Source organism: Paenibacillus radicibacter (assembly GCF_024721995.1).
Classification (GTDB): domain Bacteria; phylum Bacillota; class Bacilli; order Paenibacillales; family NBRC-103111; genus Paenibacillus_AM; species Paenibacillus_AM radicibacter.
Genome location: NZ_JANQBC010000015.1, coordinates 1 through 115,343 on the forward strand (window position 1 = coordinate 1; position 115,343 = coordinate 115,343).

Here is a 115,343-nt window from a genome sequence, read left to right on the forward strand (position 1 = left end):
TGAAATGTTTTTTGTTCAATTCCAAATTGGGAAGCTAAACATTTATATCCTTCCGTTCCATTTAAATAACATTGAACAGCTACTATTTTTTCTTTAGCAGTAAATTTCGCCATAGAAAAACTGCACCTCCAGTTGTTAGATTGTGTCTAACAATTGGGGTGCAGTTCATTTTATAGTGTCCTTGACATGGGGGTCATTTTTTAACGACGATTTGGTTTAATGCTGTTATTACTATCTGTGTTTTTCCAAATTTCTGATTTAAGAAGCGGATACTTCATCGCTTGAATCTTCTTCGTTGTAGATGCAGTTGGTGTTAATCCCCACTTTTTGAAAAAAGGAAGCAAATTTTGTTCTGCAACTCTTGAAGCCAAAAGCATGAAAGTCTGAACTTTTTCCTCATGGGTGGACGGAAGCTGGGATTTAGGCAAATAACGGTATGCTTCATGTAGCTCTGGATAGAATTGATCTCCATAAGCTAGATGTAGCTGCCATAGCATCGTCAATTTTACGAATGGATCTTCAAGTGCATGATAATCAACTTTACTTTGGTTCAAATATTTAAATGCAAGATCATAGATGCCCTCTTCCTCTAAACGAGACTTTTGTCCAAGCGCCCTTTGAGCAGCCATGCTATAAATATTCACCATGACCTCACCCATGTCATCCCATTCCATCGGTTCCAGTTGATGCAAGTGACCAAGCTCATGCCAAGGTCCCCAGCCTTCTGTCAGGAATGTGTTCACATCAATTAATTTATCGATAGAATCCGTATGTACACCTGCACCGTTGTACCAAGCATACATATAGGAATCATTATCAAAGACTTCTTTGAAATGATATCGATATTTGGGACTTTGATTCGGGGCCTTACTGTTTACTCCAAGACCCGATATTTTTTCTTCCGCCTCCACAACACGATTATGTGCTTGCATCAATGCCGTTGGATCTTGCACATATTGTTTGGCTTTGCTCTTCTGCACAGTGATATGTACACGATCAGAGATTAGCTCCGCCCATGGGGATTCACTCTCATCCAGCATGCGCTGCCATTCTTCGTTCGTTGTCTTACCAAGAATGAAGAAAGGAATTTTCTCTCCACCTTGTACGTCTACTTGAGGTGCAACAGGCAAGATATCAAAGGTCTGAATATATACAATACCGCCTTTTGGACTTGATATGGTATTTGGACCAGGCTTCAATGTTACGTATTCCGGTTTATATTTATAATGTGTAATGTAAGGATCAAAAATCGCTGCGCGAGGTGCTTTAGATGCATTTACTATCGTTAGGTTAATTGTCACGGTTTCATTCGGCTTTACATAGATACCTGTTGTCTGATGATTGCTTCCATTAAACACTTTACGAAGCTTGCTAGCCTCTACATCCGGGTCACCAAATTGTTCGACCGTAAATAAACGGGAATAATCCGTCTGCGAAGTTTGTACACCTTTAACTGGTGCTGCCCAAGCGATTGAAACACTACCTGCAAAACCGCCTATTGCTGTAACCGTCAGTGATGTGACAAGACACATTTGAATAGCCTTTTTTCCCCATTTGTTATTCATCAAATCCCATCCTTCCAGTCCTCTTGTTGTTCTCCCCTTGAGGAGTCAGCCTTTATTATGGGGGACATCTTAAGCCGTTTATATAGGGCGCAAGAGTGAAAAATTTCAGGTCTTGCAAGATTTGACGATAAGTGAAAGGTGGATCAAAAGTACCTATTAAAGCAAACCTACTAATTTTTCAATCAAGCAGCAGGCTTATTTCAATTTCCGCTCAAAAGCAGTGTAGAAGAGGGTTTTTATTTATAGGACCCTCTTTTTTTATGCAGGATTTCAATTTCTGATGTCGAAAAGAAAGACACGTGAAAAACGACTTATAACCAAAAGGAACTTATCGACCAAAAAGACCAAAAAGGGGGGATTGTTGGCAGGAGAAGACAGGTTGAAGCTCGAATAATGTGAGTATTGGGCTTATTTGTTCTGCGGTGTACATATTTATAATGTAGAAAGACATGCGATTATGTCCACTTAATCGCATCTGGGTCAAGTAACTGGACAGTTGTACGGAAGTTCGCATTTGTGCAAGGATTGATGTATACTTATCTGATAAGCATCTAATACGGATGAATTGGAAAATCTTATCATATAACAGAGTATTTCCGCGCAAAAATGCAATTGGTTGCATACATGTAAACGAACCGAAACTACCATGGAATTGGATGGGTGATATGCGAAATAACTTTGAACAACTCAATGAACCGTTGCTGACACTCGTGTATACGTTGATTACGGGCTATAAAGGTCAAGTAAACTTGCCTAAATCGAAAATCATGGAATTCATCGAGCACTTCAAGCAAGGTAAAAATTATGTAACAACCAGTTATGATGAAACTTATGGACTAAACCCTAGTCATGTCGTGGATTTTCGTGTTGTAGGCTTGTACCAAAAAGAAGTGGGACTGCTTTATATGACCGAAGAAGAGAAAGCGAAGCAACGTCCGAAACTTGTTCAAACGGAAGAAACCGAAGGTGATGATAAATTACTTGCGGCAGCTTACAACAACAAGTCTGCTTTTTATAAGATTGATTGTAAATGTGGAGCGATTTATACCGTTCAACTGTCTGCTTTTACGAATACAGGTAAATGCAACAAATGTAAAGAAGTGTTATTTGTGGATCGTGCAAGAGGCAAGATCGACACGTATAAAGGGCAAGGCTGGATCATGACGAACAAATATCCTGTTGATCCACAGGCGAAGTAAAGCTGTGAAGAAGAAAAAGCCTTGAAACATTTCAAGGCTTTTTTTGCTAGAAATATTTATTTGTATTCACCAAGTAAATAGCGGTAGAAGGGTTCATCTACCCAGAATGTGTAGGCGTCAACTTTTGCGGTAGGTGCAAGTTTTTGAAGTCCGGCAGTTACTTTTGCAGCTTGGTTCTCAAGGGAGAATGACTGCGCATAGTAATGTCCTTTAGAAATCTTGTTGTTGCTAATCACTTGATAGTCCTGTTGTTTCGTTAGGGAGTGATAAAGCGGCTGCCACCAAGAAGCGGCGATTAGTCCAGGCTGATTGTCTTCATTCTTTTTGGCATAAGCATAAATGATGTTCTGGAACTTATCTTTTTGCTCGATAGAGTCGAATTCAAAGGCAATATCGTACTCCTTCGCGTAAGCGATGTAGTTGCCGTTCTCAATCTGCACGACTTGATAATCATCGGACTGAACCGGCTCGCCCCACTCTTTGAGATAAATAAAAGCAGATGTCTTCGGTTCTAATTGTACCTTCGCATTGATATTCTCACTACGCAAGAGTCCCACTAATTGAATCGCATGCGTGATGTCAGAATGACCATAAGTTAAAGAAAGCTTCGGATTAAAGTTCGCATTAAAGCGTGCATCCTTGAGATTATAGCCTGTGACTAGGTTTTGTTTAAGAGCAGTATCGAAGATAGTCCGAAGCTCAGGCGCTGTAATCAGATCTTCTGTCTGGTAAGCTTCACGTATGTTCTGGAAAATATCACGATCGATTACATGACCGATGCTATGCTTGTATGTACCGTTAAAAGTTAGAATTTGACCAAGCAATAGATTCGTAAAATCGCTTGAAGCAGGAGCTTCGGGTTTGAATGAATCGTAAGATTCAGCTGGGATTAGTCCTGTATCTACAGCGGCAGCAAGTTCTTGTGCAGCTTGCTTCGTTAGTAGATTCGTCTGACCGTAGTCAATGTGAAGTTTCTTGAGTACAGCGCGCACTTTCGTTTCCGGATATGTATAGGCAAGTTCTTTGAGGCTGGAAGCTTTCAGTGCGATGAATACCGCATCCAGCTGCGTTAATGGCTGTGCGCCCTCCACTGTTGTGCGAGTTAAGATTCCGTGTTGATATAGTGCAACCGCCGCTTTATAATAGGGGCTGTCAGAGGTAATGTCGGTGAAAGGGTTGGCTCCATCCTTAAGTTCCAATTGTAGAATACGGCTTACTGCACTTACGAAATCCCCTCTTGTTGCTGCATCAGAGAGCGTAAGTCCATATTGATCTTGTACATATTGTTTATATTCGTCAGCAAGCGTATGCCCTGCAGATACGGATTGTCCAGTTGTTGTAACAGCAGCATGAGCAGGTAAGGTATAAACAGATGCTGCGGATAAGATAAGACTGGATAGAACGAGCGTCTTAATTGGCTTGGATAAGTTTCGTTGGAACAATTTCATGAGTAAGGCACCTCCGTAATTTTGTAAATTCTGTTAATTCTGATAAGAATACTAGGGATAATGATTAACAAGGATATTATCATCGCGATCTAAGAGTGTCAATTTATTTTTTTGAATTTTGAAAAAAACGAGTGTTCGGTTGATAAAAAAGGAGGCGCCCTTATGTTTGCGCAATTATTACGCAGGAAAAAGTTAGTTTATTCCTTTATTGTGGCGCTCGTCCTTATTGTTGGCGTGCAATTCATTTATTTGCCCTATCAGATTCGGACAGTTAATCCTGCGGAGTCGATTAGTGAACGAGTGGCAGTTGCAGGCAGTGAACATGTAGAGAAAGGTGATTTCTTATTCACTTCGATCTTGTCCATTACGAAGCCGAATCCCGTTATGTATTTGTACTATAAGCTGCAAAAATACGCCGAATTTGAACCCATTGAGAAAGTGATGGCGAACATCACGAACCTTACGGCTTATAATCAATTGATGGAATGGATGCGAGATGATTCGGAGCAGAATGCGATTATTGCTGCTTACCGTTATTTGCAAAAACCGATCTTAATTGAACCAGAAGGCGTCATTGTGCAGTCTATTCCGAAGGAATCGAAAAGCTATGGGAAGCTGCAAGAAGGCGATATTATTATTGGACTCGAAGGGGAAAATATTCGATCTGCCGATGACTTGCGCCGTATTATCGCTGGGAAGAAGGATGGCGATGTGTGCAAGATGAAGATTACTCGCGGGAGGGAGCAGTTAGAGCTAGAACTGCCTCTTATGAGTTATCCATCGGGGGATCAGACGAATAAGGTTGGGTTTTATTTTTACTTCGATGATGTGAAGAAATCGACCCCAACGGAAGAGATTAAGTTTAATCTCGATGACATTGGCGGACCATCAGCTGGTTTAATGTTATCACTGGATATTGTGTCGAAAATTGAACGTAAAGATTACACAAGAGGGTATAAGGTTGCGGGAACAGGCACGATGGATGAAGAAGGCAATGTGGGTCAGATCGGAGGCATAAAGCTCAAGATTGTCGGTGCTAGTCAAGAAGGTGCAGAGTACTTCTTCGTGCCGAAAGACGTAAATCCATCCAACTCCAATGAAAAAGATGCCAAAGCAATGGTTGCTGAGATTGGTTCGAATATGAAGCTTGTACCTGTTGCTACGCTTAAGGAAGCGACGGAATTTCTGCTTAAGCTACCGGAGAAGTAATAGTTGAACATAAGAAAAACTCCACATCATCCTCAGGTTAGAGGGAGGTGTGGAGTTTGTTTGTTTATTAGACTAATTTTCACATACACGTTGTGCGCTGTGGCGAGTTGGGCCAACGTATTGGTTAAGAGCAAAGGAATGACGAATTGCTGCTGTTACGAATGCTTTCGCTTCTTTCACAGCTTCGACTACGGAAAGTCCTTTAGCAAGGTTGGCTGTAATCGCAGCGGAGTAAGTGCAACCTGCACCGTGAGTGAAGCTCGTGTCTACACGCTTTTCGATCAACAATTCGAATGTTTCCCCATCGAATAACACGTCAACTGCACGGTCATCATTCGGTAATTTGCCGCCTTTGACTAGAACGTATTTCGCCCCTTTAGCATGAATAAGTTTCGCTGCTTCTTTCATATCTTCAACGTTTTGAATCGGTCCGTGACCGCTTAGCTGCCAAGCTTCGAAGAGGTTAGGTGTTACAACCGTTGCACGAGGTACAAGCAGGTCACGTAAGCTTTCATTGGTCTCCGGGTGAAGAGCTTCGTCTTGACCTTTACATACCATAACCGGATCGATCACGACATTCGTAAGCTCATGTTTATCAATATATTCAGCAACTAACTCAATCATTTCAGTTGAGCCGAGCATACCTGTCTTAAGTGCGTCAACACCGATCCCTTGAACGACAGTATCGAGTTGTGCTTTTGTTGTGCTTGCAGCAATCGGGAACACATTGTGGAACCAGCCGTTATTCGGGTCTTGCGCGACGATGATCGTAAGTGCCGTCATCCCGAAAACATCATGCTCTTGAAAAGTTTTAAGATCTGCTTGAATCCCTGCACCACCGCTCGTATCTGAGCCTGCAATTGTTAACGCTTTATACATATTCGTTCCTCCAATATCGATGATCAATTTCTGATACCGATTATACAGAAAGTTGAGGACAGGGACAAAGTTATTTTTGTATAAAATAAAATTTCAAAATAGATATAATAATTGAAATAATATTTTAATGCAGGTACAATAAGAATAGATCTGTAAGCGATAACAGCAAGCATATTCTGAAATCACAACAGGGGGGAAGAGCATGGCTCAGGTGTTAACAGGTGCGGATCAATTAGCAAGTCTAGAAGACCAATATTTAGCAGGTAAAAGAGTGGGATTACTCACGAATCCAACGGGTATTACGAAGCACTTTCAATCGACTGTATCGATATGTGCGAACTTACAAACAGCGAAGCTGACAGCGCTTTTTGCATGTGAACATGGTATTCGTGGAGAGCGACAAGCAGGGGTACTGTTCGAGGATGAGTTCGATACAGACCTTGGGGTACCTGTATTTAGTTTATATGGTGAGCATAAGAAACCGACGGCAGCGATGATGGATGCCATTGATGTGCTTATTTTTGATATACAAGATTTAGGAATTCGATTCTATACGTATTTATCGACGTTGATCTATGCAATGGAAGCTTGTGCAAAGTATGGCAAGCAACTTGTTGTTCTGGATCGCCCAAACCCGCTTGGGGGAGTGAAATCTGAGGGAGGACTGCTTGAAGCAGGGTTTGAATCGATAGTAGGTGCTTGGCAAATTCCGATCCGCTCAGGGCTTACGATTGGCGAGATGGCGCAGTATATCAACGCGCAAATGTCGCCAAGTTGTGAGATGCAGGTTGTACCACTGAAGAACTGGACGAGAGAGATGGAGTATACGGCAACTGAACTACCGTGGATGCTGCCATCACCAAATATGCCAACGATGGATACGGTTCGTGTGTATGCAGCGACTTGCTATTTCGAAGGAACGAATGTGTCGGAGGGCAGAGGAACGACGAAGCCGTTCGAAATTATCGGCGCGCCTTGGATGAAGGCGGAAGAGATTGCGAAGAAGATGAATTCGCTAGGGCTTTCAGGGGTTCATTTTCATGCGATCTACTTTACACCGACTTTCTCGAAGCATCAAGGGGAGTTGTGTCATGGGGTTCGATTATTCGTTACGGATCCGGCGACGTTTAAGGCTGTGGACACAGGGCTGCAACTGCTTCATGAGGTCATGATTATGCACGAAGAACAGTTCGAGTGGCTAACACCATTTTCCAAAGAGAGCAAGCCGTTTATTGATTTACTGACAGGCAGTGAGCGCGTACGAACAAGCATTCATACGAAGGAGGGCTTGTTGGGAGTTATTGCAAGTTGGAATGAGCAGATGGAGGAGTGGGAGAAGGCACGTAAGCCATACTTACTCTATGGGAGGGATGAAGATGGACGTAAGTAAGATGACGCTCCTTGAGAAGGTTGGACAGATGGTGCAATGCGGGTTTGAAGGAACTGTGCCGTCGGAAGAGATTAAACAATTGATTCGAGAGCAGCAAATTGGCGGTGTTATTTATTTTAGCCGTAATGTGAAGACGATCGAGCAAGTTGCGAAGTTAAGCGATGAATTGCAAGAGGTGGCGGCTGAAGCAGGGGTCGCACCACTATGGATTGCGATTGATCAAGAGGGCGGTATGGTGGCGCGTCTTACGGACGGTGTTGCGCTAATGCCTGGTAATATGGCGCTTGCGGCAGGTGGGCTTAATGAAGCGGTGTACCAAGCAGCATCCATTACAGGAGAAGAGCTGAGGGCGCTTGGAATTAATCTGAACTATGCGCCAGACATAGATGTGAACAACAATGCGCGTAATCCGGTAATCGGTGTACGTTCCTATGGGGAATCTCCTGAGCTCGTAGCGAATTATGGCAGACAAGCGATTCTTGGATTACAGGATGCAGGAATTGTCGCAACAGCGAAACATTTCCCGGGACATGGAGATACGGAGAAGGACTCTCATCTGGATTTACCGACAATTACGCACGCACGTGAACGGATATACGAGGTGGAGCTACGTCCGTTTATGGAGGCGATTGATGCAGGTGTCGATGCGATCATGTCATCACACATTCATTTTCCAGCGTTCGAAGATCAGAAACTCCCGGTTACGCTGTCTCACAATGTATTAACAGGATTGCTGCGCGAAGAATTGGGCTATCAAGGCGTTATTATGACGGATTGTATGGAGATGGAAGCAATCGCGACGCATTATGGAACGGTGGAAGCGTCAGTGATGGCCGTAGAAGCTGGGGCAGACATGATTCTCATTAGCCATCGTCATGATCGTCAGCTTGGAGCGATTGAAGCGATTGTTCATGCTGTTGAAAAAGGTCAGATAGCGGAGTCCCGAATTGATGAATCGGTGGAACGGTTGATGGCGCTGAAGCGCAAACGGGGTCTTTTTGCAGAGAAGGAAAGCATGGTTGAAGGTTTGTCTAAGGTTGGTTGTGATGCACATTTAGAGATCGCACGGATATTCAGTGAAGCTAGTGTAACGCTTGTGAAAGATGAGGCGAAGTTACTTCCAATTAACCAAGAGAAGAAGACGATCGTCATATCGATGGAAGCGGTTGTGTCTTCACTGGTGGATGAATCGTATGAGACTGTGATGACGTTGGGGAAAGCAATTGGTGCTGAAGGGTTCCAGGTCGAAGAAATTATTGTACCGATCCGAGAGGTAACAGACGCTCGAATAGAAGATATTGTTCAGGTGGCAAGTGGTGCTGAGCAGATCGTGATTGGGACTTATAATGCGCATTTATTCCCTCAGCAGCAGCTGATTGTGAAGCAGTTACAGCAATTAGGCAAACCCTTAATTGTGGTTGCTCTTCGTAATCCATACGACCTCCAGCTATTCGACAACGTGTCAACTTATGTGGCGATCTTCGAGAACAGACCGATGGCGCTGCAAAGTGTGGCTAAGTTCTTGAGTGGACGTATCGAAGCAAAAGGAAAACTGCCCGTTACAATAAGTGAACTATATCCTGCTGGCTGGGGAGTTGAGACAACTCATGTTTAGTACATTACAGGCGAAGGCGGAGCGGCTTGTCGTGGGCTTGATGTCAGGGACGTCGCTAGATGGTATTGACGCAGCCATTGTACGTCTGGAAGGGAAAGGCATTCGCACGAAGGCGGAGCTTGTGCACTTCGAATCTTATGCCTATGAGGATGCATTCCGAGAGAAGCTCAAGCTCTTGTGCAGCCCGGATCATTCACGGACACCGCATGTGTGCGCGATGAACTTCGAACTCGGTAATCGATTTGCAGATGCGGTCTTAGAGACTGTGGCACGTGCAGGACTTACGATGAATGAGATTGATCTGGTTAGCTCTCATGGACAGACGATCTGGCACATACCAAGTGACATTCAAGATGATCCGTATGGGACGCGTTCTACGTTACAGATCGGGGATATATCGGTAATTGCGAAGCAGACGGGAAAACCTGTTGTTGGTGATTATCGGACGGCAGATATGGCTGTCGGTGGACAGGGTGCACCTCTTACGCCATATGTGGATTATATCTTGTTCCGAGATGAAGAGAAGGGGCGGATCGTACAGAATATCGGTGGGATCGGCAACTGCGCGTCACTGCCAGCTGGGGGAGCGCCTAATGAAGTGATCGCTTTTGACACAGGGCCAGGGAATATGATTATTGATCAGGCGGTGTATCAACTAAGTAATGGTTCGAAGAGCTATGATGCTGGCGGTGAGTGGGCGTCTGCGGGTACGGTTCAACATGCGCTCTTAGATGAGATGCTTCAGCATCCGTACTTTAATCTGCAGCCGGTGAAGACGACGGGACGCGAAATGTTCGGTAAGCAGTATGCCAATGATTGGCTTGCACGAGCACTTGAGATAAATATGCGTCCAGAAGATATTATCGCCACTTTCACAGCGTTCACGGCACGGTCGATTGCGGACAGTTATAAGCAGTTTATTTTTGATAAACAAGACATTCATGAGGTGTTGGTATCGGGCGGGGGCGCACATAATGTGACGCTGATGCGGATGCTTGCGGAGTACTTGCCGAATCAAACGGTGATGTCGTCGGATAGCTATGGCATTACAGGAGATTCGAAGGAAGCGGTAGCATTTGCGATATTTGGTGATCATTATATGTTTGGTGTCCCGAACAACTTGCCAGCAGCGACAGGTGCACAAATTCCAACGGTGATGGGGAAGCTCGCATTACCTTAAATCACCCCTATTGGATATTTAAGCCAGAACGATTATAATGTTTAAGGTGATTAGATAGTTACATTGAGAGGAGGTGAGATACATGAATGGTGGACTCGTGAAACTCAAAGAGATTTATGATCAACTGAACCCTTCTGAGCAGAAGGTGGCCAAATATATATTGAAACATCCAGAACAGATGATTAGGATGTCCATCGCTCAATTATCTGAGGTGAGTGGTGCTAGTCAAGCTGCGATCGTTCGTCTATGTAAGTCTTTGGAGGTAAGAGGCTATCAGGATCTTAAGATTCGGATAGCCGGCGATTTACACCAGGTAGAAGAGCAAGGGTATCAAGACATCCGTATGCAGGATTCGCTTGAAACAATCATTCAGAACGTTACGAACAATAATATTCAATCGATTCGTGATACGGTTAAAATTTTGGATGCCAAAATGGTGGAACAAGCCGTAGAGGCGTTGCACCGGGCTAAACGTATCTTTTTCTATGGAGTAGGTGCTTCGAATCTGATTGCACAGGATGCGCAGCAGAAGTTTTTCCGAATTAATAAGACAAGCTTTGCTTTTGCTGATCCGAGCATGCAGCTTACGACTTCCGTTACATTAACGAAAGAAGATGTGGCGGTAGGGATTTCTTACTCGGGTGAGACGCCTTATGTCATTGGTGCCATTAAGCATGCGAAGAGTAATGGTGCGAAGACAATTAGTATTTCCAAGTACGGAACTTCTTCATTAAGTCCGTATATTGATATTCCACTTAGTATTTCATCGACAGATAGTGAAATTCGTAGTGGAGCCATTGCATCACGTATCTCACAGCTTAATGTTATTGATATGCTATACATTTGTGTTGCAAGTAAGGATTACGAGAATTCGGTTGACTACTTGAATCGTACGCGCAAAGCGATCCGTGAGGTCGAGAATAAGTAGTAGTTGGTATGAAAAAGGGACTTTCCGATTCAGCTGTCGCTGAGCGGAAAGTCCCTTATTTTAACTGGATTCTAGATTAATTGTTTCAACCGTTTCTTTGCAGAATGAACAGTGAGTCTATGGTATGTAACTAATTTATTTTTGTAGACGACTCCGTAGATCCCATAAGGAGTAGGGGATAGTCTTAATAGTTGTTCTCTGTGAGTTAGGTCGATAATCGTTGCATCTATGCCTAATTGACTAGCACCCGCTAACATATTTTCTGTTGCTACATCCACAAATGGACACTGCTGGGTACGTAATAGGGTTAGATCATGAAATTGTTTAAGCCGCTCATCCCAATCATTAGGGAAAAAGGGGCTTGGTGCATGGTTGAACTTATGTACGAGTAGTTCAAATCCGTAAGGCGCTTGATCGATTTCAATAAAATCGTTCTTAATGAAGATGTCCTTGCTTGGTGTCCAAGAAGTATCAGGGTTCGTTATTACAATTACACCATCTTTATTTTGTCTCTTCGCGTCTTCGATACATTTCTTAATCAATTCAGAGGCGTAACCTTTACCAGTCATACTTACCCACAAGCAATGGATGACCAAGTAATTTTCACCATAAACAACTCTTGAAGAGTGTTCAATGGGTGTATATTCAATAAAACCTGCTTGTTTACCGCTCTCCATTAGTTTGATGTATTTTAAACCTTCACCTAAACGTTTCAGAAGCCATTTCTTCTTTTGGATATATCCCGTTGAATTTGGCTGACTGCGAAGACAAAAACATCCATGCTCTTCTAAGTTTTCTTCAATTAAATCAATCATTTGAACGTTCCCCAATAACTCCACCTACCTTGCATGGTCAATATATGAAAAGAAAGCAGAAAAGAAGCATTGGATGATGGATGCTTCTTTCCCGTGTTGTTTATCTATTGTTGTAGTCTATCATTTAAACGTAATTCAGTCCGCTTACAAGCGGGAATGGAAGAGGGAAGATTGTAGCAAGAGATTGCTTCACATCTACTGGAAGTCTCGTATTCGGCTCCGTGTCGAAGATGAGGGAAACGAGTTCTTGTGGTTCAAGTTCAAAGGATTGTTCGCCGAATGTCAGCTGGCATTTGCCTTGTTCCAAGTTCTTAAGGTTAAAGAGGGCTGCCGCTTCCGCGTTAGCTTGGTTTAAGTAAGGCTGTAACTCGGTTAAGAAGCGTTCTGAATTCACAATATGCACAGTTCCATAGTTGCTCTCTGCTTCGAATGGAACTTCTGACAAGGATTCATGTAAGACATCATCGTGCCAAATAATTGCAGCATCTAGACGGTCTAGATTGTAGGCAGTTACGACTTGCTTCAATAGAGAAGCTACGACACGTGGATCACCACCGTATTCAACAACGAAGGGTGGACGTCTCTTAACATAAGTTGTCGGCACACTCACGACAGCGAATGCGATCAGTTGACCATTTTGCTCGGCAACAAGGGTGCGATGTGTAAGTTTAACACAGCTTGCATAAGCTTGAGCACGAATCATAGAAGCAAGTTCAGATATGCTCTGCTCATAACGGGAGAAGCGTGCACTTGCGACTTGATGAAGCTTAAACCAGTCTGTTGCACCAAGCTCACGGATCGTGATGTCATCAGAGAGATTAGCGATTTGCTGAATGTTTTGCGGATCAAGCAAGTAACGCTTCACGGTGCTGTATTGGTAGCAGTGTGCACGAATATAGAGCGGACGATCACCCGATACAAGAAGCAAGGATGCACCAGTTTGGGAGATATGTACCTTAATCTGATCAAGAATTTGTCCAGCATAACCTTTGCCTCGATAATCAGGGTGCGTACATACAGCGCCGAGGGAGTATACATCAAACTGAGAAGCGCCAACTCGGATTTGAGCAGGTACTAACCCCATGAATGCGACTAACTTGCCATCTTCAAAAGCACCGAAAGATTGTCCTAAATTTTCTGAAAATACAAGTGGAAAAGCATCTGCCATCGACACTTGTTCAGCGTCTCTAAAAATAGAATTCGCAAGTGTAATTGCTTCTATCATCTCATAATCGTGTAACGGTCTGATCTCTGTCATCAATATTCCTCTCCCTTTAACTATAAATTATTTATGTGTAAATTTTTGAACGACCTTCTCTACCTTGACTAAATGTTGCATCATTATCAGTGATGCACGCTGCTCATCTTGTGCAGCAATCGCTTCGTAAATCTGGCGATGCTCTTGAAGTAAAATCTCAGATGTAGCTCTCTCGTTATAAAACCATAGTTTACGAGTATCTTTCATGCTTTCTTGCAGGCGTACATGCAAGGATTCCATGAGATTCATCATGAGCAGGTTGTGGCTAGCTTTCGCAATTTGCAGGTGAAACTCAATGTCTGCAAGTTCACTTTGTTCTTCGTCATGCATGACAAGTTGCATGGTATCAAGTGTTCTCTTAAGTTTCTTGAGATCCTGGTCGGTACGTCTTCCAGCTGCAAGACTTGCACATCCACTTTCAATAAATTTACGAGCTTCAATAATTTCAAGAATAGAGTCCGTCTTCTGGATGCTTAGCTCTTCTTCAGTAGGTAGTTGTTTATGAACGAAGCTACCTCCACCGTGACGAATTTCGATATATCCCATCGCTTTCAGTGCACTGAGTGCTTCACGAATGGTGGAGCGTCCTACATCATAGCTAGCCGCTAGGTTAACAACAGTAGGTAAGCGCTGTCCAGGCTCGTATTTCCCAGCCATAATCTGCTCTTTCAGATGTTCCATTACGATCTCATAACCCTTGCGGGGCTTCATAATTTGGGGTGACATGCATAACCTCCGTAAAAACAATATACACCTATTCAAGCATAAGCTATAATGAATGAAAAGTCATCAGATCACCTGACTAATTATAAATTTATTATACGTGAGGGAGAGAGGATATGCTAGAGCCAATTGTGATTGAAAAACTGCGTGCAATCGTAGGTGAGAAGCATTTTATGGAGCATACGGAAGCGCGGGTTGCTTACTCTTATGATGCAACGCCAATGTTGCAGCATTTGCCAGACGGTGTTATATTTCCAAGTTCTACGCAAGAAATTTCCAGAATACTTCAAGTTCTCAATGAATATAAAATTCCAGTCGTAGGAAGAGGGGCTGGAAGCAACCTTTGTGGGGGAACGGTTCCAGTTGAAGGCGGTATTGTAATGGTTATGAGTCGAATGAAAAAGTTAATCGAGATTGATACCGACAACCTAACCGCTACATTCCAGCCAGGACTCAATACGAAGGAGTTTCACCTTGCCGTTGAAAAACACGGATTATTCTATCCACCAGATCCAAGTAGTATGGTTATATCGACACTTGGCGGCAATATTATGGAGTGTGCAGGAGGACTTCGCGGACTTAAGTATGGAACGACCAAAGATTATGTAATCGGTCTTGAGGCTGTGCTTCCAAACGGCGACATAATTCGTACAGGAGGCAAGCTCTATAAGGACGTAGCGGGTTATGACTTAACGAAGCTGTTAGTCGGTTCAGAAGGAACTCTTGCGATTATTACCGAAGCGACAGTGAAGCTCTTACCAGCTCCAACTTACAAGCAAACGATGCTAGCGATGTATCGCGATATTCATGATGCTGCACGTACGGTATCTGCGATTATTGGCAACCGCATTACACCTGCTACTTTGGAGTTTATCGATAATCCAACTCTTCGTGTTGTTGAAGACTATAATAAGATTGGTTTGCCGACAGATATGGAAGCGGTGCTATTGATCGAGCAAGACGGTGTGGATGAAGGACTTGTGAATAAGGACATTCAAGAGATGATTCGTATTTGCAAAGAGCAGAATGCGGCTGATGTACAGCTTGCGACAACAGCAGAAGAGGCTGAGAAGTTAATGATGGCACGTCGCAGCGCACTTTCAACACTCGCTCGAATTAAACCAACGACGATTCTTGAAGATGCGACTGTTCCACGTTCGAAGATTGCAGAGATGGTCAACGCAATTAAGAAAATTTCAGAAAAGTATGACGTTCAGATCTGTACTTTCGGTCATGCAGGCGATGGAAACTTGCATCCAACTTGTGCGACAGATGCGCGAAATACCGAAGAGATCCATCGTGTGGAAATGGCGTTCGAGGAAATATTCGAGGCAGCCATCCAGCTTGGTGGTACGATTACAGGCGAACACGGTGTCGGTACAGTCAAAGCGCCTTACTTGGAATGGAAAGTAGGCAGCGCAGGGATCGAGCTGATGAAGAACATTAAGAAAGCGTTTGATCCGAACAACATCATGAATCCGAGCAAAATTTTTGCGAAGGAATCGAGAAAAAGAGTGGTGATTCATCAATGAGTAACGCACCCATGCTTACCGAACGTATGAAGCTCACACTCAATTATGATGAACTGACGAACTGCATGCGCTGCGGTTTCTGCCAAGCAGCTTGTCCAACATTCCAAGAAACAGGCTATGAAGCAGCCTCGCCGCGTGGACGGATTGCGCTCATGAAGGCAGTTGTCGATGGGGTAATGGAGCCAGATAAGATGTTCCAAGAGCAGATGGATCTATGCTTAGGCTGTCGCGCTTGTGAGCCTGTATGTCCTGCTGATGTGAAGTATGGACATTTGTTAGAACAGACGCGTGACGCGATTGAATCGACTGTTGCTGAGCATAGAGTGTGGGTCAAAGCTTTGCGCTCTACGATGCTCAAGCACACATTCCCACACCAGAATCGAATGCGAATTCTAGGTGGTGGGATGAAGTTGTATCAGAAGTCGGGTCTGCGCTGGCTTGCTCGTAAATCCGGTGTTCTGAAAATTTTGCCGAATCACATGCAGCAATTGGAGAAGGTGATGCCGGAGGCTTCAACGAAAGGTGTAATCGAGCATCTCGGTACATTTTTCCCGGCAAAAGGCAACCGAATCGGTACAGTCGCGATGTTCCGTGGCTGTATCATGGATGTAATGTTTACGAAGACGAATATCAATACGGTGAAGCTGCTTGCTGAAGGGGGCTTTGACGTTGTTATTCCTGAGACGCAGAACTGCTGTGGGGCGCTTCATGCGCATAGTGGTGAGATGGATTTAGCAAAAGATTTAGCTCGCAAGAATGTCCGTGCGTTTGAAGCCGCAGAAGTAGATTATATTGTGTCCAATGCAGGCGGGTGCGGTGCACTTCTTGTTGAATACGATCACTTGCTACACGATGAGCCGGCGTATGCGGAGGCAGCGAAACATTTTGCAGAGAGAGTTCGTGATGTGAGTCAGCTTCTTCTTGAAAAAGGGAACTTGCCTACTATCAAGACTTTAGTAGGTGAATCCAGTAGTGAATCCAGTAAGCCTTTGACAGTCACATATCAGAATTCCTGTCATTTGAAAAATGTAATGAAAGCAGGCAATGCGCCGCGTCACTTGATCGCTAGAGTTGCGGATGTGAATTTTGTGGAGATGACAGGGGCAGATAATTGTTGTGGATCAGGTGGAATATACAATCTCGTTCAACCAGACATGTCGATGCAAGTGCTTGATCACAAGATGGAGCATGCGAAAGAGACGAATGCACACTTGGTGCTGACGAGTAATCCAGGATGTTTGTTACAAATGAAATTGGGCATTGAAAGAGAGCAGTTGACGCATCAAATGCAGGCTGTACATGTCGTGGATTTCTTGGCAGAACGTATTCTGAAATCATAAATTATAGTAGTTTAATAGATAGAAACAGGCCTATTTTTCTACAAGGAGAATAGGTCTTCTTGCAATGTTCATAGACAAGGGTTTTATTTCATACCCTTTAGCGTGTAAAATATACATATAACGAATTAATTTTGAATTGAGGAAGATCACCATGACATTGCAACTAGAGAAAAAAGTAGATATTTCCGAATGGGCCCAAATTAACAAAGACAAAATTGGCAAAGGTATTAAAAAGCCTCGATTTCGCAAACCAAAGGAATGGTCAATCCAGAATCGTATTCTGATGTCCGTGATGATGGTGGAAGATGTGAAGCTCTCCGAGCTTGCCAGTGAACTGAATGTGGCGAACCGCACCGTGGCGGCATGGATTTATCAAGGGGTAAAACCGACAGAGGAGTATCGGGCGAAAATTTCTTTCAAATTCGGTATTCCGCAATCCGTTCTTTTCTATGACGATCAACAATACAACAATGTGGAAAAAATAACAGAAAAGAAGTTTTACAAACGTGTTTTTCTAGGAATGAAAATTAATCGAATTCTAACAGGTTTGTTCGCGGTGCACGACATATCGCCAGCCGAATTCAGTAGAGTTAAGGGATTAAATCCCGCTACGACTCGCAAGTATATGCATAGCGGTGAGTTGCCGTCGGATGCGTATAAGAAGGTGTTTAGTAATCATTTTGGGCTGCCGGAAGATATACTTTTTTACGAAAGTGTGTAGGGAAAAGATCAAGAGAATGATGGGGGACTGCGGGTGGTGATATCCTTACGTGCACTCTCGAAAACGTATTCCCTATTATTAGGATGCAAAGGTTGGAATACGTTTTCAAAGGCGCACCGCTATCGCTCTCCAGGACATCACCACCCTTCGTCCCTCTTCCCTCGAAGCATTTTTGCCCTCCACCCTTTGGGGGAGAGGCAGAAAGATGATTTAGCCGCTTTTACTGGCTAAATAGGAACAACGAAATACATAAGGAATTCATGCCACTTTAGGGGTATGGGTTCCTTTTTTCATAGATAGAGACAACATTTAATAAGTGCTAGAAAAAAACGCGATAATATTTATGAATCCAAATGAACTTTTGGGTGGGGGTAATCGTACTATGTGTGATTTGCAAATCAAAGACAAGTTAGAAACATGTCAAGATGGGAGGGGCAGGCAGCAGTGGATGAACAACAACGAATTGAGCTCGCCAAACGTGGTGACGACCAAGCATTGGCTCAATTGCTGCACGAGCACTATACCTTTTTGACTAAATATTTAATCAAGGTAACGATGAATCCTACGCTTGCAGAAGATCTTGTACAAGATACGATGCTGAGGTGTATAGAGAAAATATCACTTTATAATGGCACTTCTAAATTCTCTTCTTGGATGATTACAATTGCGACTCGTCTTTATATGGATCTGATGCGTAGGCGAAAGGTTGAGCAGCGATGGCAGGAGCAAGAACAAGCGCTTCGACAGATTCAGTGGCATATGCAGCAGCACCAAGAAGTATGGACGGACACAATCGAAGCACTCTCCAAGATGCGTTATGAAATGCGCCTACCCATCTTACTCAAGCATTACTATGGATACGCGTATGACGAAATTGCGGAGATGATGGATATTCACGTAGGTACGGTGAAATCGAGGATTCACAATGGAATACAACAGTTACGAAAGGAGCTTACAACGGATGCGTAAGAATAAACGCTTGGAGCATAAAGATTCAATTGAGAAACTGCCATCAGAAGATAAGATGAGTGAGGACGATCAAGTTCTGATTGATCAACTTATGCAGGGATTTGAACAAATGGATCAAGCGATTCCGCTGGGTAATCCTCCACAAGTAGAGCATCTAAGGCAAATAGTTGTGGAGCAAAAGCGTGTCATTCGTAGTCGTAATCTGTTTGAACTTCTGATGTTCGTTCTGCTGGCGTTCGCTATTATTGGCGGTAACACTTTCCTTGTTATGACGGATTTAACTGTATTCGGCATGGTTCAAATAGTTACGCTTATTTCTGCTATTGCTTTTCTATTCATATCCCAATTACGAGCTAAGAAGAAAGGGGATGTACGCCATGTTAAATGAAGATGTCCAATCTATTCCGGTAGGGGTTATCGTGATCGTGGTCATCCTCTTGCTATCACAGAGTATTTGGCTATTTACAGATGCGCGTAAGCGTGCAAATAATCGTTGGTTCTGGGGAGTGTGGGGACTGATCAATTTCCCGCTTCCGATGCTGATGTATGCCTTGTTTTGCATTTATTTACCGAAGAAAAGATCAGAACGTAAGGACCATTTATCATAATTATTTTTGAAAAAGAAAGAAGGGATGTATGTGCATTTCTCCATCGATGAAGTGAATTGGAATGTGATAGCGCCGCTTGTTGTTCTATCGCTTATCTTACTCTTTACAGCCCTAATCTCTTTGTATAAGGCGGAAGAAACCAAAGGTCCCAAATGGATGTGGGTACTGATTATCATATTTATGCAAATGATCGGCCCTATTGTTTATTTTGTGATAGGAAGGAAAGATCGATGACACAACTACTTCAGGTTGAACGTTTATCAAAACGGTATAAGGATCATCATGCGGTTCGTGATATTAGCTTTACGCTTACAGAAGGAAGCTGTGTCGCCCTACTCGGACCGAACGGAGCAGGGAAGACGACAACGATTAACATGCTTACAGGCTTGCTCGAGCCGACATCAGGAAATATTCATTTGATCCATCAGGGCAAAAAAGTGGAGGATCGTAGACCTTATCTGGGGTATTTACCGCAAATGCCCGTATTTTATCCGTGGATGACAGGCAAGGAGTTTGTGCAATATGCAGGTGAATTGTCTGGGCTATCGCGTATGGAGTCGGTTCGTCGGGCGGATATTTGGCTGGAGACTGTAGGACTTCAAGATGCAGGGAAGCGAAGAATTGGTGGCTATTCAGGAGGTATGAAGCAGCGGCTAGGGTTCGCCCAAGCCCTCATTCATAAGCCCAAGCTGCTAATTCTAGATGAGCCCGTCTCAGCACTTGATCCTGTTGGTCGAAGAGAGGTGCTTCAATTACTGAAGCAGATTCAATCGGAGACGACAATCCTGTTCTCAACACATGTTCTGCACGATGCAGAAGAAATTTGTGATGAGATCATGATGATTAGGCGCGGTGAAATTGCAGTGAAAGGTAGTCTAGCAGATATCCGAGCGCAGTATGGTGAACCTGTTCTTCATATTGAGTTAGAGAGTGAGCAACAAGCTCAAGAATGGTTGAATGAACTGAAGCGTAAGCCATTTATCCAGAATGCCGAGCGGAATAAATACACGCTGCGACTACAAGTATCGGATCTAGCTGAAGCACAGCGTGCCATACTTGTGGATGCTATGAGTCGTCAGTTGTTCATCAAGCGATTAGAAGCTGGGCAAAGCACGCTGGAAGACTTGTTCATGAAGGTGGTGCAGGAATGAGGCAGTTTACTCTATTTTATCGAAAAGAAATGCTAGAGATGGTGCGGAGTTATAAATGGGTATGGGTACCCGTAGCCTTCATGCTCCTTGGTGTGATGCAGCCGGTTACTTCGTACTACATGCCGGAAATATTGAAACATGCAGGGAACATGCCTCAAGGAACGATCATCACAATCCCAACACCATCAAGTGGAGAGGTGCTCGCGCAAACCATCAACCAATACGGGACGATTGGCGTTCTAGTGTTGGTACTTGCCATGATGGGCATGATCGCAAGTGAGATGCGGAGCGGGGTCGGTTCGATGATTTTTGCCAAACCCATCTCAATGACCACTTATATGAGTGCCAAGTGGGCGAGTATGATGACTCTGACTACTGTTTCATTTCTCCTAGGTTACGCAGGTGCTTGGTACTATACGGTTCAGTTATTTGGTAATGTCGATGTGAACGCAGCCATTCAAGCCGGTTTTATCTACTTACTTTGGTTATTATGTATTTGCTCGATAGTGTTATTCGTAAGTGCGTGGTTGCCGCATGCGGCAGGTGTTGCATTTGTTTCGCTTATTGTGATTGTACTCTTATCGACTGCATCAAGTCTGATGTCGGGGATGTTCCCATGGAATCCGAGTCAGCTTGGGGTTATCGCATCTAGTTTATTAGTGAGTGGGGAGATCGGGCAATTTCCTATAGCCTCAATCATATCGGCAACTCTAGTGGTTATGGTACTTTGTTGGTTCGTTTCTATTCCGATTATGAGAAAACAGCGAGTAGCATAGAGTAGAGTGAAACATTTCAGTTTGCATGTAGATGAGAAACAGCTCGGCATCTTGCCGGGCTTTTCTCTTGTTCGATAGGGGATAACATGCGATTATCGCGCAGTTGTTGTACTACTTTTTATATAAAATATTGAAGGTAACTACTCCCAATGTGATGCAATTCACATTTTGAAATGAAGATTATGTTTATAGTGGTAGGGGCAATTTTTATAGAGATAGATAGATGACGAAGGGAGTCCTGGAGCTAAAACATGTCGATCATAATTTCGAATCGTGAAGTCGCAAACAACGTGTATGTTTTGACGGTAGAAGGTGATTATCAAGGAGCAATTGGGCAATTCTATATACTGCGGGCTTGGGGGAATTACCCTGTACTCTCGCGTCCTATTAGTATTCACAATATTGAAGAGGGCAAGATTCAGTTTCTGTACAAGGTGTTCGGAGAAGGAACTCAGATGATCTCGAAGCTTCGAGCAGGTGATGAGATTGGGCTGGAAGGACCTTTTGGAAACGGTTTCCCACATATAGAAGGTAAGGTTGCCATGATTGGTGGAGGCATCGGAGTTGCGCCGTTTTATTACGCAGCAAAGCAAATGCCTTGGGCAGACGTGTATTTAGGTTTTGGACAAGAAGCGTATCTTGTAGATGAATATGAGAAAGTTGCGGCAAATGTCGTGACAAATGTAGGTGGCAGAGTACTCGACGATCTAGATGTCGATGCATACGATGCCATCTTTGTATGTGGACCGCATGGTATGATGCATGCCACATACGAGAAAGCGAAGAATAACAAAGCAGATGTCTACGTTTCGATGGAAAAAAGAATGGCTTGCGGCGTTGGTGCTTGCCTGGTGTGTAGTGTTATTTGCCAAGAAAAAAACAAACGCGCATGCGTAGATGGACCGGTATTCTTAGCGACGGAGGTGAATTTCGATGCAGAAAATGGCTTGTAAAATCGCGGGTGTCGAGTTTAAGAATCCTGTCGTGATGGCATCGGGAACGTTCGGCTTTGGACAAGATTATGCGAAGTTGTACGATATTAATCAGCTAGGTGGTATCTCAGGTAAGGGGCTGACGCTAGAAGCTAGACCAGGTAACCGCGGGATTCGTGTATGGGAGACGCCATCTGGTATGATGAACAGCGTTGGTCTTGAAAATCCCGGCGTGGAGGCATTTCTAGAGAAGGAAATGGCTTACTGGGAAACAATCGAACCTGCGAAGATCGTGAACCTTGGTGGAGGAAGTATAGAGGATTATGTAGAGGGTGCTCGCTTAATTACGGAAGATACTCTTGCACGTCAGCAAGCGGGTCGTGTTGGCGTCGATATGATCGAACTGAACATCTCCTGTCCGAACGTGAGACAAGGCGGAATCGCTTATGGCATTCAGACCGAGACGGCGAGAGAAGTGGTGCGTGAAGTTCGTAAAGCAACAACCTTACCACTAGCGGTGAAGCTATCCCCGAATGCTGAGAATATCGTCGCGATGGCGGCGATGTGTGAAGAAGAGGGTGCGGATGCAGTATCTCTGATTAATACGTTCTCTGCACTGAAGATTGATATTTGTAAGCGCAAGAGTGTGTTTGATAATGTGTATGCGGGTTTATCGGGTCCTGCGATCAACCCGATTGCGCTGCGCATGGTGCACCAAGTAGCGAAGCAAGTGACGATCCCTGTAATGGGAATGGGCGGAATCGCGAGCGCAGAAGATGCAATCGAGTTCATCATGGCGGGTTCCACTGTTGTGCAGATCGGGACTTATAATTTCATGAATCTACGTGCGGGTGAAGATATTGTTGCTGGTATTGAAGCATTCATGGATCGCGAGGGTATCAAGTCTTTGGACGAGATTCGTGGCATTATTTAAATCGTATATAGATATAAGAATGAGAAACACCTGCTTAAGGGCAGGTGTTTTTTGTGCTATTTTTCAACCATGATAAGTCACTACCATTCTTACTCAACGATCATTCTTATTCCACTGTCAATTGAAACTTCTGCCTGCTACCGCCTTCGGGACCATTTGGGATCGGTTCGTCTATTGGTAGGAAGCCGAATTTTTGATATAAACGTCTTGCAGGTTGCCCATCTGGAATATCCTCGCCAAACGTTATAACGGTTACTTCGGCTGGAGGAGAGATAAGCTGCATGACATGATCCATCAATGCGGTTGCGACTCCAGTTTTCTTTGCTTGTGATGAGACAGCTAACCATCCAATCTTAAAGGTTGGAGCATGGGCAGTATTGAATAGCATCGCACCAAGTAGTGGTGATCCGGGTAGTCCGTCTTTTTCCCTTATACAATAAGCTCGGTTCAAAGAAATGTTCTTCTCTAATACTTGAATAAACTTTGGATCATCTACCATCGGTCCGAACAGATATTCAACTTCAGCCGCTAACTCTAGCCATGCTTTCAAATCATCAAGTGTTGCTTGTTCAACTCTCATATGTAGGACTCCAATCTTGTAATTTCTGTTGTAAAACAGCAATTTCGCAATTTCGCTATAACGCTAGGTAATCATACCATACGAAGAAAAGATGAAATCATAATTTTTTCCACTTTTTATCATAGGAAAATCAACTCTCACCGCGTCGGTTTACGGCTAGAATAAGTTTTAATGAAAGCGCTACCTTACGGAAGTGAACGGAGGAAATGAGGTGAATCAAGGGATGCAGCCATTAGTTGAGATGATAGGTATTGAGAAGCGCTTCCCAGGTGTTCATGCGCTGAATCAGTGCAAGTTCGAGCTGTTGCCGGGTGAAATTCACGCGCTAGTGGGTGAGAATGGAGCGGGCAAATCGACTCTGATGAAAATATTGACGGGTGTGTATCAGAAGGATGAAGGTCAGATGCTTGTTAAAGGAACCGAAGTCGATTTCACTCATACACGCGCCGCACAAAATATGGGGATTAGCATGATCCATCAAGAGTTGAACCTGATGCCTGATCTTACTGTCGCTCAGAACATTTATATCGGACGGGAGCCAAGAGCTGGGCTGAAATTGTTCGTGAATGAGAAGAAATTAAACCAACAAGCGCAGCAGCTGTTCGATCGACTTCATATTAAGCTTGATCCACGTACCAAAGTGTCGGAGCTGACCGTTGCTCAGCAGCAGATGGTGGAGATTAGTAAGGCACTCTCGTTTAAATCTGAAGTACTCATTATGGATGAACCGACGGCGGCTTTAACGGAAGTTGAGATTCATGACTTATTCACGATTATTACCCAGCTTCGCGATCAAGGTGTCGGTATCGTCTACATCTCCCATCGAATGGAAGAGCTGAAGAAGATCACGAATCGCATTACGGTCATGCGTGACGGGACTTACATTGATACAGTGCCAACTGCTGAAGTGACGATTGATCAGATCATCGCGATGATGGTCGGTCGTGAGATTTATAGTACGGCTCAGGTTAGACAGGAACAAGGCGAACAAGAAAGCGTACTTGAAGTGAAGCATCTAAAGCGGGGCAATGCGGTGAAAGATGTGAGTTTCACTCTTCGGAAAGGTGAGATTCTAGGCTTCGCAGGACTTATGGGTGCAGGTCGTACGGAAGTGGCAAGAGCAATCTTCGGTGCAGATCGGATGGAAGCAGGCGAGATTTATATTCATGGCAAAATCGCCCGTATTCGCAGTCCGCACGACGCTGTTCAGTACGGAATTGGCTACTTATCCGAAGATCGAAAGCGTTACGGATTACTTGTCGATATGGATGTGAAGACGAACATCGCGATTGCGACTTATCAAAAATTCCGTAACAAAGCGGGTTGGATGCATGATAGTACGATTCAAGATGAAGCATCACAATACGTGACCAAATTAAAAATTAAAACCCCAAGCGTCGATCAGAAGCTCAAATTTCTCTCTGGTGGCAATCAGCAAAAAGTCGTCATTAGTAAGTGGCTCAAGCGTGATTGCGACATTCTCATCTTCGATGAACCGACACGAGGCATTGATGTGGGCGCGAAGAGCGAGATCTATAAGCTGCTGAATGATTTAGCGGCTCAAGGAAAATCGATCATTATGATTTCATCTGAGTTGCCTGAGATTCTGCGCATGAGCCACCGCATTATGGTGATGTGCGAAGGACGCATTACAGGTGAGCTGATAAGCAGCGAGGCGACGCAAGAGTCGATTATGAAATACGCAACGATGCGGATTGGTTGACGTGGTGGAAAATCGGGTTGCTACGATGAAAAGAAGTGCTTCCGGTCGCTGTTGAAATCGTGAAAGTTTTGATTAGATATATTGGTAATTTCACGATTTCAAAGGCGATCATTTCATTCCTCCAGCACTTCTTTTCTTCTTCGCTAGATTTTCCTCACTAATTGTATAAAAAAGGAGGTCACCCCATGGAAGTACCTGTTAAACCGATTCAGCCATCAAGGACAGCTGGCGCGACGCAGAAATTACTTGCTTTTGCTAGCTTAATTGTACTGACGGTATTCTTTTCTCTCTCATCGAGCAACTTCTTTCAATTCGATAATATTATCGGGATCTTACTCTCCACAGCCGTGATCGGCGTTCTTGCTTTAGGCTCTACCTTCGTCATCATTACAGGTGGAATTGATCTATCTGTTGGAACGGTAATGACGTTCGCCTCTGTGATGTCTGGGGTAATCGTGACGTACTGGCACGGACATGTTGTGTTAGGGGTCGTAGGAGGACTTCTTGCTGGGGCATTTTGCGGTGCGATAAGCGGATTTGCGATTGCGAAGATGAAGATTCCCCCGTTTATCGCGACACTTGCGATGATGATGATAACGAAGGGTTTATCCCTTGTTATCTCAGGTGCGAAGCCCATTTATTTCCCAGTGAATTCGACAGACACACCCATCACAGGCATGACGTTCAGCGACATCTCAATGAGTTCTATCCTAAATTGGATTATTCCTGGATTTGACGTGCCGAATGCGATTCTGATCTTCTTCATCGTTGCTATTGTGGCTAGCATTCTCTTAACACGCACGATTCTCGGTCGGTACAATTTCGCACTTGGCAGTAATGAAGAGGCAACCAGGCTTTCAGGTATTAACGTCAACGCTTGGAAAATCGCCATTTACACACTAACAGGTGTGTTCAGCGGACTTGCAGGTGTCATGATGGCTTCGCGATTAGGCTCTGCGCAACCTGCCTTGGGTCAAGGTTATGAACTAGAGGCAATTGCCGCCGTTGTAATCGGAGGAACTTCACTTAGCGGAGGAACAGGTACAATCCTCGGTACAGTAATCGGCGCACTAATTATGAGTGTGCTAACGAATGGACTTCGCATCTTATCCGTACCGCAAGAATGGCAGACGGTGATCGTAGGACTTGTTGTTCTATTCGCCGTGTATGCGGACATTCTTCGTCGCCGCAAGAGTAAATCTTAAATCTAGAATCAATCATGTGATCTGGTATCACCTCCAAGTTAGGAGTCCAATACAATTTTGAAATGATAAGGGGAGATTGCTATGAAAATGAAAAAAGGGTTAACCCTAGCTAGCCTACTCGTGCTCACAACCGTACTAGGAGCTTGCGGCTCGAAAGCAGCGGATGCTCCAGCATCCAAAGCACCTGAAGCAACGAAAGCACCAGAAGCATCGAAGACGGTTGAGGCAACGAAAGCTCCAGATACGAAGAAGTTGTACATCCCTGTTATTTCAAAAGGATTCCAGCACCAATTCTGGCAAGCTGTTAAATTAGGTGCAGAAAAAGCAGCGAAAGAATTCCAAGTGGATATTACTTTCGAAGGTCCAGAGTCAGAAACTCAAGTGGATAAACAGCTTGAAATGCTGCAAACTGCACTTGGCAAAAGCCCGGCAGCTATCGCATTCGCAGCTCTAGATAGTAAAGCAGCAACCACATATTTAGAGAAGGCTAAAGCGGCTAACATTCCAATCGTCGGATTCGACTCTGGGGTAGACAGCTCGATTCCAGTGACGACTGCGGCAACAGATAACCGAGCAGCAGCAGCGCTTGCAGCAGATAAGATGGCTGAACTCATCGGCGGCGAAGGTGAAATTGGGATGATCGTCCATGACCAAACAAGCCGTACAGGTATCGACCGTGGCGAAGGTTTCGCAAACCGTATTAAGGAAAAGTATCCGAAGATCAAGATCGTAGACACACAATACAGTGGTGATCACCTCAAAGCGACTGACCTTGCGAAAGCAATCATTCAAGCTCATCCGAACATCAAAGGCTTCTTCGGCTCCAATGAAGGCGCAGCAATCGGCGTACTTAACGCAGTAACAGAGCTTAAGAAAGACGGCAAGATCAAAGTTATCGGTTATGACTCCGGTAAACAACAGCAAGAAGCAATCCGTAGTGGCAAGATGGCAGGTGCGATCACACAAGATCCAATCGGTATCGGCTACTGGGCGGTAAAAGCGGCTGTTCAAGCGAAGAAGGGCGAGAGCGTGCCGAAGAATATCGATACAGGCTTCCACTGGTATGACAAAACGAACATCGACTCTCCAGACATTAAGGTGTTGTTGTATAACTAATGTTTCTATCCAAAGTCCCTGTGCGCTATTTGCGCAGGGATTTTTGAAGTGTTAGCGAATTATTTTTGAAATAAGATTAAAAGCATTACATTCCTTTCATCGAGGTGCTTCGCTATGTATAGATTGATGATCGTAGATGATGAAGATGAAGTTAGAGAAGGTATCATTCAGAAGACCGATTGGCAGGCGTGTGGATTCGAGCTGGTTGGTGATTTCACGAATGGACGCGATGCACTTGATGCTGTAGCTGACTTGCAGCCGGATGTCATTATTACGGATATTTGCATGCCGTTTATGGATGGACTTGAGCTTGCGAAGCATGTGGCAGAAGAACATCGCGACATCGTCGTGGTTATCATAACGGGCTACGAAGATTTTGAATATGCGAAGCAGGCTATCCGACTAAAGGTGAAGGAATATTTACTTAAGCCGATTAATGCGCGAGAGATTACGGCATTTTTACAAAAGATGAAACAGGAACTAGACGAACAGCAGCAGAAGAAAACGGATCTTCGTTATTTGAAAATTCAGCTTAATGAAAGCTTACCCCTCCTACGTGAACGTTTCTTGGAAAAGATGGTTACGACCCGTTTAAGCCCCGATGAGATCGAGCAGAAGTTTCGTTATTTTGATCTAGAACTAATAGGGTCATCGTATGTTGCAATTGTTGGCGATATGGATGAGATGATGCAACATAGTCGCACATTAGGACAGCTTGATCGTGAGCTGCTTAAATTCGCTGTGTTCAACATCATGCAAGAAGTGTTCGAACAAGATGGGAATGGCATCGTATTTCGGACAAGGGATGACAAAGTGGCAATCGTGTTCGGGGGTCACCCTGAGCAGATGGATGTGCAGGCACAGACGTTAGTTGGACAAGCGCAGATAAGTGTGAACAAATATCTGAATTTAACGCTATCCATTGGGATTGGGCGTACGTATAGCGAGCTTGCGGATATTGCCAAGTCGTATCAAGAGGCACTAACTGCGCTAGATCATCGGTTTATTCTTGGCAACAATCGAATCATCTCCATTAACGACATTGCATACGGCAAGCAGATGAACACGATTACGTATGAGGAATGGGAGAAGCGGCTTATTGCAGCACTCAAGACAGGTAGAAGTGAGTTGTTCGCGCAAGAAGTTCAGGAGTGGATGGAAGATTTAAGGCAGAATCACTCTACGATTGAGGAATGTCATGTATCCATTTATAAGTTAATCGTGTCCTTGATGAATGTGTTGGTTGGGACAACGACAATGGAGCAGAAGTTGATCTTCGGCGACAATCCATTTGCTCACATTGCGGGACTTAAGACACTGGATCAAGTGAAGGCATGGCTTGTGCAAATCTCACAGCGAATGATGACGCATCTCGTAGACAAACGGTCGCACGTCACAAAGTCTCAAATGGATGCAGCTGTCACCTATATTAATGGAAATTATATGGATGAAGATTTCTCACTACAGCAAGTATGCAGTCATATTTACCTCAGCATTAGTTACTTTAGCGCCTTGTTCAAGCAGCATTCAGGTGAGACATTTATTGAATATTTAACTCGTATTCGCTTGGAAAAGGCAAAAGAATTACTTACCCTCACTTCGCTCAAAACATACGACATTGCCGCACGAGTCGGGTATGGAGATCCCCAATATTTCAGTGTGATATTCAAGCGTAATATGGGGCTCACACCTAAAGATTATCGCAATTCCATGAAAGGAGAACCCAGCTTGTGAGAATGGGTAATCCGTTTCGTTCCAAGAGTATTCACACGAGTATCGCGATCGCATTCGCGTTCATTATCCTCTGCACCACAGCTGTACTTAGCTACAACTCCTATCGGCTCGCATCGCGTGCTGTCACCGAGAATTCACTGAACTATACAACCCAATTGATTGATCAAGTGAACACGAACATCCAGACGTACATTGATAACATGGAGAGTATATCTCAGCTTGCGCTTCGTCACGATAGTTTGAACCATTTGTTAGAGCTTGGGAACATGAACAATCCAGATGGATTAAGGCTTGAAGAGCAAATACGCAGTAACTTCCGTTCAATTGTGAGCTCGCGCAAGGACATCGCATCAATCATGTTCGTTGGGTCTAATGGTGCGATTGTCTCGGATCGGTTCAATGGAAGTGCGAAGTCCTATGAGCAGTTATCGAATCAAGAATGGTATCAGAGCGCGATCAAAGCAAAGGGTGAGGTCGTCATCTCCTCCTCGCATGTTCAGCATATTTTTCTAAAAGAATACAAGTGGGTCGTCTCCATCAGTCGGCAATTGACGAGCAGTGATGAACGCAATCAGGGCGTACTGCTTGTGGACTTAAATTACAACGTGATTAATGACTTGTGTAAGCAAATTCAGCTTGGAAATCGGGGCTATGTCTTTATTTTGGATACGAATGGCGATATGATCTACCACCCACAGCAGCAAATTATTTATACCCAGATGAAATCAGAGCCTGTTGCTTCGATCATGACTTCTAATGCCCATTCGATAACGACTAGCGAGGGTTCGGAAGAGAAGATTTATACAATTGGCACCACTGAGTTTGGTTGGAAAATAGTCGGTGTCACCTATCCCGATGAACTGCTCTCGAATAAGAAGCAGATTCAGTTGCAATCGGTCTTGTGGGGGATGGTCTGTCTCATTATCGCACTCGCAATCTCGGTTGCCTTTACATTCACATTGACCAAACCAATTAAGAATCTAGAACTTCACATGAAAAAGGTAGAGAAAGGCGACTTCGATATCGTCGTCGATATCGATAACACGAATGAGATCGGCAAGCTTGCTCGAACGTTTAACCTCATGATTCGCAAAATTAAAGACTTGATGAATCAGATTGTGGAAGAGCAAGAGATGAAGCGGATCAGTGAGCTTAAGGCTTTGCAGGCGCAGATTCAGCCTCATTTTCTATACAATACCCTAGATTCAATCATTTGGATGGCAGAGATGGGCAAGGTTGATGAGGTGGTTGAGATGACGACGGCGCTCTCCAAGCTGCTTCGCTCAAGTATTAGTAAAGGGGAAGAATTGATTCCTATTCAGACGGAATTGGATCATATTGAGAATTACTTAACGATCCAGAAGATGCGCTACCGACACAAGTTTACATATTCAATTGATGTAGACCCTGCTATTTATTCTTGTAAAATATTAAAGATCGTGCTGCAACCGCTTGTGGAAAATGCGATTTATCACGGGATCAAGAACAAGGTGGATCAAGGTCACATTCGAATTATTGGTACTCTCCATCAAGATGTGATTGAAATCAAAGTCAACGATGATGGAATTGGGATGAGCGAGGAGCAATTGGAGCAGATATCGATACCAACAAAACCACGTTCTGGTGAGAAAAGTGTCGGTGTATACAATGTGAATCACCGGATTAAGCTGTATTTTGGCGAGTCATATGGATTGTCTTATGAAAGTGAACGAGAAGAAGGAACCACTGTAACGCTTCGTATTCCGAAGATCGAAGAGGAGGAAGCACATGATTAGAACGAAGTTGAAATGGCTAATAATCGTGTGTTTGCTAGCGGGAATTGCATGGCTGACAACGGTGTTGATCGCCAAGCAGCTCAATTCTTCCAAGGATACGATTCTCTTCATCCCCAAGACGATCGATAAGAGCGTTGAGTTCTGGCAAGTATTGAATCAAGGTGTAATGGCAGCAGCCAAAGAATATGGTATGGATGTAAAAGTAACAGGGACAACGACAGAGACGGATATAGCTGGACAAATTAAGCTGCTTGAGCAAGCTATTCAGCAGAAGCCAAATTCGATTATTCTGGCTGCGACTGATTACAATCGCATTGTACCTGTAGCGAATAAGATTATTGCATCGGGTATTGATCTGATTACGGTGGATTCCGGCTTAAATGGGGGCGTATCCGAAAGCTTCATTGCGACGAATAACTACGCGGCGGGGCGTAAAGCAGGAGAGGCAATGAAGAGTGCGATTCAGTCGAACTCGACGTTAGCCATTATAAGCTTTGTTAAAGGCTCAGCGACAGCGATGGAGCGTGAGCGTGGGGTTCGAGATAGTTTAAGTGAGCAGTCTGATCTGAAAGTAACCGATACGTATTATAGTGATGGCTCACAGGAGCGGGCGTATCAGTTAACCGTTGCACTCATGAACAATCCGAGCATTGATGGGATCATTGGGCTGAATGAACCTTCAACTGTTGGGGCAGCGAAAGCGATTAAGGATCTGCAAGGGCAATCGCGTGTGAAGCTGATCGGCTTTGACAGCTCGATGGACGAACTCGCTTTTCTGGAGGAGGGCATCTTGCAGGCGATTGTGATTCAGAAGCCGTTCAGTATGGGGTATCTCGCAGTGCAGACGGCACGGCGAGTGCTACAAGGTGAAAAGGTCAGCAGCCTGATTGATACAGGTTCGGAGGTTATTACAACGGCGAACATGTACACGATGGAGAATCAGAAGCTGCTGTTTCCTTTTACGGAGAAGTAGAGGGTGTTGAAAAAGTCATGTGATCACTGCATAGAAAAGGATCACTTCCAGCCTCCGTGAAATCGTGAAATTTGAATTGAATTTATGGTGTTTTCACTCTTTCAAAGTCGGTCGCTACGCTCTTACAGTGATCCTTTTCTCCTCCGTTTATGACTTTTCAACACAGTTGGAAATGAAATACATAGAAGCGTTATCGAAGGCTGTGCTTCTTCGATAACGCTTTTTACTTTTGTATAAAGTTAAGATTGAATTATTGGCTGAAGTCGATAACTTCGGTCAATGCATGAGTCTCATTTGATTCTTTAACACCTAGGATTCAAATATGGATCTAATACGCACGAGTGCCCAGTCGAGCTCTTCCTTGGTGATAGTAAGAGGAGGAGCGAAGCGAATGGTGTGCTCGTGTGTTTCTTTGCACAGTAAACCTAAGTCTTTCAATTGCTCGCAGTAGGGGCGGGCGAGCTCGGTGAGTTCAACGCCGATGAAGAGACCTTTGCCGCGTACTGCTGAAATTTTGGCAGATTGGATTTTTTGCAGCTCGGTTAGCATGTAGCTTCCGAGTTCAGAAGAATTATCGACCAGTTTCTCTTCCTCCATGACGTTCATAGCCGCAATAGCAACGGCACAGCCCAGTGGGTTGCCGCCAAATGTTGAGCCGTGTGAGCCAGGCGTGAATGTGCCGAGAATACTAGCATCTGCGGCTACTGCTGAGATCGGGAACACACCACCGCCTAGCGCCTTGCCGAGAATGTACATGTCAGGGATAACTTGCTCCCAATCGCACGCGAATAGCTTACCCGTGCGTCCGAATCCGGTCTGGATTTCATCTGCAACGAAGAGAACATTATGCTGCTGGCACAAGTCGTAAGCATCACGTAGAAAGCCATCATATGGCATAATAATACCCGCTTCACCTTGAATCGGTTCAACAAGAAATGCTGCAGTATTTGGTGTAATTTCCTTTTTAAGCGCTTCCAAATCACCATAAGGAACAATTTTAAATCCGGGTGTAAATGGTCCAAAGCCCTTCTTATACTCATCTGATGATGAGAAAGAGGTAATGGAAAGCGTTCGTCCATGGAAGTTCCCATCGCACACTATAATTTCAGCATGATTGTCTGGTACTTGCTTCACTTCGTATGCCCAGCGACGCACTGCTTTAAGTGCAGTTTCAACGGCTTCAGCGCCTGTGTTCATCGGCAGAATCATATTCTTGCTTGTTAAACGAGAAAGTTGTGCATAGAACTCACCCAATTGATCATTATGAAAAGCACGCGAAGTGAGCGTCACCTTGTCGGCTTGATCTTTGAGAGCCTGAATAATCCGTGGATGGCGATGACCGTGATTGAGCGCCGAATAGCTGCTCAGCATATCCATGTATTTATTGCCTTCAGGATCCTCAACCCATACGCCTTCGGCTTTAGAAATAACAATTGGCAGCGGATGATAGTTATGTGCGCCATAGCTTTCAGTCTGGGCAATGATTTGTTCAGATTGGGACATCGTTGTTACCCCCTGTGTGTTTAAATGATATTGAAAGAAAAGAATGGGCCAACCTCAAAACAAAATTCTCGATTGAGACAGTGACCGGAAGAATGATTTGTCTCCGTAGCGGTCTCTAAGCGTAGTCATGAACTGATTTCAGTTTGAGTCAAAAAAAATGCTACAAAATCCGCTGTCCCATCAAGGAACAAATAAGCTCATTCGTCAGTCTGACTGTACGATTATTTGAATCGAGCAGGGGATTAACCTCTACGAACTCTGCTGAAGTGATGAGTCCTGATTCCGCCATCATTTCTAAGGCAAAATGCGCTTCGCGGTAATTCACACCACCTTGTACAGCTGTTCCCGTACCCGGAGCTTCATACGGATCTAAGCTATCGATGTCAAAGCTAAGATGAACGCCATCTGTATCCTGGCCGACAATACGCAGAGCTTCTGTAATGACGTGCGACATGCCAAGGCGATCGATATCATGCATGGTGAAGCAGGTAATACCTGATGAGCGAATCCAAGCTTTTTCCCCATCGTCTAATTGTCTAGCGCCAATGATGACAACTTTCTTCGGATCAATGTTTGATCCCTGTTGCTTAATGTGAGTTAAGAGTTCATGACCTCGCCCTAAGTTCACAGCAAGCGACATGCCATGAATATTTCCCGTTGGACTTGTATCTTCTGTATTTAAGTCGCCATGCGCATCAAACCAGATGATGCCTATGTTCTTATAATGCTGCGTTAAACCTGCAATGGTGCCAATTGCAATACTATGATCCCCACCAAGGACAAGAGGGAACTTACCTTGATCTACAATGGAAGAGACTCTAGCAGCAAGCTCCGTGTTCACTGCAACGATTTCTTGCAGGTGTTTCAGTTTAGTATGACCCGTCTCGGACGGGATTGGATCGGCTATGCTTGCAGCGACTTCGCCTTCATTTTCAAGGATTAAAGGTAGTTTGGATAAGTGGCGAATGAGACCTGCGTCAATTAATGCTTCAGGGCCTAAGTGCGCGCCAGGTCTTGCTCCTCCTAAGCCGAATGGTACACGCAGGATCGATACGATTTTGGATGACATGTGAATATGCTCCTCTCGAGTGCTTCCTTATAATATCAAGCAAATAGGATGCCAACTTCTCTTTTTGTATAAAAAATAGACAGCCATCTGTTGCTCACGGATGACTGTCTACGGAAGTTGGTCTCAAGCTTAAGTGTTATGCTTTTAGAATATCTTCAATTAAAGCGAGTTCTTCACTGGAGAAATCAAGGTTGTTGATCGTTGCTGCGCAATCTTCGATTTGCGACACTTTACTAGCACCAATGATGACGGAAGTTACTCTACCGCCACGAAGTACCCAAGCAAGCGCCATCTGTGCGAGTGTCTGATTACGGCTAGCCGCGATTTCGTTTAAGCGAATGACTTTAGTGAGTAGTTCTTCTGTTAAGTCATCGGACTTCAGGAACGGACTTTCACTTGCAGCGCGAGAATCAGTTGGAACACCGTTTAAGTAACGGTTGGTCAAGATTCCTTTTTCAAGAGGTGAGAAGGCAACAGAGCCTACCCCGTTCTCATCAAGTACATCAAGGAGTCCATCTTCTTCCACCCAACGATCAAGCATCGAGTACTTGGGTTGGTGCACAAGGCAAGGGGTACCGAGCTGCTTCAAGATTTGAACAGCTTGCTTCGTTTCTTCTGCATTATAGTTGGATAGCCCAACATACAGCGCTTTACCTTGACGGACGATCAGATCAAGTGCAGCCATCGTTTCTTCAATCGGTGTATTAGGGTCTGGACGGTGATGGTAGAAAATATCGACATAATCAAGCCCCATACGCTTTAAGCTTTGGTCAAGACTCGATACCAAGTACTTCTTGGAACCCCATTCTCCATAAGGTCCTGGCCACATGAGATAGCCTGCTTTGGTCGTGATCACCATCTCATCGCGATACCCAGCAAAGTCTTCACGCAAGATGCGTCCGAAATTCTCTTCCGCAGATCCAGGTGGTGGACCGTAGTTATTCGCTAAATCCATATGAGTAATTCCTAAGTCAAAAGCACGTTTAACCATAGCACGGCTATTCTCATAGACATTCACATCTCCGAAATTGTGCCACAGTCCAAGTGAAATCGCAGGGAGTTTAAGTCCACTTTTCCCACAGCGATTGTATTTCATCGTACTGTATCTGTCCTGACTAGGTGTATAAGACATGTTATCAAGCCTCCTAATGTATCAAACGAGAATACTTACTCTACTATTTTATCGCTAATTTCTGTAAAAGAATAGCAGGACCTTTGCCAAATCGCCTCGATTACTCGTACAATAGAAAAATAGAGTGTGTTCTCATGGCTAGATCACTACAGAAAAAAAGTAGCACTTCCGATCGCTGTTGAACTCAAGAAGATTTGGATGAGGTTTTAATGGATATTTCTTGATTTCAAAGGCGACCGCTTCGCTTCTCCAGTTGCTACTTTTTTCTTTCGTATAGCCATTTGACCACAGAGAGAGGTGTATGCATGAAAGCACTTATTGTGATTGACTATACCGTCGATTTTGTAAATGGGAATCTGCCCGTAGGTGAGCCTGGTGAGGCGATTGAAGCACGGATCGTGGAGCTCACGGAATCTTTTGTGCAAAATGGGGATTATGTTGTGATGGCAATTGATCTGCATCATGAGAATGACCCGTATCATCCAGAGACGAAGCTGTTCCCGCCACATAATATTATAGGCACTGAGGGACGCGAATTATTCGGTCAGCTAAAAGATTGCTATGATACGAATCGAAATTCGATCTATTGGATGGATAAGACGAGATACAGTGCATTTTGCGGGACAGATCTAGAGCTTCAATTAAGAAGCCGGGGTATCCACGAATTGCATCTCGTTGGGGTATGTACGGATATCTGTGTCTTGCATACGGCAGTGGATGCTTACAATAAAGGGTTTCATCTTGTGATTCACGAAGATGCAGTAGCTAGCTTTAATGAAGCTGGGCATGCATGGGCGCTCGGGCATTTTACAGGCTCACTTGGCGCGGTCGTGACGAGTAAGTCATAACGGGAAGACGATTTAAGGAGTGAAAGGCAATTGTTACACACACATAAGAACATCACACTTCATACAGACAAATACCAGATTAATATGATGTACGCGCATTGGGCGAATGGGACGCATAACAATAAGGCAGTATTCGAGGCCTATATTCGCAAACTTCCTTTTGGTAACGGATTTGCTGTGTTTGCAGGCTTGCATCGTATTGTGGAATATATCAATGATCTGTGCTTTGATGATGAAGCGATCGATTACTTGCGTCAGCAGGAAGAGAATTATGCGCCTGAATTTCTTGAGGAGCTGCGGAAGTTCCGTTTTACAGGCGATCTATATGCAGTGGAAGAGGGGACGCTTATTTTCCCGCAAGAACCGCTTATCCGTGTGGAATCTCGAATTTTTGAAGCGCAATTGGTAGAGACTGCGATCTTAAATTTCATGAACTTCCAGACACTGATTGCGACCAAAGCTTCTCGGATCAGACACGTAGCACCTGAAGATCACTTGCTAGAATTCGGTACTCGCCGTGCGCAAGAGGGTGATGCGGCAATCTGGGGTTCACGGGCTGCGTATATTGCTGGGTTTAATGCGACGTCTAATATGTTAGCAGGGATGCTCTTCGGAATTCCGACTAGTGGAACCCATGCGCATTCGTGGGTGCAAAGTCATGAGAGCGAAGAAGAAGCGTTTATGCGTTATGCGAAGGTACTTCCTGATCAAGTGACGCTGCTCGTCGATACGTACGACACGATCAAAAGTGGTGTTCCTAATGCGATTCGGATTGCCCAATATTTGAAGGAACAAGGCAAGAAGCTCAATGCGATTCGTCTGGACAGTGGTGACCTTGCGTATTTGTCCAAAGCTGCACGTTCCATGCTGGATGAAGCTGGTTTCCCTGAGGTCAAAATTGTGGCATCGAACGATCTTGATGAACATATTATTTTTAATTTAAAAGCACAAGGGGCTCGGATTGATGTATGGGGCGTAGGTACTCAGCTCATTACAGCGGCTGATCAACCATCCCTTGGCGGTGTGTATAAAATGGTTGCACGTGAGCAAGATGGTAAAATAGTGCCTACGATTAAAATTTCCGGTAATCCAGAGAAAGTGTCTGCACCCGGTGGGAAGATGCCGTATCGTCTTATGAATAAGAATACAGGGAAGGCGGAAGCTGACTATATTGCACTTGTCAGTGAAACAGATGTAGCGAGTGGCGCAAGGTTGAAGTTATTCGATCCTGTGCAGCCTTATCTCAATAAATATATCGATCATTATGAAGCGATTCCGCTGATGAAGACGATTTTCGAAGATGGTGAGCAGGTGTACGAACTACCTACTTTGGATCAAATTCGTGCTCATCATGAGGATCAGAAGCAGCAGTTCAGACTGGAATACTTGCGTAAGCTCAATCCAGAGGCACATCCTGTGCATTTAAGCTTGAAGGCTTGGACACTCAAGATGAAACTACTTAAGAAATATAAGAATTAATTTGGGTATAGAAGGGTGACTGGAATGCCACAAGGAAAATATTTTCGTGTTGGATATGGCATCATTGTTATTTTGACGATCATCTTCTTAGCATCTCAAGTGAGCTTTATATTCGCACCGATCGTGCTTATAGTCAAAACGCTGTTCTTACCGTTCATGCTTGGCGGTGTTTTCTACTATTTGCTGCGTCCTTTTGTGGACTTTTTCACGAGACGAGGGATGAACAAACCGCTGAGTATCTTACTTATTTTCCTGTTGCTTGGCGGCTTGATCGGCTTTGGTGGAACGAGGCTTGTGCCTGTTCTACAGACGCAATTAAATAACTTAATTAACAACATTCCGCAAATCGTCAAGCTTGCCAAAGATCAAGTGTCAGCGCTGCAATCCAATGCATATTTATCCGATTACTTTGTGCAGTATCAAGTGGATTGGTCGTCCAAGATTTCCGAGTATGCGGACAGCATCATATCCAATGTAGGTTACGCCCTGAATACAGCGATGGGTTTTATGTCCAACGTTGTAGTGCTGCTCTCAACAGTACCTTTTATTCTGTACTATTTGTTAAAAGAAGGTCACCGCGTTCCGCAAGTTGTTATGCATATCTCACCAGATCGACATGATGAAGAGGCGAAGCTTATTTTACAAGAGATGGACAGTGCCCTAAGCAGTTATATTCAAGGTAAAATTCTTGTGAGTTTCTGCGTCGGTGTGCTGATCTATATCGGTTATCTCATTATCGGGATCGAATATTCGCTTATTCTAGCACTATCCGCGATGTTCATGAATGTGATTCCGTTCGTTGGGCTATTTATTGGAATTATCCCAAGTGTCGTTGTGGCTTTTATCGATTCACCTTCGATGGTGCTGAAGATGGCGATTGTCGTTATTGTTGCGCAGCAGATCGAGAGCAATTTCCTATCCCCGCAAGTGATGGGTAAGAAAATGGATATTCACCCGCTCACGATCATTCTGCTGCTCATTGTGGTCGGTAGTTTCAGTGGGTTACTTGGGATGTTCATGGCAGTTCCCGCATATGCAGTTGTGAAAGTTATTGTCGTTCACATGTACCGGTTGTATGTGCTTCGCAAGAAGCAGTCGGCTGCGAGCTAAGCACTTCTTCAATATCGCATAGACGGATGAGCAGGGTAGTGATCTCATCCGTGCTTGCGATATTGTTATGTCTAGCTTGAACATGCTGTAAGTCAACGCCGATCTCGTTCGGTTTGTCGCTGTGGATCGTTAGGTCACTCAGTAGAATGCTTATCGAAAATACATCTTCGTCTAATTCATTGATCGTATGTATGTGTTTAGGTGTATCTAGCGGGATGTATAAGTAAGGGGTTGACCAGTTGAGTTCACCAGTATGAAATTGAACACTCAGTAGAAAAGGGACAATCTGATCATCGTGAAAATCACCATATAACGTGTAGACTGGCATGTTAATTCGCTCCTTTACGACGTAATTGATCACTTAATTGATTCATAATGATATGGGTCGATGCTGACCAATTCGCTGCATCATATTTTTGCATATCGGAGTTAAATTTATTACGTACTTCTTGATCCAGTATGCCTTGTAAAACCCTACGTTGAATCTGTTCTAATCTGCGCTGTGCAAGTGCGTGTGTAACTCGGAACTCGGTTGCGATGAGATCTATAATTTCTTGCTGGGTCTGTGGTAGTTCTAATTGTCTGAACATTGAATAGGGTATGGCTGCGTATAATTGGAACGTATTCGCCTCCAGTTCCTGCTTGTCCATGAAATCCTCGGACATCTCCACCTGATTGCCTGAATGCCGAAGTACATGACACAACTCATGTAGAAAATCCTCCCATTGCTCTTGCGGCGTTATCCGCCGATCCACACATATACTATACACCCCGTTTCGATCTATCGCTTGGCTGCCCATCTCCATGAAATATACCCATATATTTAATCTCTGTGCAATTTCAAGAATGTCGAGCTGGCTCGGCTGCGTAATATGAATACGCTTGTACATATCCTCCACCCAATGTTCTAATGGCGTAAGACGATAGTGACGCTGCATAAGACACCTCATTTTTACGAATATATGTTCGTTTTTTAGTTGAAAAGAAAAGCCCGAAGGCTTGTTGTGGGGGATATGTTATTTAAAAAGTAAGCCCACTACGAATCAAGAAAGCACTTCCGGTCGCTGTCTCAATCGTAAATTTTGAATTGATATAATTGTATTTTTACGATTTCAAAGGCGAACGTTACACTCCTCCAGTTGCTTTCTTGCTTCTCCGTTTTACTTTTTAAATAACTATTCCCCTTGTATGTCACCGGGTTTACGGTTCTTTTCATTCTGCTTAATAAACTCCCAGAAGCGAAGCATCTCCTCTTGGCGTTCTTTCGGAGCGTTCTTAAAGTCTTTGAAGAAGACGTTGATCTCTGGATCGTTAGATAGATCGTCCATAGAATCTGCGCCTATGTTTGCGCTATTCACATGCTGCTCTTCGGATTCACCGAATAAATAATCCATCGAGACGTTGAACGCCTTGCTGATCTTCTGCAAGGTTTCTTTGCGTGGAATGCGTGCTTTGTCTTCTGACTCGTAACCGGCAATGGTCGATCTCGAAACCCCAAGAAGCTCCGCAGCCTGATCTTGCGTCATATTCACATTTTCTCTAAGTTGCTTAAACCTCTGGGCAAAAGTCGACATTTGTATCACCACCGGAACAATTTGTAACTATTATACCATAATTGTTCCGTTAATGAACGTTATTATTCGGAACATCACTCTTGATTTTGTTCCGTTAAGGAACTATACTAAAAACAATTAATACGTTCCTTAACGGAACAATCTTATGGATGAGGTGAATATTATGGGAAAACTACCTTTTAGCATGATGACTATAGATAAAGCAGCAACACGCAAGAGAGTTGAAGAAGCACTAGAGACGGTGCGTGTGTACAAGCGTATTGGTTTTGTAAGACAAGAGGTGAAGACTACCCAGTCCTATGAAGCGCGCTATCACGGGAACACGAATACAGTGAACAAATCAACGGAACGCGTAGCTGTTGCGAATGTGGATGGTGAGGAGCGTTTGCGTGAATGGACAAGCAATGTGGAGCGTGCTGTGCAGCAACTCGATCAGAAGGAACGGAATATTATCGAGCGTAGATACTTAGAAGAAGATCCGGATTATGATTTCATGCTTTGTCATGAACTTAATATGAGTGAGCGTACATATCGAAGAGTGAAGGCAAAAGCATTCGAGAAACTGGCGTATATGTTGAGGTTGGAGGTTGTGGTGGAAGAGTGATCATGACCGATTCTTGACCGGAAAATGGCCGCTAGATGGCACTTTGCTTGGGAGTATGTGTGATATATTGGTAATATAGAAAAATAAGTAATAGAGACAAACTTTAAATTTCCCACTTACAAATGAGTCAGAAAAGGGGTGATGATTTGGGAAGTTTGTTGTTTCAATTAATAGGAATTGACAAAGCAGCTACACGTAAAAAAGTTGAAGAAGTATTAGAATCCGCACGTATTTATCGGCAAATTGGATTTATTCGTAAAGAGATCCAAACGACGAGATCATACGAAGCGCGTTATCATAGTGATACGCATTCTATTAATAAGGCAACAGAAAATGTTGCGATATCCAATGTGGATGATGAAGAACGTCTTCGCTACTGGACGGAAAATGTGGAGCGAGCCGTACAACAATTAAACACCAAAGAGCGCGATGTAATTGAAAAAAGATATTTGGAACCAGATCGAGAATATGACTTCCTACTCTGTCATGAGTTAGGCGTAAGCGAACGTACATATCGCAGAATTAAATCACATGCAATTGCTAAGCTTGCTTTTATGCTCAGTTTAGAAGTTAGTAAGGATGAGCATGAGCCTGAAAAGTATAAAAAAGAAAATGCCTGTATGATGGCAACCAAGTAACAGAGGTTAATAGTCTCATTAATACCCATCGGTGTTAGAGGGGTTAAATAGAAATTGTAAGAGACGTGATGAACGTCTCTTTTTTTATGGGATTTATATCTGCTATTAAGGGAGGTGATGAAATAGAAATGATGATTAGAGCTCCTAATTGGTTGACCGAATGTTGGCCGCACGATGGCCGTTCATTCTTACTATCCAGTGATATATTGGTAATGTAGAAGAATGAGGTAAGGATGGTGAATATGGATTATATAAGCATTCGAGATCATGTAATGAAGGCAATACAAGCTGGGTATCCAAGTGCAGGGGTATATGGAGAAGAGATTGATCAAGTTTTTAAGAGTGGAGATTTCTTGGTTAAACTTGTGGAAGGTGAGCATTCACGAGAATTAGGCAGGCGTTATAAGCGAACGAATCGGCTGGATATTTCCTATTATCATGCAAACAATGCTAAAGCTTTAAAAGTCGCTGAGTCGCTGACAGAAATTCTGGAATACATCACGATTAACAAAATTTTATATCGAAGTACAGGAATGAAGCACGTATTCAATGCGAATGTGCTTCATTTTTATTTGAACTACAACTACTTTGTTATGAAGAACGAAGTATCAGAACCCACAATGAACACATTAAAGATGGAGGGATAATTCCACAATGAAAAAAGCACGAATTGAAAAAGCACAAACGTATACGAAGCAGCAATTTGCAGAGTCACAACAATTTAGTCCACTAAAAAAAGATGTGCTGCAAGCGTTATTAGAAGATAAAGAATACACGATTGAACAAGCTTACCAAATCATTGAACAATTTGAACAAGGGGTGGTGCTGTAATGGCTGGAGGTACATGGGAAACACAGAACAAAGTTCGACCAGGGGTATATATTAATGCAATTAGTGAACCGAAACCACTAGGAGCGGTAGGAGAACGTGGAGTTGTAACGATGGCTGTACCACTAAGTTGGGGAGAAGTTAAGAAAGTTGTTTCGTTAACGGCAACGGATAATTTCCAGCAAATTCTTGGGTTTAATCTAACAGATCCGCAGTTGGTGCTTCTAAACCAAGCTTTGAAGCGCGCTCAAACCGTTCTATTATACCGACTTAATGAAGGAACGAAAGCAACTGTAACGAGTGGTAGTGCAACCTTTACAGCGCGTTATAGTGGTACTCGAGGCAATGATATTACGATGGTCGTTCGCAAGAATATGGATCAATCGGATAAATGGGATGTTCAGACGCTAGTTTCAGGCGAAGTGATGGATGTACAGACTGTATCGAATGCTTCAGATATTAAATCCAATGGTTGGGTTGTTTGCTCTGGTGAGCTCGCTGCAACAGCAGGTACACCGCTAGTTGGTGGTACAGACGGAACGGTTACGAATCAGGATCATACCGATTATTTATCAGCAATTGAGGTACATAACTTTAACGTAATGGCCTTAACGAGTACAGATCAGACACTTAAATCGGTCTATGTTAATTTTACAAAACGTCTTAGAGATGTTGAAGGCCGCAAGATTCAGCTCGTACTTGAAAACTATCCACAAGCGAACCATGAAGGTGTAATTAGTGTGAAGAATGGTGTCATTCTAAGTAATGGTACGAAGCTTGCAGCTCATGAATGTGTAGCGTGGGTGTCAGGTACGACTGCAGGAGCTTCTGTGAATCAATCACTTACCTATCAAGTATACGACGAGGCTGTTGATGTCTCTCCGAAATATACGAATGCCCAAATTGAAGCAGCGCTACGAGCCGGGGAGTTCGTGTTTACACAAATCAAGGGCAGAGCAGTTGTTGAACAAGATATTAATACGTTAACAAGCTATACACCTAAGAAGAACAAGACTTTTTCCAAGAATCGTGCTTTAAGAGCACTTGATGGACTAGCCAATGATTTCAAACGGATTTTCGAAGATTACTATATCGGTAAGGTAGATAACAATCCAGATGGTCGTAATTTGTTTAAGAAAGAGTGCATCAATCAAGTCGAGCTGTATCAAGGAATGAATGCCATTCAAGATTTTAACTCACAGACGGATGTTGTTGTCATGGAGGGCGAAGAGATTGATGGTATCTATGTGGAGCTAGCAGCTAAGCCGGTTGATTCCATTGAGAAAATTTATATGAAAGTGAGAGTGAAATAGATGGCTTATTTAATGGCGAAAGACACGATTTCTGGCCAGGAGGCAAGAGCGTACGCTACGATCAATGGCAGAGTAGAAGAACTGTTCTATGCGAAGAAAATCGAGGCGAAAGTAAAGAAGAATAAGAAGTCCATGAAGACTCTTGGTAAACGTGGTTCTCAGAACAAGGCGAATGGTTTTGAAGGAACAGGGAGTATGACGATTTATTATGTGACCTCTCTCTTCCGTCAACTCATGCTTGATTACATGAAAACAGGTAGAGATACGTACTTTGATCTACAAATCGTCAATGAAGATCCAGCTTCAAGTATTGGCAAACAGACTGTAGTTATTAAGGGTGTCAATCTAGACGAAGTGACGCTAGCAAGCTTTGATGTTGAATCCGAAGCACTTGAAGAAGAACTCGCATTTACATTCGACGATGCAGATATTCTAGATCAATTTGGTAAACCAGTTCTCGGCTAATAAATTTATTAACGAAGGGAAGTAAACAATTCCATGTCAACTTTACAAGATTTTTTGAATGCTAATCCAGTGGATAATTTAACAGAAGAGGTCCTGATTTCAGATCGATTTAAAAGTGCAGATGGTAAGCTTTATACATTTAAAATTAAGGCAATGACGAGCAGTGCATTTGAGAGCGTAAGGAAGAAGTCCATGGTCGTTCGTAAGGGCGGAAAAGTAGAATTGGATATGGAAAAATTCAATAACAGTATCGTTATTGGGCATACGCTTGAGCCAGATTTTAAAGATGCGAAGAGTCTAGAGAAGTCAGGCTGTCTGAATCCAGAAGACTACATGAACAAAGTACTGCTTTCCGGTGAAATTGCAGAGTTAAGTGAGCGAATTCAGAATCTATCTGGTTTTAATAAGAAAATGGAAGACTTGGTCGAGGAAGCAAAAAACTAATTCAGGAGGGTGATAGTGAGTCGAATTATGCTTACTATGTCCTCCACAAGTTTCGTAAATTTCCGTCTGAGTTCTTGGATTTATCACGTGAGGAAAAAGCTTTTATTATCGCTGCAATCGATATTCGTATTGCGGCAGAGAAGAAGGCAGCGAAAAAATAGAGTAGTTTTTTAGAAAATAGGTTTGATATAAGGCGCCTTTGAGGGCGTCTTTTTCATTCCTAGAAAGGAGATACCGATATGGCAACAGTAACAGCTTCCATAAAATTAATGAGTGGAATGGATGGATCACTCAAGAGTATCGCCAGAGGCATGAATTTTCTCGTCAATGCGATGGACAAACTACAGTCTTCATTTGAGAAAAGTGTGAGAGTTGACGAACGATTAGTTGCAAGCAATAACAGACTAATTGCATCGCAAAACAACCTACGCGACTCCATGAGGAAAGTAGCTGAACCACCCAAACAGAGTAGTAAGTCATCTGATGAGGGAGCTAAAGGGAAGAATCCTATTTGGGGTACGCTTAAAAGTATTATGGATGAGAAAAAAAATTCTGATAAAATCCAGAAGTTTGCGAGTGAAGCCTTCAAGGGTGCCATGGAGCAAATTGCAGTTGAGGATACGTTTAAGGGGCAAACCAAAGATCCTGCAGTCGGGAGTGCAATGTTCGAGAAATTTAAGTCGGAAGCCATAAGTTCCGGAGCAGATGTTAAAGAATATCTACAAAGCACGTTATCGTTCTTTCCTAAGACACAGAATACAGATCAACTTTCTAAGCTAAATGGATTCGCGACACGCTTAGCTGCTTTTGATGGATCAGGTGGTGGAGTAAAGGGTGGCGCTAAGGTAATAAATGATGCGATGTCAGGTGATGCGGCTGGACTTACTGGGAAATTCAATATGTCTAAAAAGGATATTGATTCTTCTAAAATTGAAAGTTTAGGGAAGTCAGGTGATATTGATGGCTTCATCAAAGCTTTCGATGAACTTCTCGAAAAGCAGAAGATGAGTGAGAAAGCGGCTCAAACCATGCTTGCAAGTCCAGTTAAACAAGCCGAAATGCTCGGTAATAACCTGAAATCTGCGTTAGATAATGTGGGTATGGATGCAGCGCAGGGATTAGCACCGTTACTTTCTAAACTAAATGAGGATTTTCAAGCAGGTAAATTTCAGGCATTTTTTGACGGATTAAACCAGGGATTATCGTTGTTTGCTAGTATTCTAGTAGATATATATAAAGATGTAACTTATATTTCTAATTTCATTTCAAATAATTGGACAATTATTGGGCCGATCATTTGGGGGTTAACAACAGCAGTAGCAATCTTTACTGCAGCTTTAGCAATTAAAACTACGGTTTTATGGGCTTTAGCTGGTGCATGGATGACGCTAAACACTATTATGAAAGCCAATATTTTTATATTAATTATTTCTGTCATTATTGGTTTAATCGTCTGGTTCTATAAACTATGGGAAACGAATGATAATTTTGCGGCGGGTTTGATGCGAGGATGGAACGCTATTATGAACTTTTTTGATGGCATACCTGCTTGGTTTTGGGTAATGTATGAAGCGTTGTTGCAGTCTCTTTTAGACTGGGCATCTAACTATTCAAAGATTTTTGAAAATGTAATAAATTTTATTATTTCTGGTTTGAATAAGATAATGAGTTTAATTAATAAGCTCACAGGTACATCATTTTCAATTGAAACTACATTTGATTTTGATGATTTCTCTACTCAAGCACTTAATTATGCGAAGGGGAAGAAAGAAGAAGAGTACGCACGAGTAGCAGCTAACAAGGCACAACGTGAACAAGAAGTGCAAGATATGTATAGCAGCCGAGCAAATAAAAGAGCTGCTGAAGAAGCTGCTAAAGCCCAAAAGGATGCAGATGCGAATAGTCTGATGGACAAATGGAATGCGAAGCAAGTTCCTTCTATAGCTCCTACTACAGTTCCTAATATCGGTCGTGTGGATGAGGTGGGTAAGATTGAAGATTCAGTGGATGTGTCTAGTGAAGATCTGAAGTTAATGCGTGAGCTAGCAGATATCCAAAGCATTCAGAACTTTGTCTCGCTTACACCAACCGTCTCTATGACAACAGGTAATATTAACAACGGATATGACGTGGATACGATTATTTCGCGTATCACAAAGTCACTGGAGGAGGAAGTTGCTTCATCGGCTCAGGGGGTGTTTAGTTAAATGGAGTATGGGATATGGTTAAGTTTTAACAATCAAGAAGAAGGATTTCAGATTCCAATTAATCCAGAGTCACTTGAAATTAGTGAGAGTGGTAGTGGGGAGACGTATGACATCGGTGCAATAGGAGAAATCAATGTCATCAAGAGTCCGCAACTGGCGGAATATAAATTTCAAGGGATTTTTCCAGCGATGAACTATCCGTTTGTAATAACTAAATTTCTCTTAAAGCCTATGCAATATGTTGGATACATTAAAAAGTGGATGGGGACTAGGCGTCCAATTCGATTTGTGTATATTGGTACCAACTCCTATCTGAACGGTGAAGGGAAAACAATCTCAGAAGTCAATGAAGCCGTTAGTATTGAAAAGTTTGACTGGAACGAAGTTGCGGGTTCACCTGGAGATATCGAATACTCGATCACCCTTAAGAAGTATGTGTTCTACGCAGCTAAGAAGGCTGTTTATACAGAAAATAAAAACACAGGCGAACTAGAAGCGCAGCAGCAAAGCCCAGAGCGCCCAAGTGATAAGCAACAACCGAAGACCTATACATTAGTTGCAGGAGATAATCTCTCCAAAGTTTCTAAGAAGGTGCTGGGGGATGATTGGAAATGGCCAGAAATCCAGAAACTTAATGGGATTACAGATGCACAGCTCAAAAATCTTCAAATCGGTATGGTGCTCAAGATGCCGTAAGGAGGTTCTATGCTTGAAGTTCTAATCGACAATAAAGACGGCAATGTGTGGGATATATCAAGCCTTGTATCTAGTGTCTCATGGAAAACGAAGTGGATCGGGGCTGCTGGTAGCTTAGATATTACGATGGTTAAAGGTGGATTATATGAGAGTGCTAGCTTCAAGTACAATAATGGTGACATTATCCGAGTACGCAGGGGCGATTCGAATATATTCTACGGCTATATTTTCTCAGTGGATAGTGGTAAAGATGAAGCTGTAACGATTAAAGCCTATGATCAAATACGCTATCTCATGGTGAATGATACCTATGTGCTTAAAGGAGCAACGGCAACAGAAGTGATTAAGAAAGTTGCGGACGATTTTAAGTTGAAAATTGGAACACTAGTGGATACGAAGCACAAAATTCCTACACTTGTAGAAATTAATAAAACTTTGTTTGATCTTATTAGTAAAGCAATAAATTTAACCGTCATCGCAACGAATCAGAACTTTGTGTTTTATGATGATTTTGGGAGTCTTATACTTGCGAATGTGAGGGATATGAAGCTTGATTTTTACGTAGGTGATGACAGTTTAATGTTTGACTACACTTATAATCGCACCATTGATAACGACACCTATAATAAGGTTAAAATCATTCAGGATAGTAAGAAAACAGGCAAGCGTGAAGTATACGTCGAGCAAGACAGCGCGAATATTGCCAAATGGGGTATGCTTCAATATTTTCAAACCGTCGACGAGAATATGAATGAAGCCCAGGTTAGCGATATGTTGCAGAACTTAATGACGGCTAAGAACAGGGAGAAGAAGACGATTCAGCTAAAAGCAATCGGTGATCCGAGGGTGCGAGCAGGATGTTTTGTCCCTGTGGAGCTGAAGGAGTTTGGCATTAATCAACACTATCTTATCGATGAATGTACACATGATTACGATTCTACGAGTCATACGATGACACTTAGTTTGAAGGTGATATGAAATGTCTTTATTAAATATTATTAAATCGGCCGGTGCGGGTGCAGTTGATGCAGGTAATCCGGTTGCTATGCTTTTTGCAGAAGTCACACAAATGAATCCTCTGGAGTTAAACGTTGATCAACGGTTTACACTCACTGAGGATTTTTTAATTATTCCAGAGAGTCTAACGCGCTATGAGATTGACTTAAAGCATAAGCATGATGCTCTAGGAGGATCGACTCAAGATGCATTGCCACAGAAAATTGTCATTCGAGAAGGTTTGAAGAATGGCGACAATGTGCTGCTATTGCGAGTTCAAGGTGGGAATAGCTTCATCATTCTCGACAAGGTGGTGAAAGGATGATTCCGCAAGGTGGAATATTACAAGCCAGTCCAAGTACTCGGCAAGTTCAGCAACCTAGTAAGACTTACAGATTAGATTTAAAGAACAACCGAATATCGGGGATTGCAGATGGCTTGGATGCGATTAAGCAGATGGTGGTTAAATGTCTTTCGACAGAGAGATATGAGCACTTTATTTATAGCTTTAATTACGGGACTGAGAGCATAATCGGCTCGGATCGCCTACTGTATCAATCCGAGACAGAACGTTTCATTAAAGAAGCGTTAATGCAAGATGATCGAATCAGAAGTGTCGAGGATTTTGTATTCACTTTCGAAGGGGATACAGGAACGGTCGCATTTGATGTCGTGACAGATTATGGGCGTTATAGAGAGGAGGTAAGTCGAAGTGTATGAGAATCAGACGTATGCAGTGATCTTGAATAGGATGCTCGATCGGGTACCGAATGATGTAGATAAGCGAGAGGGCAGCATCATCTACGATGCGCTTGCACCAGCTGCTGCCGAATTATCTCAGATGTATGCGGCAATGGATACGAACATTCATCTATCCTTTGCAGATACAGCAAGTGGAGAATATCTAGATCGCAGAGTGAATGACTATGGGATAAGTAGGAAAGCAGCTACAAAGGCAAAGCGAAAAGGGTTGTTCTATGGCAATAATGGAGTTCCAATTGATGTTCCACTTGGTAGCCGATTTTCAATCGAGAAATCAAATTTTGTTGTAGTTGATCGTCAAGCTTTGGGTCAGTTTACACTCGAGTGTGAGGTAGCAGGAGCGATAGGGAATAGCGTATTCGGTTCCATGCTACCAATCGATTATATGGACGGGCTCGTTAAAGTGGAACTAACAGACATCCTAAAGCCTGGTGATAACGAAGAGACGGATACAGCGCTTAGAGAACGTTATTACCTTCGAGTACGGTCGCCTTCTACTAGTGGCAATATAGCGGATTATATCAATTGGGCGTTAGAGGTGCCGGGTGTAGGTGGAGTCCGAGTCATTCCATTATGGGATGGTGGGGGAACTGTAAAAGTAGTGATCGTCGACAATGAGAAGAAGCCAGCAAGTGGTGAGCTTGTCCAGAAGGTGCAAACCAATATCGCCCCTAGTGATTCTAAAGGTGAAGGTAAAGCGCCGATAGGTGCACTCGTAAATGTTGTATCTGCAGCAGGTGTTGGTATCGATGTTACGGCAGCTGTTACGCTATCAGGTTCCCTTACCTTAGAAGATGTTACAGCTAGATTCAGAGCTACCTTGGATGATTATTTAAAAGGTATCGCCTTTACTTCAGATGCGACAGTGAAATACGTGCGGGTGGGTGCCATGTTGCTAGACATTGATGGTGTACAGGACTATTCCGATCTACGAATCAATAACAGTACCAACAACATCAGCGTGACACAAGAGCAAGTTGCACTTGCAGGGACGGTGACTCTGAGGTGAGGGAGAATGTTCTAACTAGTCCTAAGGGGAAAGAGCTATTCGAGTATTTACCAGCCTTCTATGAGCCGATATACGAGATTCGTACTTTGGTTCAGACAGAGGGATTAGAATTAGACACCATATCTAACCAGATTGAAAGCATCTTAGATCAGACTACTGTTGGCACGGCTACATGGTCACTTGAGCGATGGGAAAAAGAATTCGGGGTACGTACAGAAGCGGGAAAGCCTGTTGACCAACGGCGGAGTGTGGTTATTTCCAAGATACGCGGAACTGGAACGATTACGAGCAATTTAATCAAAGCAGTAGCAGAGTCATACGCAAACGGTGAGGTTGCTGTGACAGTAGACTACCCGACGTACACAGTTCAAGTAGAGTTTATTGGGAAATACGGTATTCCTCCGAATATTGAGGATCTAAAATCAGTGCTTCGCGGGATCGTGCCAGCTCATTTGGAGATTGAGTATAAGTTTAAGTTTGTTACATTCGGACAACTTGAGTTTGTTGGTAAGACCTTCGGAGAAATTGAGTCTTCTGGGCTTACAATGGGGCAATTGGAAACAAATCTACCATAAAGGGGTGAAAGGATGATTACTAAACCAAGCGGTATACGAAGCGTACAAAGCAATGATAATGCTGCAATTGCAAACTTTAATCGTAATGATGACATATTGGATTTTTTACTGCGTCCATATCGAGAGAGAATTGATACAGGTTCTTATGATGCAGCCACGGACAAGTACACGAAAGTTGATTTTTTACGCCAAGAAGATGGCGGGGTTGCGGTAAGCTGCGTTTTATCAAATAAGGATTCCAACGGCAACTATTTAACAGATACTTGGCAATTGAATATGCCATCAGGAGTGAAGACACGTGTGTGGACGCTTGTATACGATGTGAATGGGAAAGTCGTGGATAAAACGTATGTGGACAAGTAAGGGGGTAAATGGATGCTTACAATTACAGAGGCATTAAGACTTCGGGGGATCGGTGCAGGCGGGGCATTAGCTTTAACCGATAAACAGGCATTAATTGATATCGTCAATGCTGCTGAAGCCAATAATGATGCACTGAAAAATGATGTCGTTGCAAAGCTAAAGAATTTCAATCCAGCATTAAGCATTTCGAGTGCATCGACATGGACGGAAATTCGTGCGGCGATTGCATCTATGCAAAATCGTGGAGCGGTGACGATCACGCCGAGTACAGTAGATCAAGTAATTATGGCGGGCTATCATAATGGCGCTGGAAAGGTGTTAGGCGATCTTGACTTGATTGCTGCTAATATCAAGGCAGGGGTTAATATATTTGGGGTTAATGGTAAACCGGAAGTTGTAGATACAACAACTGCTGTTGGAGCAGCAATAGGAGACGTATTAAGTGGGAAAGATGCGTTTGTGAATGGAGTTAAACGCGTTGGAACAATGACTAATAACGGAATAGTAAATCAAACAATTGCTACACAAAATGGACAGCTATCATTAAATGGGTATTATTCTACAGGAAGTATGATTACGGCTTCGTTTCCGAATCTAGTTGCTGGAAATATAAAATCTGGGGTTAATATCGGAGGGGTTGTAGGTAATTTCAACCCTACTGCTCGAACATTTAGAAAAGTATGTTCCCCGACTGAATATAATCAAGTTTTTAATATAAATCCTGGTTTTAATATCGGGATTTTTGTTCTTAACTACGAATATTATTCAAACAATTACTATTACGGTGTTTATAACTTTGTTAAGGGTACTTTTGAAATGCCTCTCGCTGGCAATCATTCGCCCCAGTATGCAAATATTACTTCATCATCTTTTGATTTGATAGTAAGCCCACCAGGTGGAACATATTACGTTAATATTCTAGAAAGAATGTAATAAGTCTAATAGGTAGAAAAGGAGGTAAACGCGAATGCCACAAATGCCAAGCACCGCAAGTATCAAAGATATTATTACATCTTTACAGGGACTAACGGGTGTTAATCAGTTACTGGAACTGTCTAATGTGCTAAAAGCTAAGGGTTACACATTAACAGGCAAAGAAACGATAGTTGATCTTATCACTATAATTAGTGGTTTGAATCTTGTTAATACAGCAACAACAGCAGGTGCAACAGCAACGCAAATATTAACGGGGAAAGAAGCATTTGCAAATGGCTCGAAAATAACTGGTACGATGCCTGATCGAGCTGGAGATACGGCAGCGTTGTCATCAACTGTTGTTGGTAATGTGTTGAAGCTACTTGCTTCAAATGGCTATCGTGACGGTGTTGATGATTACGTGACACTGACGGATGCAGCGTTTATAGCGTCGAACATTCTTACAGGTAAAACCGTTCACGGATTGGCAGGGACGGCAACAGCAGACGGTACAGCGAGTGCCGCTGACATTCTTACGGGGAAGTCAGCTTATGTTAATGGGCAGAAGATTATTGGGAGTAGTGCGCCAGGAAAAAGAGTTGCAACGGGAACCATACCTAATTTCACAAGTGCAACTGAAATCAAACAAATAAGGGGATTGGATTTTTCACCAAGTTTAATGAAGTTATTTTTTAATTATAGTGGAGGATGGCGCGCTAATGTGACACTGTGGCTTCCAAAGGAGGCAATATTTAGAGCAATGTCAGGCGAGGGGATGTATGGATTTAACCCCGTATATGGTGGGTTTGATGTACAGTTAGGATCTGCATATAACACAGGCAACACTTACGTATATTTCACGAGTATAACTTATGAAGTTTGGGAGTGAAGAGGATATGAAAATCGGGCGTAGGATTTATTATGACTTGTCGAGCGGAAACGTGATTTTGGATACTGGTGAACGTAATGGAAGTGTTATTGAAACGACCATTGAACAAGATTTTCAAAACTATAAAGACTTGGCTGAACGATTACCGGAAACAGTTGGGTTTTTACAATTTAATCATGGTGATTTAGCATATGATTTTGCAACCTGTAATGGCTTTCGAGTTGACCTAGAAAGTGGCGCCATTGTGTTCAGCTATCCCGATCTATCGAACCCTGAACAACCACCTATCTATCGCAAACCACTCAGCCAAGAAGTAGACGAGCTTAAACAGTCCATTGCAGAGTTAACGATTTTACTTGCTACACCACAACAATAAAAAGGGAGGGGGATGAAATATGACATTTACAAAAGACAGCGGACTAGTAAAGGTATGGGTAGGTTTGGTTATGGCCGGAACATACAAACTCCAACAGGTTCCGCAGCTCTCGAACCTAAAGCAAGTTGTTACAGAAGTAATTAACGGAACAGCAGCTTAATCAAGCGCCTGCACAACGCAGAGCGCTATTTTTATATCATTATGTTTTCTTCATTGATATATTTCAATTTCAGGGTTGTCTGCTAAGTGGCCGCTCATTGACCGCAAGTTGGCAGTTCATTAGAAGTTAGTCGTGATATATTAGTAATGTAGACAAATGAGGCAAGTCGAACGCAATTAAATAAGTTGCCTCAGAAGTCAGGGAGACGCCGCGTGCGTCTCTTTTTTTATGGGTAAGTTTCTTCACGCAGTAGGCAAGAGGAGGGCTTCTTAAATGAGAAGACGTAAGAAAAAACGGCGTATGGAACAAGAATTGCCCAAACAACCAGCACTTTGTCTACGCTGCGTATGGGGGCAATGGACAGGTGTGAAACAGTACTGCCCGAAGCAGATTTGCGTAAAGGCGGATACCGCAAACCTCTAAGCTGCATTTCTTCAGAATGCAGCTTACTTTGGCTTTTAGCAAAGGAGGTGAACACAATGCACACTCAACAGATTCATGTAGGAAGGTGGAGAATCGAGCATGATGAAAGTACCCGATTTAAATCAGTACGCTGAACTGTTAACACAAGCAAGTAAGCGTAAGGACAGGCTCCAGAAGTTCGAACAAGAAGTGATGGACGCACAACAGCAGAACCCGAAAGTACCGCTTACTGAACAAGAGTTGTCTCAGTTTGGTGAGCGTTTTTTCAAACAAATTGCGAAGGAGGCTGGTCTGGATGTTACGGAGTAGTCTGGATGCGATGAGCATGTTGTTAACGAATGCTTGTCCTGATGTTACACAGATTTATGTCTTTAACTTACCCGATCAGCCCGTGCAACCATCCTTCCTTATGCAGCTTTATAGCAGCACGAATGAAGATTTGTCTTACAAGAACTATTCGTCTCAGACGGTCTGGCAAATCACGTATTATTCCACACAAGATGCTAACAGCAAAGGATTGGATCTTGTGGATCGATTCGATCAGGTTCGAGTGAAGATCATGGCAGATCGATTAATTACAGGACCAGACGGGACACAGTTTCACATTCTCGGTGTAGAAACCGTACTTCGAGAAACTGATGTTGTATTACGCATTACATTACAAACGGAATACGAGCGCGCTTCCAAGCAATATGAAGATGTGAAGCATGTCTCGATTCACAAATAAGGAGGATTTAATATGGGTTTACCTAATGTCAATATTGTATTCAAGCAAAGAGCAGCTGCGGCGGTGCAGCAAGGAGCAGTTGGAATTCTGGCTTTGGTTTTAAAAGATGCTTCGGTGACAAGCGTCACAGAATACCATGTACGTGGGGTTGAAGATATCCCAGCAAATGTGAAAGCAGATAATAAACAATATATTACGATGGCGCTGCTTGGCGCTCCAAAAGAAATCAAGGTTGTTGTCATTCCGGAATCTGCATCCGATTATGCAGCAGCACTAGATTATCTGGAGACGATCAAGTTTAACGTGGTAGCCTTCCCAGGCGCTGAAACAGCAGCAGTTACCGTACTCACATTGTGGGCAAAAGGTATGTTCTCTTCAAAAGATCGCAAGATCATGGCGGTTCTACCGAACGCTGCGGCAGACCATCCTGCGGTTATTAATTTTGCAACGGATCAGATTGAAGTATCTGCTGCGAAGTATACAACTACTCAATTTACGGCACGAATTGCCGGCCTTATTGCAGGCTTGCCGCTTACAGTTGCCCCTACATTCCAAGTGCTGACTGAAGTTACGAATGTACCGAAGTTAACGAAGGCAGAAGCGGATGCTGCGATTAATGCAGGGAAGCTTATTTTGTACCATGACGGGGAAAAGGTGAAGATCGCGCGTGGTGTCACTTCCCTAGTCACTGCAACTGAGGAAACAGGTGAGGACTGGAAGAAGATTAAGGTTGCTCGCATTCTGAATAAGACATACCACGATATCAAGGAAACGATTGAAGACTTATACATCGGTAAAGTACAGAACAGCTACATCAATAAGCTACTTCTAGTTTCAGCAATTAGTAACTATTACGAACAATTGGAGCAGGATGGCATTCTCGATCCAGGTAAGAACCGAGTTGAGATCGATATTCCTACACAGCGTCTTTATTTGAAAACAATCCTGGGTGCAGATGAAGTGGCACGAATGGATGAGCAGCAAATTAAGGAAGCAAACACGAAGGATCAAGTGTTCTTGACAGCAGTTGAGCGTCCACTTGATGCAATGGAAGATATTAAACTGACAATTAATTTATAGGAGGCGGTATAGATGGCTAATTTTAATGGTGAAAAAGTAATCTCAGGTACGTTTGGGGAAGTATGGTTGGATGGAGAATACGTTGCAGAAGCAATGTCTATGGAAGCGAAGCTTGAGATTGAAAAAGAAGATGTTCCACTAACAGGCAAGTTTGCGACAGACAGCAAATTCATGGGTTACAAAGGCAGTGGCACACTCAAAATGCACAAGGCAAACTCTCGCATGATTAAGAAGCTTGGCGATATGATCAAAAAAGGCATTAATCCACGGTTTCAAATTATGTCGAGTCTAGCAGATCCGGCTGCTGCGGGTGCAGAGCGTATTCTAATCAAGGATGCGAGTTTCAATGACTTGACCCTTATTAACTGGGAATTGAAGAAAAAAGGCGAGATCGAAGCACCTTTCACATTCACAGATTGGGATACGCAAGACTTGATCTAATCGCATTCATAAATTTATCTTGTAAAAAAGCCAGCCCTGAGCCCATCTCAGGGCTATTCTTATACCCCGGGAGGAAGAAACATTATGAAGAAAAATACACTAGATTTACTATTGGCAATTGATAAGAGCAAAGTACAGCGTCCATCCAAGAAAGTGGAGATGAAGAGACTCAGTAGTGCTGCGGGTGAACCAGTTATTTTTACATGCCAAGCCCTAACGATGGAAGAAATGGCTGAGGTCCAGGAAATCTCAATGTCTGTGTCCAAGCGTGGTGAGCTTGAGGAGTTCAACAGTAATGCGGCTCAGATTTTCACAGTGGTACGTGGTGTGGTGGAACCGTCGCTTAAAGATAAAAGTCTACTCGAAGCTTATAACGTTAACACACCGAAACAGTTGCTAGAAGATTCACGCTTGTTGCTGCCTGGTGAGATTACACAGTTATATAACGTGATTTCTGGATTGTCAGGTTATGGTGAGGATTCGGTACAAGAACTAAAAAACGAATAAAGTCGGACGGATATGCCGAGATGCTCTATTACTACTGGAGCCGTAAAGGCATCCGTCCGAGTGAGATTCACAATATGCCTGCTGGCGAGCAGCATCTCTTGCGTGTTTTCTACGAAATGGAACTAGAGGAGCGAGAAAAGCTCGCTAAGGTTGGCAAGCCGATGTTTACCATGTCGGCTTTTTAGGGAGGTGAATGTGTGAAATTAACAGCTATATTGAGTTTGAAGGATGAGTATTCGGCAGTTCTACAACAGGCAGCTAAGAATACTAAGACTTTTCAGAGGCAAGTCGAGCAGGTCGAGAGGACGCTGAATCGTGCTTTTAATAAGAATCGTAATATCAAGGTCGATCATCAATCTGCGATAAGCGCTCTGGATAAAGTCACGAAGAAGTTAAAAGAAATTCAGGAAATAAAAGTAAGCGTTGGGGTTAAGGAGAATGAGAAGTCTTCAGATAAACCATCGAGGTTTATCACTCAAGCTAAGAAAGATCTTAAGACTTTAAGTGAGATGTATAAGAGCATACAGCCAGTCATTAAGAATAGTTTGATTGGAAAGACAGTAGGAAAAGGTATAAAACTCGTAATTGGAATTGCTGATGAAACTACAAAACCCTTTAGAAGGGTTATTTCATTTGCCAAGAAGCCCCTAATATTAACTCTGAAAGTGGCTGACTACGCAACCCAAGGAATTATGAAAGTAGTCGGTTTTGCTAAGCAAATTGGGACAATGATTGCACCAGCTTTTATTAAAATTGGCGATATGATTGCAGGTACTTTAAAAAATGCTTTCAATAGTGGTATGGAGCTGGAACAACAGCAAGTAGTTATGGATCAAGTCATGAAGGTGAACAATCCTAAGATGTCTGAGGCTGGTTCGCAAAAGGCGTCTCAAGAGTACATGCAGGAACTGCGCGACAATGCGGTGTCTAAGTCGTTTAATTCGTCAGATGTGATCGCAGCAGGGACGAAAGCACTTAAGGAAACAGGTGGAGATGCCAAGCAAGCCATGGAAATGGTGAAGCTAGCTGAGAATATGGCTGCACTTAATCCTGAGAAAAAGCTATCAGATGCGATGAAAGCTTTGGGTGATTTGAAGAGTGGCGATTCCAAGGGAATGAAGGATTTCAATTTTGATATTAAAGATACCAAGGCAAAAGCGGCAAAAGGCGATCTAAGTAAGATGAAAAGTGACAATGGTATGGGACTAGAGCAGATGTTCGCCGGTGGGGCTGACAAAATGGCAGGTACTGCGAAGGGCATGCTTGGTACAATTACAGGCGGTCTAAAGATGGGTATGCAAGATATGGGGTTCAATATGATCCAAGCGCTCAAGCCATTACTAGAGCAGATTATTCCTTTGGTTGAGAAAATGCAGCCTTTATTCGCAAGCCTTGGCACATCACTTGGCTCTGCTATTACAAAAGTGATTCAATATTTCAAGCAGAATGAAGGACCTATTAATCAATTTAAAGATTCGGTGCTGAGCATATTTACTTCTGTTTCACAAGGTTTCGAGAGATTTATTACGTGGTTGAGGCCATTTTTACCGAAAATTAATGATTTCATTATTGGGGTTATTGAAAAAGCATACAATGTCATTTCACCAATGTTAGAACCAATTAAGAATCTGTTTAAAAGTATCTTTGAGTGGATTGTGAACAACATGCCAGTATTTCAGAATGCAATCGGTGCAGTATTCAGCGCAATTGCTCCTGTCATTGATGTCGTCATCTTAAGTTTCTCCACTCTTTGGGATTTATGGCAAAAGGCATGGCCAACTATTCAGAGCATTATTGAGAGTGTTTGGGGTGTTGTACAGCCGATATTCGGTGCGATCGTAGATATTATTGGTATCATCATCGAACTTGGTAAAAGGCTATGGAATGAAATGCTTCCAGTTTTTGAAGGTATTTGGTCAGTTCTCAAACCGATTGTCGATGGAATCGGTTCATTCGCAAGTTGGATTGGTGACAAAGTCAGCTGGTTCCGTAAGGAACTTCAAGGTGATGATAAGTCCTCAGGCAAACCCCATGCAGCAGGTCTTCACACCGTTCCAAGAGACAATTACCCTGCACTGCTCCATCGTAATGAAGCTGTTCTTACAGCACAAGAAGCGAATCAATACCGCAATGGTAGCAGAGGTAGCAGTATAGTCATCAACATGAACAATCCAGTTGTCCGTGACGAGAGCGACTTCCAGAGATGGTCGAATTTACTGCGTCGTGAACTTGAGACGGCTGGACTCAATATGGCATAGGGGGATGGATGATGGAATTTTGGCTTTCTTTTAACAATGGGGAAGAGAAGTTGCGGCTTCCTGTTCCTCCTAGCAGCTTTGAGATGCAGACTGGCAATACGAACGAGACCGTGAACATTTACGAAGTGGGTGAGGTTCAGTTAATTGGTAAACGCCGATTGAAGTCGATCTCACTGGCGTCGTATTTTCCAATTCGTGATGATGGGCTCTGTCAGTATCGAGACTTCCCTCCTCCGCAAAAATGTGTAGAGATGATCGAGAAATGGCGAGATAGTGGCCGTCCGATTCGCTTAATCATCATTGGGGAGAGCTTAACGGTGAATGAGGCGATGGCGATTGAATCATTCAATTATTCGCAGAAGCATGGCCCTCAGGATATTTATTTTACACTGGATTTAAGAGAGTATCGCTTCTTAAACTTTAAAGCTACGACGAGTGCTGCATCGGCTCTATTGCAAAAAATTGTCGGTGATGCAAGACCTGTAGAGAAGGTACCGAACAAGACGTATATCGTACGAACAGGGGATACGCTTCTGACGATTGCGAAGAGCCAGAATGGGGATGCATCCGCTAAAGATAAGCTCAAGGAGAAGAATGGGATTGTGGATGAAAACAACCTGACTCCAGGGAAGGTGCTTGTACTATGAAGATGCAGCATATCAGTCGAGAAGGGAAATCAAGCGATATTACCTTTCTCGTGCAAAATATGACGTGGAGCGGGGATGTTGCTGAAGCAGCTCGTAGAGTGGAATTAACACTAGCGGTGTCCTCGCTTGATCATTACTTGCCGCAAGTTGCGATGGATCTAGGAGAAAAGCTGGTATTTAGCACAGATGAGGGTAAAGAGCTGTGGCAGGGGTTTATTTTTCAAAAAAATCGATCGTTAAATGGCAGTGAATTCAAAGTCACAGCGTTCGATGGTTTGATCTATTTAACCAAATCGAAATTGCCTAGATTGTTTAACGGGATGACGCCTGAGCGAGTAACGGCTGCTGTCTGTGCAGAGCTTGGTGTACCCGTTGGACAATTATCTGTGACCAACTTGCCGCAGACTTTTGCCAATCAGGATGGTGGTGGAGGGAAGTCCGGTTATGAAGCGATTATGACCAGCTATTCAAGCGCCTCTAAGCAGAACGGGAAAGTCTATATGGCACGTATGGATAAGGGTGCACTTGATGTCGTTGAAAAAGGGGCTGTCGTCGCCCAAACGGAACTTACTGCAAGTACGAACTTAACGGATGCCAGCTATGGTGAAGATATGAGCGCAATGGTGAATACCGTCATCATTACAGATGAGATGGGCAACACCATTGATCAAGTGCGGAATAGTGATTGGCTGAAGAATTACGGCCTATTACAAGAGGTTTATCAGAAAGAAGAAGAGAAAGATCCGAAGAAGATGGCAGAAGCGATGCTGCATGGTATTGATCGAACAGCAAGTGTAGAGTTAATTGGTGGACCGGATAAATATGATCTGATTGCAGGGAATGCGGTGCGGATCAAGGAGGATGTGACCGGGATAACCGGTCTTTTTTATATTGATAGGGATACGCACACCTTCCAAGGCGGGCAGCACAAGATTAGCTTGGACCTGAATTACAAGAACGTGATGGAAGAGCATGAAGCTTAAGGGAGGAGGATGCGCATATGTCGATGTCTTGGATGATTAATCTGATCCGTGAGCAAGGAGCTAAGTATAATCCGCCGTCTCTTTTGTTTGGCGAAGTGCTTTCTTTACATCCAGAAATGAAGATCAAGTTAGGGGATCTGGTGCTGTCGAAGTCGTTCCTCCTAGTAGCCGAGCATTTACTTCATTCACGTGTAAAAGGGAGTCAGGTTGGAGTCGTTCATGAAGTTGAGTTGTCTCCACCTCTTGCGATTGGAGATACAGTAGCAGTCATGCCAACAACGGATTTTCAACGATATGTCGTGTTATGTAAGGTGGTGGGAACGTGAGTGGGATTTTTCCTTTTATTGATCAATCGGTGGAAACAGTAGAAGCAGCCGAGCAGAACTTAGTGATGTTTAAGGAATATGCTTGGGATTTTGAGAAGAATGATTTTGTCATGCATAATGGTCGACCTGTTGTCCTTGAAGGTAATGACGCCTTGATGGTATGGGCGTATAAAGCACTTAAGACAGAGCGGTATCGATATTTAGCGTATAGCTGGAATTTTGGAGTAGAGTTTGATCGATTGATGGGCAGTTCTTTCTCCTCTTCACAATTGCAGCAGACTGAGGCGGAGCGATACCTACGAGAGGCATTGCTTGTGAATCCGTATATCAAGGATGTGGCAGGGGTTCAGGTCTCTTTTACAAAAGATGTACTGAATATGAGCTTTAAATTATTGACGGTATATGGGGAGGTGAATATGAATGTTTGAGAATCAGAGTTATGAGTCGCTACTGGTTATGTTGCTGGATCGTGTGAAAACACCTGGAATTGCTAAACAGGAAGGCACATTCGTCTATGACAGTATGTCACCTGTTGCCATTGAAATGGCGATTGCTTATTCGCAGCTAGATCGTGTGTTACGACTTGGGTTCGCACAGACGACGACAGGTGAGTATCTGGATCGGAGAGCTGAAGAATTTGGGGTGCTGCGTAAAGAGGCTACGGTAGCTAAGGGTATTATTCGAATCGTTGGACCACCTGGGACAAAGGTTCCGAGTGGAGTTGTATTCTCGACGACCAGTGGAACTTTATTCAAAACAGTTAGTGATGTAAGTATCGGATCAGGTGGAAATGTGATGGCTGCTATTCAAGCAGTTGAGGCTGGATCAGGTGGGAATGTTCCAGCCGGTTTAGTTACACAGGTCCCGATTACATGGTCAGGTATTCTACAAGTGATGAATGATGCACCTATCGATGGGGGATATAATGTTGAGGCAGATGACTCGTTGTTATCTCGATTATTAGCGAAGGTAAGAAATCCTGCAACCAGTGGCAATGTGAATCATTACTTGCAATGGGCAAGAGAAGTTCAAGGAGTTGGCGATGCGAAAGTATTCCCGGTATGGAACGGACCACTAACAGTGAAAGTAGTGCTCTTAAGTGAGCAGAAGCGAGCGCCATTACCTTCAGTTGTATCGGCTGTGACTGAGTATATTGAATCAGTTAGACCGATTGGAGCCCAGATAACCGTGGTTCCTGCTGTTGAGACAGCAGTGAATATTAGTGTAAAAGTTACAGTGGAAAGTGGAGCGAATCTAGCAGGTGTCAAAGAATCTATTGAGCAGCGAATCACAAATTACCTGCAAGACTTGGCGTTCAAAGACAACACCATTCGCTACTCGCAGATTGCCAATGTCGTGTTAGATGCTCCTCATGTGATTGACTATTCCAATCTCACGCTTAATGGAGGGAATACGAACATTGTAATTCCAAGTGAGGGTGTAGGGGTATTGGGGATGGTGACGGTGGCGTGAGTAGAGAGTTAAGTAGTGAAAATCATCTAGAATCTAAGCGACTTGAAGGTGAGAATTTATCAGATAACAAGCTAGCTAATATAGTGTTAGCAAGTGAAAGGCTTCGAGGTACATTTAATGATCGGATGCGATCAGCGCTGCCAAGCTTTGTAGTCGATTCACCTGTTATGAGTGGCTTAACGTTATCTCAGGCGGATCAGTTGGGGCAGCTACGTGAAGCTACGGACGATACACTTAATCAGTTTTTCATCGACTCCGCCACATGGGGACTTGCGAACTGGGAACGATTTGTCGGCTTACCGACTGACTTAACGAAACCGTTAGATCAGCGCCGTTCCGTCGTGAAGTCGAAGATTCGGGGGATTGGAACAGTTAATGTTGAGTTGATTAAGGGTGTGGCGGAGTCGTTTGATAATGGTGAGGTTGTGGTAGATGAGGATTTTACGAAATGTTTAATTCGAGTGGAATTTGTAGGTAAGTATGGCATTCCACCGAATATTGAAGATTTAAAGTTGGCATTGCGTGAGATTATTCCTGCTCATTTACATTTAGATTATAAATTTAAATTCACAACACATGCTGAATTAAAAGGATTCACGTATAGGGAACTAGCTAAGTATACGCATCATCAAATTAGAGAGGGGCTGTAAAAATGGCTAATCAAACAGCTAATCTTGGGTTAGTAAAGCCAACGGAGAATGAGCATTATGATATTAATATTTTTAATACTAACTCGGATAAAATCGATGCGACAGTATTGGAATTAAACAATAAAATTTCTGTTGCTGGAAAAGTACAATCGGTCAATAGTAAAACAGGCGATGTCGTATTATCCGCAGTTGATGTTGGGGCGACAAAGCAATCTGATTACAATCTACACGTAGCTGATTACGTAAAGCATCCTGCTGATGGTGGAACAACAGCTGGAACTTCTACATCATATACGGTCAATTCTAGTCCAAATCCTACAGCATTGGTTGATAAAATTGGAGTTGTTATTACTACACATATAGATAGTGGGGTAAATCCAAAACTTACTTGGGGAACACTTGCTTCAGTTCCAATACTTAAGCCAAATGGGTCAGTAGCAGTTTTTAAAAAAGATGCCATCTATACACTACGTTATAGCGTTGTGAAAGCGGCTTTTATCTTACAGGGTGAAGGGGGGAGTGGTAACGCAACAAGTGCAGATTTATTGATTGATAAAACAGCATCAACGGATGTAGGAGATATTGTAGGGACGATGCCTGATCGTGGAACGGTTAATTATACAATGACGACACACGGACAGTCATTTATGATAACGGCAGGAAAACATAGTGGAAATGGTAAAATAACTACGCATATATCTAATTTAACATCAGACAAAATTGTTGCTGGTGAAACAGTAGGTGGAGTTGTAGGTACAGCAAAAAAATTAGTAGAGGCTTCGGGTATATATACCGCAAAAGTACAAAGCGGATACGCAGGTGGGAGGTTTACAATATCAAATCTCGGGTTTACTCCTAGGGCTATTTTTATTATGTCTGCAGCTGGTAGCTATGAAACTACAACTGGCGGAGGTGTAGCCTATGACAGTAGCGGGGAAAAATTGACTTATGGAACAATAGGTGGAGGCACAAGCACTAAGATAAATGATGTGAACAGAACTTCTGATGGATGCACATTTTATTTGTCATTGTTTAGTAATGCAGGTGAAAATGCAATATATCAGCTATATTATTATGCTGTTGCATAATATATTTTGAAAGCATTAATATATTGATTCATTAGTTGTTTATGCTGAAGTTGGTTGTGTTATTTCTACATATTTAACGTACCTCTTCACATAGATGAACGCCATTTTTTATTAATTGGAATGCACATCTGAGATATTAATCATGCATCAAATAATTAATCTTATTGTGGAAAATTAATGTTTTTACCGATGCAAGTTAAAGTTATGATTTCTGTATTTAGAGCGAGGTGATAAGAGTTGGTTAAATATTTACAGGATCACATCCCAAAGAACACGCAATTTAACCGCAGAACAAGTTATGAAATGCATCCAACCTACCTCACCATCCACAACACCGGAAACTCGACCTCTAGCGCACGCAACGAACGCAACTGGCTCACTAATCCATTCAATAAACGTACAGCCTCGTTCCACATCATTATTGATGAGAATGAAGCAATCGAATGCATCCCACTAAACGAAGTAGCCTGGCATGCAGGCGACGGTAATGGGGATGGAAATCGCCGATCAATTGGAATTGAAATCTGTGAGAGTGGTAATTACGAGCAGACGCTAGAAAACGCAGTACAGCTCGTTGCAAGCATGCTAAGAAAACGTGGCTGGGGCGTAGACCGATTAAGGCGACATTATGATTGGTCAGGCAAAATATGTCCACGCCTCATGTACGATAGCGGAAAATGGACAGGCTGGCACAAGTTTGTCGCTGCGGTGGATACTCAATTAAAAGAGGTGAACGACATCCTACAATTTGAACACGACTACCAGTGGAAGCAGCTAGGCGATGCATTGGATGGACTCTATCGTGTAGGCGAGATCAACGATTACACCTGGGCGGAGAAAGCTTACACGCGTAAGCTTACGCAATCCGAATTAGCATGGATCAACACGATTCTATATGCTCGTGGTAAAGGCATTGCTGTCTAACAGGCCGCATCAATATATATTAAGGGCGCTCATTGTAGCGCTCTTTTTTATTCTAGAGAGGAGGGGAATTATGAATCAGACTGTCTTTAACTTTGCATCAGGTTTCTTTGGTACTGTCATTACGTATGCTTTCGGCACGTGGAACGAGCTACTTAGCTTCTTCGTCATTGCCATTCTGATCGACATCATCTCTGGCGTAACTGCATCTATGAAGGAAGGCAAGGGTATATCCAGTGCAGTTGGCTTTAAAGGTTCTGTCAAAAAAGTCTTTATGTTTGTAGCGATCCTATTAGCACATCGTATGGACGTTCTGATGAGCTCAGATTTTATTATGACAGGGGCAATCTACTTCTACTTGGCTAATGAACTTGTCTCTATTATTGAGAATTATGGTAGACTCGGTCTCCCGTTACCTCCGCAAATAAAAGATATGATCACTGCTCTTAAACGCAATAGTGATGATAAACAAGCAAGAAGTTAATACAGAACTTTTTCTCGATATTGTTATATTTGCTCTTGGATGCTAACTTTGAAGAAACCAACCAAGGAGCTGACCCGCATGATCGATTCACATATCCATTTAGATTCATATAACGAAGAAGAGCAGGAACAGATCCTATCCAGCCTTTCAGAATACAACATCGACGGCGTCATCGCAGTATCCATGCAATTATCATCCTGTATCACAAACCACAAACTTCATCTCGCCCATTCTAAATCCGTGCATCCTACTTATGGCTTTCATCCTGAGCAAGCACTCCCATCAAATTCTGAGATTCAGCAACTTATAAAATGGATCGAAGAGCATCAAGATGAGATGGTCGCAATCGGCGAGGTTGGACTTCCCTATTACATGCGTCAGGAAGCGGAGGAGAAGGGCGTACCTTTTAACCTTGAACCTTATATCAATCTATTGGAAACCTTCATTGCTCTCGCTGCTAAGCTGGATAAGCCAATCGTTCTACATGCCGTATACGAAGACGCAGATATTGCCTGCGATTTACTTGAAAAATATAACGTGAATCGCGCGCACTTCCACTGGTTTAAGGGGAGTAGCGAAACTGTCGAGCGGATGATGCGCAATGGTTATTATATCTCTTTTACACCAGACATTGCTTATGAGGAAGAAATTCAGCAACTTGCCAAGAATGTGCGTGTAGATCGTATGATGGTGGAGACGGACGGCCCATGGCCATTCGAAGGTCCATTCCAAGGTCAGATGACGCATCCGCGCATGATTCATGCTGTTGCTGAGCATCTGTCGGCGATTAAGGGACTATCTATAGAAGAAACCGTGCAGCATATCCGGAGCAATACGGCAAGGTTGTATGGTTTTCATCACAAACCCAAAGGTTAATCATTCATATGAAACTTCTCCATAATGGAGGAGTTTTTTTGCGTTCTACCTCTAATTTTACAAAAAAATCTCTTTTCTTTCCCCCTCCCATTCGCTATGCTACTTAATGATAGAAAGTGACTAATTGAAGCAGGAGGGTCAATATGGCTCCAAACCCGAATACACCAGAGCAACCTATACATACGAGATCGCGAAAAAATTCACGTAAGCGGATTACCCTCTATTCCATTCTTGGACTTATTGTCGTTATTCTCGCAGTCCATACCGTGATGTACTATGGCTTCGTTCCGAAACAGAAAGACGTCTATGTCGGTATGAAAAAGCCACTGAACATCGCGCACCAAGGTGGGGAAGACCTAGCTCCATCTAACACGATGGCAGCATTCGCTATTGCTGACTCTCTTGAGGTCGATGCACTAGAAACCGATATTCATATGACAAAAGACGGTCATCTAGTCACCATCCATGACGCAACAGTCGATCGCACAACGAATGGTAAGGGTAGAGTGGATTCCTACACACTTGCTGAATTACAGAAGTTAGATGCAGGCTACCATTTCAAAGACTTGAACGGTCAATATAGCTATCGTGGAAAGGGTGTTTACATCCCTACATTAGATGAAGTATTTGCAGCATACGGAAGCAAGTATTATTTCACAGTGGAGATCAAGGAAAGTTACCCGATTGGGAAGCCATCCGAGATTGAGCAGAAGCTTTGGGATCTGATTCGCAAGTACAAGCTTGAAGATAAAGTGATTATGAACTCATTCGATAATGACATCGTGAGTAAATTCTCGGATCTATCCGGTAATCGCGTGCCGCTTGGAGCGGGTAAGGCAGAAGTGATCAAGTTCGTTATTGCCAATAAGCTGTTCCTTCCAGGGTTCTACCGTCCAAGTTCTCAAGTGTTGCAGATTCCAACGGAGGACAGTGGTTTCAACCTCAGCACGAAGCGAATTATTGAGAATGCACACCGCCTGAACATGCAAGTCCATTACTGGACGATCGACGACAAACCTACTATGAAGAAATTGATCGAACTAGGTGCAGATGGCATTATGTCCAACCGTCCGGATTTGTTAAAAGAAGTGATCGAAGAGATGGGTTTGAAATAAAACCTTCTAAATATAAAAACGTGTTCAAAAAATCGAACGAAGAAAAAAGCAGTACTGGAGAGGCGACTTTGAAAGAGTGAATATACCTTATAATCTAATCAAAATTCATGATTTCACTCATAGGGTTTCCGTAGGAAGACCACTTCGTAAGCAAGTACTGCTTTTTTTCGAAGTGATAGATTTTTTGAACACGTACTATTAATGAAAGCACCCTCCACGAATCGTAATTACATACGATTCACGGAAGGTGCTTTTTTTGCGTTATTACTTCTTATGGTTATTGCGATCTTTATGGTTGTCGTGATCATCATCGTTATCACGATCGTAACCCTTATGGTCATCTTTTTTATCGTCATGGTCGATATCGACTTTGATTTCTTTGCCATTAGCGAATTTGATCTTGATCTCTAATTCTTGAATCTTGTTCTTGTCCAATTGAAGTGCTGCCATAACCTTGCTTGCAACTTCATCTTTGCTCATTTTGTCAGTAAGAGCGGCTGTTTGAAGCAAGTTTTCAATTGTTTTTACAGCTTGAGCATCCGTTTGCTTATCTTTACCTTTTTCAGTACGGCTTTCGATATAGGCTTCTACTTTATTGCCTTTATTTTTGTATTTAAGTTTATATTCGGAACGCTTATCATACTCGACTTCGATTTCAAGCTCGCGAATACCGAACTCTGTATCTTTAACATCATCTTTATTGTAAATCATCGCTTCACTTACCACGTTATCTTTAACCGTAACTGTAATCACATCGTTTACAGCTAGTTGATCAGCAAGGATAAACTTCTGATAGTATTGAACCAATAGGTTCGATGCAATCGTGTAAGTGACTGTGTCACCATTATAAGTCTTAATCGTAATTCGACCATTCGATGGCTGTGATGCAGTCGGAGTAGTATCGAATTTAATTCCTGTGATCTTACCGCTAACCTTAATGGCGCCAGCATTCTCAAGCATTCCATCGTTCGTCTTATCTAGCAACACCGCCATCTCTGCACGAGAAACGGGCTTATTCGGTTGGAACGAATTGTCCGGGTAACCGCTGATGATATCTCGATCTACAGCGACGTTAATGTAACCTACTGCACCTGCAGGAATTTGGTTGGCATCATAGAAGCCAGGAATAACCGTCATCTTTTGTAGTGCTTCAGTTTGTAAGCCAAGGGATTTCACTAGTAAACTGGACACCCATACACGGCTTGCAGGCTTCTCTGGTTGTAGGCTCTCTTCAGTCGTATCGAAAAGTCCTTTCTCCAGTGCAACAAGAATGTAGCCCTTCGCCCATTTATACTGATTATCAATGAGTGCTGCATCTTTAAAATGTAGCTTCGTATCTAGCGACTTCGCTTTCGCTTCGTTATCTAGACCCATGAGACGAACTGCTGTAACGACAGCTTGAACGCGAGTTACGGGTTGATTCGGACGGAAAGATCCATCTTCAAATCCGGAAAGTACGTTTTTCGATTTCATTTTACCGATATAACCAGCAGCCCACTCGGCATCTTTCATGTCGTTGAAATCCATCACGATCTGGATGCGGCCATCTGGCGTAACTGTAGGCTTCACTTCAGCGGCTTTCACGATTTGTCCAGCAGATGTGAACATCAGACAAGCTATAAACAGCATAATAAAGGCATTTTTAATTTTTTTCATTATTTCATTCCTCTCAAGATAAGTTGTGCACATAGATTATTACGATGGCCACTTTCTTTTTGAGGGGGTCGTTTAATATTTTTTTGAAAATATTTTTTTAACGTGACTTAGTCATCGTCTCTGTCTTTATCGTTCTTATCTTTGTGCTTATCACTTTCCCTATGATTATCCCTGTCTCTATCTCTATTTTTGTCTTTATCTTTATCTTTATATTTGTCCTTGTCCTTGTCTATATCCCTGCCCTTACCATCATCTCTATCATCATCGTCATCACGATCTCTATGCTTATCTTTATTTACTTTATCGTTATCTTTCTCACCTCGACGATCATCATCTCCATACCGATCTTTGGACGATTTGTTCGGCTCAGGTTTTTCTTTCTCCCGTTTCCCATTATTCTCATGGGATTTTGTTTGATTAGACGATGCTGGTTTAGACGTTTGCGCCGGTTTCTTTTCCCCTTTATTATCTTCCTGTTTCTTCGACTCCTCGCGCTTCGTCTCTTTTACTTTGTCATCCTTCACTGGAGTTGCTTCTTTTTTGAAAAAGCGCTGCGGATCGACTCCAGCATGGTTTAGTGATGCAACAACAGAGTGTGTACGAAGCTCCTCTAACTCGATCTCAATTCCCATCTGTTTCGCTTGTTCGTAGACGATATATTTATTTAAAGTCAGACCAGCTTCTTTAGCTTTTTCTTGTTTTTGTTGATCGGCATAGTAGAGTTCCAATTGAACATCATCTTGATCTGGAGTTACTTTACTCGCATCAACCTGGAAGGCTGCTTTGCCTGTATCGACGACAGACATCAGGACATACTTCTTATCTGTTTCGAGATCAATATAGCCTTGCTTTTTCGCAGCATGAATAATAATCCCAACAGCCTCGTAGAATTCTTTCCCTAGCAGATCCTTCTCCTGAAGTAACGTCTTGGAATCCTCATTCACGAAGGAAGTCTTATTTACTTTTCCTTTATCATCAATAAAAAGCTCGATACTCGGATTAATATCTATAGCAACCATCGCAACTGTCGGTGCAGGTCGTAACGATACATTCAAGATCCATGCAATCCCTATCAAAAGCAAGAAAGATGCCACAGCAATACAGCGCTTACTAACTTGCAATTTCCACCCAGTTTTTTTCTTCTCTTGTACGATAGGAATTTCAGGAACGGTAATCTTCTGTCCAAGTACAGGCATCTCTGGAGAGTGGGGGAGGTTGCGGAACTTCCCATCATCACAGAGGACGACAATTTTATCTTCAGTTATTTTGAAAACTACGCCTTGCATCATCATCACTCTCCTGTCCCTATAAAAGATACCGCGCTGCGGATATGGATAAACTCTTCACTACTAAAAATAAGAATGAGGGCAATTAAATATTTGCGATTTCGCTCCAAAGTCTTCTTACTTACGCCTGCATATTGCATCATTTCTTTGATGGGCAGATGTTTGGTTCGTTTTAGATAAGCCATCAAGCTTGGTTGTTTATGAAAATGTTTAGCGATCTCGATGAGTTGCTCTCTCGTATCCCGATGGCTGGGGGAGCAGGATTCCAATTCTTCTAGGAGAATCCCGTATTCTTGTAAAACCTCATCGTATGTAAGTAATTCGTGAGCTAGATCTGTGGCCGATCGTTCCCGTTCGTAAACCTCGAGTGAACTAGAGATTTCATGTGCCGCGGATTCAAATTCATCATGATTTTCCCACATTAAGGACTCGTTATTGGAGAGCTTCCCATTCTTGCGGAACTCATCGATGAGCCGGCTTTGGATAATCATATAGGCATAATTGTCGAAGGATTTATCCTGATTCGGGTTGTATCGGTCAATAGACTCGTTAAAAGCAATGAGGCCAATGCTCGCTTCATCATCGTTCCAACCAATTGATCGCTTACATATATGACTCACTGTTCGGATAATAAAGGGTCGATATTGCTCTATGATCTGCTCCCGATGAACTTGACTTCCATCAGTAGATCGTTGCAACAGATCGGTTATCGAATTATTCATCGTAAGTAATCACTTCCTATTGTCAGACGACTTCAATTAATAAGCTGAATCATACAAGTAATTGCTACCTATGTAAATAAAACGTAATTTTTTTCCATAAAAAAATAGAGCAATTCCCAGCTCCTAGAAGCTTGAATTGCTCTATTCGAAATCTTATTAAGAAGCTTAAGCTCCTACAGGTTTACCTTTACCACCAGCAGGTGTACCGTAGTTTTCTAACTCTTCATCAATACCATTGTTGAAGCCGTCACGGTCGAATTCTTTTTCAGAAACAGCAACCACTAGGGAAGATACAGTTGTACCTGTAGCATTTACTGCTGTACGCGCCATATCAAGGATTGCATCAATACCAAGAACCATTGCCATACCTTCGATTGGAAGACCTGCTGCGCCAAGCACGACTGTTGTCGAGATGGAAGCTGGACCTGGAACACCAGCTGTACCGATGGAGGAGATTGCTGCTGCACCTACGATAATTGCATAGTGGTAGAACGTTAACTCAACACCGTACACATTAGCTACGAATACTGCTACGATTGCTGGATACAAGCCGCCGCAACCGTTCATGTTGATTGTTGCACCAAGCGGAGCGACGAATGATGCGATGCGATCCGATACACGAATACGTTTCGTGATTGTTTCTAAGTTAACCGGAAGTGTTGCATAAGAACTACGAGTTGTGAACGCAACTGCCATAACTGGATAAGCTTTACGGAAGAAGCGGATTGGATTTACTTTTGCAGCGAATAAGACAAGTCCACCATTCGTAATAACCATATGAAGGATTGCCGCTAAGTACACGGCCAAGATTACTGGACCTAGTTTCACTAGAGAATCAATACCATATTTAGCAGCCATAGCTGTCATCAGACCGAACACCCCGTAAGGCGTTAACTTGATAACGAACTTCGTCACACGGAACATGATTGCTTTGAAGGAATTAATGAAGTCTTTGAACGGCTTCACATTCTCAGGTTTTCTGTGTCCTTCCACGATAATTGCCACTGCGATGAAGATTGCGAAGATAATAACAGGAATGATCTTACCTGTAGACATCTCTGCGATTGGATTGGACGGAACGTTGTCCGTAATGATTTGTAAGAACTTTGGAACTTCTCTTTGTTTGAAATCTGCTACTTGCTCAAGTGGGAATCCTGAACCGACTTTGAAAATATTTGCTGTAATCAGACCGAAGATTGCGGCGATCGCTGTTGTACCAATGAATAACCCGATTGTTTTGGCACCGACGCTTTTGAGTTGCCCCGGATCCGTTAGCGTAGTAATAGAAGAGATAATTGCTGTCACGACGAGCGGAATAACGATCATTTTGATTAAGCTAATGTATACCGTACCGAAGAGAGCAATATCTAGTGCGTCTTTTTGAAAAATAGCCCCGACTGCCACCCCGAGAATCATTGCTGCTAATACGCGCATACCAAAACTTACTTTATATCTGCCTAGTACATAGAGGAGTACGAGGAGAACGATTGCAGTAACCCAACTTGCTAAGTACATGTGAAATTCCTCCTTTTAGGATGTGTGAGTATATTAATACGTCAATTCCTAGTTGTTTTGTTGGAATTAAATTTATTACGAAATTAGATTCTTGTCAATACTTATTTATAAGGAAAAAAAATAACCCGCCTGCTCGGGCGAGCATCACGGATTATTTGGCATTAAGTAAGTAGTTGAAATTGCTGTAATCAATATTCTCTTTGGTAAGGAACCGTTTCAGACTGCCGTAGTCTTGTCTCGGTGTGGCTAGGATGTAGCCCTCGATGCAGTGTTCACGCGTTACTTCGGTTGCTTTTTCATTCAGTGCAACTTCACCAATTTTTGCAGCAATGGAATGTTTGGCAATGTCTCGGAAAGGCGTAGGCACCGGAGAAACTAATTTTTCTAAAAATTGTTTCGAGTCATCTGTCCATAAATGCCTGGAATGATCGACATAGTAGTTTTGCCAGTCGAGCTTGGATTTACCGTCTTCTTTCGGCAGTACTTTGAGGAATTTACGGAACATGAAGAAACCGCCGATTGCCATGAAGCCTACCATTACGAATAACCAGAAGAAGATCATCCACATAAAACCTGTATTTACGTCGCCTTGCATAATCCTCTCACCTCTAACCTACATTATATCGCATGGCAAATCGTATTCCTAGATTTCTAATGCGTTTCAAGGTACAATTGTGTGAAGAAAGTCAATAAAAAGATACACAAAGGTGGTTTTTTTATATGCCAAAAATCGGATCTCACGTATCATTCTCTGATAAAGGGTTGCTAAACGCAGCAGAAGAGGCAGTGTCATACGGCTCTTCAACATTCATGATTTACACAGGTGCACCGCAGAACACGCGTCGTAAGCCAATTGAAGAACAGTACGTTGAAGAAGGTCGTGCTAAGATGGCGGAAGCGGGGATGGATGAGATTATCGTTCACGCACCGTACATTATTAATCTAGGTTCCTATAAAGACAATACGTATGAACTAGGCACTTCATTCCTACAACAAGAAATTCATCGTACAAATTATTTGGGAGTAGGCAATATCGTCCTTCACCCAGGTGCTTATACAGATAAGGATGCGGAGTACGGCGTAGCGCGTATTGCGGAAGGCTTGAATGAAGTATTAGAAGGTTGCAAAGATACGAACGTGAACATTGCTCTTGAGACAATGGCGGGTAAAGGCACAGAGATTGGTCGCAGCTTTGAAGAACTTGCAGGTATTATGGACAAAGTAAAATACAATGAGAAATTAACTGTCTGCTTCGATACATGCCACGTGCATGATGCGGGTTATGATCTTGTGAATGATCTGGATGGTGTATTGGATCACTTTGACCGTGTTGTTGGTTTGGACAAGATTGCCGTACTTCACTTGAATGACTCGAAGAATCCGCGCGGTGCAGGTAAAGACCGTCATACGCCGATTGGATCTGGCTGGATTGGTACAGAAGCGATGCAGCGTATCGTAAACCATGAGAAACTGAGCCACATTCCTATGATTCTAGAAACACCGTGGATTGGTAAAGATGCGAAGAAACAATTTCCAATGTATGAGACGGAGATTGCACTTCTAAGCGGTAAGCTTGAGGAGCGTCACGGCGGCAACTTTATGTCGGATGTGGAGAAGCTTGCGTTCCACGCGGATAAAGAAGATTTCGATCCTCGTAACTATGTGCTTTCCGTATGGGATGTGCTGAAGAACGATGCGAAAGCGAAGAAAGCAGATCCTCGTGAGCCGATGGAACGTCTATATGATTGGATTATTGAGCAGCGTATTTTCACAGACCTGTCCGAAGAACAGATTAATCAGCGTCTAATTGGTTGGTTTGCAGGTAAACAGCTACTTAAGTAAGCATACATGATAAGGGGAATTGAACAATGGCATCTGATTTGAAAAATAGAGCTCGCATGCTGATCTCATGCCCCGATCAACCGGGAATTGTAGCTGCAGTCTCCAAATTTTTGTACGAGCATGGTTCGAATATTGTGCAATCGGATCAATATACGATGGACCCGGTAGGGGGCATGTTCTTCATCCGTGTTGAATTTGATCTCCCGAACTTGGAAGATCATCTAGAGAAATTGCAAAGTGACTTCGCGGAGCAGGTGGCAAAGCCATTTTCAATGGAGTGGAGCCTGTCTCTGGCTAGTCGTAAGAAGCGTCTTGCGATTCTTGTATCGAAGGAAGATCACTGTCTGCTCGAGCTGCTATGGCACTGGCGCGCAGGCGATTTGGATGCAGATATTGCGATGGTGATCTCCAATCACAATGACATGCGTGAACTCGTGGAACCGTTCGGTATTCCATATCACCATGTCCCAGTGACTCCGGAGACGAAGCCAGAAGTGGAGCGCAGACATCTTGAACTCATGGACGGTAAAGTCGATCTGGTCATCTTGGCGCGTTACATGCAGATCATTACACCGAAGTTTATTGAGCGCTTTGATAAGCGTATTATTAACATTCACCACTCGTTCTTGCCTGCGTTTGTCGGTGGTAAGCCATATGCACAGGCGCATAACCGCGGCGTGAAGCTGATCGGAGCAACCGCTCATTATGTGACTGAAGAGCTGGACGCAGGTCCGATTATCGAGCAAGATGTACAGCGTGTGAGTCACCGCGATGATGTCGATGATTTGAAGCGTATCGGTCGCACGATCGAGCGTACAGTTCTAGCGCGTGCCGTATCGTGGCATGTGGAAGATCGCATTTTGACACATGGGAATAAGACAGTTGTGTTTAATTAGGGTAGAGTGTGATCAAAAAAGTTGAACGAAGAGGAATGAAGGTGTTGGAGGAGCGTAGCGTTCGCCTTTGAAATCGTGAAAATACCATTAAATAAATTCAAAATTCACGATTGAGACAGCGACCGGAAGCACCTTCATTCCTCGCAGTGACTTAACTTTTTGAACACACTCTTATAGATTCATAGCATCGCAGGGCGAATATCGCTCTGCGATTTTTCTTTTTTCTGGAATAAAAGGAAAGGGTGATAGCAAACAATATAACGGAGTGTGTAAATAAAAAAATACAAATATTTTAACGAGTTGAAGTAGCAAAGTGTGAAAGTAAATGATAGAATGGTCAAAATAATCAGTTTATTTAAGTGGGTAGTTTAATTTTGATCGAGGGGGCAATAATTCATGGTTGCATCAACAAAAACAGTCGAACAACGCGCAATCAACACGATTCGAACGCTTGGTATCGACGCAATTGAGAAGGCAAATTCCGGACATCCGGGTATCGTAATGGGAGCGGCTCCAATGGCGTATGTACTATGGGCGCAGCATATGAAGCATAATCCTGCGAACCCTAGGTGGGTGAATCGGGATCGGTTTGTATTATCCGCTGGGCATGGTTCTATGCTGCTGTACAGCTTGTTACATTTGTGTGGGTACGACGTGACGATTGAGGATTTGAAGAACTTTCGTCAATGGGGATCACGCACACCAGGGCATCCGGAGTTTGGACATACAGCAGGGGTCGATGCAACAACAGGTCCGCTCGGTCAAGGGGTCGGGATGGCAGTTGGAATGGCGATGGCTGAAGCTCATCTTGGGGCTACTTATAACCGAGATCAATATGATGTGATCGATCATTATACATATGTGATATGTGGGGACGGCGACATGATGGAGGGAGTTGCTTCCGAAGCGGCTTCCATGGCAGGTCATTTGAAGCTGGGTAAGCTGATCATGCTCTACGATTCGAACGACATTTCACTTGATGGTGAACTTAACATGGCATTCTCGGAAAATGTCGCAAAGCGCTATGAAGCTTATGGCTGGCAAGTGCTTCGTGTAGATGGGCAGAACGATCTAGAAGCAATCTCCGCTGCATTAGTGGAAGCCAAGTCTGACCTTACCCGTCCGACACTTATTGAAGTGAAGACCACGATTGGCTACGGATCACCGAATAAAGCAGGTAAAGGCGGTCATGGTGGTACACATGGTTCTCCTCTTGGAAAAGAAGAGACGAAGCTTACCAAAGCGTATTACGGCTGGGAAGATACACCAGATTTCCATGTGCCAGATGACGTACGTGATCACTATGCAAAAGTGAAAGCGCAGGGGATTCAGGCAGAACAGTCTTGGACAGGGATGTTCGATAGCTATGCGAAAGATTATCCTGAACTTGCTAAGCAATTCCAGTTGGCAGTTAGTGGTGAACTTCCTGAGGGTTGGGACAGTGAGCTGCCAACATATAAGCCAGAAGATAAGGCAATTGCGACACGGGCTGCATCAGGTAATGCGATTAATGCACTCGCTTCTCGGGTTCCGATGTTGATCGGTGGATCTGCGGACTTAGCGTCTTCGAATAATACGGAGATTAAAGGTGCGGCTGTCTTCCATTCGGTAGATTATTCAGGTCGTAATTTATGGTTCGGTGTGCGTGAGTTTGCAATGGGTTGTGCGTTGAATGGATTAAGCTTGCATAATGGAGTTCGTGTATATGGTGCGACATTCTTCGTCTTCTCGGATTACCTTCGTGCATCAATACGTCTGGCGGCGCTCATGAAGCAGCCTGTGATCTACGTGTTCACACATGATTCGATTGGGGTCGGAGAAGATGGTCCAACACATGAGCCAATCGAGCAATTACCTGCCCTTCGTGTGATTCCAGGGATCACGGTAATTCGTCCTGCTGATGCGAGCGAAACATCAGAAGCTTGGCGGTTTGCGATGATGCATAAGGATGGTCCAACCGCGCTTGTGCTTACCCGTCAGAACCTGCCGCATCTAGAGGGGACTACGAAGTATGCGCGTGAGTATGTTGCCAAAGGCGCTTATGTCGTGGCAGATAGTCCTGAGGGGACAACACCAGACGCAATCGTACTTGCAACAGGCTCTGAGGTACAGCACGGTGTAGCTGCGCAGAAGATTCTTGCTGAGCAAGGCATTCATATCCGCGTGGTGTCAATGCCAAGCTGGGAGCTATTCGAGAAACAGCCGCAGTCGTACAAAGACTCTGTCATTTTACCAGAAGTGAAGAAGCGTCTTGCTGTTGAGATGGCATACCCACTTGGTTGGGAACGTTATGTTGGGGAACAAGGTTCGATCTTAGGAATTTCTACTTTCGGTGCATCAGCGCCGGGCGATATCTTGCTTCGTGAGTTTGGCTTTACAGCTGAGAATGTAGCGGAGCGCGTAAAGGCTCTTTTATAAGAGAAGTAACATGCAATATTGTCATGGGAAAATGAGCCTGACTACTGCTCGAATACAAGAAAGCCAGGCTCTTTAATAAAGGAGGAGAAACCATGTCGGACAAATTTGAGCAAGTGTCGGTTTTGAAGAAAGCGAATGTGTATTTTGAAGGGAAAGTTACAAGCAGAGCGGTTATTCTGGCAGATGAGACAAAAGTAACGCTAGGCATTATGCTGCCTGGAGATTATGAGTTCGGAACAGATTCGAAAGAGATCATGGAGATCCTGTCAGGTGAACTAAAAGTTCTTCTTCCCGACAGTGAGGAGTGGCAAGCGATCACAGGTCCCGCGGAGTTCACTGTACCGGCTAACGCCAAATTTAAGCTGCAAGTCGCGACAGTGACTGATTATTGCTGTAGGTATGTGGATTAACAATAGTTAAACAACATGAAGAAAGCTATTTCACTTAAAGGTGAGATAGCTTTTTTCTCGTATTGATAATTCAAATGATTATTGAATGGTAACATAACTGGATGAAGTTGATTTGATAAATCGTCCCTTTCCTTTGGGGATACAAAGTGGAGTACCGAATAAGGGATCTTGACTAATCATGGCTTCCATACCGAAAATTTCTTGTACCATTTGAGTAGTTACAATTTCTTCGGGAGCACCTTGCAAGGCAACGGTCTTATTGTGAATGGCAACTAAATGATCAGCATAACGACATGCTAAATTTAGATCATGCAGGACCATCACGATTGTACGCTGCTTCGTTCTGTTCAAATCGAATAGGAAGTCTAGAAGTTCAATTTGATGGGTCATATCTAAGTAGGTTGTTGGCTCATCTAAAAGCAAGATAGGTGTCTCTTGCGCTAATGTCATGGCGATCCAAGCTCGTTGCCGCTGTCCGCCAGATAACGCATCAAGCTGCTTATCCTTCAGTGTTAGCAGCTGCGTTGCTGCAAGAGCTTGCTCAACTAACCGTTCATCTTCTTCTGACCATTGTTGATACCAACGTTGATGCGGATAACGTCCTTGTTTCACTAATTGCTCGACAGTTATCCCTTCAGGAGCTACGGGTCCTTGTGGCAGAATAGCTAAGTGCTTTGCAATTTCTTTGGAAGGAATGTTGTGCAGCTCTTTATTATCCAGCAAGACATGACCTGAAGCAGGCTTTAAGAGGCGCGCCATGGAGCGTAATAAGGTAGACTTACCACTTCCGTTGGCACCCACAAGCACCGTTATCTGTTGAAGAGGGACCGAGAAGCTTAAATTGTGAATGATAGGCTGTTCGCCATAATGAAGCGTTAATTCACGTGTTTGTAATCCATTCATGATCATCTCTCCTAACGATTTCTTTTGTGGAATAGTAAATAGATAAAGAATGGTGCGCCAACGGCGGCAGTAAATACACCAGCAGGTATATCTAGAGGCAAGAACATCGTTCGTGCGATGAGGTCGGCAACTAATACCAAGATGGCTCCAATGAGAGCCGTAATCGGGATAAGCTGAGTAAACTTACTCGAGGTGAGACGCTTTGCAATATGAGGTGCCATGAGTCCAACAAATTCAATTCCCCCTGCATAAGCAGCTGCGGTTCCTGCAAGGATGACACTGCACAGTAAGAACAGGAATCGTTGGAGCTGCAAAGGAATACCTGCGCTGATAGCCGGATCGTCCCCAAGCTCTGTCACACCCATGCTTCTTCCCCAAATAAGTAGAATAGGTAAAGGGATAAGCAACCACAGCACCATAGAAGAGACATCATTGGAATTGGCAGCATAGAGGCTTCCCGTTAGCCAGATATAAGCTTTGGTTGTTACAACGGTATTGCTGAACACAAGCATAAATGTAATTCCAGCTTTTAAGATCGCGGATATTCCAATTCCAATTAAAACTAACCTTACGGGCGTTACGCCTTTATTCCACGAAATACTGTAAATAAGCATTGCCGTACATAATCCGCCAGCAATTGCAGCAAGTGGCAGGAACTGCATACTCACGACGCCTGTTCCCAAAGTAATGAAAGTAACGGCACCGAATGAAGCACCGCTCGTAATACCGATAATATCAGGTGAAGCGAGGGGGTTTCTGACAATGCTTTGTAGAATAAGACCCGATACGCCTAGACTAGCACCAACAAGAATAGCGACGAGCACACGAGGTAAACGTAAAGATTCAACGACAAAAGCATGTTTATTGATTTGCCCGGTTAATTGCAGAAAGACGTCAGTTACTGGAATCCATCTACTTCCTGCAGATAGGCTTAATAAGATTAATAGGAGTACGACTAAACATAAGGACAATAACATCAGTAACCATTTGCCCGAAAGTTGAAAAGAAATTCTGCCCTGCAATAATCGGATTGTCCATGTCCTCACTGCTTAAATACCCCTTTCTTAGCTAAGTAAATAAAGAATGGCCCTCCAATTAGTGCTGTCATGACTCCGATTGGCACTTCTTGAGGAATGATGATAAATCGAGCTGAAATATCAGCTGCTAGTAGCAAACAAGAGCCAAGCAGGGCACCATATGGAATACTCCAACGGTAGTCAATTCCAACAATACGTTTAGCGATATGAGGAACAATGAGTCCGATGAAACCAATGGAACCAACAATGGCTACCGAGCCACCAGCAAGCAAGATAATTAGTAGTCCCATGAGTAGCTTCAGCCTTCCGACGTTCTGCCCCAGACTCTTCGCTACATCATCACCAGAACTGAACACATTCATCGACTTTCCGAGTAATAGGCTAAGTAGTAGAGCAATGAGAAGAATCGGCAATACAGGGAGCAACATGCTCATATCTCGTCCTGCAATGGATCCGGCAATCCAGAATAATACGGTTTGAATCGTTTGCTCATCAATGACTAGCAATCCTTGGGTAAAGGAAATGAATAACGCAGATAATGCTGTTCCTGCCAAAATGATTTTGATAGGTGTAAGCCCATCTCTACCCACGCTACTAAGTAAAAATACAGCTACTCCGGCAACCGCCGCACCCGCAAAAGCAAACCACATATAGCTGGATAGTGACTGAATATCCAGCCAAGTTATCGCAACGATAATGAAGAAAATCGCACCTGCGTTTACGCCAATTAAGTCCGGAGCAGCTAGTGGATTTCTTGTTAACGCTTGAACGAGTACACCTGCAACTGCTAAGGTCATACCGACAACTAAGGCGCTTAACGCTCGGGTCAATCTACTTGTTGCAATGACCAAGTGCTCCGTGTTGTCAGGATTGTAATTGGTTAGGACATTCCATGGTGCTCGAAATGAAATCGAAGTTTGCCCCATAGCTAAACTACAATAGATAAGCAGCATGACGGTGATCACAAGGCCGATCAATCCAACAGCTTTCGAATAGGATGTCTGCAACATAACGAATATCCTCAACTTTCATGAAAAAAGGGGAAGCTAATAGTTCCCCCTCATCTTGTCTACTTTGCAATTTTAAAATGAGCATATAGTTCATCAAGCATTAGATTAGCTGCCTTCAGACCGCCACCAAAGTTCCAAATGACTTCATCTACTCGTTTGATTTGATTATTTTTAACAGAGTCTAAATTTTTGAATAACGGATGAGCGGACCAATCCTTGTATGTCTTCATCACAGCTTCGTTATCTTCTAGCAGTAAGAAGGAAGCATCGGCATTCATATTCGGGATACTTTCTTTATCTGTAAATTTGACAATATCTGCGTTCGGTTCAGCCTTTAGATTTTTCGGATCATTAAAGCCTAATTCATGAATGATAGATCCAGCAAAAGCTTTGAGATAGACACGTGCATGATCTGCTCTGAAGTTGATGATGGATACGCTAAGTGGCCAGTTTGGTGTTTTGGACATTTTGGCATTGAAGTCTGTCACACGAGCTTTCCAATCTGCAAGCAAGGTAGTTGCTTTCTGTTCTTCATCTAATACTTGACCGATCAGCGTGGTTGTTTCTTTGAAGTCTGATAAGTTTGTGCTCACTACTGTCGGAGCAATTTGTGAAAGCTGCGCATAAACTTTCTCGTGACGTACTTGTGTGGCAATAATTAAATCAGGCTTCAGTGCATCGATTTCTTCTAAGTTAGGTTGTGTTTCTTGTCCAACAATTTTCATATCTTTAAGGTCATTCTTGAGGTAATCGTAAACCGGTTGCTGTGCCCAAGATTCAACGGCACCAACAGGTTTCACGCCAAATTGTACGAGCGTATCCGTCGCACCTTGGAAGAGGGTAACAATCCGCTTTGGCTTCCCTTCGATTGTAGTCGTCCCTAGAGCATGTTTAATTTCTCTTTTGGAAGCTTTTTCTGTTTGTTTATCGGAAGGACTAGCCGTTCCCGATGCCTCCTGATTCGATTTGCCGCAACCCGCAAGAATCATTAGCACAGCTACAAGCATGAATCCCATAAGTAAAGATTTAGATTTCATTGTTCTCTCTCCCCTAATTAAGAATGATATTCATTATCAATTAGAATATTAATATAATCAGATAATAATGACAATATAAATTTTATGAATATATCTAATTAGTTGTATATCGATCGAAATATATTGTAAATCAATAATGAAATGGCCGCTGAGTACTACTGGGAATGATTTAATGGTAAGAGGTGACTAAAATAACGTTCATAAATATTATTGATGTGATGTAGTTAGTGAAGAGGAGGATAAACGTAACAAGATTAGACGAAGATGACCATGAGAATGAGAAAAAGCGACCTTGAGGGTCGCTTTTGTGCTTGCGGAAACGGCTTATGTTTAGATCTATTTATTCAAAAATTGTTTAAGCGAAGCTTTCTTTGCTACTAGCTGCTTGGAGAGATTAGTTTGTAGACGCGTATTGGTTTTGATCTCTTCATTCAACTTACTGATTCGCGACATTTTGCTGCTTAAATCACTGTGCGATTGACTTAATTTCATATCTCTTTGTAATTGATTAATTTTGGATTGCGCTTTTTCTATCTTCGTCTTCGCATTCAAGCTTTTACTTTCTATATCAGCGATTTCTTTTTGTAACCGATCGGTATTGGCTTTGGTGAAATTAATGGACATGCTGACACCCCATATTTATTTAGTCTAGCTGAGAGATCATTTTACTATAAAAAGCTTGGTTAAGCGAGAAATGGAGGAAGGGTGTCATTTGTGTGATGGATCCTTTCTAGCAAATTCAGAAAAAGAATGAAGGTACTGCCTCCATTAGTTCCTTGTTAAGGATGAAAATAGTTCAAAAAAAACTCCCGCTATCCTCGCGGTCGCTAGTACCACAAGGAGCGGGAGCTCCATTCTCCAAATGTAATTTCATAAATAAATAAAAATTTATTCTTTCTTCGCGATCTCCTGATTCATCCACTCTTCATAGCATTTCACAGCGGAACTTAAATCATCATCGCCATAGCCCTTAGCGAGTCCCATCTGGAACACGCTTGTTGCCGCGTGAAGTAGTGGAGTAGGGAGCTGGAACTGACCTGTTAGCTCGCTAGCAAGCAGCAAGTCCTTCAGCATCAATTTCAAAGAGAACTGATTAGAGAAGTCGCGATTTACGATCTTCGCACCTTTAAGTTCTGCTTGTTTGGAGTTTGCTGAACCCGCATGAACGATCTGAAGGAATTGCTCTGGATCAAGTCCAGCTTTCGTCGCAATGGACAATCCTTCAGCAAGTCCAATCAGATTAATCCCAACCATTGTGTTATGCGCAAGCTTCGCATTGGAACCGGAGCCAGATGGACCCATGTATAGGATCGTTTTGCCTAAGTCTGCGAACACACTGTATACCGCATCGAATGCTTCGCGCTCGCCACCAACCATGAACGTTAGTGTCGCACTTTCAGCCGCCGGCTTACTGCCTGTTACAGGTGCATCAAGGAACTTTACGCTTTTAGCTAGCAAGTCTTCATAGACGCGGCGGCTAGTCTTAGGTGCGACAGTCGAGGAATCAATGATCGTAAGTCCGCTACGAACACCTTGCATTACGCCATTTTCCCCATAAAATACATCTTCAAGCGCTGCATCATGACTGAGCATCGTTATCAGGATATCTACCTCAGAAGCAGCATCTGCTGGTGTGCCCACTGCTCTTGCGCCATGTCCTTCAAGCTCGGAAGCAATACTTGCTGTTCGATTATATACAATGACTTCATATCCCTTGGCAATCAAATTCAGTGCCATCGGTTTACCCATGGTGCCAAGTCCAATAAATCCTATTTTTTTCATCGAAAACACCCCCAAGCTATTGTATCACGAAAAAATAATTATTGAAGATTGCAAGTAGTGCTACAATCTGATCTAAACTTGCAAAAAATAGGCTAAATCAGTATGCTTATAGGATATAAAATGCTTGATTTATCGAGCTAACAAAGGAGAGTAACTGGATGACAACATTGCGTTTTGACTACAGCCCTGCACTCGCTTTTCTTTCTCAACATGAAGTTGATTATTTAGCTGAGCCAGTACGTCTTGCTCATGAACAATTACACAATGGAACAGGTGCTGGTTCTGACTACTTAGGTTGGATTGACTTGCCTGTAAATTACGATAAAGAGGAATTTGCTCGCATTCAGAAGGCGGCGGCTAAGATTCAATCCGACTCTGATGCACTTGTTGTAATTGGTATTGGTGGTTCTTACCTAGGCGCACGTGCGGCAATCGAAAGCTTGTCCCACAGCTTCTACAACTACTTGCCGAAGGAACAGCGTAAGACGCCGGAGATTTATTTTGTTGGTCAAAATATTTCTTCCACATACGTAACACACCTGCTTCAGCTTCTTGAAGGCAAGAATTTTTCGGTTAACGTGATCTCCAAGTCGGGTACAACGACAGAACCTGCAATCGCTTTCCGTATTTTCCGTGAAGCATTAGAGCGTAAGTATGGTAAAGAAGAAGCTCGCAAGCGTATTTACGCAACGACGGATTCTTCCAAGGGTGCTCTTAAGCAGCTTGCAACAGCTGAAGGCTACGAATCTTTCGTTATTCCAGATGATGTAGGTGGTCGTTATTCCGTGCTTACAGCAGTTGGTTTGCTTCCAATTGCAACAGCAGGCATCAACATCGAAGAGATGATGAAGGGTGCAGCTGATGCACGTGAAGAATTCTCTAACCCTTCTTTAAGCGAGAACAAAGCGTACCAATACGCGGCAGTTCGTAACTCCCTTTACCGTAAAGGTAAGGCAATTGAGATTCTAGTTAACTACGAACCATCCCTACACTACGTATCCGAATGGTGGAAGCAATTGTTCGGTGAGAGTGAAGGTAAAGATAACAAAGGTATTTATCCTGCAGCTGTAGATTTCTCCACAGATCTTCACTCGATGGGTCAGTTCGTACAAGAGGGTACTCGTAACTTGTTCGAGACGATCATCGTTGTGGATAAAGCACAAGAGGAAATCGTTATCGGTGAAGATAGCGAGAACCTAGATGGACTTAACTTCTTGAGCGGCAAGACAATGGACTTCGTGAACAAGAAAGCATTCCAAGGAACGATGCTTGCTCACACGGACGGTAACGTACCGAACTTAATCGTGACGATTCCAGAACTGACTCCTTACACATTCGGTTACTTGGTATACTTCTTCGAAAAAGCATGCGGCGTATCCGGCTACTTGATGGGTGTAAATCCATTCGATCAACCGGGTGTTGAAGCTTATAAGAAGAATATGTTTGCTCTACTTGGCAAGCCAGGATTCGAGAAAGAAAAGGCTGAACTCGAATCCAGATTATAGGAAAATGGTATAAATAGTAATAACGACAGCTCATTTCCTAGAAATGAGCTGTTTTATTGCAAAAAATTTCAACAAAAATAAAAAATCAGATAAAACATCGTTGTAAAAGGAATGACACTTCTGTACAATAAAGTGCAACAGAATAAACGTGTTATCTGATCATAACATGGAAGAGGTCCGACATGATCGCACATTATAGAACGTTACAACAATTGGGGTCGGCAGAAATAATTATTAAGAAATCTCGATTCATTGGATTTGCAACTCCTGTCACAACAGAGGAAGAAGCGATTCAATTTATTGAGCGCATTAAGAAAGAGCATTGGAATGCAACGCATAACTGTTCTGCTTATATGATCGGCGAGCGTGATGAGATTCAGAAGCAATCCGATGATGGAGAGCCGAGCGGTACAGCGGGTAAACCAATACTCGAAGTGATTAAGAACAAAGGTTTGAAGAATGTTGCAATCGTCGTTACCCGTTACTTTGGCGGAATTATGCTAGGTGCAGGGGGACTTATTCGGGCTTATACCGATGGGGCTGTTGTTGGAATTGAAGCAGCAGGCGTTATTGCACAAGTTTTGCATAGAGAAGTTAGTCTCACAATTGATTATACATGGCTTGGAAAAGTGGAGAATGAACTTCGTAATCGCGAAATGCGAATGGGAGAGACACAGTTTACGGATCGTGTGATTGTAACGATCTACCCACTATCTGAAGAAGCGGATCGATTCCGAGATTGGTTAATCGATTTAACGCAAGGTCAGGGCGAAATTCACATGGGTGAAGAGCAGTATATGGTTCACCACGAGTTTACGTAAACAGAGGTTAGTTCCAAATAACGAGAGCACTCAGCGGAGGGAAGTCCAATGGCGAGAAAAGCAGTAGCACAAGAACTTAGTCGTGAACGAATATTATCGGGTGCAAAGGAATTGTTCGGCGCTTATGGCTATCGGACTTTAACTATGCGAAGCATTGCCAAGTCATTGGGGTACAGCCATGGCGCGCTTTATTATCATTTTACCGAAAAAGCGGAGCTGCTCTATGAGCTGATCTTACGTGACTTTAACGAAATGATCCTGCGTCAACGCAAAATGGTAACAGAGGCACCACATGTGAATATCGATATTCTGCGATCTGTGATGCTAGATTTTATCCAGTTCGGACTTTCCCACCGCTATCATTATGAAGTGATCTTCATGATGAATGAAGAGGAATTGACATCCTATTCAAAAGCGGATCAAGCACGTTATCTGGAGCTATTCTCCGGCATAATTTGTGAAATTACGTGGGGGACAGAGTGTGTGAATTCACAGTTCACGCTACCATGGAACATCTTTATGAGCTTACACGGCTATATCGCGTATCATATTTTTTATGGTCAGGCATTTGAGCAAGTTCAGGAACTCGCAGAAAATCATGTGAACTATTTATGTGGAATAGTTGAAATGCATCAACAGCAAGCGCCTCCGCTTCAATTCACAAGTTAATTGTCAGAATATTCCTTCAAGTGTTAATTTGTCATCTTTTTACGAATTCATGGTACAATAGCAGCAGTTGGTAGTGAAAGGGTGGACGAGAAGTGGATTTGACGAATTGGTCAGAAGAAAATGCGGTGTTTATGTTTGAGGAAATCAAGCGTAAGCTGAGAATGGCGACAGGCGGCTCGATTAAAGGTAATTTTGACGAGAGTAAGTACGAAGACTTGAAGGACTTATACGATTTTGTTGCAAGTAAAGACTCTTTTTCAATCTCTGAGATTGATTCCATTACTTCGGAGCTAGGTAAGCTTCGTAAGGTATAGACGGTTAAATAATGAAACATCCTGCCACGGAAGCAATTCCGGATAGCAGGATGTTTTTTTTGTTATAGAGCGTGTTCAAAAAGTGGGGTCACTACAGAGAAAAAAGCACTTCCGGTCGCTGTCTCAATCGTGAATTTTGAATTTATTTTATTGTATTTTCACGATTTCAAAGGCGAACGCTACGCTCCTCCAGTTGCTTTTTTCTCTTTCGTTTAACTTTTTGAACTCGCTCTTTCTCTAGTTCACACTTGTCTTTGCTTGCGGCACACGGAATGTAAAGTAGCGATGTCCCAAGTAGTTGAGGATCGTATAGATACCGTTGCCAAGTAAAATCGCTGCATTTTCAAAAAGACTCGTAGAGATGTTTGGCCAGATGAGTTCAAGTCCTTGCGTGAGCCACAGCGACATCCCGTAGGATAATCCGAAGCATACCCCGATCACAAGACTGAATTTCCACCAAGAGGAGCCGACTGTTGCGTTTGAGCGGAACGTGAATGTTCGATTTAGAAAATAGCTGCACACCGCCCCCACAATATTACCGGTCGCTGTTGCCAGCCAATAATTCCATCCGGCCAAATTCAAGACAATGAAGCTTACTGAAAGTCCGACCAATGTATTCAATACACCGACAAGTAAGAATCGAATGAACGAGCTGCTAAACAATTTGCGTAATGTATTCATCTACGTAGCCCGACTCGTTACCACGACAGGTTCAGAAGTGGAGTCGTGAAAAGCTTCTGCTACTTGTCCATTCTCATGCGAGTAGGATGCAGCGGGTACGAACTTCTCAATAATGAATAGCGGACGGTGTTTCACTTCACGATAAATTTTACCGATGTACTCGCCAATTAGTCCAATTGCAAGAAGCTGAATCCCGCCGATGAACCAGACGGATAGGATCAGGGATGTCCAGCCTGTAACTGCATTGCCGTAGAACTTACTAAACAGCGCGTAGATTAAAGCAACAAGGCTGATGATGAAGAATAGGAAGCCTGTCATTGTAACAAGACGAATTGGTTTAATACTGAATGATGTAATTCCATCTAATGCGAAGGAAAGCATCTTCTTCAGTGGGTACTTCGATTCACCCGCGAATCGTTCAAAGCGATCGTAGTACACCTTTGTTGAAGGGAAACCGATTAACGGCACAACCCCACGTAAGAACAAGTTTACTTCTGGAAAATGTTCCAGATGCTCGAGTGTACGCTTACTCATTAATCTATAATCTGCATGATTGTCATGAATGTTAACACCCATGCGCGTCATTATTTTGTAGAATCCCTGTGCAGTGTTGCGCTTGAACCACGTATCGGTCGTGCGACTTTGTCGGATACCATAGACGATATCATAGCCCTCATGGAATTTAATCACGAATTCACGAATCGCTTCAACATCATCTTGTAGATCCGCATCAATGGATACGACACAATCCGAATAATCCTTGGCTTCCATTAAGCCTGCAAGTAAGGCACTTTGATGTCCACAATTTCGTGATAACTTCAGTCCACTCATAAGTGGATTGGATTTGGAGAATCCTTCGATAAGCTCCCAAGTACGGTCACGAGAACCGTCATCCACGAAGAGCACACTGCTCTGGGGTGATGCAAGTTTGTCCGTAATTAATCGAATTAAGACAACACTTAGGCGACTGACCGTCTCGGGCAGCACCTCTTCCTCGTTATAGCAAGGTACAACGATGGTCACGATCGGTTGTTGAATCTTGTTTTTCATAATAAGGAATAGTCACCGTTCTTTCCTATTTGTCTATGATCTCCATTATACCGTAAAAAAGGAATTGTAGCATCGCTGCATACAATTCCTTCTTATTTATCCTATTTTTTCATTAGTCGCTCGCCAATCCCTTCGAATTTAACCTCAAATTTATTGAACATCCTTGTATGGATGAACCACTCTGCTAGGCTTACGCAACCATAGGCAAATGCCATTCCCGCTACAACATCAAGCACCCAATGGATTTTCAAGTACAACGTGGAAATAATAATGGATATGCAGTAGATACCAATAATCCAGCGATACCATTTGCTTTTCTCTTTCATGGATAAGAGTAGGGCAGCGAAGGCGATAGAAGTATGCATACTGGGAAAGCAGTTAAGAACCGTCGTATACACTTCCGCTGCGCTTTTGAAATTACGAACCAGTATATCCGGTGTACCTTGTACGAACCAGACTTCTTGCAGGAACACCGTATTGTAGAAAATTAGAATGAATGGCGTTTGCAGCAAATAGCCGCCAAGCGCATACACACCCATTTTCTTTACATCTTTCGTGAAGAAGGCGCGAATAATACAGATCCAATAGGATAACGTAAATCCGTTGCGGTATACCCAAGACATATAGTGCGTTAACCAAGCTGGCTGCCATAATCGCATCCATGCGCCGTCATTATACGGGATTGAATTGAACCATTCATTCCATTTGAACATATACTTGATATTCTTCGTCTGCCATCCGATCACTTGATTCCATAAGGGATTGGCATACTTATAAATGAGGAAGAAAATAATCAGCGTCGCAAGTCCCGCAGGAATGAATTTAACCCAAGGAATATCCTTCATATCCTTCTTCGTACCATACAGCGCGACAATCAGGAGAAGAATACTAAGCAGGTCCCAACCGTCAACTTGGGTGACACCAATAAGTACAGCAGCAGTAATTAGCCAAAGAAGCGGCATGATAATGAAGTGTTTCGTCAATATTGTTTCATCCCCGATCTTGTAAAGGAGATTGTATCCATGAAATTCGTGAATATTGCATTGATTTTACTGAATACTTGCTTTCTCGTAACCGGACAATTTCTATGGAAAGTTGGTCTGATGCGCAAGACGAATCCTTTTGAAAGCATCCGGACGATTGTTGAACTGTTCTTCTCACCGTGGATCTTCGGCGGGCTTGTGATTTACGGAATTGCGACCGTACTCTGGATGTTCATCTTGACACGGGTGGATATTTCAGTTGCTTATCCGCTGCAAAGTATCGCCTATATTATGACCGCATTCGGAGCTTATTACGTGTTCAATGAAAGCTTGTCCCCACTGAAAATCATGGGATGCTTGGTTATTCTAATCGGGGTTGCCATGATTGGCTATTCGGCTAAATTATCATGAGCCAGGGACGTAATCAGCTTATATTGTGGACGATCCTCCTGGTTTCTTTTGCGATAAAAATTTATCTGATCTTAACAAGTGGTAAGACGCTGACTCTAGATTCAGACGATGTCTCGTACTTAAAGACTGCCGAAATTTGGCTGGAAACAGGTGTCTTTACGTATAATGATCCGACGCGCCCGACGGTGTTCATTACCCCAGCGCTCCCTGCCATCATTGCTTTGTTCATGAAAATAATCGGGAACAACTACGCGCTCACCCAGACGCTGCGTATTGTTCAGTCGATCATGATGGTCTTCTCTATGTACATGCTGTTCATCATTGGTCGTCGGATTTGGAATGAGCGAGTTGCACTCTGGGGAGTGGGGTTATCATCGCTTTATTTGCCACTCTGGCATGTGTCGTTCCTAATCTTAACGGAAGCGTTGTTCATCTGTTGTCTGATGATGCTTATCTATTCCGCGCTGCGCGCGATGGAGAGTCCAACGTGGAAGTGGGCATTGCTATTCGGCTTCTGGTGGGTGGCTGCGACATATGCGCGTCCGACGATTGCCTTGTGGCCGGGGATCTTTCTGTATTTTCTATTCAAATGGCGCCAGATTCCATGGCAAAAGGTTGTTCGATGCGGCGCAATAGCGGCAATTATCTTTATAGTTGGATTAGTACCTTGGTGGGTGAGGAATTATGAAGTTTCTGGCGGGCAGTTCATCCCACTGACGAAGTCTAGCGGTAATCCATTGCTCCTAGGGACATTTCCATATGATTTCCCTCCTGTAGCGGAGCAGCGAACTTGGCATCAGACAGACGATCTGTGGGTGAATGATGATTTTGATAAACAGTGGGCAATCGAGCGGATGAAGACGGGGTTTATCGAGCAACCGCTGCTGTACATTTCCTGGTATACGTTCGGTAAGTTTTGTTTCTTCTGGGGCGGTGTGTTTTATTGGATTCGAATTGCGAATATCCCGCCGATTTACGTCTGGTCTTCGCACTATATTCTTATTCTCCTAGCGGGTGTAGGGGGATGGAGATCGAGACATAAGCAAGGAGCGAAGCTATTGATCTCCCTTTTTGCCTATATGACGGTCTTGCATATGATTTATTTGGCTCACGGTAGGTATGCGGTGGTGCTTATTCCGTTCGTTGCCTTATTTGCTGGAGCAGCAATAGAGTATTTGTTTGATCGAAGTGATTCGAAGGGGAAGTAAGTCGTTTTTATAAGGAGATAGTCAGAAGCCTGTTTTGATCGCTGTAGTTGGCGCTGTGCAGGTGTCCACGCATACGATGTGACAGATAATGCACATTGCAGTGAGGGAGGCCGTGTATGGCGATTACAATATCCGTATGTATGATCGTGAAGAATGAAGAGAAGACCATTGGCAGGTGTTTGAAGTGCGTGACCTCTTGGGCGGATCAGATCATTGTGGTGGATACAGGTTCGACAGATCGGACAGTGGAGGTAGCGAAGCGCTATACGGATGAAGTGCACCATTTTCAGTGGATACAGAACTTTGCAGTGGCACGTAATTACGCATTTTCACTAGCGCAGATGGACTATATCGTTCATTTGGACGGTGATGATGTAATTTCTAGAGATGACATACGGAAGATGGAAATTTTGAAAGAAACGCTAGACCCTACTATTGATGTTCTGACGATGCCTTATATTCTGGCAAGAGATGGAACGGGGAATATCACGTCCAGTGTACGGCACAATCGAATGGTGAAGCGGTCGCGCGATTTCAGGTGGCATGGGGCTGTACATGAATATTTGGCTGTCTATGGAAATATAGTGGAAAGTGATATCTCTATTATTCACAAAAGCATAGAGCATGACGCTGATCGCAACATTCAAATCTATGAGAAGATGAGAGCAGAGAATACCCCGTTCACTCCACGAGACACACTCTATTATGCGAACGAGCTTTGTGATCATCAGCGGTTTGTGGAGGCGACTGCGCAGTATGAACATTTTCTTACATTAGAGTATACGTGGGTGGAGGATCAGATACATGCTTGTGGTAAGATTGCGGATTGTTATTACGCGCTAGGACGGTTTGACGATTCGTTAGTGGCAGCGGCTAGATCCTTTGTTTACGATTTGCCTAGGCCAACGATGTGCTGCAAGATTGCTTTTGTACATCTTCATCTGCAAAAATATGCCCTTGCGGCATTCTGGTATGAACTTGCCATTGAACAGAAAGATCGTGTGGATGTACAAGGTTTTGTCGATCATGCTGCTCATTCTTGGCTGCCGCATCTGCAACTGTGTGTGTGTTATTGCTATCTTGGGCTATACGAGAAAGCGAAGTTTCATAATGAGAAAGCACTGGAATATCACCCGACTCACCCAAGTATGCTGCACAATCGTACCTACTTAAAGTCGATACTTGAACCAAACTTGACTTCTTAAAGGTCGGGAGCCTACCTAGACCTAAGGCGGGGAAGACTTCCCATCGGTAGTCGGTTTTGCATCGGAATAGATTGGCATACAATAGAATTAACAAGAGAAAGCAGAGAACGTTAAATGAAAGGTGCGAGATTCATGAGAAAAGAGAAGGTTGTCATTCTATCGGGGAATTTTGGAGATGGGCATCGCCAAGCTGCTCAAGCTGTTCGGAAATTCGTTGAGCGGAGCCGCCCCAATGCAGAGGCGATCGTGATCGATTTCATGGAGCTTGCACATCCACATATTCACTCGCTTTCCCGCTATATTTACATGCAAGGTATTCAGAAGTTTCCATCGATCTATGGTTTTGTATATAACAAAACAAGAAGTGCAGATAGCATGTTCGGAAGTCTACTTAAGAAGACGAATCGACTTGGTCTTAGTCGTCTAATGAAGCAGATCAATGCGATTCAACCTTCTGTTATCGTATCGACATTCCCACTAGCGTCAGGAGCATTGTCTGAGCTTAAAGAGCATGGCTTGCTTCGTATCCCGACGATGACGGTTATTACAGATCACACGAGCCACAGTTACTGGGTGTATCCACATACGGATAAATATATTGTCGGTTCAGAGAAAGTGCGCCAGGAGCTATATGAAATTGGTGTTGGTCTAGATCAAGTCGAAGTAGCAGGTATCCCTGTACGTGATGAATTCAAAGAAGCATATGACCGTAATTCGCTTATGATGAAACATGGACTAAATCCGAATAAGCCAGTTGTACTTATGATGGGTGGCGGTTGCGGACTTATGGGTGCAGAGCTTGTGAAGAAGATCCACACATTTGAGTATTTGAAAGAGTCAGTGCAGTTCCTTGTGATCTGTGGTAGCAATGAACGAGTAAGATTACAACTTGAAGAGAGTGTAATTGGCTCGAAGCACGACTTCCGTATTATGGGCTATATCGACTATGTGCATGAGTTAATGGCAATTGCTGATACGATTGTGACGAAGCCCGGCGGGCTTACGATCAGTGAGGCTATGACGATGCAGCTACCGATCGTGATCTATAAGCCGCTACCTGGGCAAGAAGAAGATAACGCACGATTCTTACTTGAATCAGGTGCTGCGATGCAAGCGGAGTCTCTGGATGACCTTGTCTGCAAATTATCTGGTTTGTTCCACAACCCGATGATGCTTGAGGCGATGCGCATGCGTCTAACGCAGCTGTATGAACCACTTTCCAGCACAGATATCGCAGATATTGTGTTCAGTGTAGAGGCTTCTCATACACATCGTTATGCGGATCGTTTAGCTGGCAATGTAACTTATGTAATGTAGAGGTAGCCATATAAAAAAGAAGCCTTTTAAGAGAAATCTTAAAAGGCTTCTTAATATTTTTAGTAATAATCTAATTCAACCCTTTTCTCAAATACGCCACATAATAAATCATTGCAACGAAGATCGCGCCACCAACCGCATTTCCTAGGAATACCGGAACGAAGTTTGTGAAGTAATCTGCCCAAGTATAGGCACCTGCGAAGATCGCGGCAGGGATGAGGAACATGTTTGCAACAACGTGCTGGAATCCAATTGCAACGAATGCCATTGTTGGGAACCAGATGCCCAGAATTTTACCAGTAACATCTTTCGCGCTGTAAGCCAGCCATACGGCTAGAGCAACAAGCCAGTTACAACCGATACCAGAGATGAATGCTTGTAAGAATGTATCATGAATCTTATGACCTGCAAGATCAACGGTTCGTTCTAGGAATGCCCCAGATCCCGTTAGTCCGACTACATGTCCGAAGAAATAAGCAACGAATAGTGCACCGAGGAAGTTACTGAAAGTGATCCAGAACCAGTTTTTGGCGACTTGGAAACCTTTAATTTTCCGTGCGTACCAAGCCAGTGGGACAGCCATCATGTTACCCGTTAGTAGTTCACCGCCAGCAATAATAACTAGAATAAGTCCAACAGGGAAAACAGCAGCGCTTAGGAAAGTGGTAAGTCCACCGAATTCAGCGGGCATTACCGCTGTTACGCGGATCGCAAGTAAGAACCCGATAGAGATAAATGCTCCGGCTGCAAAACCAAGTGCAAGCATGCTTGGAATGGACATATTCGCCTTGGCTACACCAGTCTCAACTGTATTTTCTGCAATTTCTTTAGGTTTATAGTAAGACAAAGTCTTCACTCCTTTTTCAAAGTGGTTGTCAATTAACTATCTCTCAAATTACGAATGTACAATTCTTATATTATAAAGAAGGTTCCCACCTAATTAAAGTGATATTTTTCACAATAGGAGTCAGTGTATTAACGGTTGTTATGGAAGGAACTTACTATTCATTTTTTGTCGTAAAATGCCGATATAACGGTAGGGCATACCTTTTTTACCCAATTACATACACGAGGAGTGTGACACATGCGAGTTCCATTTATCCATAGGTGGTTAGTTGCGGCGGTAGCAATTCTAATGATTCTGACCGCTCCATTATCTGTGGTACAAGCAGCAGAATCAGACGAAAAAGTGGATTCTGTAGTAATGAATCCATCTACGAATCAGACGATGTATGTCGGTGAGAACCTGGATTTAAGTCTGAAGGCAGACATGCTAGGGACAGGAGCAAACCCAAAGGATGTAACAGATATCGCCATTTGGTCTTCGTCCAACTCAACAGTTCTTACAGTTGATAAAGGTAAAGTTAAAGGTTTGAAAAAAGGTACGGCTACCGTTACCGGATTGTACAGGGGGAAGTCTAGTAGTGTAGAAGTAACTGTACATAAATACGAGTCATTGAATATTGAAGGTCCAACAGGTCCATTCAAGCTAGGTGACAAGGGCGTCAAACTTACAGCAGATGCGAAGTATGACAGCGCGGATAAAAGTAGAGAAGTTACAGACGGTGATTCCAATGATATTACCAAATTTGTAACTTGGAAATCCTCAGATGAGAATGTCGTGACGGTGAAGCAAGGTGAATTGACATTCAATTCCGCAGGTAAGGCAAAAATTTCTGTTACATACTTGGATATGAAGGATTCAGTTGATATCGAGGTCGTTTCTCCATATGAGAAAATCGAGATTTCGGCATCACAGGCAGGAGAATCACCATTCAAAGAGATTGAGCTTAGAATGGGTGATAAGTCCAAAAAGTTGTACGCACATGCAACTTCAATTGATTCTGGTGTAGGTAAAGTAGAGGTTACTCAGGATGCAACATGGACTTCTTCTAATCCTTCTGTAGTTACTGTAGATAAAGGTGAAGTGAAGCTTGTATCTAACGGTAGCACTAAACTTACAGTTACTCACTTAGGTAAAAGTGTTGACGTAAACGTTATCGTACGTTTGGAATATCAAGCTTTAGTTTTAACACCAGATGACAAGTCACATGACTTTTTCCTTGGTGATAAAGATTTATATGTAACTGCAACTATGATGAACTCTAATATTGATAAAAGAGATGTAACAAATGCAGCAACTTGGAAAAGCAGTGACAACTATGTAGCAACCGTGAAGAACGGCGTAATCTCACCGATGGGCCGCGGTAATGCAACAATTACGATCGAACATTTGGGTTTGAAAAAAGAAATTCAAGTGAACGTGTACAAGCCGCTTTCCGAGCTTACCGTAGAGAACAAAGAAAAGATTAAAGAGGAAGATCGCAAAGATAAGAGCAAAACTTCCGTTACTCTTTTCAAAAATGAAGTTCAAACGCTTCCTAAAGTAACAGGTAAGCAAATTGATGGTGAAACCATTGATTTAACAAGCAAAATGACTTGGACAAGTACGGCGGAAGCAACAGATGTTAAAGGCGATGACATTGCTAAAGTCGTAGACGGCAAGATCGTTGCAAGTAAGAAGGGGAAAACAACCCTTAAAGGAACGATTAACAATCATACAGTGACAATTGAAGTAGAAGTACAAGAGAAAGTGCTTGCACTGATCGCAGAAGAGACGAACATGAGCTTAGTTGCAGGTAGGGATTACGGTTCTGATAAATCAAATTTACCTGTTGTAAAAGCGATTTTTGAAGATGGTACGGAAGTTGAGAACGTATCCGATAAGATCGAATGGAAAGCGTCTAGCCCGAACCTTCTTGTAACGGAGAAGAACATGAAGGGTCTTCTTGCCAGCCGCGTCTCCCTTAAGGGAACGTACATGAACAAGACCGTAACGATTGCAGTGACAATTGAAGATGAAATTTCCAAAATCGTTGTTGAGCCGGAAGTCATTGACCTGAATCCGAATCGCAGTAAATCGATTAAAGTAGTTGGAACTTATGTAACAGGTAAGAATGTTACACTTAGCAGTAAAGTAAATTGGATCTCCAGCGATCCAACCGTTGCAACAGTTAGAGGAAGTTCGGTAAAAGCACTTAAAGAAGGTACAGTAACCCTGCACGCGAAATACCAAGATAAAACTTTCGAGGTAAAAGTGCGTGTTCTTCCGAAGTTGAACAAGCTTCTTCCTAACGAGAACCGCCTGAAGCTAACAGTTGGCCAAGGTCAGAAGATTAATCTAACTGCGCTATTCGATAACGGTGGCGTCGTGAATGTAACTTCTGAAGCGAAATGGTATTCCAACAATCCACTTATCGCAACTGTAGATAGTAACGGCAATATCAAAGCTGTGAAAAAAGGATCGACATCCATCAAAGCAACTTACAATGGAAAGAGCGTATCGATCTCCGTATCCGTGAGATAAACTCATTTTCTATGTAAAAGAGGACCTAAGCACATCAAGTGCTCAGGTCCTCTTCTTATTTAGCAGCATTCACCCAATCGGTGAATAGTAAGCTGTATACCGCGTGATCGATAAAATGATCGTATAACCATTCGGACTGTCTGGCGATCCCTTCATAGGCAAACCCCAATCGCTCCGGAATAGCTCGACTTTGATAATTGTGAAAGCCTGCTCGAATTTCGATTCGATTCATGTTTAACTGTGTAAAAGCGTATGTCAGCACTTCCTTGCATGTTCGTGTCATAATCCCACGGCCTTGATAGGATTCCGCGAGCCAGTATCCAAGGGATGTCTTTTTATTATGCCAATCCATCGCGTGAAAGCTAATCATGCCACATAAGAGTGAATTAAAATATATGCCGGAGGTAAAACCATTATTATTCGTAAATTGAACAGAAGTGGATTCAATAAAGCTTCTCGTATCATCGATTGTGCGTGTGCCATCTACCCATGGCAGCCACTTTCGTAAGTAATTTCGATTCGATTGTATAAGTTGGTATAGAGCTTCTGCATCTCTAGGTTCGAAAAGTTTGAGAAAGAGCTGATTATCGATCACATGTGTCAGCATAAAAATCTCCTTTTCATGAAGATGTAGTCAATTGAACTTATGATTTTCCTGTATTATGATTATAGGGTTCGAACCTTACCTTTCACAACATCTAATTACAACATGATGGGAGCAACTAGACGATGTTGAGCGTTCTTATTAGTATTTTTGTCATTCAGATTGTGTACGTCTCATTCTTTACTCTGCGAATGATCTTTACCTTGAAAGGGCAGCGATATTTGGCTGCTGGACTCAGTACCCTTGAGATTGTAATTTATGTTCTAGGTTTAAACATGGTGCTGCAATACGTGAATCAACCCCTTAGTCTTATTGTCTATGCAACGGGCTATGGACTCGGCGTACTTGTAGGCTCATGGATTGAAGGTAAAATCGCACTGGGGTATGTAACCCTCAAAGTGATCGTGAATGACCCCGAGAGCGGACTGCCGAACCGTCTGCGTGATCAGGGGTATGGGGTAACTTCGTGGATTGGAGATGGACGTGACGGACATCGCTTAGTGCTTGAAGTACTTGCCAAACGAAAGAATCAGAGATCACTGTATAATACGATATTGGAAAATGATCCGAAAGCGTTCATCGTGACGATGGAACCAACACAGCTGCATGGCGGATTCTGGGCGCGTTCGACTCGAAGATAATATACAAAAAAGAAACCCTACGTTGTTATTTGAACGTAGGGTTGTTTGTGTTAACGAGAGTTATTGTTATTGTCCTGTACAACGCGCTGGAACTTCTCTGGTACTTTCGTTTCGAAACGCATCTTCTCACCTGTCGTTGGATGCTGGAAAGCAAGCACGCGGGCGTGAAGACCGAGTCTGCCGATTATATTTTTACGAGATCCGTATTTCTTGTCCCCAACAACAGGGTGTCCAATATCAGACATATGCACACGGATCTGATTCTTTCTACCTGTCTCTAGGTTTACTTCTAGCAAGGAAAACTCACGATTCGTTTGCAGCAATTTGTAGTGAGTAACCGCTTTTTGCCCATCATTCGCGTATTGGCTGGAGTACATAAGCAGCGTCTTGCTTTCTTTGAGCCATGAAGTTATCGTACCGGATTCACGCTTCACATTACCTTCAACAAGCGCTACATAAGTACGCTCTTCCACGGCATCCTGCCAAGCATTCTGCATCTTCTGCTGCGCTTCTTCATTCTTCGCGAACATCATCACACCGGAAGTGTCACGATCTAATCGGTGTACGACGAAGATGCGTGCTTTCGGGTCTGTGCGGCGTACATGATCGGTTAGCTGGTGATAAGCTGTATTTTCTTTCTCCGTCGCGGTTGCAATAGACAGCATCCCGGAATCTTTATTAATGACCATGATATCGTCATCCTCATGAATGATTCGAATACCAAGGAGCTTCACTTCTTCAACGATCTTTTCCCAATTAATGACGACTTCTTGACCTGGTTCTAGCGGATGATTGAATTGCGTAATGGCCTTGCCGTTAACAGAGATTTGTCCACGGGATAGGATCGATTTGATCGAGTTACGACCGCGACTAGGCAGTTTTTCCATGACAAAGCTTAATAGTTCTGCAGATTCCGTAACCGTTAGTCGAGTTGCTTTATCTGCAGGTTTCTTGTCTACAACTGATTTATGGTTATGGTTTTGGTTTTGTCTACCGTTCTTTTCCGTTCTTGGCTTATTTGATTTTCCTTGTTTATTCCCATGAGTCCGTGAGGGATTGCTATTTATGTTCATTTAATTAAACCGCTCCAATATGCTTATTTTTCATACAACTATACCATGGAAAATAAAGTTTCTGCAAAAAGAGATGTCGTTCATCTGCCGTTCACGTTGTTGTGATATACTGGAAAATGTTACCTAAATATGTGGAGAGAGGGGCGCGAGCATGTGACGACAGATCGAAACGACATCGTGATTGAAGCCAAAGGTTTAGTGAAGAAGTATGGCAGCTTTATAGCTGTAAACGGTGTCAGCTTTGAAGTGAGTAAAGGTGAAGTGTTCGGATTACTCGGGCCCAACGGAGCTGGCAAAACGACGACAATGGAGATGATCGAAGGCTTACGTAAACCCGATGGGGGTCATGCCGTTGTTGGAGGATTCGATACACAAGTAGCACTTAAGAAGGTAAAGGAAGTAATCGGTGTTCAATTGCAATCAACTTCGCTCTTTGAGCTGCTGAAAGTGTACGAGATTATTCAGATGTATGCGAGCTTCTACCCGAATCCTGTTCCAACAGAGCCACTGCTGACAGATATGATTCTGCAGGAAAAAAGAAATGATCGCGTCAAGCATCTCTCTGGCGGCCAGAAGCAGCGTCTGGCAATTGCCATTGCACTTGTTAATGATCCGTTAGTCTTGTTCCTTGATGAACCGACGACAGGTCTTGATCCGCAGGCAAGAAGGACGCTTTGGGATATTGTGCTACGGCTGAAGGAACAAGGGAAGACAATTGTGTTATCCACTCACTACATGGACGAAGCCCATGTGCTGTGTGACCGCATTTGCTTAATGGATCAGGGGAAAATTGTTGCGCTGGATACACCAGAGAATCTGGTGCGCTCGCTCCAATCCGATAATGCGATTGAATTTCGTCTGCCAGATATGGATCTTAAATTGGATCATGTGCAACAAGAATTTTATGATAAATTCCAGTCGATTGATGGTGTGAAGCAGATTGATCTGCGTAAAGACACCTATGTACTTTATACGAGTGACCTTCAGGCGACTCTTCTAAGCTTTATTGCACTTACGACAGAAGAGAAACTGACCTTTACCGACTTGCAGACACGTACTTCCACACTTGAAGACGTGTTCATTCATATGACCGGAAGGAGCTTGAGAGAAGAATGAAAGCCTATATCCAACTGACGATTGCGCAGTTAAAGTTGTTTATCCGAAATAAACAGGCGCTGTTTTTCACTTTGTTGTTTCCGGTATTTTTTATGGTCATATTCGGTGCATTGATGAATACCGGGAAGGGATTATCGGTCGATACAGCTATTATGGACGCTGACCGCACTCCAGCTTCTCAGCAGTTAGTGGAGAGTTTGAAGAAGAGTGGTGTACTCGACATCACGACCTATGAAGATAAAGAACTTGCAACGGGTGATTTGAAGAATGGGGATATGCAGCTCGTCATCGTCATCCCACAAGGATATGAGAAGACCATGGATGCAGTTACGAAACAACCATCAGGTTCAACTGCCACAGCTCCCGAAGGGGCTAAGCTTCAAGTGCTGTATGATGAAACCAACACCAATGCTCAAGCAGGAATTATGGCGGTAAATGGTGTGATTGATGGGATATCGAAGTCGCTGGCGCATTTTGTCCCGGTCATCTCCATTCAGACAGAAGGGGTGCAAGGACTTAATCTCAAATACATGGACTTCCTCGTTCCCGGCATTGTCGCCATGATGATCATGAGTAATAACTTGAATGGGGTAGCAGGTCAAATCTCCTCATGGCGTGAGCGCGGCGTTCTAAGACGTATGCAGAGCACAACACTTCGCGCATCAACTTTCATTGGAGCACAGATTACAGCTCGTCTGATCTTGAACGCCTTGCAGGCGATTATCTTAATCTTGATCGGATCACTCGCATTCGGTGCACAGATTAATGGTTCATGGTGGCTGCTCATTCTATTTATCGTACTAGGCACACTCGCATTCATGTCGATCGGCTTCATTATCGCCGGCGTTGCCAAAACACCAGAGAGCGCAGGGCCAATCGCCGGCTTCATCTCATTCCCACTTATGTTCTTAGGCGGCGTATTCTTCCCGATCAAGTCGATGCCGGAATTCTTACAGCCGATTGTCAAAGCCATTCCAATCTCACATCTATCAACAGGCTTGCGCCAGGTCATGAACGTAGGCGCGAACTTCTCGATGGTGTGGTCCGAAGCTCTGACGCTCGGAATCTGGATGGTCGTTGCGTTTATTGTGGCTTCTTTTACATTTAAATGGGAGTAGATAAAGGGTAAATAGGGGATACTACTAGCAAGGATTAACAGGAGTATGTGTAAAAAGAAAACGGAAAAACAAATTGCACTGGAGGAACGAAGTGTTCGCCTTTGAAATCGTGAAAATACCATTAATTCAATTCAGAATTCACGATTGAGACAGCGACCGGAAGTGTAATTTGTTTTGTAGTGGTACTTCTTTTTACACATACTTCAATTTCTTTGTAAAGGAGCCCACATCCCCTATGATTCTTTATCAACTCATGCAGCAGATCGAAGAGAGGCAAAGCCTTCAGAACGTGCTGCGCAATCAGCAAGTCCCACAGCTGGATATTCAGGAGCGGATCGCGACACTAGAGACCGAACTGCAGCTACTTGCAGACCGCTGGTTCACGCAATTACGTGAGTCGCAAACGTTCGAACCGTTGTATGTTGCACCACATATGGATGACGATGATATATTGTAATTTCCGAACAATGAATCTTATTTTTGTAAAGCCAGCCGTTTCTGTGTAGAATAATATCACTGGCTAAGCGCTATTTTCTATAGGAACGGGGACACATACATATGAAAGTCGTAGTAAGTACATTAAATGCAAAGTATATCCATACCTCTTTAGCACTGCGCTGTTTAAAGGCGTTCTGTGAAAAAGATTTTGATGTGGAAATCGCGGAATATACAATTAAGGACCCAGTGATGCATATCGTGTCAGAGCTGTATCAGAAGCAGCCAACGGTACTGGGTTTTTCGTGTTACATTTGGAACATTGAAGAAACGATTAAAGTCATTCAGACGATCAAGAAAATTATGCCGGAGCTTAAGATCGTTCTTGGCGGTCCTGAAGTGTCGTACGACACGGAGTTTTGGATGAATCGCATCCCTGAAGTGGATTTTATCGTTTTTGGTGAAGGTGAAGAAACACTACATCATCTGTTGCAAGAAATCTCGACTACACAAAAATATCACTTCGTATACGGGCTTGCCTACCGCAAGCAAGATGAGGTCATTCTAACTCCGGGCAGACCGAAGCTAGATCTGAATGATATTCCGTCGCCATATCGGTTTGAAGAGGACATTCCTGCTCTGCCCAATCGTGTCGTATATTTTGAGACGAGCCGTGGCTGTCCGTTCTCTTGTCAGTTCTGTTTGTCTTCGATTGAGGTTGGGGTACGCTACTTCGATATTGAGCGGACGAAAGCCGATATCTTATATCTGATTGATTCGGGTGCGAAGCTCATTAAGTTCGTTGACCGTACATTTAACATTAAGCGTGAATATGCGATGGAGATGTTCGAGTTTCTAATCGAGAATCACCGCGGATGCGTATTCCAATTTGAGATTACGGCTGACATCATGCGTCCAGAAGTGCTCGATTACTTGGCGACGAATGCGCCTCCTGGCGTCTTCCGATTCGAGATTGGCGTGCAGTCAACCAATGATGATACGAACGCGCTTGTGAAGCGCCGTCAGAACTTCGCGAAGTTAACACGTACAGTGACGATGGTGAAGGAAAGCGGCAAGATTGATCAGCATTTGGATTTGATCGCAGGGCTTCCTGAGGAGAATTATGAGTCCTTCCGTAAGACGTTTAATGATGTATTTGCACTAGGACCAGAAGAACTTCAGCTTGGTTTCTTAAAAATGTTACGTGGTACGGGTCTTCGTGCAGATGCGGAGAAATACGGCTACATCTATATGGACCATGCCCCATATGAAATTCTGGGCAACGATATTTTGCCATATACGGATCTGATTCGCATTAAGCGAGTAGAGGATGTACTGGAAAAATACTGGAATGCGCATCGCATGGATCACACGCTGAAATACTTGATGAATGACGAATTTACGTCGCCGTTTGATTTCTTCCAGCAGTTCGGCGATTACTGGGAGACGCGTGGTTGGCAGAAGATCGGGCATCAACTTGAAGATTTGTTTATTCGTCTGCATGGCTTCTTAGTGGAGCGGGGAACGAAGGGGATGGACAAGATCGAGGGCTTGATGAAGCTAGATTATTTCCTGAACCACAAGTACAAACCTCGTAAAATTTGGTGGGACTTCACAATGGACAAGTCTCATCAGTCTGAGATTATTCGTTACTTGGCCGAGCATCCAGAGGCAGTTGGCAGCGAGTTCGCACAGCTCCCAACCAGTGAGAAAGATCTGCATAAACATGTGATGATCGAGAAGGTACCGTTTGATCTGGCAGCATTATTGGCGCAAGACAAGTGGAGCGAAGAGATCGAGCAATCTCATGCTGCAGGTCAAGAACATTTGCTTATTTCCTTCTTCCATACAGATGGCAGAGGTAAGCCGAGCATCTTTACGATGCCAATGGCAGCGATATCTGTAAATGCGAGATAGCGTTTAATGCCTATATACAAATGAAGCCCCAACTGACGAAGTGATTCGTGAGTTGGGGCTTTTTGCTTCCAATAGAAGCTTATTTGATAAAAATCAATGATGAAATGATTAACTTGTTTGTTTACTTTCTCGCTTATCAATCGCGATCAAATACGGTGCAGATGTCTTCCGATTCATGAATTTATACATCATGACTTGGTACTGCACCTGCGGCAATGCCGCAGCCCATGTCTCGACGGCATTCGCTTCGACGTCGCCGCCTTCGTGACCGGGGTATAGCACCACGGTCACAAGCCCACCCGGACGCAGCACGCGAAGCGCTGCGCCCAAGGCAACCAAGGTCGTGTCCGCGTGCGTCACGACCAGCTCCCCCTCGGCTCCTGGCAGATAGCCGAGGTTGAACATCACCGCTCCGACGGTGCCATGGAGTGGAGGCGGCAGAACCGCCTCCATCTCCTCGTGCCCACGGAGCGTAAGCGTCACCGAGCCCAAGCCGTCTTGGGGCTCGGCATCTATGCGGCGGCGCGCTGTCACCAGCGCCGCCTGTTGGATATCAAGGCCCAAGACCCGGCCTTGGGAGCCTACGACACGCGCTAGGCGCAGCGTGTCCACGCCGTTACCGACGGTCGCATCGATTACCGTCTCACCCTTACGCACGCGATCTTCGATCAGCGCGTGCGCCATGCTTAGGACCGACAAGAATCCCATGGCGGTCACCTCCTTTTCTTTTCCACGTCACGATAACGGACTACCCCTGCCAATACTTTCCTTGCCATGTATTGCGTTCAAGTAACTCTTTATCAAATGCGTTCAGCACTTCCCACTTCTTTAGGCTCCACATCGGCCCGATCAACAGATCGCGCGGTGCATCTCCAGTAAGACGGTGTACAACCATCTCTGGCGGTAAGATTTCAAGTGTATCGACAATGAGCTTTACATACTCTTCTTTTTCTAAGAAGCGAAGTAGTCCTGCCTCGTACTGCTTCACCATCGGTGTTTTGCGCATGAGGTGCAAGAGATGGATCTTAATGCCCTGTACATCCATTTTCGCAACTGCACGACCTGTTTCAAGCATCATCTCGTGCGTCTCGCCAGGCAACCCGTAAATGATGTGTGAACATATGCGAATATCGTGTTTACGAAGCTTCGCTACAGCATCCAAGTAACACTGGGTATCGTGAGCACGGTTAATAAGTGTGGATGTTTCTTCATGAATCGTCTGAAGTCCCATCTCCACCCACAAGTACGTGCGCTTATTTAAGTCAGCCAAATATTCGACTACATCATCAGGCAGACAATCGGGGCGTGTTGCAATCGACAATCCGACTACACCTGGTTGTTTCAAAATTTCTTCGAAATACTCGCGAAGCTCTTCAACTGGCGCATACGTATTCGTATACGCTTGGAAATAGCCGATATATTTCGCTTCCGGCCATTTCTGATGCTGCAAGTCACGAATGGTGTTGAATTGCGTTACGAGGTCATCACGGCGCGATCCCGCGAAGTCACCTGAACCACGAGCTGAACAGAACGTACAACCGCCCTTGGCAATGGAGCCATCTCGGTTTGGACAAGTGAATCCTGCGTCCAGCATGACTTTGAATATTTTGAGTCCAAACTCTTCGCGCATTTCATAATTCCATGTATGAAAACGTTTATCTCCCCATAACAAGGGAGTTGATTTCGAATCTGTTACTTCCATGAATAACATTACTCCTTTTAAGCAGATAACCATTATTGTAGCCCAAAAACACGTCAAATGCGACTCACTTGACTAGGAACAGTTAGTTTCCAGTTCATACTGTAATTCCCGTGTTACTTCTTCGCCAGGAAGGACAACATAAGTGTGCATATATTTGATCAGCGAAAGGGGATTACTTGTTGATGAAAAAGCTTCGCATCACGACCGCCGCAATCATGATCACAGCTGCACTAAGCCTTGGTGGGGTTGCAGACGCAGCAACTACAATGACGAAAGAATCTGCAGTTGCTGTAACACCGGTTCCATCCGCGGCACCAGGAACAATTACTAATGGGGTAACGAACGGCGTTCGGAATATGTCGAATGGCGTGAAGAATGGTGCTAAAAACATGAGCAACACCATTACGAACGACGTTCGTGGAACCACGAATGACGGTCGAATCAATTCCACTTACCCAATGAATGAGCCAAACACTGTTTATCCGTATCAAGGTGGTGTAAATGGTACAGGTACTGGGTATGGAACGCATGGTTATGGTACTAACGGAATTCGCCCCTATTCCACAACTAATCCGAACACAACAAAAGTGAACAACGTTACGACACCTGCTACAAAATCCGGTGGCTTTAGCTGGGGATGGTTAGGTTTACTTGGATTGCTTGGGTTGTCGGGACTTGGAAGTAGACGCAAAGAGCATCACCGTTAATAAGAGTCAGCAGCCCCTTAACTAAAAGTTGAGGGGCTTTGATTTTTTTCGCATTATGGACTATCATTTTGAACAGGTTTATACAGTATCCGCGGCTTGTGGATTTATGGGAGGAACAGCAATGCGACTTAGAGGTAGAAAAGGGATTCGTGAGAATATCGAAGCCCAGGATGATCTAGTTATTCTAGATCCAGCACAATATAAAGGGAAATGGCACGAAGTGTTTGGTAATAGCAATCCAATCTATGTGGAGCTTGGCATGGGTAAAGGTCGCTTCGTCAGCGAGATGAGCCGTCTGAATCCAGATGTGAACTTTATTGGAATCGACATGTATGATGAATTGATTCGCAAATCCAGCGACAAAGCTCGCGCAGCTCATACAACAGAAGACGGGAATTGCGATTTGTCGAACATTCGTCTTGTTCTATTTAACATCGAAAGCATTACAGACGTATTTGAAGATAATGAAATCCAGCGCATCTTCTTGAACTTCAGCGATCCTTGGCCGAAGAAGAAGCATGCTCGTCGTAGACTGACGCATGAGAATTTCGTAAACAACTATGCGAAAATCTTGAACGACAAAGGTGAAATTCACTTCAAGACCGACTCCCGCAGCTTGTTCGAGTTCTCCTTGAATTCATTCTCGGATTTGGGTCTTCGTATGCGTAATATCGCACTTGATCTGCACGTTGACGGTATTCATCCTGATCACGTACTTACAGAATATGAATCCAAGTTCATTGAGCAAGGCGTAAATATTCACCGTATGGAAGTGATGATTGGTAAAGAGGCGCTTGCGCAGCACCTTCACAATTTAGAAAACAGAGAGAGTTAATTTATCACTCCACACACAACAAAAGCAGCCCAAATGGACTGCTTTTTGTTTACTCCATATTTACATACCTACATCAATAACTCCGCAATCGCTTTGGAATAACCCTCTGGCGGATAGGGATGAGACATATCTGTAGGTATCTTCGGACGCTCCACATCATATTTGCCTACATCTTGATACTCGCTAATTAATAGTTGGAATCTGTTATTAATCGTCGTACACGATGTGATCTGTTCCCCATACCCATTCTCGGTAAAATACTGCAAGTTATCTTCTTCTTGCCCAGGAATCGGTTTGTAGAACAACATTGGAATCCCTTTGGCTAAGCCTTCTGTGCAGGTAATACCGCCTGGTTTCGTAATCAGTAGATGAGAAATTTCCATCAACTTGTCTATTTCTTTTGTAAAGCCCATCAGGCGGATATTGTCATGTTGAAAACCAGGGTTTTCCGACATTTTCTGCAGTGCCTTTTCATTACTGCCGAGACAGAATACGAACTGAATTTGTTCACGCCATTTTACCATATCATCAAAAAAAGAATGTTCTCCAACAAGTCCCCATCCGCCGCCCATCACAAGCACAGTTGGCATTGCCTTGAGTTTGAAATGATCGCGAATACTGCTTCGGTCATGTCTTTGCCAAAATGATGGGTGGACTGGAATCCCCGTAACTTCAATTTTACGTTCAGGAACGCCGCGTCTAAGCAGTTTCGTCTTCACTTCATTGGTTGGAATGAGATATTTATTGACCTCAGAATCAACCCAAGTTCCATGCAAATCATAATCCGTCACAACCGTTACCAGTGGAATCGATAACCCGGATCGTTTCAATCGGGAGACGACGACATTGGGAAACGGATGCGTGCACACAATGATATCGGGCTTCAAGTGTTTAATAACTTCTGATGTTTGCCGATAAAATAGCTGGTGCAGTGCAAGTTGCGTTAATGGGTTAAGCGATTTTTTATATTGGAATCGATAAAGTTTCCCATACAACTTAGGCTGGGAAGAGACTGTTTTTCGATAGGCATTAAATATGAATGGAGCAAGCGTTGGGTGTAAAAAAGTACCAAGTTCGAGCACCCGGGTTTGGAATTCGGGATATAACTGCCGCAAGGAAACCGCAAGTGCATGGGCTGCTTGGGTATGTCCGGCACCGAATCCTTCGGATAACAGCAGAATCCTTTTTTTACGCAATCGCATGTTCACCTTACCTCGTACTGTAGAATGTTTATTTTTAAACATAACCCTTTTATCTCCAGTTTGCAACATGAAATGGCGGTACGACAAGCCTTTAATTGTTACTAATGTCATAATATTCAATTTAATTTTAAGTTATTTATGCAAGTTTGAAAAGGCTTTTATTCGGGGAGGATTGTAAATGGATTTGGGCATAAATACCCATTTAATTACATAAATGCATGTTTCCTGCTTTTGAGAGTTGTTTCTCGCAATTCCGTGCATTATAATGATGTAAGTTGTTTGAAACATTTCTGTAACAAAAACGTAATATAGTGTAGTACAAAACATGAAAAATGGTGATAATGCAATTAAATGCATTGGAATCGAAGCGTTTGAGGTTTCGAATTGCAAATTTTGAGCTAATTGGGGTCTTTAAGCTTAAAAACACGCTTAAATCGTTTTGACATTTACGGCTAAAGATAGGAAAATCATTAACGGTTATCTTTAACTGTAACATTTTCATTCCAAAAGGTGTCTACATACAAAGAGATATAGAGAGAAGCTTTGTAGGAGAAAAAGGGGGATTAATCATGCTGAATGGGCTGTTGTTAGCAGCGCAAGTGTTTTTCGCAGTATATGGTGCATATCAACTGGTGCTTGCGTTTTTCGGCTATCGTTTACCAAAGAAGAAGCAAGAACACGCACCTCAAAAGTCATTCGCTGTCTTGGTTTGCGCTCATAATGAAGAGCAAGTCGTTGGTGCTTTACTGGACAATTTAAAAGAAATGAAATATCCAAAAGAACTGTTTGACGTATTCGTAATTGCTGATAACTGTACAGACCGTACAGCGGATATCGCTCGTGAGAAGGGCGTATACGCTTGTGAGCGTCACAATAAGGCGCAGCGCGGTAAAGGTTATGCAGTAGAGTGGATGCTTAAAGAATTGTGGAAGCGTCCACGTCAATACGATGCAGTTGTCATTTTCGATGCGGATAACTTGGCTAGCCCAGATTACTTGACGCACATGAATAACGACTTGTGTAACGGTTCCAAAGTTATTCAAGCTTACCTAGATACGAAGAACCCGAACGATTCTTGGATTACAGCAGCTTCCGCAATTACGTACTGGTACTGTAACCGTCTATGGCAAATGCCGCGTGTCCGTTTGGGCATGGCGAACTTCCTTGGTGGAACAGGAATGTGTTTCGACTCCGCTCTTCTTAAAGAAATGGGCTGGGGTGCAACTTCCCTTGTAGAAGACTTGGAGTTTACAATGCGCTGCGTACAACGTAACGTATACCCAACGTTTAACTACGATGCTAAAGTATTTGATGAAAAGCCGCTAACGTTTAAAGCTTCTTGGAAGCAACGCTTACGCTGGATGCAAGGTCATTTCTCCGTAGCTCGCAAATATTTCTTCCCACTATTGTGGCAGGGAATTAGAGAACGTAGCTTAACGAAAATCGATGCTGCACTTTATGCGGTTAACGTATACAACTTGTTCTTAGGTTCCATCGTAACAGTCGCATTGTGGGTTGACCTTGCAATTCCAGGTCCGAACTACTTGCCATCCATCTTCTTATCGGTTCCATTATTGTTTAATGGATTAATGGTTCTAACATATGCGCAGTTCCCGATCTCATTGTGGCTGGAAAAAGCGCCGTTACGCATTTGGAAACACTTGATTCTATATCCGATTTTCTTGGTTTCATGGTGGCCGATTACTTTCTATGCATTCTTCACACAGAACAACAAACAATGGAGTCACACCGAGCATACTCGCGTGATCCGTCTAGAAGAGATGCAATCGAAAAAATCAAACATGACGAAACAACAAGTTGGATAAAAATAATAGTTTACTTAAACAGGCGAGTCCGTCACTATGGATGACAGGATCGCCTGTTTTTTGGTTTTATAAAGAAAGGAAGATGTGAAGTTGGAAGATTTACAAGCAATTAACGCATTTCTACCGGAGGCATTGCACATGTGTCGTGCAACGGCTGTAAGCGGAGAGGTGGCGTCTTACATTCCAGAGTTATCGAAGAAACCGAAAGAAGCACTCGGTATCTGCATCATAGATCGGAGTAACGGCTGCGTGACAGCGGGGGATGTCGATCTTCCGTTTACACTGCAAAGTATTTCGAAAGTGTTTACGCTTATTCTAGCACTTATGGACAACGGGGAAGAGGCTGTGTTCGCTAAGGTGGGCAAAGAGCCGACAGGTGATGACTTTAATTCGATGCTAAAATTAGAGCTGGTTGAACCAGGTATTCCATTCAATCCACTGATTAACGCAGGGGCAATCGTCATTTCGTCACTTATCGCTGGAAATAGTCCACAGGAGAAAGCGGATCGGATCTTGCAATTTTTCCGTAAAATCTCACATAATCATGCGATTCATGTGGATATGGACGTATACGCTTCTGAATCAGCATCTGCACATCGTAATCGCTCACTCGCTTATTTTCTCAAAGATAATGGCGTGTTGACAGATGAGGTCGATGTAGAAGAAGTACTTGATGTGTACTTCCGTCATTGCTCGATTGAAGTAACTTGTAAGGATATAGCCCGTATGGCGCTGCTGCTTGCTTGTGATGGAACGGATCCGGTAACAGGCGAGAATATTATTCCTCGCCGTTATGTGCAGATTGCCAAGACGTTCATGATTACTTGCGGGATGTATAATGCGTCTGGTGAGTTTGCGATTGGTGTCGGGCTACCAGCTAAGAGTGGGGTGTCCGGTGGTATACTGACTTTGCTTCCTGGTCGCTACGGTATAGCGGTTGTAGGTCCTGCGCTTAATAGCAAGGGCAACAGCGTAGCAGGTGTACATCTGCTTGAAACATTATCAGCTAAATTTAATTGGAGCATGTTCTAATAAAAGTACTTGCATTGATTCGTACGTTATGATATATTAGTTCAAGTGTTGTTTAACACTATGAAAAAGAAGAGGCGCCCGCTTCTCACCTGTCCGACTCATTGTTGGCTGGTTTATGATGATTTTTCCTTTGCTAAAGCAATGTGATCAATGGGATGTGGGCCGATGTTGCACACATCCCTTTTATATTTGTAAACCGGTTTATTGATTTACCTATGGAGGTGGAAGGCTATTAGCAAGGACCATATGATTAATGATGAGATTCGCGTGAAAGAAGTACGTTTGATTGGTTCCGATGGTGAGCAATTAGGTATTACACTTACACGTGAAGCACTTCAGATGGCAATTGACGCTAACCTTGATTTGGTTAATGTAGCTCCAACAGCGAAACCGCCTGTATGTCGCATTATGGACTATGGCAAGTTCCGCTATGAGCAGCAGAAGAAAGAGAAAGAAGCTCGCAAGAATCAAAAAGTGGTGGACATCAAAGAAATCCGCCTAAGTGCGACAATTGATGAGCATGATTTCCAAACTAAGCTGCGTAATGCGGTTAAATTCTTAAAAGACGGCGACAAAGTGAAAGCTTCTGTTCGTTTCCGTGGTCGTGAGATTGCTCATGCTTCAATCGGTAAAAAGGTGCTTGATCGCCTAGCAACTGAAACAGCTGAAATTTCCTCGATTGAGCGCGCTCCTAAGCTTGAGGGTCGCTCCATGATTATGATTTTAACACCAAAAGCGACGACTTAAATTTTTATTCGAGGAGGATATTCCCATGCCAAAAATGAAAACTCATAGTTCTTTGAAAGACCGTTTCAAAGTAACTGGAACAGGTAAAGTAAAAAGACATAAAGCAAACAAGAACCACTTGTTGTCCGCTAAATCCGGACGTCAAAAGCGTGTACTAGGCAAGAGCACTTTGATGGCTACTGGTGACGTAAGTCGCTTGAAGCAAGGTCTTAACAACTTAAAATAATTATGTGAATGGACTTTATAGTTCAACATTCATCATATCCAGGAGGTATTTACTATGGCTAGAGTCAAGGGCGGCTTTACAAACCGTCGTCGTCATAAAAAAGTATTAAAACTCGCTAAAGGTTATTTCGGTTCCAAACACCGTCTATTTAAAACTGCACAGGAGCAAGTATTCAAATCCCTTGTGTACGCATACCGCGATCGTCGCGCTAAGAAGCGTGATTTCCGCAAATTATGGATCACTCGTATTAATGCGGCTGCTCGTATTAACGGTTTGTCCTACTCCAAATTGATGTTCGGTCTTAAGCTTGCTGGTATCGAAGTTAACCGTAAGATCCTTGCTGATCTAGCTGTTAACGATGCTAAAGCATTCGCTGATCTTGCATCTGCTGCAAAAACAAAAATTAATGCTTAATTAGCATTGTCAAAACACCTTATGGTTATATGCCATAAGGTGTTTTTTTGTTTCTTGATATCGTTTTTTTATACGGTTGAGCGCGGAATGAAATGAATAGGCAGCTCTTGATGATGGGGCTGTTCACATTCTCCGATTAGCTGCTTGTATACTGTTTCACAGGCAAGCCTACCAACTTCGAAAGTCGGGAGCTTGATTGTTGTAATATCCATAGCACGTGAGATAGGTTGATCATCAAAACCAATAACTGCGAGGTCTTCAGGAACGCGTACTCCATGCTTCTTGGCACTACTTATAATGCCAGCTGCGCCTATATCGCCGGCGACAAGGATCGCTGTAGGCTTCTCGTTTAATTGCATGATGCGTTCAAGCACCCCAGTACCATCTTCAAAAGTATAGACCATATTAAAGATCCAGTCTGGATTGGGTACTTGGTCAATGGTAGCAAGTTGATCATGGAAAGCGCGAATACGATTGTGGCTGTTATTACTCTCTGGACGACCGATGGTGTAACCAATACGGTGGTGACCTTTGGTTATTAAATAATTGACCCCCATCGCAAATCCATTGTAGTGATCCACGTAAACAGAAGAGATCGAGCGGCCTTCCGCATTTTCACAGGTAATAATAGGTCCATAAGGGAGATAGGATTCAATCAACTCCCATTCTAGTACCTTGGAGCAGATAATGACGCCATCAATCTGTTTGCGTCTTAGCATCTCAAGCACTTTACGTTCTTCTTCTTGTTCGTATTGGGTTTGACACAAGACGAGTTGATAGTTGTATTCTAATGCTTGCTGCGCAATGCCTTCGATCATGGAACCGAAGTAATGGTGATTCACGAATGGGACAACAACACCGATCATGGAGGTGTGTCCTTTGACAAGCTGCACGGCGTTCTGATTAGGTGTATAGTTCAATTGCCGAATTGCTTGAAGTACAGCTTCCCGCTTATCTGGCTTTACATAAGGGTGATTATTAAGTACACGAGAAACGGTCGTAATCGAAACGCCGGCTATTTGTGCAATTTGTTTAATATTAGCCATAAAAAGATCTCCTTGACATGAAATGCTTTTCACACATTAAGCTTGATTTGTAAGTGGTCGGTTTGATCGGCGCAACCGTAAATTGGGCGTAACGATCAGCCGGCTATAATAAGCATAATTGGGGGCAACGCAAATGAAAAGCACAATTGTATTTTTTGATATAGACGGTACTCTACTGAATCAGAACAAGGAGGTACTCGACTCTACGCGTAAGGCGATTAAGCAATTACAAGACAAGGGTGTTTATACTGCGATTGCGACAGGTCGGACGCCACACTTATTCGATTGGCTCTGTGAAGAACTGAATATCAACACTTTTGTGTCGATGAACGGGCAATATGTTGTTTTTGAAGGTGAAATCATATACAACAACCCGATGAATGCACAGCATATACATGAGCTTGCACAATTAGTGGAGTGTAATG

Annotated in this window: 124 protein-coding genes (1 of these 124 running past the window's edge); 90 read left to right on the forward strand and 34 right to left on the reverse strand. The window is 43.3% G+C overall.

Annotated elements, in window-relative coordinates; genetic code table 11:
• Positions 1-200: 200 nt before the first annotated feature.
• Positions 201-1,565 carry a M60 family metallopeptidase gene (locus NV379_RS23075; protein WP_258209697.1) on the reverse strand — a complete coding sequence of 455 codons (1,365 nt, stop codon included), beginning with the start codon at positions 1,563-1,565 and terminating at the stop codon, positions 201-203.
• A gap of 665 nt (positions 1,566-2,230) precedes the next feature.
• Between NV379_RS23075 and NV379_RS23080 the strand changes: the two genes are divergently transcribed.
• Entirely contained in the window at positions 2,231-2,764 is a 534-nt protein-coding gene (locus tag NV379_RS23080; RefSeq protein WP_258209698.1) for a hypothetical protein, read from the forward strand.
• A gap of 56 nt (positions 2,765-2,820) precedes the next feature.
• Here NV379_RS23080 and NV379_RS23085 read toward each other — a convergent pair whose 3' ends face one another.
• Positions 2,821-4,212, reverse strand: a complete 1,392-nt coding sequence (locus NV379_RS23085; RefSeq protein WP_258209699.1) for a hypothetical protein — start codon at positions 4,210-4,212, stop codon at positions 2,821-2,823.
• 162 nt (positions 4,213-4,374) lie between these two features.
• Here NV379_RS23085 and NV379_RS23090 point away from each other — a divergent pair, with 162 nt between their 5' ends.
• Positions 4,375-5,421 carry a YlbL family protein gene (locus tag NV379_RS23090; RefSeq protein WP_258209700.1) on the forward strand — a complete coding sequence of 349 codons (1,047 nt, stop codon included), beginning with the start codon at positions 4,375-4,377 and terminating at the stop codon, positions 5,419-5,421.
• Between the two features lie 72 nt (positions 5,422-5,493).
• Here the strand turns inward: NV379_RS23090 and pdxK are convergent, their stop codons facing one another.
• A complete protein-coding gene (gene pdxK / locus NV379_RS23095) occupies positions 5,494-6,300 on the reverse strand; it encodes a pyridoxine/pyridoxal/pyridoxamine kinase (protein WP_258209701.1) in 807 nt (268 codons plus the stop codon).
• Between the two features lie 202 nt (positions 6,301-6,502).
• Here pdxK and NV379_RS23100 point away from each other — a divergent pair, with 202 nt between their 5' ends.
• From NV379_RS23100 to NV379_RS23115, 4 genes are all read left to right on the forward strand, one after another.
• Positions 6,503-7,690: an exo-beta-N-acetylmuramidase NamZ family protein gene (locus NV379_RS23100; RefSeq protein ID WP_258209702.1), complete on the forward strand. Its 1,188-nt coding sequence runs from the start codon at positions 6,503-6,505 to the stop codon at positions 7,688-7,690.
• Positions 7,677-9,305 (forward strand): beta-N-acetylhexosaminidase, encoded by a 1,629-nt coding sequence (gene nagZ, locus NV379_RS23105; protein ID WP_258209703.1) that lies wholly within the window; start codon positions 7,677-7,679, stop codon positions 9,303-9,305. The genes NV379_RS23100 and nagZ overlap by 14 nt, the downstream gene beginning before the upstream one ends.
• On the forward strand, positions 9,298-10,485 hold the full coding sequence (locus NV379_RS23110) for an anhydro-N-acetylmuramic acid kinase (RefSeq protein ID WP_258209704.1): 1,188 nt from the start codon (positions 9,298-9,300) through the stop codon (positions 10,483-10,485). The genes nagZ and NV379_RS23110 overlap by 8 nt, the downstream gene beginning before the upstream one ends.
• Before the next feature lie 82 nt (positions 10,486-10,567).
• Complete coding sequence (locus NV379_RS23115; RefSeq protein ID WP_258209705.1) at positions 10,568-11,413, forward strand: MurR/RpiR family transcriptional regulator; 846 nt, start codon at positions 10,568-10,570, stop codon at positions 11,411-11,413.
• A 71-nt stretch (positions 11,414-11,484) separates the two neighbouring features.
• Here the strand turns inward: NV379_RS23115 and NV379_RS23120 are convergent, their stop codons facing one another.
• The 3 genes from NV379_RS23120 to NV379_RS23130 form a co-directional block, all read right to left on the reverse strand.
• Entirely contained in the window at positions 11,485-12,228 is a 744-nt protein-coding gene (locus NV379_RS23120) for a GNAT family N-acetyltransferase (protein WP_258209706.1), read from the reverse strand.
• Positions 12,229-12,352: 124 nt separating this feature from the next.
• Entirely contained in the window at positions 12,353-13,486 is a 1,134-nt protein-coding gene (locus tag NV379_RS23125; protein WP_258209707.1) for a GNAT family N-acetyltransferase, read from the reverse strand.
• Between the two features lie 27 nt (positions 13,487-13,513).
• Positions 13,514-14,212 carry a FadR/GntR family transcriptional regulator gene (locus tag NV379_RS23130; protein WP_258209708.1) on the reverse strand — a complete coding sequence of 233 codons (699 nt, stop codon included), beginning with the start codon at positions 14,210-14,212 and terminating at the stop codon, positions 13,514-13,516.
• A gap of 113 nt (positions 14,213-14,325) precedes the next feature.
• On the opposite strand from NV379_RS23130, the gene NV379_RS23135 reads away from it, so the two are divergent.
• From NV379_RS23135 to NV379_RS23185, 11 genes are all read left to right on the forward strand, one after another.
• On the forward strand, positions 14,326-15,741 hold the full coding sequence (locus NV379_RS23135) for an FAD-binding oxidoreductase (RefSeq protein WP_258209709.1): 1,416 nt from the start codon (positions 14,326-14,328) through the stop codon (positions 15,739-15,741).
• Positions 15,738-17,081: a (Fe-S)-binding protein gene (locus NV379_RS23140; RefSeq protein WP_258209710.1), complete on the forward strand. Its 1,344-nt coding sequence runs from the start codon at positions 15,738-15,740 to the stop codon at positions 17,079-17,081. Before NV379_RS23135 ends, NV379_RS23140 begins: the two co-directional genes overlap by 4 nt.
• Positions 17,082-17,232: 151 nt before the next feature.
• On the forward strand, positions 17,233-17,802 hold the full coding sequence (locus NV379_RS23145) for a hypothetical protein (protein WP_258209711.1): 570 nt from the start codon (positions 17,233-17,235) through the stop codon (positions 17,800-17,802).
• 444 nt (positions 17,803-18,246) lie between these two features.
• On the forward strand, positions 18,247-18,771 hold the full coding sequence (gene sigY / locus NV379_RS23150) for an RNA polymerase sigma factor SigY (protein WP_258209712.1): 525 nt from the start codon (positions 18,247-18,249) through the stop codon (positions 18,769-18,771).
• Entirely contained in the window at positions 18,764-19,159 is a 396-nt protein-coding gene (locus NV379_RS23155; RefSeq protein WP_258209713.1) for a YxlC family protein, read from the forward strand. Before sigY ends, NV379_RS23155 begins: the two co-directional genes overlap by 8 nt.
• Positions 19,149-19,379 carry a transcriptional regulator gene (locus tag NV379_RS23160; protein WP_258209714.1) on the forward strand — a complete coding sequence of 77 codons (231 nt, stop codon included), beginning with the start codon at positions 19,149-19,151 and terminating at the stop codon, positions 19,377-19,379. Before NV379_RS23155 ends, NV379_RS23160 begins: the two co-directional genes overlap by 11 nt.
• A 6-nt stretch (positions 19,380-19,385) precedes the next feature.
• Positions 19,386-19,613: a PLD nuclease N-terminal domain-containing protein gene (locus tag NV379_RS23165; protein WP_308860323.1), complete on the forward strand. Its 228-nt coding sequence runs from the start codon at positions 19,386-19,388 to the stop codon at positions 19,611-19,613.
• A complete protein-coding gene (locus NV379_RS23170; RefSeq protein ID WP_258209715.1) occupies positions 19,610-20,530 on the forward strand; it encodes an ABC transporter ATP-binding protein in 921 nt (306 codons plus the stop codon). Before NV379_RS23165 ends, NV379_RS23170 begins: the two co-directional genes overlap by 4 nt.
• Positions 20,527-21,306 (forward strand): ABC transporter permease, encoded by a 780-nt coding sequence (locus tag NV379_RS23175; protein ID WP_258209716.1) that lies wholly within the window; start codon positions 20,527-20,529, stop codon positions 21,304-21,306. Before NV379_RS23170 ends, NV379_RS23175 begins: the two co-directional genes overlap by 4 nt.
• A gap of 251 nt (positions 21,307-21,557) precedes the next feature.
• Positions 21,558-22,259, forward strand: a complete 702-nt coding sequence (locus NV379_RS23180) for a dihydroorotate dehydrogenase electron transfer subunit (protein ID WP_258209717.1) — start codon at positions 21,558-21,560, stop codon at positions 22,257-22,259.
• On the forward strand, positions 22,240-23,172 hold the full coding sequence (locus NV379_RS23185; RefSeq protein WP_258209718.1) for a dihydroorotate dehydrogenase: 933 nt from the start codon (positions 22,240-22,242) through the stop codon (positions 23,170-23,172). Before NV379_RS23180 ends, NV379_RS23185 begins: the two co-directional genes overlap by 20 nt.
• Positions 23,173-23,278: 106 nt before the next feature.
• On the opposite strand, the gene NV379_RS23190 is transcribed toward NV379_RS23185, so the two are convergent.
• The gene (locus NV379_RS23190) at positions 23,279-23,752 is read right to left on the reverse strand and encodes a GNAT family N-acetyltransferase (protein ID WP_258209719.1); all 474 of its coding nucleotides are present in this window, start codon (positions 23,750-23,752) and stop codon (positions 23,279-23,281) included.
• A 223-nt stretch (positions 23,753-23,975) separates the two neighbouring features.
• Here NV379_RS23190 and NV379_RS23195 point away from each other — a divergent pair, with 223 nt between their 5' ends.
• The 6 genes from NV379_RS23195 (at position 23,976) to NV379_RS23220 (ending at position 32,278) form a co-directional block, all read left to right on the forward strand.
• Complete coding sequence (locus tag NV379_RS23195) at positions 23,976-25,475, forward strand: sugar ABC transporter ATP-binding protein (RefSeq protein WP_258209828.1); 1,500 nt, start codon at positions 23,976-23,978, stop codon at positions 25,473-25,475.
• A 185-nt stretch (positions 25,476-25,660) separates the two neighbouring features.
• Positions 25,661-26,680, forward strand: a complete 1,020-nt coding sequence (locus NV379_RS23200; RefSeq protein ID WP_258209720.1) for an ABC transporter permease — start codon at positions 25,661-25,663, stop codon at positions 26,678-26,680.
• 81 nt (positions 26,681-26,761) lie between these two features.
• A complete protein-coding gene (locus NV379_RS23205) occupies positions 26,762-27,796 on the forward strand; it encodes a substrate-binding domain-containing protein (protein ID WP_373426154.1) in 1,035 nt (344 codons plus the stop codon).
• Between the two features lie 114 nt (positions 27,797-27,910).
• Complete coding sequence (locus NV379_RS23210) at positions 27,911-29,530, forward strand: response regulator (protein ID WP_258209721.1); 1,620 nt, start codon at positions 27,911-27,913, stop codon at positions 29,528-29,530.
• 2 nt (positions 29,531-29,532) lie between these two features.
• A complete protein-coding gene (locus NV379_RS23215; protein ID WP_258209830.1) occupies positions 29,533-31,305 on the forward strand; it encodes a sensor histidine kinase in 1,773 nt (590 codons plus the stop codon).
• Positions 31,298-32,278, forward strand: coding sequence for a substrate-binding domain-containing protein (locus NV379_RS23220; protein WP_258209722.1), 981 nt, complete (start codon positions 31,298-31,300; stop codon positions 32,276-32,278). The genes NV379_RS23215 and NV379_RS23220 overlap by 8 nt, the downstream gene beginning before the upstream one ends.
• Before the next feature lie 309 nt (positions 32,279-32,587).
• Here the strand turns inward: NV379_RS23220 and NV379_RS23225 are convergent, their stop codons facing one another.
• The 3 genes from NV379_RS23225 to mgrA form a co-directional block, all read right to left on the reverse strand.
• A complete protein-coding gene (locus NV379_RS23225; RefSeq protein ID WP_258209723.1) occupies positions 32,588-33,781 on the reverse strand; it encodes an ornithine--oxo-acid transaminase in 1,194 nt (397 codons plus the stop codon).
• A 160-nt stretch (positions 33,782-33,941) separates the two neighbouring features.
• Positions 33,942-34,850, reverse strand: a complete 909-nt coding sequence (rocF, locus tag NV379_RS23230; protein ID WP_258209724.1) for an arginase — start codon at positions 34,848-34,850, stop codon at positions 33,942-33,944.
• 136 nt (positions 34,851-34,986) lie between these two features.
• Positions 34,987-35,982 (reverse strand): L-glyceraldehyde 3-phosphate reductase, encoded by a 996-nt coding sequence (gene mgrA, locus NV379_RS23235; RefSeq protein WP_258209725.1) that lies wholly within the window; start codon positions 35,980-35,982, stop codon positions 34,987-34,989.
• A 305-nt stretch (positions 35,983-36,287) separates the two neighbouring features.
• Here mgrA and NV379_RS23240 point away from each other — a divergent pair, with 305 nt between their 5' ends.
• From NV379_RS23240 to NV379_RS23250, 3 genes are read left to right on the forward strand one after another with little or no spacing between them, the layout of a single operon-like run.
• Positions 36,288-36,830: a cysteine hydrolase family protein gene (locus NV379_RS23240; RefSeq protein WP_258209726.1), complete on the forward strand. Its 543-nt coding sequence runs from the start codon at positions 36,288-36,290 to the stop codon at positions 36,828-36,830.
• A gap of 30 nt (positions 36,831-36,860) precedes the next feature.
• A complete protein-coding gene (locus tag NV379_RS23245) occupies positions 36,861-38,309 on the forward strand; it encodes a nicotinate phosphoribosyltransferase (protein WP_258209727.1) in 1,449 nt (482 codons plus the stop codon).
• Between the two features lie 24 nt (positions 38,310-38,333).
• Positions 38,334-39,419 (forward strand): AI-2E family transporter, encoded by a 1,086-nt coding sequence (locus tag NV379_RS23250; protein WP_258209728.1) that lies wholly within the window; start codon positions 38,334-38,336, stop codon positions 39,417-39,419.
• Here the strand turns inward: NV379_RS23250 and NV379_RS23255 are convergent.
• The 3 genes from NV379_RS23255 to NV379_RS23265 form a co-directional block, all read right to left on the reverse strand.
• Positions 39,358-39,747: a hypothetical protein gene (locus NV379_RS23255; protein WP_258209729.1), complete on the reverse strand. Its 390-nt coding sequence runs from the start codon at positions 39,745-39,747 to the stop codon at positions 39,358-39,360. The genes NV379_RS23250 and NV379_RS23255 overlap by 62 nt on opposite strands.
• Before the next feature lies 1 nt (position 39,748).
• On the reverse strand, positions 39,749-40,357 hold the full coding sequence (locus NV379_RS23260; RefSeq protein WP_258209730.1) for an ImmA/IrrE family metallo-endopeptidase: 609 nt from the start codon (positions 40,355-40,357) through the stop codon (positions 39,749-39,751).
• A gap of 237 nt (positions 40,358-40,594) precedes the next feature.
• Entirely contained in the window at positions 40,595-40,993 is a 399-nt protein-coding gene (locus NV379_RS23265; RefSeq protein ID WP_258209731.1) for a helix-turn-helix domain-containing protein, read from the reverse strand.
• Between the two features lie 187 nt (positions 40,994-41,180).
• Between NV379_RS23265 and NV379_RS23270 the strand changes: the two genes are divergently transcribed.
• From NV379_RS23270 to NV379_RS23455, 38 genes are all read left to right on the forward strand, one after another.
• Positions 41,181-41,597, forward strand: coding sequence for an ArpU family phage packaging/lysis transcriptional regulator (locus tag NV379_RS23270; RefSeq protein ID WP_258209732.1), 417 nt, complete (start codon positions 41,181-41,183; stop codon positions 41,595-41,597).
• Between the two features lie 122 nt (positions 41,598-41,719).
• On the forward strand, positions 41,720-42,235 hold the full coding sequence (locus tag NV379_RS23275; RefSeq protein WP_258209733.1) for an ArpU family phage packaging/lysis transcriptional regulator: 516 nt from the start codon (positions 41,720-41,722) through the stop codon (positions 42,233-42,235).
• 242 nt (positions 42,236-42,477) lie between these two features.
• Positions 42,478-42,882, forward strand: coding sequence for a phage tail terminator family protein (locus tag NV379_RS23280; RefSeq protein WP_258209734.1), 405 nt, complete (start codon positions 42,478-42,480; stop codon positions 42,880-42,882).
• 7 nt (positions 42,883-42,889) lie between these two features.
• Positions 42,890-43,066, forward strand: coding sequence for a hypothetical protein (locus NV379_RS23285; RefSeq protein ID WP_258209735.1), 177 nt, complete (start codon positions 42,890-42,892; stop codon positions 43,064-43,066).
• The gene (locus NV379_RS23290) at positions 43,066-44,376 is read left to right on the forward strand and encodes a phage tail sheath family protein (protein ID WP_258209736.1); all 1,311 of its coding nucleotides are present in this window, start codon (positions 43,066-43,068) and stop codon (positions 44,374-44,376) included. The genes NV379_RS23285 and NV379_RS23290 overlap by 1 nt, the downstream gene beginning before the upstream one ends.
• The gene (locus NV379_RS23295) at positions 44,377-44,841 is read left to right on the forward strand and encodes a phage tail tube protein (RefSeq protein WP_258209737.1); all 465 of its coding nucleotides are present in this window, start codon (positions 44,377-44,379) and stop codon (positions 44,839-44,841) included.
• A gap of 33 nt (positions 44,842-44,874) precedes the next feature.
• Positions 44,875-45,285, forward strand: a complete 411-nt coding sequence (locus tag NV379_RS23300) for a phage tail assembly chaperone (RefSeq protein WP_258209738.1) — start codon at positions 44,875-44,877, stop codon at positions 45,283-45,285.
• Positions 45,286-45,524: 239 nt separating this feature from the next.
• Positions 45,525-47,492 carry a phage tail family protein gene (locus NV379_RS23305; protein ID WP_258209739.1) on the forward strand — a complete coding sequence of 656 codons (1,968 nt, stop codon included), beginning with the start codon at positions 45,525-45,527 and terminating at the stop codon, positions 47,490-47,492.
• A complete protein-coding gene (locus NV379_RS23310; protein ID WP_258209740.1) occupies positions 47,493-48,188 on the forward strand; it encodes a LysM peptidoglycan-binding domain-containing protein in 696 nt (231 codons plus the stop codon).
• Between the two features lie 9 nt (positions 48,189-48,197).
• Positions 48,198-49,166 (forward strand): XkdQ/YqbQ family protein, encoded by a 969-nt coding sequence (locus NV379_RS23315; protein WP_258209741.1) that lies wholly within the window; start codon positions 48,198-48,200, stop codon positions 49,164-49,166.
• Between the two features lies 1 nt (position 49,167).
• Positions 49,168-49,509, forward strand: coding sequence for a DUF2577 domain-containing protein (locus tag NV379_RS23320; protein ID WP_258209742.1), 342 nt, complete (start codon positions 49,168-49,170; stop codon positions 49,507-49,509).
• Complete coding sequence (locus NV379_RS23325) at positions 49,506-49,904, forward strand: DUF2634 domain-containing protein (RefSeq protein WP_258209743.1); 399 nt, start codon at positions 49,506-49,508, stop codon at positions 49,902-49,904. Before NV379_RS23320 ends, NV379_RS23325 begins: the two co-directional genes overlap by 4 nt.
• Positions 49,897-50,955 (forward strand): baseplate J/gp47 family protein, encoded by a 1,059-nt coding sequence (locus tag NV379_RS23330; protein ID WP_258209744.1) that lies wholly within the window; start codon positions 49,897-49,899, stop codon positions 50,953-50,955. Before NV379_RS23325 ends, NV379_RS23330 begins: the two co-directional genes overlap by 8 nt.
• Positions 50,952-51,530: a putative phage tail protein gene (locus NV379_RS23335; RefSeq protein WP_258209745.1), complete on the forward strand. Its 579-nt coding sequence runs from the start codon at positions 50,952-50,954 to the stop codon at positions 51,528-51,530. The genes NV379_RS23330 and NV379_RS23335 overlap by 4 nt, the downstream gene beginning before the upstream one ends.
• A 12-nt stretch (positions 51,531-51,542) precedes the next feature.
• Positions 51,543-51,893 (forward strand): hypothetical protein, encoded by a 351-nt coding sequence (locus tag NV379_RS23340; protein ID WP_258209746.1) that lies wholly within the window; start codon positions 51,543-51,545, stop codon positions 51,891-51,893.
• 12 nt (positions 51,894-51,905) lie between these two features.
• On the forward strand, positions 51,906-52,826 hold the full coding sequence (locus NV379_RS23345; RefSeq protein ID WP_258209747.1) for a hypothetical protein: 921 nt from the start codon (positions 51,906-51,908) through the stop codon (positions 52,824-52,826).
• 34 nt (positions 52,827-52,860) lie between these two features.
• Positions 52,861-53,697 (forward strand): hypothetical protein, encoded by an 837-nt coding sequence (locus tag NV379_RS23350; protein WP_258209748.1) that lies wholly within the window; start codon positions 52,861-52,863, stop codon positions 53,695-53,697.
• A complete protein-coding gene (locus tag NV379_RS23355) occupies positions 53,681-54,073 on the forward strand; it encodes a hypothetical protein (RefSeq protein WP_258209749.1) in 393 nt (130 codons plus the stop codon). Before NV379_RS23350 ends, NV379_RS23355 begins: the two co-directional genes overlap by 17 nt.
• 19 nt (positions 54,074-54,092) lie before the next feature.
• Entirely contained in the window at positions 54,093-54,233 is a 141-nt protein-coding gene (locus NV379_RS23360) for a hypothetical protein (protein WP_258209750.1), read from the forward strand.
• 273 nt (positions 54,234-54,506) lie between these two features.
• Positions 54,507-54,656: a hypothetical protein gene (locus tag NV379_RS23365; protein ID WP_258209751.1), complete on the forward strand. Its 150-nt coding sequence runs from the start codon at positions 54,507-54,509 to the stop codon at positions 54,654-54,656.
• 99 nt (positions 54,657-54,755) lie between these two features.
• The gene (locus NV379_RS23370) at positions 54,756-54,965 is read left to right on the forward strand and encodes a hypothetical protein (RefSeq protein ID WP_258209752.1); all 210 of its coding nucleotides are present in this window, start codon (positions 54,756-54,758) and stop codon (positions 54,963-54,965) included.
• Positions 54,952-55,383, forward strand: a complete 432-nt coding sequence (locus NV379_RS23375; RefSeq protein WP_258209753.1) for a phage tail terminator family protein — start codon at positions 54,952-54,954, stop codon at positions 55,381-55,383. The genes NV379_RS23370 and NV379_RS23375 overlap by 14 nt, the downstream gene beginning before the upstream one ends.
• A gap of 12 nt (positions 55,384-55,395) precedes the next feature.
• The gene (locus NV379_RS23380) at positions 55,396-56,463 is read left to right on the forward strand and encodes a phage tail sheath subtilisin-like domain-containing protein (protein WP_258209754.1); all 1,068 of its coding nucleotides are present in this window, start codon (positions 55,396-55,398) and stop codon (positions 56,461-56,463) included.
• Between the two features lie 12 nt (positions 56,464-56,475).
• Positions 56,476-56,904, forward strand: coding sequence for a phage tail tube protein (locus NV379_RS23385; RefSeq protein ID WP_258209755.1), 429 nt, complete (start codon positions 56,476-56,478; stop codon positions 56,902-56,904).
• A gap of 84 nt (positions 56,905-56,988) precedes the next feature.
• A complete protein-coding gene (locus tag NV379_RS23390; protein WP_258209756.1) occupies positions 56,989-57,411 on the forward strand; it encodes a phage tail assembly chaperone in 423 nt (140 codons plus the stop codon).
• Between the two features lie 20 nt (positions 57,412-57,431).
• The gene (locus NV379_RS23395) at positions 57,432-57,596 is read left to right on the forward strand and encodes a hypothetical protein (protein WP_258209757.1); all 165 of its coding nucleotides are present in this window, start codon (positions 57,432-57,434) and stop codon (positions 57,594-57,596) included.
• 12 nt (positions 57,597-57,608) lie between these two features.
• Positions 57,609-59,669: a phage tail protein gene (locus tag NV379_RS23400; protein WP_258209758.1), complete on the forward strand. Its 2,061-nt coding sequence runs from the start codon at positions 57,609-57,611 to the stop codon at positions 59,667-59,669.
• Positions 59,670-59,680: 11 nt separating this feature from the next.
• The gene (locus NV379_RS23405) at positions 59,681-60,316 is read left to right on the forward strand and encodes a LysM peptidoglycan-binding domain-containing protein (RefSeq protein ID WP_258209759.1); all 636 of its coding nucleotides are present in this window, start codon (positions 59,681-59,683) and stop codon (positions 60,314-60,316) included.
• Positions 60,313-61,299 carry an XkdQ/YqbQ family protein gene (locus NV379_RS23410; RefSeq protein WP_258209760.1) on the forward strand — a complete coding sequence of 329 codons (987 nt, stop codon included), beginning with the start codon at positions 60,313-60,315 and terminating at the stop codon, positions 61,297-61,299. The genes NV379_RS23405 and NV379_RS23410 overlap by 4 nt, the downstream gene beginning before the upstream one ends.
• Positions 61,300-61,316: 17 nt before the next feature.
• Complete coding sequence (locus NV379_RS23415) at positions 61,317-61,625, forward strand: DUF2577 domain-containing protein (RefSeq protein ID WP_258209761.1); 309 nt, start codon at positions 61,317-61,319, stop codon at positions 61,623-61,625.
• Positions 61,622-62,053: a DUF2634 domain-containing protein gene (locus tag NV379_RS23420; RefSeq protein WP_258209762.1), complete on the forward strand. Its 432-nt coding sequence runs from the start codon at positions 61,622-61,624 to the stop codon at positions 62,051-62,053. The genes NV379_RS23415 and NV379_RS23420 overlap by 4 nt, the downstream gene beginning before the upstream one ends.
• A complete protein-coding gene (locus NV379_RS23425) occupies positions 62,046-63,098 on the forward strand; it encodes a baseplate J/gp47 family protein (protein ID WP_258209763.1) in 1,053 nt (350 codons plus the stop codon). The genes NV379_RS23420 and NV379_RS23425 overlap by 8 nt, the downstream gene beginning before the upstream one ends.
• On the forward strand, positions 63,095-63,748 hold the full coding sequence (locus NV379_RS23430; protein WP_258209764.1) for a putative phage tail protein: 654 nt from the start codon (positions 63,095-63,097) through the stop codon (positions 63,746-63,748). Before NV379_RS23425 ends, NV379_RS23430 begins: the two co-directional genes overlap by 4 nt.
• A gap of 2 nt (positions 63,749-63,750) precedes the next feature.
• Positions 63,751-64,836, forward strand: coding sequence for a hypothetical protein (locus tag NV379_RS23435; protein WP_258209765.1), 1,086 nt, complete (start codon positions 63,751-63,753; stop codon positions 64,834-64,836).
• A 237-nt stretch (positions 64,837-65,073) separates the two neighbouring features.
• Positions 65,074-65,760, forward strand: coding sequence for a peptidoglycan recognition protein family protein (locus tag NV379_RS23440; protein ID WP_258209766.1), 687 nt, complete (start codon positions 65,074-65,076; stop codon positions 65,758-65,760).
• Positions 65,761-65,830: 70 nt separating this feature from the next.
• The gene (locus NV379_RS23445; RefSeq protein ID WP_258209767.1) at positions 65,831-66,241 is read left to right on the forward strand and encodes a phage holin family protein; all 411 of its coding nucleotides are present in this window, start codon (positions 65,831-65,833) and stop codon (positions 66,239-66,241) included.
• Positions 66,242-66,319: 78 nt separating this feature from the next.
• Positions 66,320-67,117, forward strand: coding sequence for a TatD family hydrolase (locus NV379_RS23450; RefSeq protein WP_258209768.1), 798 nt, complete (start codon positions 66,320-66,322; stop codon positions 67,115-67,117).
• 143 nt (positions 67,118-67,260) lie between these two features.
• Positions 67,261-68,232 carry a glycerophosphodiester phosphodiesterase family protein gene (locus tag NV379_RS23455; RefSeq protein WP_258209769.1) on the forward strand — a complete coding sequence of 324 codons (972 nt, stop codon included), beginning with the start codon at positions 67,261-67,263 and terminating at the stop codon, positions 68,230-68,232.
• Positions 68,233-68,496: 264 nt separating this feature from the next.
• On the opposite strand, the gene NV379_RS23460 is transcribed toward NV379_RS23455, so the two are convergent.
• The 5 genes from NV379_RS23460 to NV379_RS23480 form a co-directional block, all read right to left on the reverse strand.
• Positions 68,497-69,888 carry an S-layer homology domain-containing protein gene (locus NV379_RS23460; RefSeq protein ID WP_258209770.1) on the reverse strand — a complete coding sequence of 464 codons (1,392 nt, stop codon included), beginning with the start codon at positions 69,886-69,888 and terminating at the stop codon, positions 68,497-68,499.
• Between the two features lie 107 nt (positions 69,889-69,995).
• Positions 69,996-71,174: an anti-sigma factor domain-containing protein gene (locus NV379_RS23465; protein WP_258209771.1), complete on the reverse strand. Its 1,179-nt coding sequence runs from the start codon at positions 71,172-71,174 to the stop codon at positions 69,996-69,998.
• Between the two features lie 5 nt (positions 71,175-71,179).
• Positions 71,180-71,896, reverse strand: coding sequence for an RNA polymerase sigma-I factor (gene sigI, locus NV379_RS23470; protein ID WP_258209772.1), 717 nt, complete (start codon positions 71,894-71,896; stop codon positions 71,180-71,182).
• A 165-nt stretch (positions 71,897-72,061) separates the two neighbouring features.
• On the reverse strand, positions 72,062-73,411 hold the full coding sequence (locus NV379_RS23475; RefSeq protein ID WP_258209773.1) for a dicarboxylate/amino acid:cation symporter: 1,350 nt from the start codon (positions 73,409-73,411) through the stop codon (positions 72,062-72,064).
• Positions 73,412-73,562: 151 nt separating this feature from the next.
• Positions 73,563-74,006, reverse strand: coding sequence for a DUF2621 domain-containing protein (locus NV379_RS23480; protein WP_258209774.1), 444 nt, complete (start codon positions 74,004-74,006; stop codon positions 73,563-73,565).
• 125 nt (positions 74,007-74,131) lie between these two features.
• Here NV379_RS23480 and NV379_RS23485 point away from each other — a divergent pair, with 125 nt between their 5' ends.
• The 4 genes from NV379_RS23485 to ppnP all read left to right on the forward strand — a co-directional run bounded on the left by NV379_RS23485 (position 74,132) and on the right by ppnP (position 78,977).
• On the forward strand, positions 74,132-75,253 hold the full coding sequence (locus tag NV379_RS23485) for a deoxyribonuclease IV (protein ID WP_258209775.1): 1,122 nt from the start codon (positions 74,132-74,134) through the stop codon (positions 75,251-75,253).
• Between the two features lie 26 nt (positions 75,254-75,279).
• A complete protein-coding gene (gene purU, locus NV379_RS23490; protein ID WP_258209776.1) occupies positions 75,280-76,149 on the forward strand; it encodes a formyltetrahydrofolate deformylase in 870 nt (289 codons plus the stop codon).
• Between the two features lie 396 nt (positions 76,150-76,545).
• Positions 76,546-78,567 (forward strand): transketolase, encoded by a 2,022-nt coding sequence (gene tkt, locus NV379_RS23495; protein ID WP_258209777.1) that lies wholly within the window; start codon positions 76,546-76,548, stop codon positions 78,565-78,567.
• Positions 78,568-78,659: 92 nt separating this feature from the next.
• A complete protein-coding gene (gene ppnP, locus NV379_RS23500) occupies positions 78,660-78,977 on the forward strand; it encodes a pyrimidine/purine nucleoside phosphorylase (protein ID WP_258209778.1) in 318 nt (105 codons plus the stop codon).
• Positions 78,978-79,055: 78 nt separating this feature from the next.
• On the opposite strand, the gene NV379_RS23505 is transcribed toward ppnP, so the two are convergent.
• The 6 genes from NV379_RS23505 to NV379_RS23530 form a co-directional block, all read right to left on the reverse strand.
• Positions 79,056-79,880 (reverse strand): ABC transporter ATP-binding protein, encoded by an 825-nt coding sequence (locus NV379_RS23505; RefSeq protein WP_258209779.1) that lies wholly within the window; start codon positions 79,878-79,880, stop codon positions 79,056-79,058.
• Between the two features lie 11 nt (positions 79,881-79,891).
• On the reverse strand, positions 79,892-80,926 hold the full coding sequence (locus NV379_RS23510) for a FecCD family ABC transporter permease (protein WP_373426156.1): 1,035 nt from the start codon (positions 80,924-80,926) through the stop codon (positions 79,892-79,894).
• Positions 80,923-81,936 (reverse strand): FecCD family ABC transporter permease, encoded by a 1,014-nt coding sequence (locus tag NV379_RS23515; protein WP_258209832.1) that lies wholly within the window; start codon positions 81,934-81,936, stop codon positions 80,923-80,925. The genes NV379_RS23510 and NV379_RS23515 overlap by 4 nt, the downstream gene beginning before the upstream one ends.
• A 50-nt stretch (positions 81,937-81,986) precedes the next feature.
• The gene (locus NV379_RS23520) at positions 81,987-82,964 is read right to left on the reverse strand and encodes an ABC transporter substrate-binding protein (protein ID WP_258209780.1); all 978 of its coding nucleotides are present in this window, start codon (positions 82,962-82,964) and stop codon (positions 81,987-81,989) included.
• Positions 82,965-83,300: 336 nt separating this feature from the next.
• Positions 83,301-83,588 (reverse strand): hypothetical protein, encoded by a 288-nt coding sequence (locus NV379_RS23525; protein ID WP_258209781.1) that lies wholly within the window; start codon positions 83,586-83,588, stop codon positions 83,301-83,303.
• 264 nt (positions 83,589-83,852) lie between these two features.
• A complete protein-coding gene (locus NV379_RS23530) occupies positions 83,853-84,746 on the reverse strand; it encodes an NAD(P)-dependent oxidoreductase (protein ID WP_258209782.1) in 894 nt (297 codons plus the stop codon).
• Between the two features lie 158 nt (positions 84,747-84,904).
• On the opposite strand from NV379_RS23530, the gene NV379_RS23535 reads away from it, so the two are divergent.
• From NV379_RS23535 to NV379_RS23550, 4 genes are all read left to right on the forward strand, one after another.
• On the forward strand, positions 84,905-86,251 hold the full coding sequence (locus tag NV379_RS23535) for a glucose-6-phosphate isomerase (protein ID WP_258209783.1): 1,347 nt from the start codon (positions 84,905-84,907) through the stop codon (positions 86,249-86,251).
• A gap of 182 nt (positions 86,252-86,433) precedes the next feature.
• Positions 86,434-87,072, forward strand: coding sequence for a YigZ family protein (locus tag NV379_RS23540; protein ID WP_258209784.1), 639 nt, complete (start codon positions 86,434-86,436; stop codon positions 87,070-87,072).
• Positions 87,073-87,120: 48 nt separating this feature from the next.
• Positions 87,121-87,741 carry a TetR/AcrR family transcriptional regulator gene (locus NV379_RS23545; RefSeq protein ID WP_258209785.1) on the forward strand — a complete coding sequence of 207 codons (621 nt, stop codon included), beginning with the start codon at positions 87,121-87,123 and terminating at the stop codon, positions 87,739-87,741.
• Positions 87,742-87,833: 92 nt separating this feature from the next.
• Positions 87,834-88,055 (forward strand): DUF1128 domain-containing protein, encoded by a 222-nt coding sequence (locus NV379_RS23550; protein ID WP_258209786.1) that lies wholly within the window; start codon positions 87,834-87,836, stop codon positions 88,053-88,055.
• A 237-nt stretch (positions 88,056-88,292) separates the two neighbouring features.
• Here the strand turns inward: NV379_RS23550 and NV379_RS23555 are convergent, their stop codons facing one another.
• The 3 genes from NV379_RS23555 to NV379_RS23565 form a co-directional block, all read right to left on the reverse strand.
• Positions 88,293-88,736 carry a GtrA family protein gene (locus NV379_RS23555; RefSeq protein ID WP_258209787.1) on the reverse strand — a complete coding sequence of 148 codons (444 nt, stop codon included), beginning with the start codon at positions 88,734-88,736 and terminating at the stop codon, positions 88,293-88,295.
• Entirely contained in the window at positions 88,737-89,786 is a 1,050-nt protein-coding gene (locus NV379_RS23560; RefSeq protein WP_258209788.1) for a glycosyltransferase family 2 protein, read from the reverse strand.
• Positions 89,787-89,887: 101 nt separating this feature from the next.
• Positions 89,888-90,769 carry a phosphatase PAP2 family protein gene (locus tag NV379_RS23565; protein ID WP_258209789.1) on the reverse strand — a complete coding sequence of 294 codons (882 nt, stop codon included), beginning with the start codon at positions 90,767-90,769 and terminating at the stop codon, positions 89,888-89,890.
• Between the two features lie 39 nt (positions 90,770-90,808).
• Between NV379_RS23565 and NV379_RS23570 the strand changes: the two genes are divergently transcribed.
• The 4 genes from NV379_RS23570 to NV379_RS23585 all read left to right on the forward strand — a co-directional run bounded on the left by NV379_RS23570 (position 90,809) and on the right by NV379_RS23585 (position 94,910).
• Positions 90,809-91,180 carry an EamA family transporter gene (locus NV379_RS23570; protein WP_258209790.1) on the forward strand — a complete coding sequence of 124 codons (372 nt, stop codon included), beginning with the start codon at positions 90,809-90,811 and terminating at the stop codon, positions 91,178-91,180.
• A complete protein-coding gene (locus NV379_RS23575; protein ID WP_258209791.1) occupies positions 91,177-92,388 on the forward strand; it encodes an ArnT family glycosyltransferase in 1,212 nt (403 codons plus the stop codon). The genes NV379_RS23570 and NV379_RS23575 overlap by 4 nt, the downstream gene beginning before the upstream one ends.
• A 116-nt stretch (positions 92,389-92,504) precedes the next feature.
• Positions 92,505-93,593: a glycosyltransferase gene (locus tag NV379_RS23580; protein WP_258209792.1), complete on the forward strand. Its 1,089-nt coding sequence runs from the start codon at positions 92,505-92,507 to the stop codon at positions 93,591-93,593.
• Between the two features lie 132 nt (positions 93,594-93,725).
• Positions 93,726-94,910: an MGDG synthase family glycosyltransferase gene (locus NV379_RS23585; RefSeq protein ID WP_258209793.1), complete on the forward strand. Its 1,185-nt coding sequence runs from the start codon at positions 93,726-93,728 to the stop codon at positions 94,908-94,910.
• Between the two features lie 70 nt (positions 94,911-94,980).
• On the opposite strand, the gene NV379_RS23590 is transcribed toward NV379_RS23585, so the two are convergent.
• On the reverse strand, positions 94,981-95,757 hold the full coding sequence (locus tag NV379_RS23590; RefSeq protein WP_258209794.1) for a formate/nitrite transporter family protein: 777 nt from the start codon (positions 95,755-95,757) through the stop codon (positions 94,981-94,983).
• A 237-nt stretch (positions 95,758-95,994) separates the two neighbouring features.
• On the opposite strand from NV379_RS23590, the gene NV379_RS23595 reads away from it, so the two are divergent.
• Positions 95,995-98,277, forward strand: coding sequence for an Ig-like domain-containing protein (locus NV379_RS23595; protein WP_258209795.1), 2,283 nt, complete (start codon positions 95,995-95,997; stop codon positions 98,275-98,277).
• 55 nt (positions 98,278-98,332) lie between these two features.
• Here NV379_RS23595 and NV379_RS23600 read toward each other — a convergent pair whose 3' ends face one another.
• Entirely contained in the window at positions 98,333-98,884 is a 552-nt protein-coding gene (locus NV379_RS23600; RefSeq protein WP_258209796.1) for a GNAT family N-acetyltransferase, read from the reverse strand.
• Positions 98,885-99,006: 122 nt separating this feature from the next.
• Here NV379_RS23600 and NV379_RS23605 point away from each other — a divergent pair, with 122 nt between their 5' ends.
• Entirely contained in the window at positions 99,007-99,522 is a 516-nt protein-coding gene (locus NV379_RS23605) for a DUF2179 domain-containing protein (protein WP_258209797.1), read from the forward strand.
• A gap of 50 nt (positions 99,523-99,572) precedes the next feature.
• Here the strand turns inward: NV379_RS23605 and NV379_RS23610 are convergent, their stop codons facing one another.
• Complete coding sequence (locus NV379_RS23610; protein WP_258209798.1) at positions 99,573-100,595, reverse strand: RluA family pseudouridine synthase; 1,023 nt, start codon at positions 100,593-100,595, stop codon at positions 99,573-99,575.
• A 153-nt stretch (positions 100,596-100,748) separates the two neighbouring features.
• On the opposite strand from NV379_RS23610, the gene NV379_RS23615 reads away from it, so the two are divergent.
• The 4 genes from NV379_RS23615 to NV379_RS23630 all read left to right on the forward strand — a co-directional run bounded on the left by NV379_RS23615 (position 100,749) and on the right by NV379_RS23630 (position 105,181).
• Positions 100,749-101,711, forward strand: coding sequence for an ABC transporter ATP-binding protein (locus tag NV379_RS23615; protein WP_373426157.1), 963 nt, complete (start codon positions 100,749-100,751; stop codon positions 101,709-101,711).
• Positions 101,708-102,829, forward strand: a complete 1,122-nt coding sequence (locus tag NV379_RS23620) for an ABC transporter permease (protein WP_258209800.1) — start codon at positions 101,708-101,710, stop codon at positions 102,827-102,829. The genes NV379_RS23615 and NV379_RS23620 overlap by 4 nt, the downstream gene beginning before the upstream one ends.
• A 235-nt stretch (positions 102,830-103,064) precedes the next feature.
• Entirely contained in the window at positions 103,065-103,286 is a 222-nt protein-coding gene (locus NV379_RS23625; RefSeq protein WP_258209801.1) for a hypothetical protein, read from the forward strand.
• A gap of 101 nt (positions 103,287-103,387) precedes the next feature.
• Positions 103,388-105,181 carry a B12-binding domain-containing radical SAM protein gene (locus NV379_RS23630; RefSeq protein ID WP_258209802.1) on the forward strand — a complete coding sequence of 598 codons (1,794 nt, stop codon included), beginning with the start codon at positions 103,388-103,390 and terminating at the stop codon, positions 105,179-105,181.
• A gap of 108 nt (positions 105,182-105,289) precedes the next feature.
• Here NV379_RS23630 and mnmM read toward each other — a convergent pair whose 3' ends face one another.
• Both mnmM and mnmL read right to left on the reverse strand, forming a co-directional pair.
• The gene (gene mnmM / locus NV379_RS23635; RefSeq protein ID WP_258209803.1) at positions 105,290-105,889 is read right to left on the reverse strand and encodes a tRNA 5-(aminomethyl)-2-thiouridylate-methyltransferase MnmM; all 600 of its coding nucleotides are present in this window, start codon (positions 105,887-105,889) and stop codon (positions 105,290-105,292) included.
• A 40-nt stretch (positions 105,890-105,929) separates the two neighbouring features.
• A complete protein-coding gene (gene mnmL / locus NV379_RS23640; RefSeq protein ID WP_258209804.1) occupies positions 105,930-106,883 on the reverse strand; it encodes a tRNA modification radical SAM protein MnmL/YtqA in 954 nt (317 codons plus the stop codon).
• Positions 106,884-107,065: 182 nt separating this feature from the next.
• Here mnmL and NV379_RS23645 point away from each other — a divergent pair, with 182 nt between their 5' ends.
• Both NV379_RS23645 and trmB read left to right on the forward strand, forming a co-directional pair.
• Positions 107,066-107,590, forward strand: a complete 525-nt coding sequence (locus NV379_RS23645) for a hypothetical protein (RefSeq protein WP_258209805.1) — start codon at positions 107,066-107,068, stop codon at positions 107,588-107,590.
• 121 nt (positions 107,591-107,711) lie between these two features.
• A complete protein-coding gene (gene trmB / locus NV379_RS23650; RefSeq protein ID WP_258209833.1) occupies positions 107,712-108,425 on the forward strand; it encodes a tRNA (guanosine(46)-N7)-methyltransferase TrmB in 714 nt (237 codons plus the stop codon).
• Positions 108,426-108,493: 68 nt separating this feature from the next.
• On the opposite strand, the gene NV379_RS23655 is transcribed toward trmB, so the two are convergent.
• Complete coding sequence (locus NV379_RS23655; protein WP_444850926.1) at positions 108,494-109,621, reverse strand: MGDG synthase family glycosyltransferase; 1,128 nt, start codon at positions 109,619-109,621, stop codon at positions 108,494-108,496.
• Positions 109,622-110,196: 575 nt separating this feature from the next.
• On the opposite strand from NV379_RS23655, the gene NV379_RS23660 reads away from it, so the two are divergent.
• The 5 genes from NV379_RS23660 to rplT all read left to right on the forward strand — a co-directional run bounded on the left by NV379_RS23660 (position 110,197) and on the right by rplT (position 113,872).
• Entirely contained in the window at positions 110,197-111,453 is a 1,257-nt protein-coding gene (locus NV379_RS23660; RefSeq protein WP_258209806.1) for a glycosyltransferase family 2 protein, read from the forward strand.
• 84 nt (positions 111,454-111,537) lie between these two features.
• Positions 111,538-112,485, forward strand: a complete 948-nt coding sequence (gene glsA / locus NV379_RS23665; RefSeq protein ID WP_373426158.1) for a glutaminase A — start codon at positions 111,538-111,540, stop codon at positions 112,483-112,485.
• Positions 112,486-112,731: 246 nt separating this feature from the next.
• Entirely contained in the window at positions 112,732-113,232 is a 501-nt protein-coding gene (infC, locus tag NV379_RS23670; protein WP_258209807.1) for a translation initiation factor IF-3, read from the forward strand.
• Positions 113,233-113,257: 25 nt separating this feature from the next.
• Positions 113,258-113,458 carry a 50S ribosomal protein L35 gene (rpmI, locus tag NV379_RS23675; protein WP_258209808.1) on the forward strand — a complete coding sequence of 67 codons (201 nt, stop codon included), beginning with the start codon at positions 113,258-113,260 and terminating at the stop codon, positions 113,456-113,458.
• A gap of 54 nt (positions 113,459-113,512) precedes the next feature.
• On the forward strand, positions 113,513-113,872 hold the full coding sequence (gene rplT / locus NV379_RS23680) for a 50S ribosomal protein L20 (protein ID WP_258209809.1): 360 nt from the start codon (positions 113,513-113,515) through the stop codon (positions 113,870-113,872).
• Between the two features lie 68 nt (positions 113,873-113,940).
• On the opposite strand, the gene NV379_RS23685 is transcribed toward rplT, so the two are convergent.
• Positions 113,941-114,918: a LacI family DNA-binding transcriptional regulator gene (locus NV379_RS23685; RefSeq protein WP_258209810.1), complete on the reverse strand. Its 978-nt coding sequence runs from the start codon at positions 114,916-114,918 to the stop codon at positions 113,941-113,943.
• 133 nt (positions 114,919-115,051) lie between these two features.
• Here NV379_RS23685 and NV379_RS23690 point away from each other — a divergent pair, with 133 nt between their 5' ends.
• Positions 115,052-115,343, forward strand: partial view of a Cof-type HAD-IIB family hydrolase gene (locus NV379_RS23690; protein ID WP_258209811.1) — the start only. It continues 494 nt past the right edge of the window; 292 of the gene's 786 nt are visible here — the first part of the coding sequence; the start codon lies at positions 115,052-115,054; its stop codon lies off the right edge, out of view.

What these genes read in the sequence shown, in the direction of transcription:
- NV379_RS23075 (WP_258209697.1), bottom strand. Translation starts at nt 1,565, where the DNA reads ATGAATAACAAATGGGGAAAAAAGGCTATTCAAATGTGTCTTGTCACA.
- NV379_RS23080 (WP_258209698.1), top strand. Translation starts at nt 2,231, where the DNA reads ATGCGAAATAACTTTGAACAACTCAATGAACCGTTGCTGACACTCGTG.
- NV379_RS23085 (WP_258209699.1), bottom strand. Translation starts at nt 4,212, where the DNA reads ATGAAATTGTTCCAACGAAACTTATCCAAGCCAATTAAGACGCTCGTT.
- NV379_RS23090 (WP_258209700.1), top strand. Translation starts at nt 4,375, where the DNA reads ATGTTTGCGCAATTATTACGCAGGAAAAAGTTAGTTTATTCCTTTATT.
- pdxK (WP_258209701.1), bottom strand. Translation starts at nt 6,300, where the DNA reads ATGTATAAAGCGTTAACAATTGCAGGCTCAGATACGAGCGGTGGTGCA.
- NV379_RS23100 (WP_258209702.1), top strand. Translation starts at nt 6,503, where the DNA reads ATGGCTCAGGTGTTAACAGGTGCGGATCAATTAGCAAGTCTAGAAGAC.
- nagZ (WP_258209703.1), top strand. Translation starts at nt 7,677, where the DNA reads ATGGACGTAAGTAAGATGACGCTCCTTGAGAAGGTTGGACAGATGGTG.
- NV379_RS23110 (WP_258209704.1), top strand. Translation starts at nt 9,298, where the DNA reads ATGTTTAGTACATTACAGGCGAAGGCGGAGCGGCTTGTCGTGGGCTTG.
- NV379_RS23115 (WP_258209705.1), top strand. Translation starts at nt 10,568, where the DNA reads ATGAATGGTGGACTCGTGAAACTCAAAGAGATTTATGATCAACTGAAC.
- NV379_RS23120 (WP_258209706.1), bottom strand. Translation starts at nt 12,228, where the DNA reads ATGATTGATTTAATTGAAGAAAACTTAGAAGAGCATGGATGTTTTTGT.
- NV379_RS23125 (WP_258209707.1), bottom strand. Translation starts at nt 13,486, where the DNA reads ATGACAGAGATCAGACCGTTACACGATTATGAGATGATAGAAGCAATT.
- NV379_RS23130 (WP_258209708.1), bottom strand. Translation starts at nt 14,212, where the DNA reads ATGTCACCCCAAATTATGAAGCCCCGCAAGGGTTATGAGATCGTAATG.
- NV379_RS23135 (WP_258209709.1), top strand. Translation starts at nt 14,326, where the DNA reads ATGCTAGAGCCAATTGTGATTGAAAAACTGCGTGCAATCGTAGGTGAG.
- NV379_RS23140 (WP_258209710.1), top strand. Translation starts at nt 15,738, where the DNA reads ATGAGTAACGCACCCATGCTTACCGAACGTATGAAGCTCACACTCAAT.
- NV379_RS23145 (WP_258209711.1), top strand. Translation starts at nt 17,233, where the DNA reads ATGACATTGCAACTAGAGAAAAAAGTAGATATTTCCGAATGGGCCCAA.
- NV379_RS23155 (WP_258209713.1), top strand. Translation starts at nt 18,764, where the DNA reads ATGCGTAAGAATAAACGCTTGGAGCATAAAGATTCAATTGAGAAACTG.
- NV379_RS23160 (WP_258209714.1), top strand. Translation starts at nt 19,149, where the DNA reads ATGTTAAATGAAGATGTCCAATCTATTCCGGTAGGGGTTATCGTGATC.
- NV379_RS23170 (WP_258209715.1), top strand. Translation starts at nt 19,610, where the DNA reads ATGACACAACTACTTCAGGTTGAACGTTTATCAAAACGGTATAAGGAT.
- NV379_RS23175 (WP_258209716.1), top strand. Translation starts at nt 20,527, where the DNA reads ATGAGGCAGTTTACTCTATTTTATCGAAAAGAAATGCTAGAGATGGTG.
- NV379_RS23180 (WP_258209717.1), top strand. Translation starts at nt 21,558, where the DNA reads ATGTCGATCATAATTTCGAATCGTGAAGTCGCAAACAACGTGTATGTT.
- NV379_RS23185 (WP_258209718.1), top strand. Translation starts at nt 22,240, where the DNA reads ATGCAGAAAATGGCTTGTAAAATCGCGGGTGTCGAGTTTAAGAATCCT.
- NV379_RS23190 (WP_258209719.1), bottom strand. Translation starts at nt 23,752, where the DNA reads ATGAGAGTTGAACAAGCAACACTTGATGATTTGAAAGCATGGCTAGAG.
- NV379_RS23195 (WP_258209828.1), top strand. Translation starts at nt 23,976, where the DNA reads ATGCAGCCATTAGTTGAGATGATAGGTATTGAGAAGCGCTTCCCAGGT.
- NV379_RS23200 (WP_258209720.1), top strand. Translation starts at nt 25,661, where the DNA reads ATGGAAGTACCTGTTAAACCGATTCAGCCATCAAGGACAGCTGGCGCG.
- NV379_RS23205 (WP_373426154.1), top strand. Translation starts at nt 26,762, where the DNA reads ATGAAAATGAAAAAAGGGTTAACCCTAGCTAGCCTACTCGTGCTCACA.
- NV379_RS23210 (WP_258209721.1), top strand. Translation starts at nt 27,911, where the DNA reads ATGTATAGATTGATGATCGTAGATGATGAAGATGAAGTTAGAGAAGGT.
- NV379_RS23215 (WP_258209830.1), top strand. Translation starts at nt 29,533, where the DNA reads ATGGGTAATCCGTTTCGTTCCAAGAGTATTCACACGAGTATCGCGATC.
- NV379_RS23220 (WP_258209722.1), top strand. Translation starts at nt 31,298, where the DNA reads ATGATTAGAACGAAGTTGAAATGGCTAATAATCGTGTGTTTGCTAGCG.
- NV379_RS23225 (WP_258209723.1), bottom strand. Translation starts at nt 33,781, where the DNA reads ATGTCCCAATCTGAACAAATCATTGCCCAGACTGAAAGCTATGGCGCA.
- rocF (WP_258209724.1), bottom strand. Translation starts at nt 34,850, where the DNA reads ATGTCATCCAAAATCGTATCGATCCTGCGTGTACCATTCGGCTTAGGA.
- mgrA (WP_258209725.1), bottom strand. Translation starts at nt 35,982, where the DNA reads ATGTCTTATACACCTAGTCAGGACAGATACAGTACGATGAAATACAAT.
- NV379_RS23240 (WP_258209726.1), top strand. Translation starts at nt 36,288, where the DNA reads ATGAAAGCACTTATTGTGATTGACTATACCGTCGATTTTGTAAATGGG.
- NV379_RS23250 (WP_258209728.1), top strand. Translation starts at nt 38,334, where the DNA reads ATGCCACAAGGAAAATATTTTCGTGTTGGATATGGCATCATTGTTATT.
- NV379_RS23255 (WP_258209729.1), bottom strand. Translation starts at nt 39,747, where the DNA reads ATGCCAGTCTACACGTTATATGGTGATTTTCACGATGATCAGATTGTC.
- NV379_RS23260 (WP_258209730.1), bottom strand. Translation starts at nt 40,357, where the DNA reads ATGCAGCGTCACTATCGTCTTACGCCATTAGAACATTGGGTGGAGGAT.
- NV379_RS23265 (WP_258209731.1), bottom strand. Translation starts at nt 40,993, where the DNA reads ATGTCGACTTTTGCCCAGAGGTTTAAGCAACTTAGAGAAAATGTGAAT.
- NV379_RS23270 (WP_258209732.1), top strand. Translation starts at nt 41,181, where the DNA reads ATGACTATAGATAAAGCAGCAACACGCAAGAGAGTTGAAGAAGCACTA.
- NV379_RS23275 (WP_258209733.1), top strand. Translation starts at nt 41,720, where the DNA reads ATGAGTCAGAAAAGGGGTGATGATTTGGGAAGTTTGTTGTTTCAATTA.
- NV379_RS23280 (WP_258209734.1), top strand. Translation starts at nt 42,478, where the DNA reads ATGGATTATATAAGCATTCGAGATCATGTAATGAAGGCAATACAAGCT.
- NV379_RS23285 (WP_258209735.1), top strand. Translation starts at nt 42,890, where the DNA reads ATGAAAAAAGCACGAATTGAAAAAGCACAAACGTATACGAAGCAGCAA.
- NV379_RS23290 (WP_258209736.1), top strand. Translation starts at nt 43,066, where the DNA reads ATGGCTGGAGGTACATGGGAAACACAGAACAAAGTTCGACCAGGGGTA.
- NV379_RS23295 (WP_258209737.1), top strand. Translation starts at nt 44,377, where the DNA reads ATGGCTTATTTAATGGCGAAAGACACGATTTCTGGCCAGGAGGCAAGA.
- NV379_RS23300 (WP_258209738.1), top strand. Translation starts at nt 44,875, where the DNA reads ATGTCAACTTTACAAGATTTTTTGAATGCTAATCCAGTGGATAATTTA.
- NV379_RS23305 (WP_258209739.1), top strand. Translation starts at nt 45,525, where the DNA reads ATGGCAACAGTAACAGCTTCCATAAAATTAATGAGTGGAATGGATGGA.
- NV379_RS23310 (WP_258209740.1), top strand. Translation starts at nt 47,493, where the DNA reads ATGGAGTATGGGATATGGTTAAGTTTTAACAATCAAGAAGAAGGATTT.
- NV379_RS23315 (WP_258209741.1), top strand. Translation starts at nt 48,198, where the DNA reads ATGCTTGAAGTTCTAATCGACAATAAAGACGGCAATGTGTGGGATATA.
- NV379_RS23320 (WP_258209742.1), top strand. Translation starts at nt 49,168, where the DNA reads ATGTCTTTATTAAATATTATTAAATCGGCCGGTGCGGGTGCAGTTGAT.
- NV379_RS23325 (WP_258209743.1), top strand. Translation starts at nt 49,506, where the DNA reads ATGATTCCGCAAGGTGGAATATTACAAGCCAGTCCAAGTACTCGGCAA.
- NV379_RS23340 (WP_258209746.1), top strand. Translation starts at nt 51,543, where the DNA reads ATGATTACTAAACCAAGCGGTATACGAAGCGTACAAAGCAATGATAAT.
- NV379_RS23345 (WP_258209747.1), top strand. Translation starts at nt 51,906, where the DNA reads ATGCTTACAATTACAGAGGCATTAAGACTTCGGGGGATCGGTGCAGGC.
- NV379_RS23350 (WP_258209748.1), top strand. Translation starts at nt 52,861, where the DNA reads ATGCCACAAATGCCAAGCACCGCAAGTATCAAAGATATTATTACATCT.
- NV379_RS23355 (WP_258209749.1), top strand. Translation starts at nt 53,681, where the DNA reads ATGAAGTTTGGGAGTGAAGAGGATATGAAAATCGGGCGTAGGATTTAT.
- NV379_RS23360 (WP_258209750.1), top strand. Translation starts at nt 54,093, where the DNA reads ATGACATTTACAAAAGACAGCGGACTAGTAAAGGTATGGGTAGGTTTG.
- NV379_RS23365 (WP_258209751.1), top strand. Translation starts at nt 54,507, where the DNA reads ATGAGAAGACGTAAGAAAAAACGGCGTATGGAACAAGAATTGCCCAAA.
- NV379_RS23370 (WP_258209752.1), top strand. Translation starts at nt 54,756, where the DNA reads ATGATGAAAGTACCCGATTTAAATCAGTACGCTGAACTGTTAACACAA.
- NV379_RS23375 (WP_258209753.1), top strand. Translation starts at nt 54,952, where the DNA reads ATGTTACGGAGTAGTCTGGATGCGATGAGCATGTTGTTAACGAATGCT.
- NV379_RS23380 (WP_258209754.1), top strand. Translation starts at nt 55,396, where the DNA reads ATGGGTTTACCTAATGTCAATATTGTATTCAAGCAAAGAGCAGCTGCG.
- NV379_RS23385 (WP_258209755.1), top strand. Translation starts at nt 56,476, where the DNA reads ATGGCTAATTTTAATGGTGAAAAAGTAATCTCAGGTACGTTTGGGGAA.
- NV379_RS23390 (WP_258209756.1), top strand. Translation starts at nt 56,989, where the DNA reads ATGAAGAAAAATACACTAGATTTACTATTGGCAATTGATAAGAGCAAA.
- NV379_RS23395 (WP_258209757.1), top strand. Translation starts at nt 57,432, where the DNA reads ATGCTCTATTACTACTGGAGCCGTAAAGGCATCCGTCCGAGTGAGATT.
- NV379_RS23405 (WP_258209759.1), top strand. Translation starts at nt 59,681, where the DNA reads ATGGAATTTTGGCTTTCTTTTAACAATGGGGAAGAGAAGTTGCGGCTT.
- NV379_RS23410 (WP_258209760.1), top strand. Translation starts at nt 60,313, where the DNA reads ATGAAGATGCAGCATATCAGTCGAGAAGGGAAATCAAGCGATATTACC.
- NV379_RS23415 (WP_258209761.1), top strand. Translation starts at nt 61,317, where the DNA reads ATGTCGATGTCTTGGATGATTAATCTGATCCGTGAGCAAGGAGCTAAG.
- NV379_RS23425 (WP_258209763.1), top strand. Translation starts at nt 62,046, where the DNA reads ATGTTTGAGAATCAGAGTTATGAGTCGCTACTGGTTATGTTGCTGGAT.
- NV379_RS23435 (WP_258209765.1), top strand. Translation starts at nt 63,751, where the DNA reads ATGGCTAATCAAACAGCTAATCTTGGGTTAGTAAAGCCAACGGAGAAT.
- NV379_RS23445 (WP_258209767.1), top strand. Translation starts at nt 65,831, where the DNA reads ATGAATCAGACTGTCTTTAACTTTGCATCAGGTTTCTTTGGTACTGTC.
- NV379_RS23450 (WP_258209768.1), top strand. Translation starts at nt 66,320, where the DNA reads ATGATCGATTCACATATCCATTTAGATTCATATAACGAAGAAGAGCAG.
- NV379_RS23455 (WP_258209769.1), top strand. Translation starts at nt 67,261, where the DNA reads ATGGCTCCAAACCCGAATACACCAGAGCAACCTATACATACGAGATCG.
- NV379_RS23460 (WP_258209770.1), bottom strand. Translation starts at nt 69,888, where the DNA reads ATGAAAAAAATTAAAAATGCCTTTATTATGCTGTTTATAGCTTGTCTG.
- NV379_RS23465 (WP_258209771.1), bottom strand. Translation starts at nt 71,174, where the DNA reads ATGCAAGGCGTAGTTTTCAAAATAACTGAAGATAAAATTGTCGTCCTC.
- sigI (WP_258209772.1), bottom strand. Translation starts at nt 71,896, where the DNA reads ATGAATAATTCGATAACCGATCTGTTGCAACGATCTACTGATGGAAGT.
- NV379_RS23475 (WP_258209773.1), bottom strand. Translation starts at nt 73,411, where the DNA reads ATGTACTTAGCAAGTTGGGTTACTGCAATCGTTCTCCTCGTACTCCTC.
- NV379_RS23480 (WP_258209774.1), bottom strand. Translation starts at nt 74,006, where the DNA reads ATGCAAGGCGACGTAAATACAGGTTTTATGTGGATGATCTTCTTCTGG.
- NV379_RS23485 (WP_258209775.1), top strand. Translation starts at nt 74,132, where the DNA reads ATGCCAAAAATCGGATCTCACGTATCATTCTCTGATAAAGGGTTGCTA.
- purU (WP_258209776.1), top strand. Translation starts at nt 75,280, where the DNA reads ATGGCATCTGATTTGAAAAATAGAGCTCGCATGCTGATCTCATGCCCC.
- tkt (WP_258209777.1), top strand. Translation starts at nt 76,546, where the DNA reads ATGGTTGCATCAACAAAAACAGTCGAACAACGCGCAATCAACACGATT.
- ppnP (WP_258209778.1), top strand. Translation starts at nt 78,660, where the DNA reads ATGTCGGACAAATTTGAGCAAGTGTCGGTTTTGAAGAAAGCGAATGTG.
- NV379_RS23505 (WP_258209779.1), bottom strand. Translation starts at nt 79,880, where the DNA reads ATGAATGGATTACAAACACGTGAATTAACGCTTCATTATGGCGAACAG.
- NV379_RS23520 (WP_258209780.1), bottom strand. Translation starts at nt 82,964, where the DNA reads ATGAAATCTAAATCTTTACTTATGGGATTCATGCTTGTAGCTGTGCTA.
- NV379_RS23525 (WP_258209781.1), bottom strand. Translation starts at nt 83,588, where the DNA reads ATGTCCATTAATTTCACCAAAGCCAATACCGATCGGTTACAAAAAGAA.
- NV379_RS23530 (WP_258209782.1), bottom strand. Translation starts at nt 84,746, where the DNA reads ATGAAAAAAATAGGATTTATTGGACTTGGCACCATGGGTAAACCGATG.
- NV379_RS23535 (WP_258209783.1), top strand. Translation starts at nt 84,905, where the DNA reads ATGACAACATTGCGTTTTGACTACAGCCCTGCACTCGCTTTTCTTTCT.
- NV379_RS23540 (WP_258209784.1), top strand. Translation starts at nt 86,434, where the DNA reads ATGATCGCACATTATAGAACGTTACAACAATTGGGGTCGGCAGAAATA.
- NV379_RS23545 (WP_258209785.1), top strand. Translation starts at nt 87,121, where the DNA reads ATGGCGAGAAAAGCAGTAGCACAAGAACTTAGTCGTGAACGAATATTA.
- NV379_RS23555 (WP_258209787.1), bottom strand. Translation starts at nt 88,736, where the DNA reads ATGAATACATTACGCAAATTGTTTAGCAGCTCGTTCATTCGATTCTTA.
- NV379_RS23560 (WP_258209788.1), bottom strand. Translation starts at nt 89,786, where the DNA reads ATGAAAAACAAGATTCAACAACCGATCGTGACCATCGTTGTACCTTGC.
- NV379_RS23570 (WP_258209790.1), top strand. Translation starts at nt 90,809, where the DNA reads ATGAAATTCGTGAATATTGCATTGATTTTACTGAATACTTGCTTTCTC.
- NV379_RS23575 (WP_258209791.1), top strand. Translation starts at nt 91,177, where the DNA reads ATGAGCCAGGGACGTAATCAGCTTATATTGTGGACGATCCTCCTGGTT.
- NV379_RS23580 (WP_258209792.1), top strand. Translation starts at nt 92,505, where the DNA reads ATGGCGATTACAATATCCGTATGTATGATCGTGAAGAATGAAGAGAAG.
- NV379_RS23585 (WP_258209793.1), top strand. Translation starts at nt 93,726, where the DNA reads ATGAGAAAAGAGAAGGTTGTCATTCTATCGGGGAATTTTGGAGATGGG.
- NV379_RS23595 (WP_258209795.1), top strand. Translation starts at nt 95,995, where the DNA reads ATGCGAGTTCCATTTATCCATAGGTGGTTAGTTGCGGCGGTAGCAATT.
- NV379_RS23600 (WP_258209796.1), bottom strand. Translation starts at nt 98,884, where the DNA reads ATGCTGACACATGTGATCGATAATCAGCTCTTTCTCAAACTTTTCGAA.
- NV379_RS23605 (WP_258209797.1), top strand. Translation starts at nt 99,007, where the DNA reads ATGTTGAGCGTTCTTATTAGTATTTTTGTCATTCAGATTGTGTACGTC.
- NV379_RS23610 (WP_258209798.1), bottom strand. Translation starts at nt 100,595, where the DNA reads ATGAACATAAATAGCAATCCCTCACGGACTCATGGGAATAAACAAGGA.
- NV379_RS23620 (WP_258209800.1), top strand. Translation starts at nt 101,708, where the DNA reads ATGAAAGCCTATATCCAACTGACGATTGCGCAGTTAAAGTTGTTTATC.
- NV379_RS23625 (WP_258209801.1), top strand. Translation starts at nt 103,065, where the DNA reads ATGATTCTTTATCAACTCATGCAGCAGATCGAAGAGAGGCAAAGCCTT.
- NV379_RS23630 (WP_258209802.1), top strand. Translation starts at nt 103,388, where the DNA reads ATGAAAGTCGTAGTAAGTACATTAAATGCAAAGTATATCCATACCTCT.
- mnmM (WP_258209803.1), bottom strand. Translation starts at nt 105,889, where the DNA reads ATGGGATTCTTGTCGGTCCTAAGCATGGCGCACGCGCTGATCGAAGAT.
- mnmL (WP_258209804.1), bottom strand. Translation starts at nt 106,883, where the DNA reads ATGGAAGTAACAGATTCGAAATCAACTCCCTTGTTATGGGGAGATAAA.
- NV379_RS23645 (WP_258209805.1), top strand. Translation starts at nt 107,066, where the DNA reads ATGAAAAAGCTTCGCATCACGACCGCCGCAATCATGATCACAGCTGCA.
- trmB (WP_258209833.1), top strand. Translation starts at nt 107,712, where the DNA reads ATGCGACTTAGAGGTAGAAAAGGGATTCGTGAGAATATCGAAGCCCAG.
- NV379_RS23660 (WP_258209806.1), top strand. Translation starts at nt 110,197, where the DNA reads ATGCTGAATGGGCTGTTGTTAGCAGCGCAAGTGTTTTTCGCAGTATAT.
- infC (WP_258209807.1), top strand. Translation starts at nt 112,732, where the DNA reads ATGATTAATGATGAGATTCGCGTGAAAGAAGTACGTTTGATTGGTTCC.
- rpmI (WP_258209808.1), top strand. Translation starts at nt 113,258, where the DNA reads ATGCCAAAAATGAAAACTCATAGTTCTTTGAAAGACCGTTTCAAAGTA.
- rplT (WP_258209809.1), top strand. Translation starts at nt 113,513, where the DNA reads ATGGCTAGAGTCAAGGGCGGCTTTACAAACCGTCGTCGTCATAAAAAA.
- NV379_RS23685 (WP_258209810.1), bottom strand. Translation starts at nt 114,918, where the DNA reads ATGGCTAATATTAAACAAATTGCACAAATAGCCGGCGTTTCGATTACG.